Source organism: Arthrobacter sp. AFG7.2 (assembly GCF_002892835.1).
Taxonomy (GTDB): domain Bacteria; phylum Actinomycetota; class Actinomycetes; order Actinomycetales; family Micrococcaceae; genus Arthrobacter.
Map to the genome: position 1 here is coordinate 1 of NZ_PJMB01000005.1, position 113,979 is coordinate 113,979.

General features: G+C 64.6%; 108 protein-coding genes and 3 tRNA genes (1 of these 111 only partly in view). 69 read left to right on the forward strand and 42 right to left on the reverse strand.

Annotated features, from left to right (window positions below; translation table 11 throughout):
- Positions 1-673: fumarylacetoacetate hydrolase family protein (locus CXX84_RS10320; RefSeq protein ID WP_102976636.1), on the forward strand; the 673-nt coding region annotated here is incomplete at its 5' end.
- A gap of 7 nt (positions 674-680) precedes the next feature.
- Here CXX84_RS10320 and CXX84_RS10325 read toward each other — a convergent pair.
- The 11 genes from CXX84_RS10325 to CXX84_RS10370 form a co-directional block, all read right to left on the reverse strand.
- The gene (locus tag CXX84_RS10325) at positions 681-1,244 is read right to left on the reverse strand and encodes a DoxX family protein (RefSeq protein WP_102976637.1); all 564 of its coding nucleotides are present in this window, start codon (positions 1,242-1,244) and stop codon (positions 681-683) included.
- 171 nt (positions 1,245-1,415) lie between these two features.
- Positions 1,416-3,107, reverse strand: a complete 1,692-nt coding sequence (locus CXX84_RS10330; protein ID WP_146031866.1) for a DUF5597 domain-containing protein — start codon at positions 3,105-3,107, stop codon at positions 1,416-1,418.
- 138 nt (positions 3,108-3,245) lie between these two features.
- Positions 3,246-4,793: an MDR family MFS transporter gene (locus CXX84_RS10335; RefSeq protein WP_223253056.1), complete on the reverse strand. Its 1,548-nt coding sequence runs from the start codon at positions 4,791-4,793 to the stop codon at positions 3,246-3,248.
- Positions 4,790-5,683 (reverse strand): sugar phosphate isomerase/epimerase family protein, encoded by an 894-nt coding sequence (locus CXX84_RS10340; RefSeq protein ID WP_223253057.1) that lies wholly within the window; start codon positions 5,681-5,683, stop codon positions 4,790-4,792. The genes CXX84_RS10335 and CXX84_RS10340 overlap by 4 nt, the downstream gene beginning before the upstream one ends.
- Positions 5,680-6,084, reverse strand: a complete 405-nt coding sequence (locus tag CXX84_RS19315; RefSeq protein ID WP_223253058.1) for a DUF6379 domain-containing protein — start codon at positions 6,082-6,084, stop codon at positions 5,680-5,682. Before CXX84_RS19315 ends, CXX84_RS10340 begins: the two co-directional genes overlap by 4 nt.
- A gap of 7 nt (positions 6,085-6,091) precedes the next feature.
- Positions 6,092-7,645 (reverse strand): GMC oxidoreductase, encoded by a 1,554-nt coding sequence (locus CXX84_RS10345; RefSeq protein WP_102976638.1) that lies wholly within the window; start codon positions 7,643-7,645, stop codon positions 6,092-6,094.
- Between the two features lie 52 nt (positions 7,646-7,697).
- Positions 7,698-8,585: an ATP-binding cassette domain-containing protein gene (locus CXX84_RS10350; protein WP_102976639.1), complete on the reverse strand. Its 888-nt coding sequence runs from the start codon at positions 8,583-8,585 to the stop codon at positions 7,698-7,700.
- Positions 8,582-10,417 (reverse strand): dipeptide/oligopeptide/nickel ABC transporter permease/ATP-binding protein, encoded by a 1,836-nt coding sequence (locus CXX84_RS10355; protein ID WP_102976640.1) that lies wholly within the window; start codon positions 10,415-10,417, stop codon positions 8,582-8,584. The genes CXX84_RS10350 and CXX84_RS10355 overlap by 4 nt, the downstream gene beginning before the upstream one ends.
- Positions 10,414-11,349, reverse strand: a complete 936-nt coding sequence (locus tag CXX84_RS10360; RefSeq protein WP_223253074.1) for an ABC transporter permease — start codon at positions 11,347-11,349, stop codon at positions 10,414-10,416. The genes CXX84_RS10355 and CXX84_RS10360 overlap by 4 nt, the downstream gene beginning before the upstream one ends.
- 79 nt (positions 11,350-11,428) lie before the next feature.
- The gene (locus CXX84_RS10365; RefSeq protein ID WP_102976642.1) at positions 11,429-12,946 is read right to left on the reverse strand and encodes an ABC transporter substrate-binding protein; all 1,518 of its coding nucleotides are present in this window, start codon (positions 12,944-12,946) and stop codon (positions 11,429-11,431) included.
- A 315-nt stretch (positions 12,947-13,261) separates the two neighbouring features.
- Positions 13,262-14,521, reverse strand: a complete 1,260-nt coding sequence (locus tag CXX84_RS10370; RefSeq protein WP_102976643.1) for an ROK family transcriptional regulator — start codon at positions 14,519-14,521, stop codon at positions 13,262-13,264.
- On the opposite strand from CXX84_RS10370, the gene CXX84_RS10375 reads away from it, so the two are divergent.
- From CXX84_RS10375 to CXX84_RS10385, 3 genes are read left to right on the forward strand one after another with little or no spacing between them, the layout of a single operon-like run.
- Positions 14,514-16,577, forward strand: a complete 2,064-nt coding sequence (locus CXX84_RS10375; protein WP_223253059.1) for a glycoside hydrolase family 3 protein — start codon at positions 14,514-14,516, stop codon at positions 16,575-16,577. The genes CXX84_RS10370 and CXX84_RS10375 overlap by 8 nt on opposite strands.
- A complete protein-coding gene (locus CXX84_RS10380) occupies positions 16,574-19,774 on the forward strand; it encodes a glycosyl hydrolase (protein WP_223253060.1) in 3,201 nt (1,066 codons plus the stop codon). Before CXX84_RS10375 ends, CXX84_RS10380 begins: the two co-directional genes overlap by 4 nt.
- Positions 19,771-21,318 (forward strand): family 43 glycosylhydrolase, encoded by a 1,548-nt coding sequence (locus CXX84_RS10385; protein ID WP_223253061.1) that lies wholly within the window; start codon positions 19,771-19,773, stop codon positions 21,316-21,318. Before CXX84_RS10380 ends, CXX84_RS10385 begins: the two co-directional genes overlap by 4 nt.
- Before the next feature lie 13 nt (positions 21,319-21,331).
- Here CXX84_RS10385 and CXX84_RS10390 read toward each other — a convergent pair whose 3' ends face one another.
- The 5 genes from CXX84_RS10390 to CXX84_RS10410 all read right to left on the reverse strand — a co-directional run bounded on the left by CXX84_RS10390 (position 21,332) and on the right by CXX84_RS10410 (position 26,105).
- A complete protein-coding gene (locus tag CXX84_RS10390) occupies positions 21,332-22,291 on the reverse strand; it encodes a LysR family transcriptional regulator (RefSeq protein ID WP_102976646.1) in 960 nt (319 codons plus the stop codon).
- A 34-nt stretch (positions 22,292-22,325) separates the two neighbouring features.
- Positions 22,326-23,543 carry an MFS transporter gene (locus CXX84_RS10395; protein ID WP_102976647.1) on the reverse strand — a complete coding sequence of 406 codons (1,218 nt, stop codon included), beginning with the start codon at positions 23,541-23,543 and terminating at the stop codon, positions 22,326-22,328.
- 145 nt (positions 23,544-23,688) lie between these two features.
- The gene (locus CXX84_RS10400) at positions 23,689-24,618 is read right to left on the reverse strand and encodes a carbohydrate kinase family protein (protein WP_102976895.1); all 930 of its coding nucleotides are present in this window, start codon (positions 24,616-24,618) and stop codon (positions 23,689-23,691) included.
- A gap of 61 nt (positions 24,619-24,679) precedes the next feature.
- A complete protein-coding gene (locus CXX84_RS10405) occupies positions 24,680-25,255 on the reverse strand; it encodes a DUF1349 domain-containing protein (protein ID WP_102976648.1) in 576 nt (191 codons plus the stop codon).
- A 31-nt stretch (positions 25,256-25,286) separates the two neighbouring features.
- Entirely contained in the window at positions 25,287-26,105 is an 819-nt protein-coding gene (locus tag CXX84_RS10410; RefSeq protein ID WP_189337561.1) for an alpha/beta hydrolase, read from the reverse strand.
- 118 nt (positions 26,106-26,223) lie between these two features.
- On the opposite strand from CXX84_RS10410, the gene CXX84_RS10415 reads away from it, so the two are divergent.
- From CXX84_RS10415 to CXX84_RS10425, 3 genes are all read left to right on the forward strand, one after another.
- Positions 26,224-26,550, forward strand: coding sequence for a GYD domain-containing protein (locus CXX84_RS10415; protein ID WP_102976649.1), 327 nt, complete (start codon positions 26,224-26,226; stop codon positions 26,548-26,550).
- Between the two features lie 76 nt (positions 26,551-26,626).
- Entirely contained in the window at positions 26,627-28,198 is a 1,572-nt protein-coding gene (locus tag CXX84_RS10420) for a succinic semialdehyde dehydrogenase (RefSeq protein WP_102976650.1), read from the forward strand.
- Positions 28,198-29,049, forward strand: coding sequence for an SDR family oxidoreductase (locus tag CXX84_RS10425; RefSeq protein WP_102976651.1), 852 nt, complete (start codon positions 28,198-28,200; stop codon positions 29,047-29,049). Before CXX84_RS10420 ends, CXX84_RS10425 begins: the two co-directional genes overlap by 1 nt.
- Before the next feature lie 10 nt (positions 29,050-29,059).
- Here the strand turns inward: CXX84_RS10425 and CXX84_RS10430 are convergent, their stop codons facing one another.
- The 4 genes from CXX84_RS10430 to CXX84_RS10445 form a co-directional block, all read right to left on the reverse strand.
- On the reverse strand, positions 29,060-30,040 hold the full coding sequence (locus CXX84_RS10430) for a ribokinase (protein ID WP_102976652.1): 981 nt from the start codon (positions 30,038-30,040) through the stop codon (positions 29,060-29,062).
- On the reverse strand, positions 30,037-31,464 hold the full coding sequence (locus tag CXX84_RS10435; RefSeq protein ID WP_102976653.1) for an MFS transporter: 1,428 nt from the start codon (positions 31,462-31,464) through the stop codon (positions 30,037-30,039). The genes CXX84_RS10430 and CXX84_RS10435 overlap by 4 nt, the downstream gene beginning before the upstream one ends.
- Positions 31,465-32,544, reverse strand: a complete 1,080-nt coding sequence (locus CXX84_RS10440) for a nucleoside hydrolase (protein WP_223253062.1) — start codon at positions 32,542-32,544, stop codon at positions 31,465-31,467. It lies immediately after the preceding gene.
- Between the two features lie 141 nt (positions 32,545-32,685).
- Complete coding sequence (locus CXX84_RS10445) at positions 32,686-33,426, reverse strand: TetR/AcrR family transcriptional regulator (RefSeq protein WP_102976654.1); 741 nt, start codon at positions 33,424-33,426, stop codon at positions 32,686-32,688.
- A 160-nt stretch (positions 33,427-33,586) separates the two neighbouring features.
- On the opposite strand from CXX84_RS10445, the gene CXX84_RS10450 reads away from it, so the two are divergent.
- From CXX84_RS10450 to CXX84_RS10490, 8 genes are all read left to right on the forward strand, one after another.
- The gene (locus tag CXX84_RS10450; protein WP_102976655.1) at positions 33,587-34,282 is read left to right on the forward strand and encodes a DUF2306 domain-containing protein; all 696 of its coding nucleotides are present in this window, start codon (positions 33,587-33,589) and stop codon (positions 34,280-34,282) included.
- A gap of 333 nt (positions 34,283-34,615) precedes the next feature.
- Positions 34,616-35,221 carry a helix-turn-helix domain-containing protein gene (locus CXX84_RS10460; RefSeq protein WP_102976657.1) on the forward strand — a complete coding sequence of 202 codons (606 nt, stop codon included), beginning with the start codon at positions 34,616-34,618 and terminating at the stop codon, positions 35,219-35,221.
- Positions 35,214-35,951: a B3/4 domain-containing protein gene (locus tag CXX84_RS10465; RefSeq protein ID WP_102976658.1), complete on the forward strand. Its 738-nt coding sequence runs from the start codon at positions 35,214-35,216 to the stop codon at positions 35,949-35,951. Before CXX84_RS10460 ends, CXX84_RS10465 begins: the two co-directional genes overlap by 8 nt.
- Before the next feature lie 2 nt (positions 35,952-35,953).
- Positions 35,954-36,847, forward strand: coding sequence for an EamA family transporter (locus CXX84_RS10470; RefSeq protein ID WP_102976659.1), 894 nt, complete (start codon positions 35,954-35,956; stop codon positions 36,845-36,847).
- A 4-nt stretch (positions 36,848-36,851) separates the two neighbouring features.
- Positions 36,852-37,748, forward strand: coding sequence for a dihydrodipicolinate synthase family protein (locus CXX84_RS10475; protein ID WP_102976660.1), 897 nt, complete (start codon positions 36,852-36,854; stop codon positions 37,746-37,748).
- Between the two features lie 55 nt (positions 37,749-37,803).
- The gene (locus tag CXX84_RS10480) at positions 37,804-38,850 is read left to right on the forward strand and encodes a LacI family DNA-binding transcriptional regulator (RefSeq protein ID WP_102976661.1); all 1,047 of its coding nucleotides are present in this window, start codon (positions 37,804-37,806) and stop codon (positions 38,848-38,850) included.
- Between the two features lie 48 nt (positions 38,851-38,898).
- Positions 38,899-40,005 (forward strand): GTP pyrophosphokinase family protein, encoded by a 1,107-nt coding sequence (locus tag CXX84_RS10485; RefSeq protein WP_102976662.1) that lies wholly within the window; start codon positions 38,899-38,901, stop codon positions 40,003-40,005.
- Positions 40,006-40,252: 247 nt separating this feature from the next.
- On the forward strand, positions 40,253-40,498 hold the full coding sequence (locus tag CXX84_RS10490) for a hypothetical protein (protein WP_189337562.1): 246 nt from the start codon (positions 40,253-40,255) through the stop codon (positions 40,496-40,498).
- A 221-nt stretch (positions 40,499-40,719) separates the two neighbouring features.
- Here the strand turns inward: CXX84_RS10490 and CXX84_RS10495 are convergent, their stop codons facing one another.
- From CXX84_RS10495 to CXX84_RS10500, 3 genes are all read right to left on the reverse strand, one after another.
- A complete protein-coding gene (locus tag CXX84_RS10495; protein ID WP_189337563.1) occupies positions 40,720-41,145 on the reverse strand; it encodes a hypothetical protein in 426 nt (141 codons plus the stop codon).
- 96 nt (positions 41,146-41,241) lie between these two features.
- The gene (locus tag CXX84_RS19320; protein ID WP_146031867.1) at positions 41,242-41,520 is read right to left on the reverse strand and encodes a hypothetical protein; all 279 of its coding nucleotides are present in this window, start codon (positions 41,518-41,520) and stop codon (positions 41,242-41,244) included.
- Between the two features lie 251 nt (positions 41,521-41,771).
- Positions 41,772-42,308 carry an HXXEE domain-containing protein gene (locus tag CXX84_RS10500; RefSeq protein ID WP_146031868.1) on the reverse strand — a complete coding sequence of 179 codons (537 nt, stop codon included), beginning with the start codon at positions 42,306-42,308 and terminating at the stop codon, positions 41,772-41,774.
- 505 nt (positions 42,309-42,813) lie between these two features.
- On the opposite strand from CXX84_RS10500, the gene CXX84_RS18990 reads away from it, so the two are divergent.
- The 10 genes from CXX84_RS18990 to CXX84_RS10550 all read left to right on the forward strand — a co-directional run bounded on the left by CXX84_RS18990 (position 42,814) and on the right by CXX84_RS10550 (position 51,828).
- Complete coding sequence (locus CXX84_RS18990) at positions 42,814-43,017, forward strand: hypothetical protein (RefSeq protein WP_146031869.1); 204 nt, start codon at positions 42,814-42,816, stop codon at positions 43,015-43,017.
- A 44-nt stretch (positions 43,018-43,061) separates the two neighbouring features.
- On the forward strand, positions 43,062-43,580 hold the full coding sequence (locus tag CXX84_RS10510) for a hypothetical protein (protein WP_102976666.1): 519 nt from the start codon (positions 43,062-43,064) through the stop codon (positions 43,578-43,580).
- Between the two features lie 231 nt (positions 43,581-43,811).
- Positions 43,812-44,552, forward strand: a complete 741-nt coding sequence (locus tag CXX84_RS10515) for a hypothetical protein (protein WP_146031870.1) — start codon at positions 43,812-43,814, stop codon at positions 44,550-44,552.
- A gap of 20 nt (positions 44,553-44,572) precedes the next feature.
- Positions 44,573-45,184 carry a hypothetical protein gene (locus CXX84_RS10520; protein WP_102976668.1) on the forward strand — a complete coding sequence of 204 codons (612 nt, stop codon included), beginning with the start codon at positions 44,573-44,575 and terminating at the stop codon, positions 45,182-45,184.
- A gap of 171 nt (positions 45,185-45,355) precedes the next feature.
- Complete coding sequence (locus tag CXX84_RS10525; RefSeq protein ID WP_102976669.1) at positions 45,356-46,816, forward strand: fumarylacetoacetate hydrolase family protein; 1,461 nt, start codon at positions 45,356-45,358, stop codon at positions 46,814-46,816.
- Positions 46,809-47,495: a GntR family transcriptional regulator gene (locus tag CXX84_RS10530; RefSeq protein WP_102976670.1), complete on the forward strand. Its 687-nt coding sequence runs from the start codon at positions 46,809-46,811 to the stop codon at positions 47,493-47,495. Before CXX84_RS10525 ends, CXX84_RS10530 begins: the two co-directional genes overlap by 8 nt.
- A gap of 37 nt (positions 47,496-47,532) precedes the next feature.
- The gene (gene hpaE / locus CXX84_RS10535) at positions 47,533-49,074 is read left to right on the forward strand and encodes a 5-carboxymethyl-2-hydroxymuconate semialdehyde dehydrogenase (RefSeq protein WP_102976671.1); all 1,542 of its coding nucleotides are present in this window, start codon (positions 47,533-47,535) and stop codon (positions 49,072-49,074) included.
- A gap of 86 nt (positions 49,075-49,160) precedes the next feature.
- Positions 49,161-50,240: a 3,4-dihydroxyphenylacetate 2,3-dioxygenase gene (gene hpaD / locus CXX84_RS10540; protein WP_102976672.1), complete on the forward strand. Its 1,080-nt coding sequence runs from the start codon at positions 49,161-49,163 to the stop codon at positions 50,238-50,240.
- Between the two features lie 2 nt (positions 50,241-50,242).
- Complete coding sequence (gene hpaH / locus CXX84_RS10545) at positions 50,243-51,028, forward strand: 2-oxo-hept-4-ene-1,7-dioate hydratase (protein ID WP_102976673.1); 786 nt, start codon at positions 50,243-50,245, stop codon at positions 51,026-51,028.
- Positions 51,013-51,828, forward strand: a complete 816-nt coding sequence (locus CXX84_RS10550) for an HpcH/HpaI aldolase family protein (protein WP_189337564.1) — start codon at positions 51,013-51,015, stop codon at positions 51,826-51,828. The genes hpaH and CXX84_RS10550 overlap by 16 nt, the downstream gene beginning before the upstream one ends.
- 8 nt (positions 51,829-51,836) lie before the next feature.
- Here the strand turns inward: CXX84_RS10550 and CXX84_RS10555 are convergent, their stop codons facing one another.
- Both CXX84_RS10555 and CXX84_RS10560 read right to left on the reverse strand, forming a co-directional pair.
- A complete protein-coding gene (locus CXX84_RS10555) occupies positions 51,837-52,565 on the reverse strand; it encodes a DUF4386 domain-containing protein (protein WP_102976898.1) in 729 nt (242 codons plus the stop codon).
- Positions 52,566-52,695: 130 nt separating this feature from the next.
- On the reverse strand, positions 52,696-53,748 hold the full coding sequence (locus tag CXX84_RS10560; protein ID WP_102976674.1) for a LacI family DNA-binding transcriptional regulator: 1,053 nt from the start codon (positions 53,746-53,748) through the stop codon (positions 52,696-52,698).
- Between the two features lie 230 nt (positions 53,749-53,978).
- Between CXX84_RS10560 and CXX84_RS10565 the strand changes: the two genes are divergently transcribed.
- From CXX84_RS10565 to CXX84_RS10615, 11 genes are all read left to right on the forward strand, one after another.
- Entirely contained in the window at positions 53,979-55,307 is a 1,329-nt protein-coding gene (locus CXX84_RS10565; RefSeq protein WP_102976675.1) for an extracellular solute-binding protein, read from the forward strand.
- Positions 55,304-56,245, forward strand: a complete 942-nt coding sequence (locus CXX84_RS10570; protein ID WP_102976676.1) for a carbohydrate ABC transporter permease — start codon at positions 55,304-55,306, stop codon at positions 56,243-56,245. Before CXX84_RS10565 ends, CXX84_RS10570 begins: the two co-directional genes overlap by 4 nt.
- A 1-nt stretch (position 56,246) precedes the next feature.
- Positions 56,247-57,152 (forward strand): carbohydrate ABC transporter permease, encoded by a 906-nt coding sequence (locus CXX84_RS10575; protein WP_102976677.1) that lies wholly within the window; start codon positions 56,247-56,249, stop codon positions 57,150-57,152.
- Positions 57,153-57,183: 31 nt separating this feature from the next.
- Positions 57,184-58,374: a Gfo/Idh/MocA family protein gene (locus CXX84_RS10580; RefSeq protein WP_102976678.1), complete on the forward strand. Its 1,191-nt coding sequence runs from the start codon at positions 57,184-57,186 to the stop codon at positions 58,372-58,374.
- A 28-nt stretch (positions 58,375-58,402) separates the two neighbouring features.
- A complete protein-coding gene (locus tag CXX84_RS10585; protein ID WP_102976679.1) occupies positions 58,403-59,407 on the forward strand; it encodes a sugar phosphate isomerase/epimerase family protein in 1,005 nt (334 codons plus the stop codon).
- A 50-nt stretch (positions 59,408-59,457) separates the two neighbouring features.
- Complete coding sequence (locus CXX84_RS10590; RefSeq protein WP_102976680.1) at positions 59,458-60,156, forward strand: ThuA domain-containing protein; 699 nt, start codon at positions 59,458-59,460, stop codon at positions 60,154-60,156.
- Positions 60,141-61,265, forward strand: coding sequence for a Gfo/Idh/MocA family protein (locus CXX84_RS10595; RefSeq protein ID WP_102976681.1), 1,125 nt, complete (start codon positions 60,141-60,143; stop codon positions 61,263-61,265). Before CXX84_RS10590 ends, CXX84_RS10595 begins: the two co-directional genes overlap by 16 nt.
- Positions 61,266-61,267: 2 nt before the next feature.
- A complete protein-coding gene (locus tag CXX84_RS10600; protein ID WP_102976682.1) occupies positions 61,268-62,269 on the forward strand; it encodes a sugar phosphate isomerase/epimerase family protein in 1,002 nt (333 codons plus the stop codon).
- 67 nt (positions 62,270-62,336) lie between these two features.
- The gene (locus tag CXX84_RS10605) at positions 62,337-64,106 is read left to right on the forward strand and encodes a dihydroxyacetone kinase family protein (RefSeq protein ID WP_102976683.1); all 1,770 of its coding nucleotides are present in this window, start codon (positions 62,337-62,339) and stop codon (positions 64,104-64,106) included.
- Positions 64,103-64,597 carry a ribose-5-phosphate isomerase gene (locus CXX84_RS10610; RefSeq protein ID WP_102976684.1) on the forward strand — a complete coding sequence of 165 codons (495 nt, stop codon included), beginning with the start codon at positions 64,103-64,105 and terminating at the stop codon, positions 64,595-64,597. The genes CXX84_RS10605 and CXX84_RS10610 overlap by 4 nt, the downstream gene beginning before the upstream one ends.
- A 2-nt stretch (positions 64,598-64,599) precedes the next feature.
- Positions 64,600-65,613, forward strand: a complete 1,014-nt coding sequence (locus CXX84_RS10615; RefSeq protein ID WP_102976685.1) for a 3-hydroxyacyl-CoA dehydrogenase family protein — start codon at positions 64,600-64,602, stop codon at positions 65,611-65,613.
- Positions 65,614-65,623: 10 nt separating this feature from the next.
- Here the strand turns inward: CXX84_RS10615 and CXX84_RS10620 are convergent, their stop codons facing one another.
- Positions 65,624-66,004 carry a hypothetical protein gene (locus tag CXX84_RS10620; RefSeq protein WP_102976686.1) on the reverse strand — a complete coding sequence of 127 codons (381 nt, stop codon included), beginning with the start codon at positions 66,002-66,004 and terminating at the stop codon, positions 65,624-65,626.
- 72 nt (positions 66,005-66,076) lie between these two features.
- Positions 66,077-66,775 (reverse strand): IclR family transcriptional regulator, encoded by a 699-nt coding sequence (locus tag CXX84_RS10625; protein ID WP_102976687.1) that lies wholly within the window; start codon positions 66,773-66,775, stop codon positions 66,077-66,079.
- 174 nt (positions 66,776-66,949) lie between these two features.
- On the opposite strand from CXX84_RS10625, the gene CXX84_RS10630 reads away from it, so the two are divergent.
- From CXX84_RS10630 to CXX84_RS10665, 8 genes are all read left to right on the forward strand, one after another.
- A complete protein-coding gene (locus CXX84_RS10630; RefSeq protein WP_146031871.1) occupies positions 66,950-67,975 on the forward strand; it encodes an ABC transporter substrate-binding protein in 1,026 nt (341 codons plus the stop codon).
- Positions 67,976-68,023: 48 nt separating this feature from the next.
- A complete protein-coding gene (locus CXX84_RS10635; RefSeq protein WP_102976689.1) occupies positions 68,024-68,821 on the forward strand; it encodes an ABC transporter permease in 798 nt (265 codons plus the stop codon).
- On the forward strand, positions 68,818-69,591 hold the full coding sequence (locus CXX84_RS10640) for an ABC transporter permease (protein WP_102976690.1): 774 nt from the start codon (positions 68,818-68,820) through the stop codon (positions 69,589-69,591). Before CXX84_RS10635 ends, CXX84_RS10640 begins: the two co-directional genes overlap by 4 nt.
- 67 nt (positions 69,592-69,658) lie before the next feature.
- Positions 69,659-70,450 carry an ABC transporter ATP-binding protein gene (locus CXX84_RS10645; RefSeq protein ID WP_102976899.1) on the forward strand — a complete coding sequence of 264 codons (792 nt, stop codon included), beginning with the start codon at positions 69,659-69,661 and terminating at the stop codon, positions 70,448-70,450.
- Positions 70,451-70,488: 38 nt separating this feature from the next.
- The gene (hutU, locus tag CXX84_RS10650; RefSeq protein ID WP_102976900.1) at positions 70,489-72,186 is read left to right on the forward strand and encodes a urocanate hydratase; all 1,698 of its coding nucleotides are present in this window, start codon (positions 70,489-70,491) and stop codon (positions 72,184-72,186) included.
- Position 72,187: 1 nt separating this feature from the next.
- Positions 72,188-73,780, forward strand: a complete 1,593-nt coding sequence (hutH, locus tag CXX84_RS10655) for a histidine ammonia-lyase (RefSeq protein ID WP_102976691.1) — start codon at positions 72,188-72,190, stop codon at positions 73,778-73,780.
- A gap of 162 nt (positions 73,781-73,942) precedes the next feature.
- Complete coding sequence (locus CXX84_RS10660; protein WP_102976692.1) at positions 73,943-74,179, forward strand: hypothetical protein; 237 nt, start codon at positions 73,943-73,945, stop codon at positions 74,177-74,179.
- A gap of 241 nt (positions 74,180-74,420) precedes the next feature.
- Positions 74,421-75,296, forward strand: a complete 876-nt coding sequence (locus CXX84_RS10665) for a fumarylacetoacetate hydrolase family protein (protein WP_102976693.1) — start codon at positions 74,421-74,423, stop codon at positions 75,294-75,296.
- Here CXX84_RS10665 and CXX84_RS10670 read toward each other — a convergent pair.
- The 4 genes from CXX84_RS10670 to CXX84_RS10685 are packed head-to-tail and all read right to left on the reverse strand — an operon-like array spanning position 75,293 to position 78,784.
- Positions 75,293-75,685 carry a universal stress protein gene (locus CXX84_RS10670; RefSeq protein WP_102976694.1) on the reverse strand — a complete coding sequence of 131 codons (393 nt, stop codon included), beginning with the start codon at positions 75,683-75,685 and terminating at the stop codon, positions 75,293-75,295. The genes CXX84_RS10665 and CXX84_RS10670 overlap by 4 nt on opposite strands.
- A 50-nt stretch (positions 75,686-75,735) precedes the next feature.
- Complete coding sequence (locus CXX84_RS10675; RefSeq protein WP_102976695.1) at positions 75,736-77,274, reverse strand: tripartite tricarboxylate transporter permease; 1,539 nt, start codon at positions 77,272-77,274, stop codon at positions 75,736-75,738.
- The gene (locus CXX84_RS10680; protein ID WP_102976696.1) at positions 77,274-77,777 is read right to left on the reverse strand and encodes a tripartite tricarboxylate transporter TctB family protein; all 504 of its coding nucleotides are present in this window, start codon (positions 77,775-77,777) and stop codon (positions 77,274-77,276) included. Before CXX84_RS10680 ends, CXX84_RS10675 begins: the two co-directional genes overlap by 1 nt.
- Positions 77,774-78,784 (reverse strand): Bug family tripartite tricarboxylate transporter substrate binding protein, encoded by a 1,011-nt coding sequence (locus CXX84_RS10685; RefSeq protein WP_102976697.1) that lies wholly within the window; start codon positions 78,782-78,784, stop codon positions 77,774-77,776. Before CXX84_RS10685 ends, CXX84_RS10680 begins: the two co-directional genes overlap by 4 nt.
- A 342-nt stretch (positions 78,785-79,126) precedes the next feature.
- On the opposite strand from CXX84_RS10685, the gene CXX84_RS10690 reads away from it, so the two are divergent.
- Together CXX84_RS10690 and CXX84_RS10695 are read left to right on the forward strand one after the other, a co-directional pair.
- The gene (locus CXX84_RS10690; protein WP_102976698.1) at positions 79,127-80,704 is read left to right on the forward strand and encodes a sensor histidine kinase; all 1,578 of its coding nucleotides are present in this window, start codon (positions 79,127-79,129) and stop codon (positions 80,702-80,704) included.
- Positions 80,701-81,369, forward strand: coding sequence for a response regulator (locus tag CXX84_RS10695; RefSeq protein WP_102976699.1), 669 nt, complete (start codon positions 80,701-80,703; stop codon positions 81,367-81,369). The genes CXX84_RS10690 and CXX84_RS10695 overlap by 4 nt, the downstream gene beginning before the upstream one ends.
- A gap of 21 nt (positions 81,370-81,390) precedes the next feature.
- Here CXX84_RS10695 and CXX84_RS10700 read toward each other — a convergent pair whose 3' ends face one another.
- The 3 genes from CXX84_RS10700 to hutG form a co-directional block, all read right to left on the reverse strand.
- Positions 81,391-82,401 carry a cation diffusion facilitator family transporter gene (locus CXX84_RS10700; RefSeq protein ID WP_102976700.1) on the reverse strand — a complete coding sequence of 337 codons (1,011 nt, stop codon included), beginning with the start codon at positions 82,399-82,401 and terminating at the stop codon, positions 81,391-81,393.
- Positions 82,398-82,901 (reverse strand): transporter substrate-binding domain-containing protein, encoded by a 504-nt coding sequence (locus CXX84_RS10705; protein ID WP_102976701.1) that lies wholly within the window; start codon positions 82,899-82,901, stop codon positions 82,398-82,400. The genes CXX84_RS10700 and CXX84_RS10705 overlap by 4 nt, the downstream gene beginning before the upstream one ends.
- A gap of 88 nt (positions 82,902-82,989) precedes the next feature.
- On the reverse strand, positions 82,990-83,970 hold the full coding sequence (hutG, locus tag CXX84_RS10710; protein WP_102976702.1) for a formimidoylglutamase: 981 nt from the start codon (positions 83,968-83,970) through the stop codon (positions 82,990-82,992).
- Positions 83,971-84,160: 190 nt separating this feature from the next.
- Here hutG and CXX84_RS10715 point away from each other — a divergent pair, with 190 nt between their 5' ends.
- A complete protein-coding gene (locus CXX84_RS10715; RefSeq protein WP_102976703.1) occupies positions 84,161-85,465 on the forward strand; it encodes a cation:proton antiporter in 1,305 nt (434 codons plus the stop codon).
- A gap of 42 nt (positions 85,466-85,507) precedes the next feature.
- Here CXX84_RS10715 and CXX84_RS10720 read toward each other — a convergent pair whose 3' ends face one another.
- The gene (locus CXX84_RS10720; RefSeq protein ID WP_102976704.1) at positions 85,508-86,947 is read right to left on the reverse strand and encodes an NCS2 family permease; all 1,440 of its coding nucleotides are present in this window, start codon (positions 86,945-86,947) and stop codon (positions 85,508-85,510) included.
- Positions 86,948-87,060: 113 nt separating this feature from the next.
- Here CXX84_RS10720 and CXX84_RS10725 point away from each other — a divergent pair, with 113 nt between their 5' ends.
- Entirely contained in the window at positions 87,061-87,714 is a 654-nt protein-coding gene (locus tag CXX84_RS10725; RefSeq protein ID WP_102976705.1) for a copper resistance protein CopC, read from the forward strand.
- Between the two features lie 34 nt (positions 87,715-87,748).
- On the opposite strand, the gene CXX84_RS10730 is transcribed toward CXX84_RS10725, so the two are convergent.
- Positions 87,749-88,375 (reverse strand): FAD-dependent monooxygenase, encoded by a 627-nt coding sequence (locus CXX84_RS10730; RefSeq protein ID WP_102976706.1) that lies wholly within the window; start codon positions 88,373-88,375, stop codon positions 87,749-87,751.
- A gap of 423 nt (positions 88,376-88,798) precedes the next feature.
- Here CXX84_RS10730 and CXX84_RS10735 point away from each other — a divergent pair, with 423 nt between their 5' ends.
- From CXX84_RS10735 to CXX84_RS10755, 5 genes are all read left to right on the forward strand, one after another.
- Complete coding sequence (locus CXX84_RS10735; RefSeq protein WP_102976707.1) at positions 88,799-89,830, forward strand: universal stress protein; 1,032 nt, start codon at positions 88,799-88,801, stop codon at positions 89,828-89,830.
- A 25-nt stretch (positions 89,831-89,855) separates the two neighbouring features.
- On the forward strand, positions 89,856-92,633 hold the full coding sequence (locus CXX84_RS10740) for a PEP/pyruvate-binding domain-containing protein (RefSeq protein WP_102976708.1): 2,778 nt from the start codon (positions 89,856-89,858) through the stop codon (positions 92,631-92,633).
- A 93-nt stretch (positions 92,634-92,726) separates the two neighbouring features.
- Entirely contained in the window at positions 92,727-93,980 is a 1,254-nt protein-coding gene (locus CXX84_RS10745; protein WP_223253063.1) for a LolA family protein, read from the forward strand.
- The gene (locus tag CXX84_RS10750) at positions 93,977-94,975 is read left to right on the forward strand and encodes an ATP-binding cassette domain-containing protein (protein ID WP_102976709.1); all 999 of its coding nucleotides are present in this window, start codon (positions 93,977-93,979) and stop codon (positions 94,973-94,975) included. Before CXX84_RS10745 ends, CXX84_RS10750 begins: the two co-directional genes overlap by 4 nt.
- Positions 94,965-95,840: an ABC transporter permease gene (locus tag CXX84_RS10755; protein WP_102976901.1), complete on the forward strand. Its 876-nt coding sequence runs from the start codon at positions 94,965-94,967 to the stop codon at positions 95,838-95,840. The genes CXX84_RS10750 and CXX84_RS10755 overlap by 11 nt, the downstream gene beginning before the upstream one ends.
- A gap of 30 nt (positions 95,841-95,870) precedes the next feature.
- On the opposite strand, the gene CXX84_RS10760 is transcribed toward CXX84_RS10755, so the two are convergent.
- The 4 genes from CXX84_RS10760 to CXX84_RS10775 form a co-directional block, all read right to left on the reverse strand.
- Entirely contained in the window at positions 95,871-96,791 is a 921-nt protein-coding gene (locus CXX84_RS10760; protein WP_102976710.1) for a cation diffusion facilitator family transporter, read from the reverse strand.
- Positions 96,792-96,801: 10 nt separating this feature from the next.
- Entirely contained in the window at positions 96,802-97,230 is a 429-nt protein-coding gene (locus CXX84_RS10765) for a metallopeptidase family protein (protein WP_102976711.1), read from the reverse strand.
- 9 nt (positions 97,231-97,239) lie between these two features.
- The gene (locus tag CXX84_RS10770) at positions 97,240-98,217 is read right to left on the reverse strand and encodes a DMT family transporter (protein ID WP_102976712.1); all 978 of its coding nucleotides are present in this window, start codon (positions 98,215-98,217) and stop codon (positions 97,240-97,242) included.
- 113 nt (positions 98,218-98,330) lie between these two features.
- A complete protein-coding gene (locus CXX84_RS10775) occupies positions 98,331-99,377 on the reverse strand; it encodes a PHP domain-containing protein (protein ID WP_102976713.1) in 1,047 nt (348 codons plus the stop codon).
- Positions 99,378-99,541: 164 nt separating this feature from the next.
- On the opposite strand from CXX84_RS10775, the gene CXX84_RS10780 reads away from it, so the two are divergent.
- The 13 genes from CXX84_RS10780 (at position 99,542) to CXX84_RS10840 (ending at position 109,051) form a co-directional block, all read left to right on the forward strand.
- Positions 99,542-99,614 (forward strand) — tRNA-Glu (locus CXX84_RS10780).
- A 91-nt stretch (positions 99,615-99,705) separates the two neighbouring features.
- Positions 99,706-99,779 (forward strand) — tRNA-Asp (locus tag CXX84_RS10785).
- A gap of 48 nt (positions 99,780-99,827) precedes the next feature.
- Positions 99,828-99,903 (forward strand) — tRNA-Phe (locus CXX84_RS10790).
- Between the two features lie 250 nt (positions 99,904-100,153).
- Positions 100,154-102,028 (forward strand): BCCT family transporter, encoded by a 1,875-nt coding sequence (locus CXX84_RS10795; protein WP_102976714.1) that lies wholly within the window; start codon positions 100,154-100,156, stop codon positions 102,026-102,028.
- Positions 102,029-102,157: 129 nt separating this feature from the next.
- Entirely contained in the window at positions 102,158-102,607 is a 450-nt protein-coding gene (locus tag CXX84_RS10800) for an Asp23/Gls24 family envelope stress response protein (protein WP_102976715.1), read from the forward strand.
- A complete protein-coding gene (locus tag CXX84_RS10805) occupies positions 102,604-102,795 on the forward strand; it encodes a hypothetical protein (RefSeq protein ID WP_102976716.1) in 192 nt (63 codons plus the stop codon). Before CXX84_RS10800 ends, CXX84_RS10805 begins: the two co-directional genes overlap by 4 nt.
- Positions 102,792-103,172 (forward strand): hypothetical protein, encoded by a 381-nt coding sequence (locus CXX84_RS10810; protein ID WP_102976717.1) that lies wholly within the window; start codon positions 102,792-102,794, stop codon positions 103,170-103,172. Before CXX84_RS10805 ends, CXX84_RS10810 begins: the two co-directional genes overlap by 4 nt.
- Positions 103,169-103,774 carry a hypothetical protein gene (locus tag CXX84_RS10815; protein WP_102976718.1) on the forward strand — a complete coding sequence of 202 codons (606 nt, stop codon included), beginning with the start codon at positions 103,169-103,171 and terminating at the stop codon, positions 103,772-103,774. The genes CXX84_RS10810 and CXX84_RS10815 overlap by 4 nt, the downstream gene beginning before the upstream one ends.
- On the forward strand, positions 103,771-104,382 hold the full coding sequence (locus CXX84_RS10820; RefSeq protein WP_102976719.1) for a hypothetical protein: 612 nt from the start codon (positions 103,771-103,773) through the stop codon (positions 104,380-104,382). The genes CXX84_RS10815 and CXX84_RS10820 overlap by 4 nt, the downstream gene beginning before the upstream one ends.
- Before the next feature lie 135 nt (positions 104,383-104,517).
- Positions 104,518-105,858 (forward strand): ABC transporter substrate-binding protein, encoded by a 1,341-nt coding sequence (locus CXX84_RS10825; protein ID WP_102976720.1) that lies wholly within the window; start codon positions 104,518-104,520, stop codon positions 105,856-105,858.
- 89 nt (positions 105,859-105,947) lie between these two features.
- Positions 105,948-106,913: a carbohydrate ABC transporter permease gene (locus CXX84_RS10830; protein ID WP_102976721.1), complete on the forward strand. Its 966-nt coding sequence runs from the start codon at positions 105,948-105,950 to the stop codon at positions 106,911-106,913.
- Positions 106,910-107,884: a carbohydrate ABC transporter permease gene (locus tag CXX84_RS10835; protein ID WP_102976722.1), complete on the forward strand. Its 975-nt coding sequence runs from the start codon at positions 106,910-106,912 to the stop codon at positions 107,882-107,884. The genes CXX84_RS10830 and CXX84_RS10835 overlap by 4 nt, the downstream gene beginning before the upstream one ends.
- Positions 107,885-107,998: 114 nt before the next feature.
- Positions 107,999-109,051: a LacI family DNA-binding transcriptional regulator gene (locus CXX84_RS10840; RefSeq protein WP_102976723.1), complete on the forward strand. Its 1,053-nt coding sequence runs from the start codon at positions 107,999-108,001 to the stop codon at positions 109,049-109,051.
- 36 nt (positions 109,052-109,087) lie between these two features.
- On the opposite strand, the gene CXX84_RS10845 is transcribed toward CXX84_RS10840, so the two are convergent.
- Together CXX84_RS10845 and CXX84_RS10850 are read right to left on the reverse strand one after the other, a co-directional pair.
- On the reverse strand, positions 109,088-109,972 hold the full coding sequence (locus CXX84_RS10845; protein ID WP_102976724.1) for a hypothetical protein: 885 nt from the start codon (positions 109,970-109,972) through the stop codon (positions 109,088-109,090).
- A gap of 34 nt (positions 109,973-110,006) precedes the next feature.
- Positions 110,007-110,813 carry an exodeoxyribonuclease III gene (locus CXX84_RS10850; protein WP_102976725.1) on the reverse strand — a complete coding sequence of 269 codons (807 nt, stop codon included), beginning with the start codon at positions 110,811-110,813 and terminating at the stop codon, positions 110,007-110,009.
- Between the two features lie 172 nt (positions 110,814-110,985).
- On the opposite strand from CXX84_RS10850, the gene CXX84_RS10855 reads away from it, so the two are divergent.
- The 3 genes in view from CXX84_RS10855 to mmsB are tightly spaced (each overlapping or abutting the next) and all read left to right on the forward strand, a layout consistent with a single transcriptional unit that may run on beyond the window.
- Positions 110,986-112,485 carry a CoA-acylating methylmalonate-semialdehyde dehydrogenase gene (locus CXX84_RS10855; RefSeq protein WP_102976726.1) on the forward strand — a complete coding sequence of 500 codons (1,500 nt, stop codon included), beginning with the start codon at positions 110,986-110,988 and terminating at the stop codon, positions 112,483-112,485.
- Positions 112,485-113,612, forward strand: coding sequence for an enoyl-CoA hydratase/isomerase family protein (locus tag CXX84_RS10860; RefSeq protein ID WP_102976727.1), 1,128 nt, complete (start codon positions 112,485-112,487; stop codon positions 113,610-113,612). Before CXX84_RS10855 ends, CXX84_RS10860 begins: the two co-directional genes overlap by 1 nt.
- Positions 113,605-113,979, forward strand: the 5' portion of a protein-coding gene (gene mmsB / locus CXX84_RS10865) for a 3-hydroxyisobutyrate dehydrogenase (protein ID WP_102976728.1). 612 nt of this gene lie beyond the right edge of the window; 375 of the gene's 987 nt are visible here — the first part of the coding sequence; it begins with the start codon at positions 113,605-113,607; the stop codon falls past the right edge of the window. The genes CXX84_RS10860 and mmsB overlap by 8 nt, the downstream gene beginning before the upstream one ends.

The window sequence follows — 113,979 nt, forward strand, 5'->3', positions numbered from 1 at the left end:
CAACCCGCACACCGTGACAGGCACCGGCGAGGTGATCGGCATTCCGGCAGGCTGCACGGACCTGGACTTTGAAACGGAAGTGGCCGCCGTCGTCGGCCGCGTTCCCGGAAGCGACGGCCGGAACCTGACCGCGGAGGAGGCGCACCGCCACATCTTCGGCTACACCGTGCTCAACGACTGGTCCGCGCGGGACCTGCAGCGGCGGGAGATGAAGGTCAGCCTCGGCCCGTGCAAAGGCAAGGACTTCGCCAACACGCTGGGCCCGTGGATTGTCACGGCGGACGAATTCGAGGACCGGCACGATGCCGAGGGGTTCCTGCCCATCTCCATGGCCGTAGAGGTCAACGGGGATCCCCTTGGCCAGGACCTGCTCTCCAACATGGGCTGGCCCTTCGCCGAACTCGTGGCTTACGCGTCCCAGGACTCCGTGGTCCGGCCCGGCGATGTCCTGGGCTCCGGCACCTGCGGCAGCGGCTGCCTCGCCGAGCTCTGGGGACGGAACGGCTCGCAGACTCCCCCGCCCCTAAAAACCGGGGACGTGGTCCGCATGACGGTGGAAGGCATCGGGACCATCGAGAACACCGTGGGCGCCCGTCGCGAGGCTTTGACCCGCGTGCCAGCCCGGCCGAGGCCCCGTAACCGGGTTGCCGCTGCGGCTCCTTCCGGTATCTAGGACAGGTTCAGCCCTCTTCTGCGGCCTCGCCCGCGGCGGGGGCCGCAGCGTCAGCGGCCAGGGCCTGGCGTCGACGGTAGATCTGGATCGCGATGGCTGTCGGGATCACGGCTAAAGCGGTTACCCGCATCCAGGGGCGGTCCAGGACATGGCCGGTGAGCGCGTCCAAAGAGTAGGGCCCGGAGCCGCCGATCGTGAACGCTGCTGCTGCCAGGCCCAGCACGGCTGGATACTCCAGGCCTCCCTCGGTAGCGAAAAAGCCGTTCGGCGCGTGCACGCTGGCTGCGACGCCCATCGTGGTTGCAGCAGCGGCGCCGGCAGCAGGGGTGGCCATACCCAACGCCAAAGCGAACCCTGCTCCTGCTTCGCCGACGCCCGCGAGGACGGCGCTGGGTTTTGCCGGGCGGAACCCCATGGCGTGCATGCCCTTGCTGGTGCCTTCAACGCCTCCCCCACCGAACCAACCGAAGAGTTTTTGGGACCCGTGGGCGATGAGCACTCCTCCCAGAGCGACCCGGAACAGGGTCTGTGCGGCGGCCGCGGCCTCAGGGCTGGTGGTTACGTTGCTCATGGCAGTCCTCCATGGGTGGTTTGAGTCGCTGCACGGCTCGCTGTGAGCACGAGTCTACGTCCGCGGAACGTCCCGGTCACGGGAAATATCAGCCGCGCACAAGCCCGTTGGGATATCGAGGTGAAACGGGATGTGGGGCTATGAGCAGGGCGTCACCCCATTCCCGGTTGATTACTGGCTTGCGGAGATCAAGAGACGGACCCTTACGGCACCAATGTGCTTGTCTGAAAGGATCTCGAGGCGTTCGTCTCCATTGAGATATCTTCCGTCCTGCAAACCTGCATCGGTCAAGACCAGTTCCCGTACTGAATCAAGCTCAACGTCAGCCCCTGGCTTGTGGAAATCCACCTGCGCTCCTTGCCCCACGATGATGAACTCATTGGGGTTGACGGCGAGGACCAACCCGAAAGGACGGCTGTCTCCAGGAGTAGGGCCATGGATCGCGGCAACTGTTTCTCCGGGGAGCTCCGAGGCTGGCGGGACGCGCACACCAGCGTCCAGGAGCATACCTTCCAGGAGCTTCCTAGCACTACGGACGGTAACGGCAATTCCGGCTATTTCAGCGCTGACAGAAGCCTCGTCCTGGTCAAGGGCGAAACCAAAAATTCGGCCATCGCACTGGGCATCGACTATTTCTGGAGTGAGGGACCTGATGAACCCGCAGGCTGCGCTGAACTGGTTGCCTTCCCTGCCTTCTTCGACACCGAAGACGTTGTAGCCGAGGCCTCCAAAGGCGCCGAGAGCCAAAAATGCGTCTCCGGCGCGGAACCGGGCTTCCGGAATAAACAAGGGGTTGAAGTCAGAGGCGTACTGCCGCATGATTTCCGCCGAGTTGGGGACGTATATATCGGGCGCGAGGAAGTCGATAGCTGGTGCAGCAGCCCGCCACACCGGAATCATTTTGGCAGTTGGCCCCCCGCTGGGATACTGACCTGGCTTATCTTGCCCCTGTTGCGGGCCAAGCCAGGCGTTTGTGTAGGCAGGGAGCGGCAGAATTTGCTTCCCGGCGGCGGCCAGACCTCCTACATAGGATGCGAATCCCCAAGCCATGAAAGTTTCTTGAGCAACTGGGTTGTCGTCGCCGAACTGGTCTGCCCAGCTCATGCTGGGGTCCGAATTTGCGCTGAGGACCGCTACAAATTCCGGAGCGAAGGAATCCGGTGCTTCCCAAACGGCAGTAAGCAGTTCTTCGGGGAGCGGCGCATTCCAGCGAGTCTCTGCCAGCGCGCTGTAGTCCCTTCCTGCGCCAAGCATCCCCACTTCGTTTTCGACCTGCACCATGATGACAGTATGGTCCGGATCGATCCTGGCCACATGCCCCAGGAGGGCAGTGTAAGCAGTTCGGTCGGCCTCGAAGAGGTCGTGTGAGAAAACGGAGAGACTCGGCCTGGGCATGGATCCGGGGTAGGAGAAGGGCGTTTTCATGGGGCTGGTGCCCAGGTCCGCGCGTGGGAAGCGTTCCCGGTCGGCACGCACCCAGCTGGGGGCATAGGTGGACGAAGCGTTCTTAAAGGCTCCGAACCAAATTAATACCAATCGGATGCCAGAGGCCCGAGCGTCTTCCACCAATTCGTCGACGATCGAAAAATCGAGCCGTCCTTCTACAGGTTCGACTTGTTCCCATGACACGGGAGCGATAACGGAGTTGAGACCGGCCTTTGCCAGTTTTTCCCAGATTGGCGACATGTAGGCCCGATCGGACGCACTGGAATTGTGCAGCTCTCCACCGATGCAGAGAAATGGCTTCTCGTCAACGATAAGCCGTGTATGGCTCCCGACGCGTTCCAGTCGAGGAAGATTACGTGCACCTGCTTTTGGCCGGGATGTAAGTTCTTCCTGGACTGCAAGTTCAGAGTTTGGCATGTTTGTTCCTCATCATTCGGAAATTACGGATAAATCAGGCCTTTACAGGCGCCCCGGCACCGTTCCGTGCAAGGTTGGACGCTTCAGCGGAGTCCGGTCTCCAGACGATCTGGAGCTGTGCCAGTTTCCCTGCATAGGTCAGTCCTTCGCTTGCAGTGCCAGGTTGGCAGGGTTGTCCGGATTGGCAGGGTCGGCACAGTTGCCTGCCGAGACGGCGGCTTCATCGGAAAGGCGTCCATCGGGCAGCAGTAAAGCTGCAATGAAACCCACGATGTAGACGCCGGCCAGTGCAAGGAAAACGGGAGAAAATACGTCATGGTAAATCGATGCGATCTCAGCCTGCAAGGCGGGATCGGCGGCGTGGACCAAGGCAGGTGTCAGGGTGTGGGAATCGAGCCCCGTTGGCAAGAGCGACGCGACGCCGAACCCCACCACTCCGCCCACTACGGCTGAACCGATGGTGGATCCTATCTGGCCGCTTAGCCCTGCGGTTGCGGTGGCTGTGCCGAGTTCACTGCGTGGTGCAGCGCTTTGTACGATCGCAATGGCGAGGCTCATGAACGCCCCCGTGCCCAGGCCGACGAACGCCATGATCAACGCCGGGACCCACAGGTGCACACCCTGCGGCAGCAAGGACATGGCTCCAAGTCCGAGTGCTCCCATCACAGTGCCGACGATCGGAAAGACACGGTAGCGGCCTGTCCGTGACGCGAGCCAGCCCGTCACCAGGTTGCCCACCAACATTCCCAGCACAGTGGCGATGGGAACCAGTCCTGAGATGGTGGCACTGACTCCATAGGCCATCTGGAAATACGTTGGCAAGTATGCCGTGGCTGAGATGAGTCCGGCACCCATGACTGCTGAGAGTCCCACACCTGCACTGAAGGTGCGGTTGCGGAACAGGCTAACGGGGATGATGGGGTTGCGCTGGCCACGCTCGACGACGACAAGCCCACCTAGCGCTGCTAAGCCTGCTCCAAGGGCGATCCACGCTGAGGAGTTTGCGGAGCTGAACCACGCGACTGCCAGCACCACCGCCACAAGGACAGCGGTGAGCAGCAGTGCTCCAACGACGTCGAACCGTTTTTTGCCCGCCGGTTCGATATGCGGAACGGCAATGACTGCCAGGAGAAGCGCGGCCAGCCCCACCGGGACGTTGATCCAAAAGACCCAGGGCCACCCCCAGTGGTCTGTGATCAGGCCCCCGAGGAGGGGCCCGATCAGAATCGCCACCGGAAAGGCAGCACCGATGAGTGAGAGGTACTGAGGACGTCGCCTTGGTGTTGTTACCTCGGCAACGATCGTCTGCGACATCAGCTGAAGACCCGCGGCGCTCATGCCCTGGAGGACCCGGGCGACGACGAGCTGGGTCATGTCATGCGCGAGGCCGCACACGAAGGAAGCTGCAACAAAGCCGATCAGTGCAATGAGGAAGATCATCCGGGGACCCACCCGATCGCCGAGCCCTCCGAGGACCGGGAGCAGGACAGTGCTCGCCAGCGTGTACCCGACTACCACCCAGCTCATATGCTGGAGGGCTCCGAGTTCGCCGGCAACAGTGGCCAAGGATGTCGAAACGATGGTGTGATCGAGGGCTCCAAGGAATGACACCGCCAGGAGCGCTGCCATGAGGAGCCGGAGACGCGTGGGAGAGATCTGGACCGTGCTGCTGGGAACTTCGGTCACGGCGTCCCGGCGATCTCGGCCTCCAGGCTATGCAGAAGGGCATGCTGCCGGCGCACCTGCTCGATGGATCGGTAAGGCAGCCGATCGCCTTCGTATTCGCTGGACAGGTAACCCGACCACTCGTTCTCCTTCAGGGTTTGAAGGATCTCGCGCCAAGGTATCTGGCCGTCAACGAGGTTCTCGTCGATGTCGAAGAACTTGGCCTGGATGAACGACACGTACGGGAGAACATCAACTAGATCCGACATGGGAACGGCAAGGGGTTTACGCCAACCTTCTTCCTGGGCTTCTTCGCTGAGACCGTCATGCTTGGCGGTGGTGATTGCCCGTTGGAAGATGCCGGTGTCGATGAGCAGGCGGAAGTTCTTCGATCCGGTTCGTTCGATGAACGCGATGTACTCGTCCACCACCGGGTGCTTGATGGGAGTGGGTGCATGGATTTCCGGGCAAATGATGAGGTTCAGCTCGGCTGCGAGATCGAGGTTGCGCTCGATCACTTCCTCCCAGATCGGGTGGGGGCGCAGGTCCATGGACACTACGCCGATCTTGGGACGGATTGAGGTGAATCCGAGGCGATGGGCCAGCCGTAGATCACGAGCAAGCATCACAGCACCCTCATCTGCGGTGAGGTCGCGGTCACGCCACATGCTTGAGTCGATCCAGGACCCGTAGTTGGTAGGCTCCAGCTGGTATTTTTCGAGAAGCCCGTACCATTGGTCAATCCAAGCGGTGGACGGTTCCGGATAGTTGGGCACATGACCTTCGCCGAGGATCTCAATCCCGGTGGCGCCGATGTCAGCTATTTGTGCCATGGCGTCTTCCAGGGTGAGGACGGTGTTGATGTCACCGGTGTAGCTGTAGAGGGAGACGCCGTACTTGAGGTTGCTCATGCGAGGACCGTGACCTTTCGCTGGGACGTGAAAATTGACGGTTGGAATTCAGCCGGAATGTAGGGCGCGTACAGGGCAATATCAACGCGAACATCATGGACACCTACGGTCAGGCCGCCTGCGAGCGGCACCATGACGGTGGCCAGTTCATCGAGCTGCCAGCGGACATCGGTGGATTGGCGCAGTTCCCCAATACTGAAAGTGCGTCCCTGGAGTGTCCAGCGCGGTACTTCCCGGCTCCATTCCTGACCGTCCACCGTGACAGCCACCCCGTCTATGAGGCTTCCCCAGACACCTCGGTAGTTGGGCATGCGCAGGGCTATCTCGAAACCGACAGTCTCGGTTCCTTCCTGGACGTTCCGAAAGCCCCGGCTTTGGATCAGTTCTCGTTCGAGGACCATGTTTTCCTCACTTCTCTGTGGACGTGGAGTTGATTGATTCGGCGATGTGGCGTGCACCGGCGACTGCCAGGGCCACCCCGGTCAAAGTGGGGTTGCAGGCTGTAGGGGTGGGAATGACACCGTTGCCGGCAACGAACAACCCCTGAACATCCCACACCTGTCCGGTGGGATCGCACACGGCAGTTCCGTCGTTGGATGTCCCCATCCGCAGGGTCCCTTGGTAGTGCAGTGAGGCTCCGGCAGGGAAAGTGAGCGGTTCATCGCCCAATGGCTCGCCCAAGGACCGGGCAGCGGCAACCACCGATAGACGTGCTGCGGACAATGCCTGTTCGTCACGGGCCGTGAAGGTGTAGTGGATGTTCATCGCCGGCAGCCCGTAGGCGTCCGTCGTGTCTTCGGAGAAAACAACGCGGTCGGACGCTTGAAGGTCCTTTGCGCAGAACCACCCGAGGCCAACGATCGAACCAGGGATGACGTCACCCGAGATTGGCACCGGTGATGCGTCGAGTTGCATGACCTGCCCATGAAAGGGCTGCTCATCGGTGAAGGGCACCCAGCTGACCCCGCTCTGGGCGGTGATGGTGGTATCGCGTGACGAGGCAGCGGGAACATCATCCTCGACGCCGGTCAACCGGACAGCGTGGACAATCTGTGGCTGGTCGTTCAGGTACCGGCCGAGCGCTTCGGGGCGGATACCGGACGCGAAGAGCAGCTGTGGACCGCGGAGGGCATCCGCGGCAACGACGACGTACCGGGCCGCAATTTCATGCTCGTCTCCCGTCTTGTCGTCGCGCACCCGTACACCGCTGACCTCATCTCCGTTTGTCAGCACCCGCACAACCACGCTTTCGTCGAACAGGCGGGCCCGGGGGTTGTTCCGCGTTTCGTCACCGAACACCACGTCAGCTCCAGACCAGATGAAGCGGCCGTCGTCAGTGCGGCGGACCGCCAGCGGCATGGGCTGAACGCGACGCTCAGGTGCGCGGCCGCCGTCGAGCGCCGTTGCCAGACGTGAGCGGACGAGATCGGCCAGGGGAGCATCAGCCAGCGCCTCCGAGCTGACCGAGAGGAGACGTTCCGCCTCGGTCAGAAGTTCGTCCATGTTCTGAAGGAACGCAATACGCTCGCTTCCGCCAGGACGCGGGCACGCGCCGGTCCAATGCGCCGCCATCCCGCCAACATTGCTGGAGAATGCAAGACCCGGCAATCCAGCCTCGCCGGGCTGCTGCCAACCGTCGTCGAGGAGGAAGGTGCCGGGCCGCACCGGGCGTGCGACGTCGCGTGCGTACTCTGCGAGGTTCCCGCCGGTCGGCAGGGCGCTCACTTTTCCCTCCGAACGGCGCTGGGCAGCTTCGCGGTCCTGCACGCTTGCGATGTTCTTAACGTGGGATCCGGGCGGATCACTGATGGTCGGTCCGGCCTCGAAGATGGCAATGCTCGCCTGGGGGCTGAGCTCGGAAAGTATCCGTGCATAAGTGGCGCCGGCAGGGCCGCTGCCGATGATTGCGACGTCAACGACAGTTGGATAAGGGCGCGCTGAAGGTACTGCTGTGGTGGTCATGCTGTTCTCCAGGAGTCTGTAGAAGGGAGGGCTTCACGCCCTGATGGTTTGCTCAGCGGACCGCTGTGGACGGTGCAGGCTGGGCGTCAAGAAAAAGTCGTCGTTCCCGGCGCCGTTCGGCTTGCAGGGCCGGGTTGGCGATGGGTGAGGCCAGGAGGAGGGCCTTCGTGTAGGCGTGGTGCGGCTTGGCAATCACCTGCTCCGTGATGCCTGTCTCCACGATTTCTCCCCGTCGCATCACTGCGACGCGCTCGCTGATGTGCCTCACCACGTCCAGATCGTGAGTGACAAACAGGAGCGAGACCCCGGTCTGCTCTTGTATGTCGGAGAAAAGTTGAAGAACCCGTGCCTGGGTGGACAGGTCCAATGCACTGACGGGCTCATCACACACAATGAGCTTAGGATTCCGACACAAAGAACGGGCAATTGCAATGCGTTGCCTTTGGCCACCGGAAAACTCGCGAGGGTAGCGGGTGCTGGCGTTGGAGGGCAGATTTACAACATCAAGGAGCTCCCGGACCCGCCGTTGTGCATCAGGCCGGGATGTGCCGGCTACCTGCATCGGCTCGGACAAAATGTCGCTGATGGTCATTGACGGATTCAGTGAGGTGTAAGGATCCTGAAACACCACCTGGATATCGCTGCTCAGCGCCCGGCGCTCTTTCTTGCTGAGCTCGGTGATTGACCTGCCATCGAAACGGATGTCGCCATTGGTCACAGGGGCAAGTCCCAGCACGGCACGGCCAATGGTTGACTTGCCCGAGCCGGACTCGCCCACGAGCCCCAAGGTTTCCCCAGGCTTAATATCGAGGCTCACGCCCTGCAACGCCCGGAATGTCCGTTTTCGACCCAACCCGCCAATCCTGTAATCGACCGTCAGGTCAGTGATCCGCAGGAGGGGCTCTGCTTCCGGCGAGGGGTTCTGGTTGACGGAAGTCATCGTGCACCCTCTGTCTCGGTGGTCATGCCTGAATCGATGGGGCGGTGGTTTGCTGTTTTCGAGGTTGAATCGAGCGCAGAGTCCAGGAGGAGCCGCGTGTACTCTTCCCGGGGGTTCATGAACAGGTCAGTCACCGCAGCTACCTCCACAATTTCGCCGTCGCGCATCACGGCCACTTGGTCGCAAAGATCCGCTACCACTCCGAAGTTGTGGGTGACCAGGACGACGCCCATTCCCCGTTCGGCCTGAAGGCTGCGAATGAGGTCCAGCACGTCGGCCTGCACAGTGACGTCCAGCGCCGTGGTGGGTTCGTCAGCGATAAGAAGCTCCGGATTGCAGGAAACGGCTCCGGCAATGAGCACGCGCTGCGCCATTCCGCCTGAGACTTGATGCGGGTAGGACCTGAAGACCCTTTCAGGATCAGGAATGCCTACGCGGGCGAGGAGTTTGAGGGCTTCATCTTTAGCAGCCTTCGCCGAGATTCCCAGATGGTGTTGCATTGGCTCGGTAAGTTGGGACCCTATGCGGAAGGCAGGATCGAGGTTGCTCATGGGCTCCTGGGGGATGTAACCGATCCGGGCCCCGCGCAGGCGATTGCGCTCTTTCGGAGTCATTCCGAGCAGATCCACTCCGGCGAAACTCAGAGTTCCCGCGGTCATGTCGGCTTGCCCGGGCAAGAGGCCCAGGATCGAGAAGGCAGTCTGCGATTTGCCGGAACCGGATTCTCCCACCAGGCCAAGGATCTGGCCGCGCTCCACCCTGAGGGAAACACCTTTGACAACGTCGGACTTTTCCCCGTTGGGGCGGGGGTAGGAAACCCTGAGGTCGTTGATGACCAGGAGCGTGTCCCCCGGATCCACAGGTGCCTTTTCCATCGGCCGTGCGGGTTCAGGAGTTGAGCCGGGGTGTTTGGCAGCTTTTACCGTCTTGACGCGGCCGGCTGAGGACCCGTAATTCGCCAAGGCGTCGCGGAAGCCATTACCCACCAGGGTGCAGGCCATGACCGTCAGCACCAGTGCAACACTTGGCCAGAGAAGCAGCCACGGAGCGTTGAAGATGTTTTGCGATGCGTCGTTGAGCATAAGTCCCCAACTGGCCTTGTCAGATGAGCCAAGGCCAAGGAAGGCAATACCTGCTTCGATTCCAATGCCGGCGCCTGCCAACAGTGCCGCTTGGATGATGGTGGGCGTGATGACTACCGGAAGGATATGGCGAACCATGATGCGGATATCGCTCAAGCCGGAGACACGGGCTGCGTCCACGTACAGCTCTTCCCGCACGGCCCGGACCGAGCCGCGGATGAGAAGAAACACCGATGGAGCGATCAGTATGCCGAACACCACCAGCGCAAGTGAGGTACTGCGTCCTACGCGGGCCAGCACTACAAGGAGCACGACGATTGCGGGCAGCGACAGGAGAGCACCGCTGATCCACATGCTGACGCCGTCGATCCACCCCTGTCGGTAACCTGCCAAGAGCCCGGTTGGTACTCCAATCAGCAGGCTCACTGCGATGACAATCGCGGCACTTGAAAGGCTGGTTTGGGCGCCGTAGACGAGGTTCGCCAGCACATCGCGGCCCACACCATCAGCGCCCAAAGGATGCTCGGAGGTGAAAGGCGGCGCCAGGACATCGGCGAGGCGGGTGGCGGTGGGATCGTAAGAAGAGATCAACGGTGCGAGCATCGCGACTACCGCCAGCAAGGCGAGGAACACCAGCGAAATCACTGCTGCGGGTTCACGAAGGAACTTCCTGATCAGTTTGTCGCCTTGGGGTGCGGAGCTAACCACTTCCAGCGACTTGCGGGTGCCGGTGACAAGGTTGTCGGTCATGAGACACGCACTTTCGGATTGATCCAGCCTTGAGCCAGATCGACGAGGAGATTGACGACGACGACGAGCACCACTGTGACCAGGACGATCCCGAGTACAACAGGAAGGTCGCCGCGGCTGGCAGAGTTATTGGCCTGGGTGCCGATACCGGGGATATTGAAAACTTTCTCAATGATCACCGAACTGGAGATGGCCACGATGAACATCAGAGAAACCGTGGTGAGGCTCGGACCGGCAGCGCTGCGCAAGGCATGCTTCACCACGACGCTTCGCTCGGGGAGGCCTCGGCTGCGCAGTGTCCGGACAAAGTCCTGCTGCATGACATCGATCATTGACCCCCGGACCTGCAGGGCAATGGAAGCCAAGGAACCCAACGCCAGAGCAACCACCGGGAGGGTGATGGAGGCGAGCCACTTGCCGGGAGAATTCGTGAAGGCAGTGAACCCGGTAGCCGGAAACATGCGAAGTTGGACAGCGAAAACCAGGGCCAGGACGAGGGCCACCAGGAAGCCGGGAATGGCTTGAACCAAGGTCGACGCCACCTGGAGACCGCGATCAAGTCGTCCCCGGCGCAATGCAGCAGTGACCCCAATCAATGTTCCGAAACCAGCGGCGAGGATCAGTGATCCGATCACCATGGACAGGGTGGGAGGGAGCGTTTGGAAGAGCAATTCTCCTACTGGCTGGTTGGTGAACCAGGACCGGCCCAAATCTCCATGTACGGCTGATCCGAGCCATTGGAAGTATTGGGTGATCAACGGTTCATCGAGGCCCAGTTGTTGGCGCTTGGCCTCCACCTGTTCTGCCGAAGCCACAGGCCCCAGAACCTGACGGACAGGGTCTTGCCCCGTGAGGTTCAGGAGGAAGAACGTGGCTGTGGAAATAACGAACATGAGCACCAGTCCTGAGGCCAGGCGGCGAAGGATAAACATCAGCACGGCAGCTCCTTGGGCTTCGGGAAGATGACGAAATGGGCAGTGGGAGGCCGGCCGGCCTGGGCCGGCCTCACACCTACTTGTTCGAGGGAGTAAAGCCCCAGAGCGGCGGCATAGTGGAATACCGCTGCGGCGTCACCGTAATTTCGGCGTTGCTTGCGAAGACGTTGTCAGACTGGATGTAGGGCGCAAACCAGGCTTGGTCCACCAGATAGGTGTTCAGTTGACGGAACGTTTCGTTTTGGACCTCACCGGTTTCGCCTTGTGCCTTGTTGATCAGATCGACCACAGTTGGATCGGAGACGCGGAACGGGTTCCACAGTGATTCGGGAGTGAGAGCGATCTGCGCGAAATCCCAAGGGCGCGGGCTATTGAGTCCGAAAATAGCTGCGGGGTACTTTCCTGCCAGCAGATCCGAGATGAAGGACTGGCCATTTACAGGCTGGTACTGGGGGGTGACACCGATTGCTGTGAGCGCTTCCGTGACAGCCGCCTGCTGGTCGGGGTAAATAGGTGATACATCCGGCATTGGCAATGTGAAGCCGTTGGCATAGCCTGCGTCGGCGAGAAGCTTCTTCGCGGTCTCCACATCGAAGGGGTACTTCTTGTCCAGCTCAGGGATGTAGGCATCACTGGTGGAGCTGAAGACCTGGCTGGTGGCCTTTCCCTTACCGCCGTAGACCTGTGCGTGGATCGCATCCCGATCCATTGCCATGTTGATTGCCTGGCGCACCTTGGGCTCGGCAAGTGCAGGGACCAAAGAGCCCTTCCGGTCGAACAAGTAAAGGCCGGTGCTGGTGTAAGCGGGACTGGACTGGATGTTCAGGCCTGCGGACTTGAGGCTGTTTCCATCTTTGTCTGTAACTACTGCAAAGTCCGTCTCCCCTGCGCGCAGCGCGTTAAGGGTGGCGTTGTTGTCGTTGAAGACGGTGACTTCGACGGTATCGAAGGGGAAGGCTTTGGCGTTCCAGTAGTCCGGATTTCTGGTGTAGGCGTACTTGATGCCGGTCTGGGACTTTGCGGCATCAAGTATGTAGGGGCCGGAACCGACGGGAGCGCTGTCCAACTCCGGAGTGCCCAAGGCTTTCGGACTGGCAAGAATGCCGGCTGTCCCGCCCAGATTCGGCACTAACGACGGGTCGGGGGCGGAGAGCGTGACCGTGAGGTTGGTGGCATCCGTGACAGCGACCTCTTGGATGAAGCGAAGTTGCCCGCCGGCTTCGCCGGTGCCCTTACGGGCGGAATCCAGGTTGGCCTTTACGGCGTCCGCATCCAGGGGCGTTCCATCGGTGAATTTAACTCCTTCCCTGATGGTGAGGGACAGCATTGTCCGGGTGTCGTCGTAGGACCATTTGGTCACAATGTTTTCGGCCGGTTCTCCCTCATTGGTGTTCCGGAAAAGGGAGTCGTACACGGGCTGCAGGAACATCGTGGTGGGGCCGGTACCGAAGTTGCCCGGCGAGAAGGACTCCGGCGGGGCAATGGCTGCCAAGTCCAATTCAGTGGGGGCAGTGGAACCGCCAGGGGAGGAGCCGGTGCAGGCGGTAAGCGCCATGACGGCTGTGACGGCGGCAATGCCGACTAGTTTGCGCATGTTTCTCCTAGACAAGGCGTCGAAAGCTCAGCTTCGAGTGATCCGACTGTTCTCCGGCGACAACGCTACGGAGATCGATAGGTATTGCTGTGAATGGTGGCTGAAAGGCCGTGGAAGGGCGCCTTGCTTCACGGGGAATCCCGCGGATTCCCTGTCTGCGTTACCGGCGCAGGGCGAACGGATGCAGAGGGTGTGCTCCATGTAGTCCCCCTCGCCGTCGAGGTTAATGTTGCTGGCAGAGCGCTTTGTGGCGCTTATTACAAAGATAATCCGGTGACCGGAATAAGTCAACAACTTCTTCCGTCGTTCGGAATATCAGGCAGAAAGCCCCTCACTGCCTTGGTTGAGGGGTTGGTTCAGCCGCTCGAGGAGCCCGGGGAGGTTGTCTTTGGAGAAGAGCTCGCCAAGAACAAGCTGAGCGGCGCCGACGACGCCGCCTACCTGCTCGTCAATGGCCGACAACTCCACGAGCAGGTCCGGTGCACCTGTTGAGGGCAGCCGTTCCAGGACTGCTTGCTGTATGGGCTTCAGCACGATGTCTTTGGCCCGGGCAATGCCACCGCCGACAACCAGCATGTGAGGAGCGAAGAAACTTACCAGGGTTGCCAGGCTGCTTCCAAGGAGCGCAGCTGTTCGGTTGAGTAGTTCCTTCGCGGCGGCATCTTCGTGCTCAGCGGCCAGCGTCACGTCATAGGCGCGGACCCGTCCGGTCTCCTTAAGGACTTGCGCGAGGTACGGGCTGCGTCCCGTTTGGGCCAGCATCAAGCCGTCCCGCTCGATCGCCCATCCACTGGTGACGGCCTCAAGGCAGCCCGTGCGTCCGCACCTGCAGGTGATCACTCCGGCCTCGGGTACGGCCACGTGGCCAATGGAGCCAGCCAGGCCGTGGGAGCCGCGGTAGAGGCGGCCGTGGGTGATGAGGGCGGCCCCAACCCCGGCGCCGGCTCCGAAATAGAGCAGGTGCTTTGCTTTGGCGGCCCGCGGATTGCTTTCAATTTCAGCCAAAGCCAGGAGATTGACGCGGTTGTCTACCCAGACCGGAACCGGCCACCGCGCCGCAAACTCTTCCCGCACCGGGTAATCATCCCAGCCGGGCAGGACCGGTACGCCGACGGGAGTGCCGGTGTCGAAATTGACTGGACCGGAGAGGCCTACGCCGATCCCGAGCAAGTTGTTGCTGCTTTGCTCCCGGACAACTTCCTCGATGATGGCGTTGACCTGGTCGAGGATCCGCGCGGGCCCTTCGCCGACGTCGCATAGTTCCCGATGGCGGGTGCCGAGCAAGGCGCCGGCAAGATCGGAAGCGCTGACTACCATCTCATTAGAGGCGATGTCCACGCCAACGACGTAGCCGGCCTGGGCGTTGAGTGACAACAGCTTGGCAGTCCGTCCTCCAGTAGAGGGCGCGCGGCCGGGGGAATGAATGAGCCCGATCTGTTCGAGTTCCGCAACTCTCTCGGCAACAACGCTGCGCCCCAGGCCCACCTGATCGGTCAGGGTTGCCTGCGTGATGCCGCCCTGCCAACGGATTGTCTTCAGCACCGACGCCAATCCGGTGTAACGCTCTATGGCCATGATTTTCCCTCCAAGCGCCTTCAGCGCCTTGCCGCAACCAGCGTCGACAATCCGATGGCACTTCCGTCATTGCCCCACGGTGCGGGCGTTTTCCGGGCCACCATCCGCAACTTTAGCTTGCGTTGAACAGGTCCAGTCTATAACTTTTTCCGGTAAGCGGATAAACTATATGAAACCCATCACACAAGGAGGCCGCGTGCGGCGATCTGTTTCAACGACTGAAGACGGTGTCCAGTACCGCGACTTGAACGGAAACGGAGTCCTCGATCCCTACGAAGATCCACGGCTGGACCCTTCAACCCGCGCCAAGGATCTTCTGATGCGTTTGTCGGTGGAAGAGAAAGCCGGGCTGCTGTTCAACACGGTGATGGTTGTGGGTGAAGTGGCGGATCACGATACGGCCAGTCCCTTCGGACCGGAGTCTCCGCGTGACTTTGTGGTTGGCAGGGCCATCAACCATTTCAACATTGGCCGCTTCCCGTCGGCCCGGCACATGGCCCGCTGGCAGAACGCCATGCAGGAACTTGCAGAGCTCACGCCACACGGGATCCCCATCACCTTCGCCACCGATCCCCGCCACGGCTTCGCACAAAACGACGGAATGGCTTTCGCCACCGGCTCGTTTTCACAGTGGCCCGAACCCATGGGCTTGGCCGCCCTCGGCGATCCTGCCGTCATGAGCGACTTCGCGGAGACCGCCAGAAGCGAGTATGTCGCCGTAGGGCTTCGTGCAGCTCTTCACCCACAGATTGACCTGGCATCCGAGCCGCGCTGGGCTCGCCAACTGCAGAGCTTTAGTTCAAACTCGGCGGTGACCTCAGAGTACGGTGCGTTGCTCATCGCAGGTCTCCAGGGCGGGAAGCTGTCATCCACGAGCGTGGCTTGCACGGCCAAGCACTTCCCGGGCGGAGGCGCCCAAGAAGACGGGGAGGATCCCCACTTCCCGCAGGGTAAAGCCCAGATTTACCCCGGCGGCAACTTTAATGAACACCTGGCGCCGTTCAGCGCAGCGATTGACGCCGGCATAAGCGCGATCATGCCCTATTACTCACTGGCGAAAGAGCTTGTTATCAATGGCATCGAAGTGGAGGAGGTGGGCTTTTCGTACAACAAGTACTTGATCACGTCACTTCTTCGCGAACAGCTCGGCTTCGATGGTGTTGTCCTTACGGACTGGCAGCTTGTCACTGATCTCGAGGTCTTTGGCCTGCCCTTCCCCGCAAAGGCGTGGGGCGTTGAGCATCTCAGTCCACTTGACCGGGTGGAGAAGCTGTTCGATGCCGGCGTGGACCAGCTGGGTGGCGAATCCTGCACGGAGTTGGTGCTTGAACTGCTGGCCAGCGGCAAGTTGTCACCGGAGCGGGTGGATGCATCGGTGCTGAGAATCCTTCGGGTTAAATTCGAGCTCGGGCTCTTCGACAATCCGTACGTTGACGCGGATAAGGTCAACGAGGTGGTCGGATCTGAGCCGTTCCGCGCAGCCGGACACCGCGCCCAGGCAGAATCCATCACCATCCTCAAGAACGAAGGGTTGCTGCCCCTTGCCCCCGGTACCCGCATATATGTCGAAGGTGTGGATCCAGCCGTGGTCATTCATCAGGCGATCCTCGTCCCGGAGATAGCAGATGCTGATGTAGCCCTTGTACGCCTGGCAGCACCATTCGAACCACGCAACGAGTATTTCCTCGATGCCATGACGCATCAGGGGAGCCTCGACTTCCCGGACGAGGAGATCGCACGGGTGCGAGCACTTGCAGCAGAACTTCCCGTGATCTTGGACGTCTACCTTGAGCGGGCAGCGATCCTGACCCCATTCGAAGACATCGCAACTGCCATTACGGCGAACTTCGGCGCATCTGATGCTGCCCTGCTGGATGCTTTGACTGCTGCGATCCCACCGAAGGGCCGGTTGCCGATCGAGCTGCCTCGCTCCATGGCCGCCGTCGAAGTTTCACATCCCGACGTCGCAAACGACACCGAAGATCCGCTCTATCCCTACGGCGCCGGCCTCAACCTGCCGTCAACTTCCCGGAGCGAATCCGGGATGCTCACGTGAACGGGACCACCGGAACGCATCAATCGAGCGAAGTTCTGTGGAGTGAGTTCGTTGATCCGCCGGCTTCGGCACGGCCGCGTGCCTGGTGGCACTGGATGGACGGCAACGTCGAACTCGAGGGCATTCGGGCGGACCTTCACTGGCTCCACTCGGTGGGGGTCCGAGGTGTCCAAGCCTTTGACGGGGCGCTGGGTAATCCGCTTGTTGTGGAAGAAGCTGTGCTTCCCGGCAGCGAGCAGTGGCGGGAAGCTATCGCCGTTGCGGCAGCAACGGCCCACGACTTCGGCCTGGACTTCACCGTAGCCACCTCAGCGGGGTGGAGCGCAGCTGGAGCCCCATGGGTTGATAAGGCCGATGCCATGCGCAAGCTGGTATGGTCCCAGACCGTCGTCGAAGGCGGCGAACTGATCCAACTCAACAAACTCCCGGACGTCGCAGGACCATATCAGGACATTCCCAGGTGGGGAGTCGAGCCGCATGAAGGCTCGGGAGACGCCAAAGATCTCTTCGCCTTGGCCATCCCGTTCCACAGCAACCACGATGCTTTGAACCCCGCCTTTGTCCGCACCTCCGACCCGCCTGTTGAAGCGGTCACCGTTACCCATGCAACCGCCGTCGAAGAATTCCGGCTGGCCCGAGACCCGGACAACCACTCCGTGGCCTGGATCGAACAGTCCTTTGCCGCACCCGTGACCGTGCGTTCCTGTGTTATCGAGCTCCCCGCCCCTCACGGCTTTGGCGCGGCTCCGCCCGCCATTGCGACCCTGCAGGTCCAAAATGACGACGGCGGTTACGTTTCCATCTGCACGTTGCCGGCGACGCAATGCCCCTCGCGGACCATGTCTTTCCCCGCGGTTACCGGGACGCGTTTCCGGTTGCGGCTGCATGCGGCCGGGATGTCGACGGTGCTGGCAGCGTTCGAGAAAGGGGTGGTGGCCCCGCCGGTGTTTCAGCCGCTCAGGGAGCACACCGTCCGTAAATTTGCCCTCTACGAAACAGGCATGCCGGCCCATAGGGAGGCCAAGTGCGGTTTCGCGACTGCACTGGACTACGACGCCCTTGATACAGACCCGGGTGCAGTATTCGGGGTAGTGCCGCTGGCCGACGTCCTGAACGTCAGCGGGCACCTCTCACAGGGAAGGCTGACCGCTCCGCTGCCCGAGGGAACCTGGAGAATCATCCGATTTGGTTCTTCCCTCACGGGTCAGACCAACGGCCCGGCGCTCCCGGAAGCTACAGGTCTCGAGGTGGACAAACTCGACAGTGAAAGAGTCCGCCGCTACATCACAACCCATCTGGCACAGTTCGGTGACGCCCCCATTGATGGCCTTCTTAGCGACAGCATCGAGGCCGGACTGCAGAACATTACGGATCAGCTCCACCGCCGATTTTTCGACCTTCGCGGCTACGACATGATCCCCTGGTTGATCACCATGGCAGGGTTCCTGGTGGAGGACATCCATTCCAGCGACCTCTTCCTCGCTGATTTTCGTCGCACACTTGCTGAAGTCTTCGCCGAGTCCTATTACGGCACGTTGTCCGAAGAAGCACATAAGCGTGGTTCGATCTACTACGCGGAGGCGCTGGAAGACCGCAGGCCGCAGCTCGGCGACGATCTTGCCATGCGCTCGCACGCAGACGTCCCCATGGGGGCGATGTGGACTTTCGACTCTAAGGCCGGACCCGCACCGACCTACGTCGCGGACCTCAAAGGGGCATCATCGGTGGCGCATGTCTACGGACGCAGCCACACCGGCGCTGAAGCCTTTACCTCGGGACGAAACCCCTGGAGTGATTCGCCGAAGTCCCTGAAGCACGTCGCTGACCTCCAGCTGTCACTCGGAGTGACACGATTCTGCATCCACACTTCCCCGCACCAACCCACCCAGGTACCACCGCCCGGGATCGCCCTGGCGCCCTCGCTCGGCCAATCCTTCACCCGCAACGAAACCTGGGCTTCCGTTGCCAAGCCTTGGGTGGACTATCTGGCCCGATGCTCGCACCTTCTTTCTCTTGGCCGGCCAGCTGTCGATATCGCCTATTTCATCGGCGAGGAAGCACCCGTCACCGCCCTTTTCGGTGATGCTTGCAACGGCGACGTTCCAGCTGACTACGACTACGATTACATCGGCCCGGATGCGCTCAGGACGGTTTTGAACGTTCAGGGAGGCGAACTGCAGGCGGGCACCTCCCGCTACAGACTTCTTTACCTCGGCGGTGCCAGCAACAGGATGAGCACAGGCGCCCTCCAATCCATCCTGCGATTGGTGGAACAGGGCGCAACGGTGGTCGGCGAACGTCCAACGGCTAAACGCTCGCTGGCTGACGACGACACCGAGTACGAGCGTTTGTGTCACCTCATCTGGGGCAGCCCGAACAGTGGCAAGATTTTCCCCACTGCAGATCTGGCTTCCGTGCTTCAGGAGCATTTCCCTCCTTCCGTGATCGTCGAAGACACCCGGGTGCGGCGGATCGCGAGATGGGTGGACGGGGACCAGCCCCTGCTCTTCATCGCCAACCCTGTCAACGAAGACCTGCATACCACCGTGACGCTGCCGAACAGTGACGGCAGATTCCTTGCCTGGGACCCGGTGACGCTACAACAACATGCCCTCCCACCTGCGGAAGACGGCTTCGATGTACAGCTGCCCCCTTACGGTTCCCTCTTCATTCTCAGAGGCGAAGCTGATCTGGGCCCCGGGAAGGAGCGGGTTACCGAGGCCGCTGGTCAATGGACGCTCACGATCCCGGGTTCCGAGTCGGTGCAGCTGGCCCACGCCACCTTCTGGACCGATCCCGAAATCGGGGCGTTGCACTTCTCGGGAACGGCCACTTACGTGGTTGAGTTCCAGCTCCACGGCCCCGAGCTCCCGCACGCTGTCCAGTTCGCCGATGTTGCTGATGTAGCGCACCTCAAAATCAACGGAGAAGAATCAGGAATTCTCTGGACTGCTCCCTACCGGGTGTCCACCAACGCGCTGCGGCCCGGGAGGAACCGGGTAGAGATCAGGGTCACCAATCCGTGGCGCAACCGGCTGATTGCTGAAGCCCGCGGCAACACCGGAACGCTCTACCCACCCATGACGAGCGTCTTCAACGAAGAAGCCGAAATCCTGCCCGCAGGTTTACTTGGGCCACTGAGCCTGGTCTACAACCACCGGCAGGAATCTCCACTAATGAAAAGACTGGATGTATGACACATCAAATGGCCTCTCCCGCTGTGAGCCAGGAGGGGCAACGCCGGTCCGACCTCGGCAACGGAACTTACCTGAACCCGGTGTTCGCTGGGGACCACCCGGACCCGGCCATCCTGCGGGACGGGGATGATTACTACTTGACCTTCTCGTCGTTTGAGTCCACGCCCGGACTCATCATTTGGCACTCACGGGACCTGTTGAACTGGCAACCGCTCGGGCCGGCCCTTGCCACGCCCATCGGTTGCGTGTTTGCGGTAGACATGTGCAAAGTGGACGGCCGCTACTTTATCTATATCCCGATCATTCCCACCGCCGTCTCCCCGGATCCAGCTGCGCCTGTGCTGATCTATGTCATCCATGCCGAGAACATGGCGGGACCTTGGAGCGAGCCGATCAACCTGGGCATTGAAGGGCATATTGATCCGGGGCACGTCGTGGGAGAGGACGGCAACCGCTATCTGTTCCTCAGTGGAGTCAGCCGGGTCCGTCTCGCCGACGACGGACTATCTACACACGGACCCGTGGAGCACGTCTACGACGGCTGGCGCTACCCCGACGACTGGGTGGTTGAAGCCTATGCACTGGAGGGGCCCAAGCTGACCCGCCGCGGTGAATGGTTCTACCTCACGACGGCGGTTGGCGGCACTTCAGGTCCGCCCACCGGGCATATGGTCACTGTCGCCCGCTCCCGCTCCGTTGAAGGCCCGTGGGAGGACTGTCCCAGCAATCCCATCATCAGGACATGGGATGCGGACGAGCCCTGGTGGAGCAAGGGGCATGCCACCCTGTTCGAAGGCCCCAACGGCCAATGGTGGAGCATCTATCACGGCTACGAAAACGCATTCGCCACCCTCGGCAGGCAAACGCTCCTGGAACCCATCGAATGGGACCAGGATGGATGGCCCAGAGCAGGCGGGGGCGATCTTTCGGCGGTACTGCCGGCACCCCTGCCCGCCGTGTCTCGGGCAGCCGATCAGGTCCATGGCACGCCGTTGTCCGATGATTTTTCCACCGCGCGCTTTGGAACCCACTGGTCATTTCATGCTCCGACCAAGGACGAGTATCTCCGGGCATCCTTTGACGCCGGGTTGGTTCTGCAAGCCCGCGGGTCAGGCCCGTCGGACAGCTCGGCGTTAACGTGTATCGTCGGCGACCGGCGATACGAAATCACGGTTGAGATGGAACTTCGCGACAGCGCCCAGGGCGGGCTGCTGCTTTATTACAGCGACCGCCTGTTCTGCGGCATGGGTCACGACGGCGGCCACATGACCAGCTATCGCGCCGGCAGGGCCATTCCGTACTGGCGTGAACCTGCTCCTGCGGCTCGGAGGATGCACCTGCGAATAGTCAATGAAAACCACATTGTTACCCAGTACTACAGCTTAAACGGGACGGACTGGACCAGGCATGGGCTCCGTTTCAACGTCGCGGGCTATAACACCAATACGGCCGACGAACTCCTCAGTCTGCGCCCGGCTTTGTTCGCAGCCGGAACGGGTGAAGTGCGGTTCAAGAACTTCACGTACCGTGCCTTCAACGACTGAGCGGTGCCGGAGCCTAGCCCTGCACAGCCGGCGCGTGGATCGTCACCGGGTGGGCTGTGACGGGGAAGAGTTCCTGAAGCCGCGCACAAGCCCGCTGGACCACTGAGCGCAGCCACAGGCTGGCCGGGTCCTCCGTCTGGGACGGATGCCAGTACATGGCCTCCACCAGTGATGCTTCGGTACCTTCGGAGAACTCGAGGACAACGATGTCCGCGCCGCGCTGGGCCCGTGCCGCCAGCATCCGCGGGACCATCGCCACAAGGTCGGTCCCTTCGACCAGGAGCGGCAAGGACAGGAAACCCGCCACTACGGCCGCCACCCGGCGCTGGATTCCCCGGGACACGAACAGCTTGTCCGCCGGCGTGCTGATTCCCTCACCGAAATAGCCGACGGCGTGCGGCACGGTGGTGAGGTCTTCAACCGTGAGCACCGGCTTCTCGAGAAGGGGATTCCCGTCGCTGGCGACGATCACGAAGCCGTCCCGGAAGATCTGTTTGCTGGCCCCTTGCAGCTGGTAGCCTGTGGGCCCCACGAGCAGGTCTATCTTGGAATAATCGGCCATCTGGCCCTGGAAACCTGAGGTAGGCATGAAATCCACCGAGACGCCCGGGGCCTCCTCGCGAAGGATCTGCCGCAGCGGCCCCACCATCAGTGCCGCCGCATAGTCCGAGGCGGCGATGACGAACTCCCGCTCACTGGTGGCGGGATCAAAACCGGACCTCACGCGTGTGGCCCGCTGGATGTGAAGCACGGCTTCATCAACCAGCGGAACCAGGGACTGCGCAAAGGGTGTGAGGTCGTAGGTGCGGCCGTTCCGGACCAGGAGCTCGTCGTCGAAATGACGCCGCAGCCTGGCCATCGCTGCACTGGTGGCCGGCTGACTGAGCTGAAGCCGCTCAGCCGCCCGGGAGATGTTCCGGAGTTCCAGCAGGACCTGAAGTTGAGGCAGCAGGTTCAGGTCCAGGTTCTTCATACCCACAGGTTATCCGGGCCCAACTCATGCCGGGCTAATCGAACACCGGCATCATCCGGGGTCCCCGCACCAGGACGGCGAAGAGGGCCACCGCGCACGCGATGCCCAGTCCGCCGAGGGCAAGGCTGAGGCTGCCGGCGGCTGCCGCGGCCGCGCCGAGGACGATGGGGGTGAGGAACTGGCCGATGAACAGTGTCCCGGTCCAGATGCCCGTGCCGCGGCCGCGCTGCTGGAATTCGAGGCCGTTCACGGCCCAGGTCAGCAGGGTGGGCAGCAGCACGCCGGTTCCGGCGCTTGCAACCACCGCTCCCGCTATCGCCAACGGGACGGTGCCTGCGACGGAGACCAGGGACAGTCCGACCGCGGCCAGCCCGAAGGCGAGCGCCAGCAGGCTCCGCGTGCCCAGCTTTGCGAGGAAGCGGAAGGAGATGGCACCTGCCGCGGTGGCGAGGGATGCAATGGCGGCGGCCAGTCCGATGAGGGCCGCGTCGGCAACGCCGAGTCCCGTGATGACGTACGGCAGGTGGACGATGAGGGCGTAGAACACGATTCCGCCGAACAGCGTCACTGCGGCCGGGGCGCCGATCTGCCGCCATGGCACCGGCGTCCTTGCCGCCGTCGTGCGCTGGCTCTTTGCCGGCTCCCACAGCTTGAAGATCATGGGGATAACGATCACCGCACTGACTGCGTAGAGCCAGAACGGTGTACGCCAGCTGATGCTGCCCAGGGCGCCGCCGAGGGCGAAGAACGCTGTGGCGGCGAGCGCGCTGACCATTGTTTGCAGTCCGAGGTACTTGTTCCGCTGCTCGCCCGCGTAGTAGTCGGTGATGAGCGTGGTGCAGCAGGTCATGATGGCTGCTTCCGCAATACCCACACCCACCCGGGATACGGCAATGGACTCGAGGGTGTCCAGCCAGAGCGGTGCCGTCCCGAACGCGGCGTAGGCCAGCATGGCGAAGACCAGCAGCTGCTTGCGGCCCACCCTGTCTGCAACATAGCCGGCCAGCGGTGAGAAGAGTGCCACGAACAGCGCGGGCAGCGTGAGGGTCAGCGGCACCAGGATGGCAACACCGGGGGTGTCCGCGAACGCCTGGTTCAGGGTGGGGAGGATGGGCGCCAAAAGTACGGCGCCCAGCACGGGCATGCAGCTGCCGGCAACCAGGAGGGATGCCTGCAACCGGCCCGGCGTTCGGGCGTCTGCCCCGGGCGTCTGAATCCCGGGACCGGTACCCGTGAGCTGGATATTCTCCATTGAATTTTCCTTAGCCTCGTGATGGTCACGGAGGTATCGGTGCGGCCTGCGCGCCGAAAAGTGACTTCCCTCACTGTGGCAAGGCTGGGACTATTCAGGAATCATGGATTTGGGATAGCAGGTATCCACAGAACGGATGCCGGGATTACAGCGCGTCCAGCTCTGCGCGCGTCGGCGGGTTCGCTCCGGGACGGGACACCGTCACCGCAGCGGCCCGGGCCGCATGCGCCAGCAGCTCCCCTAGGCCCTCGGCCGGAAGCTCGCGCAGGTCCTTCCGGTTTTGGGCACCGTCCAGGCCGCGGTCCACCAGCCCGGACAGCAGCGCGGCCATAAAGGAATCCCCGGCACCCACCGTGTCAGCCACCTCAACCTTCGGAGCAGGCACCTTGGCTTCACCGGCATGGCAGACTCCCCACGGCCCATCTGCTCCGCGCGTCACCACAACCATCGCAGGCCCTTCAGATCCGCCCAGCGACAGCCAGCGGCGCGCCGCATCCAGCACGTCCATGTCCGGGTACAGCCAGGCTAGATCCTCGTCAGACGCCTTCACCACATCCGCAAGCGTCACGAACTTTTCGGCGTGCCTGCGCGCGTAGTCCACATCCGTGATGATGCTGGGCCGGCAGTTGGGGTCGAAGCTGATGGTGGCGCGCGGATGGGCATATTCGACGGCGGCCAGCACGTCCGTGGCGCCGGGTGCCAGCATCGTCGCGATCGAGCCGGTGTGCAGCAGGGTGGTGCCCTGCAGCATGAAGGCGAGCCGGTCGGCGACGCCGGGAAGCTCCCAGGTGAGGTCGAACGTGTAGGTGGCGGCGCCGTCGTCGTCGATCAGGGCGGTGGCCACGCTGGTGGGCAGCTCGTCCGGTCCCAGCGGAAGCATCACGGAGCTGGCCCGCAGGTGCGCTGCGACGGAGTCGCCGTAGGCGTCCCGGCCGTACCGGCCGATGAACTGTACGGGGTGGTCCAGGCGGGCCAGGCCCACCGCCACGTTCAGCGGGCTGCCGCCCACGTGGGCTTCGATTCCCGAGGCGCGCTGGACAACGTCAACAAGGCCTTCGCCAATAACAGTGAGCATGCTCATACTCTGCCAGAAGAGGCCGTCCGGCGACGGTCCGTGACGTGCACGGGACGGCCGCTCAGTGCAGGGCGCCGTCCGGCTCCACGGCCCGCCAGGCATGGAAGGGGACGGTAAGGCCTGCTCTCGTGGGCGCACAGGTGAAGGGCCCGGCGCTGGCTTCCACGTCCGGATCCAGCGGTACTACCCGGACCAGCTGGAGCGGTCCGCCGGCTGCCCCCGCCCGGATGGTGAGTGCGTCACCGCTCCGGCTGACCCGGATGAGGACGCGGGATCCGCTCCACGCGGGCACCGGGGCCAGGGACCAGTCGGACTTCCCGTCGGTGACCACTGCCCCCAGCTGGCAAGTGCCGTCCGCAAACTCCACGCCCGCTTTGAGCCAGTGCTCAGCTGACACCCGCACAAAGACTCCGGCCTGGTCGAACTGGTCCGAAAATCCTGCAGTAAATTCCACCTCCACCGCCGACCCCTCCGGGAACGGCGCCAGCAGCGCGTGCTCGCTGTCATGGATGAAGCCGTACGAGGTAGTCCGCCAGGCATCACTGCCCTCCTTGGCTGTGACCAGCAGGTCCGTGCCGCGCTCGACGGCGGAAACGGGCGGGTGCGTCCAGGCGCCTTGCTGCCAGGGAATGTCCATGGCCGCCACTGTACGGCAGGACAACCCGCCGCTACTGACCGCCGCCCCGCTTGCCCAGCAGCTCCTGCACGAGCTCCCGGCACTTTGCATACGCCTCAGCCTGAGGATCGATCAGCGCGTAATGGCCCCCCGGCACCGTGACCAGTTGCGCAGGCATGGGCGTGGACGCACTCGCCTTTACGTACGCAGCAGACATTGCCAGCGGCACGTCCTCATCCCCGGCTGCGTGCACGGCGTAGACAGGAATGTCGAGGGGCAGTGCGGACATCGGGTCTGCGCAGCGGTGCCGGTCCGGAAAGTCCGACGACGGCCCGCCAAGGAAGTTGGCCACGGCACCATCGCTGAGGTTCAGCCTTTCAGCTTCGGCCAGGTCCAGGACGCCCGACTGGCTCACGACTCCGGTGAGGCGGACGCCGCCGCGCTGCGTCCCCACCTCGTGGTGCTCCCCCTCCAATCCCAACTCCCCGAGCCGGTCCCGCCCGGCCGCCCACACCGCAAGGTGCCCGCCGGCCGAGTGGCCCAGCGCCACCACCCTGGACAGGTCAAGGCCATGGACCGGCGCGAGGTCGGCCAGCTTGTCGATGCCTGCCAGAACGTCCTGGAAGGTGTACGGCCACCCGCCGCCGTTCCCTGCCCGGCGGTACTCCAGGTTCCACGCCGCCAGCCCGTGCGCGGCGAGGTCCTCAGCCAGCGGCTCCCCCAACTCCGCCCCGTACTTTGACCGCCAGTAGCCGCCGTGGATCACCACCACCACGCCGCGGTGCGTGCCGCCGTCGGGCACCTCCGGGAGGAACAGCCCGCCCCACTGGCTGGCGTCCCTTCCGTAGTAATACCTATGCCGCTGCACCATGTGCCGAGCGTACCCCGCAGTACCTGGCGAGGGTCCAAGCACGGACCGTTGCTGTCCGGTCCACGCGCTGCCATTCTGGGTGCATCCACCGCAAGCAGGACCACGAAAGGCCAAGAAGATGCCGCTCTATCTGTCGAAGTTCAGCTACACGCCGGAGACCTGGGGCCGCCTGATCAACAACCCCGAAGACCGGCGGAAAGCCGCCCAGGCGTACATAGAATCAGTGGGCGGAAAGCTGCACGGCTTCTGGTACGCCTTCGGCAGCCATGACGGCTACAACCTGTGGGAAGCCCCGGATAACGTCTCCATGGCAGCGGTGGCACTTGCCATCAGCGGAGGCGGCGCACTCAGCTCGCTCGAAACCACGGTGCTGATGAGTGTCGAGGAAACGATGGAAGCCCTCCGGAAAGCGGGTGAAATCAACTACCGGCCTCCGGGGACGTGAAGTCCCGCTGCGGGTCATGAAGGACGGCTCCCTGGCGCTAGGCTCTGGAGTTACATTGACGTCGAAGGGGAGCACGATGATCAGCACCACGCAACCGGGGCCGGAGACGGGAACTCACTCTGCCTCACCACTGGCCCCCTCGCACCTCTCAGGCCTTGTATCAAGCGTGCCCGGGCGGCCAACGCAGGCCTCCTATTCGCCTGTGGACGGCAGCCTCATCGGCGAAGTCCCCGTCTGCACCCCGGGCGACGTTGACGCCGCCATCACCAGGGCAAGGGAAGCACAGCAGACCTGGGCGGCCGTCCCTGTCAGGCAGCGCCGCGCCGTCGTCGGGCGGTTCCACACGCTGCTCGTGCAGCGGGAGGCAGAAGTCCTGGACCTGGTCCAGGCGGAAAGCGGAAAGTCGCGGCTCAACGCCTTCGAGGAACTCGCCGACGCCGCCCTGACCGCCGCCTACTACCGGCGCATCGCCGAACGCTTCCTGCGGCCTGCCCGCCGCATTGGTGCCGCACCCGGCCTGACGCGGACGGTGGAATACCGGCTCCCCAAGGGGGTGGTAGGAATCATCAGCCCCTGGAACTATCCGCTGACCCTGGCCGTCTCGGACGCGATCCCCGCCCTGCTGGCCGGCAACGCCGTGGTCCTCAAACCAGACTCGCAAACGCCGTTCACGGCGCTGCTGGCCCTGGAACTGCTGCAGGAGGCGGGGCTTCCGGCGGCCCTGTTCCAGATCGTCACCGGTGACGGGCCAGTGCTGGGCCCGGCCCTGATCGGCGGCTCGGACTTCCTCATGTTCACCGGTTCTTCTGAAACCGGGAAGATCGTTGCACAGCAGTGCGCGGAGCGGCTGATCGGGTTCTCCGGCGAGCTTGGCGGGAAGAATGCCACGCTGGTGCTCGCCGACGCGGATCTCGACAAGGCGGCCAGGGGCGCCGCGCAGGGCTGCTTTTCCAACTCTGGACAGCTGTGCATCAGCATGGAACGGATCTACGTGCACCGCGCCGTCTTCGAGGACTTCCTGGCCGCCTTCACTGAACAGGTGGAGAAGATACGGTTGAGCCCAGGCCCGGGCTGGGACATCGAGATGGGATCGCTCACGGGCCAACGGCAGCTGGACCGGGTCATCCTCCACGTCGAGGACGCCCTTGCCAAGGGGGCCCGGCTCATCACCGGCGGCCGCGCCCGGCCCGACCTGGGCCCGTACTTCTACGAGCCCACCATCCTCACCGGCGTCACGGAGGAGATGCTGGTGGCGCGGGAGGAAACGTTCGGGCCCGTCGTTTCGGTCTACGAGGCGGAGGACGACGCCGACGCCGTTGCCCTGGCCAACGACTCCCGCTACGGCCTCAACGCCAGCGTCTGGTCCGCCCGGCACGGCGGTTCCGTGGGCCGCCGCCTGCTGGCCGGGACGGTCAACGTCAATGACGGCTACTCCGCTGCCTGGGCCTCCCACGATGCCCCGATGGGCGGGATGAAGGACTCCGGCATGGGGCGGCGGCACGGGAAAGAAGGCATCCTGAAGTACACGGAGGCCCAGACGGTTGCGGTGCAGCGGCTGGTTCCCGTTGGCCCTCCGCCCGGGATGACGAACGAGCGGTACACCCGGCTCGTCAAGGGTGCACTCACACTGATGGGGCGGCTGCGCTGATGACCGGTGGAACCAGGCTGGCGGGCAGCACGGTATTGATCACCGGTGGCGGCAGCGGGCTCGGCCGGCGGATGGCACTGGAGGCCGCGCGGCGGGGTGCGCGGGTGCTTATTTGGGACCTCCCGGCCGCCAGCGGCGTGCAGGTCCGCGATGAGATCCGCAGCGCGGGCGGTGCCGCGGAAGCAGAGACCGTCAACGTGGCGGACAGGGACGCCGTCAAAGCCGCAGCCGCTGCGGCCGGTGCGGTGGACGTCCTGATCAACAACGCCGGCGTGGTGACCGGCAAACTGCTCCTGGATGCCGGCGACGAGGACATCCAGCGGACCTTCGACGTCAATGTGCTGGCCCTCTACTGGGTGACGCGCGCGGTCCTGCCCGGAATGATCGGCCGGGGCCGCGGGACGGTGGTGACGGTTGCCAGCGCGGCCGGACTGGTGGGGGTCGCCAGGCAGACCGACTACTCCGCGAGCAAGTTCGCCGCTTTCGGCTTTAACGAGTCGCTGCGCGCCGAACTGCGAGCGGGCACAACCGGCGTGAATACGCTGGTGGTCTGCCCCTACTACATCGATACCGGCATGTTCGACGGCGTCCGGACCCGCTTCCCCCGGCTGCTTCCCATCCTGAACGAGGAGGCCGTGGCAGCGAAAGTCCTGGACGGCATTGAAAGCGGGCGCCGGAAACTGGTCCTCCCGCCGCTGGTGAACCTGGTTCCGGCAGCCCGGCTGCTTCCGGTGGGAGCGTTCGACCGCCTCATGGACGTCCTGGGCATCAACCGGACCATGGACCGGTTCACCGGGCGCCCCGCCGAAGCTGCGGAAACGCCCGGCGGAAAGCACGACGGCGGGAGCTGAGGCTCCTTCTTCAGGCCTGAAGCAGACGGGCCACGTCGGCCGGCTCCGGGTATGCTGCCTGGGCCCCCTTCCGGGTGGTGGCCAGGGCCGCGACAACAGATGCGAAAGCTGCGGCGTCGGCGAGCGCGTCGCCTGCGGCGAGCCGGACGGCAACAGCACCGGTAAAGGCGTCGCCGGCCCCCGTGGTGTCCACGGCCTTCACCTTCGTGGGCGCAATCCGGGTCACCTGCGCGCCCTCGGCAGCCAGCGAGTCCAGCACCACAGAACCCTGCGAACCGAGCGTCACGAGGACCTGCCGGATCCCCCGCTCCGCGAAACGCAACCGGACCTTGTCCCATTCGTGAGCGGCGGCATCCGGGCCGGGGACTGCGGCACCTTCTCCAAGGAACAGCGCGGCCTCGTGCGCGTTGACCAGCAGGACATCGGTGCGGGCGGTCAACTCCTCCGGAACGTCCCCGTATGGCGAGAGGTTCAGCAGGACTGTTGCGCCGGCGTCGTCCCCCGCCCGTGCGGCTGCCAGCACTGTCTCCATGCCGACTTCGAGGCACAAGCAGACGACGGCGGCCTGCTCCAGGACGTCCGAGGCCGCCGCCACGTCCGCGGGCGAAAGGGTGCCGTTGGCACCGGCGGAGATGATGATGTTGTTCTCGCCGCCGGCATCCACCGCAATGACCGCGACGCCCGTCGGCTCCTGCGACTCCCGGACGTGCCCGACGTCCACCCCCGCGCCGGCGGCAGAGGAGAGCAGCATGGCACCGTTGGCGTCCTCCCCCACGGCACCGACGAGGCTGACGTTCCCGCCCAGCCGGCTGGCGGCGACGGCCTGGTTGGCGCTCTTGCCGCCAGGATTAACGGCGAAACCGTTGCCGTGCACCGTTTCACCGGGGAGCGGGAGGCGTTCGCAGTAGATGGTGAGGTCGGCATTCAGGGAGCCGACGACGACGATGCGGCCGGCCTTTTCGGCAGCGGAGTGTCCGGCAGCGGCGTTCATTCGGCCACCTCGGCCTCAACCGGCTTGGGGATCAGCAGTGAGGCAGCGAAGGCCGCCACGGTGAGGGCCAGGCCCACGACGATCACGGTGAGGTAGGACGCCCTGGCGTCACCCAGCGCGGAGGTGGCCACCAGGACGGCGGGGAGCACCAGGAAGCTGAGCCCGGCGCCAAGGTTGAAGGCGCCGGCGTTCATGCCGGGCAGGAAGCCCGGATTGCCTGCCGGTGAGAGGACAACGCCGAGTCCGTTGAGCATGATGTTGACCGTACCGGCGTACATGATGCCCAGCAAGACCGTGCCCGCGATCATCAGGGGCAGGCTGCTGAGGCCGAAGAACGCGATGATGGCCAGCGCCGCGATGCTGCCCAGCAGGCCGATGCGCAACACCCTGGTGTAGCCCAGCACGGGGGCGAGCTTGCCGCTGAGCGGGCCCACGATCCACCCGAGCAGGGCGTACGGCGTGAGGATGATCAGCGACATTTCGGTGGGCCCGATGCCGAAACCGGGATCGGCAGCCTGGACGTAGGCGGGGACGATGCCGTTGATGACGGCGAAGATGCCGGTCATGGTCAGCGTGGTGGTGAGCAGCGGCGCCCAGGTGGACCGCTGGCGCAGGTGGACGGTTTCCACCATCGGCTGGCCGGCCCGCTTTTCCGTCCGCCAGAAGGCATAGAACGCGACGGCGGACACCAGGACCAGCGCCAGGCTCAACATCAGCGTGCCGGACGAGAAGGAGCCCACCAGCTTGGCCCCTTCATTCAGGGCAGTCAGCAGTGCACCTACGGCAACGACGATGAAGAACACGCCCAGCCAGTCCATCCGGGTGCCGGCCGCCGGCTTGCTTTCGCCGGCCAGGAAGGCGATCAGGGCGGTGGCAACCAGTGCCAGCACCACCATGAGCCAGAAGATGCTGCGGAAGCCGAAGTGCTCGGCGAAGTAGCCGCCCACGAAAGAGTCGACGCCGGCCACGCCGCCGTTAACAGCGGTGATGAGGCCCATGAGCGTGCCGTATTTACGCGGGTTGGTGACGGCGGAACGCAGCATGATCAGGCAAAGCGGCACCGTGGGCCCGCTGACGCCCTGGATGATGCGGCCCACGAAGAGCCAGGTAACGTCCGGGGCGAGGGCTGCGATGACGGATCCGACGGCCATGAGCAGCATCATGCCCACCAGGATCTTCTTGCGGCCCACAATGTCGCTGAGGCGCGGCAGGAACAGGGAGAACAGGGCGGCCGCGGTGAAGAACCAGGTTTGGGAGAGGCCGATCACGGCCTGGTCGGTGTTGAGTTCCTCGCCCATGGTGACCAGCGCGGGGCTGAGCATGGAGGCGTTGAGCTGGAAGGCCACGCAGGCTGCCAGCAGGGCCACCATCAGGGCGGTGACGTTTCCCTTGGTTGTCTTGGTTTCGCTCATGGTGGCAGTCATTTACTTGACCCCTCCCATGGCGAGGTCCGGACGTTCCTGGCGTTCGACGCCGGCCGCGTTCCCGACGGCGCGCGCCGCGCCTCGCCTGCCTCCGCCGTCGTCCGGCTCGCCGATGGCGACCAGCGCGTCGGTGACGAGGTTCCAGAACCTTTCGTGGTCCAGGTCGACGGCGACGCTGGTGTGGCAGTCCGCCGGAGCCGGAGCCCGGAAGTCGGCTACCGTCATGCCGAGCGTCAAGGTGCCCTGCAGTTCGATGTTCACCGGCACCTTGCGGGTGCTGACGATGGTGGGATCGATGACATAGGCAACGGCGCACGGATCGTGGACCGGCGGAGCGTCGAAGCCCTGGGCGTCCTTGTAGGTGTGGGCGAAGAAGTCCATCAGTTCCGTGACGAACTGCGCGGGTTTGGTGCCGATTGCTGCGATCTTTTCCACCACGTCGGGGGTGGCGAGCGCCTGGTGCGTGAGGTCAAGGCCCACCATGACCACGGGCCACTTTTCGTTGAAGACGATGTGGGCGGCCTCGGGGTCAATGATGATGTTGAATTCGGCCACGGCGCTCCAGTTGCCCACGTGGTAGCCGCCGCCCATGAGGACGACTTCCTTCACGCGGTCCACGATCCGGGGTTCCTTGCGGGCGGCCAGGGCGATGTTGGTCAGGCCCGCGGTGGGCACCAGGGTGACGCTGCCCGGCTCGTGGGCCATCACGGTGTCGATGATGAGGTCCACCGCGTGCCGCGGGTCCAGTTCGAGGTTCGACGGCGGCAGTTCAGGGCCGTCCATGCCGGACTCGCCATGGATGTCGGGTGCAGTTTCAATGCTTCGGACCAGGGGGCGTGCGCAGCCGGCGGCAAAAGGAACGCCGGTGATGCCTGCGATGGTGCCGACGGCCAAGGCGTTGCGCGTGACCTTTTCGAGGGTCTGGTTTCCCACCACAGTAGTGACGGCCAGCAGTTCGATGTCCGGGTTGCCGTGTGCGAGCAGCAACGCAACGGCGTCGTCATGCCCGGGGTCGCAGTCAAGAATGATCTTCTTGCGGTCACGGGGTGTCCCTGTCTGGGACTGGGCAGTGGGTTCCACGGTGATCTCCACGTCATTGGGGCCCGCGCCAGGTGTACTGAAAGCCGGCGCGGGGAGCGAAAGCGTTCAGGAGAGATCATGGCACCGTGAGCAGCATTACGTCAAACGCTTAACGTTGCTGCAGGTCAAGCGCTTGATGCGTTACGGGGCCTCACCCGACAGCACTACCCGAGGAATCGAGGTCCAGCTCGCCGCATGGAGCTTCTCGATTCCATCCAGCAGCAGGTCAAGCGCAAACTCGAACTCGAACTGGTCATCACAGCCCCGCCCCACCACGGAACCCTGGTCGTGTGCCGATGCCGTGGCGATTCTCAGGATGTTCGGATAACGCGTGGACATTTCCGCCAACAATGCCAGTTGGGCATCGCCATCCAGCCCGTCCCCGCTTCCGCCATCCTGGCCTTCAGGCTCTTCGAACAACTCCTGGGTGAATCCCCACATGCGGCTGCCAATGGCGTGCATGACGTGGTGCGTGAGGTCTTCAGAGAAGCCGTGACTCAGGAAAATGCCGATGAAGGAATCCATATAGGCCAGGACGCCCGGGGTCTTATTGGTGCGTGTTTCAAGAACGCGCCGGGCCCAGGGATGGCGCTGGAGCGTGGCCCTCGCCGCCAGGATCCGCTGCCGGACGGCAGCCTTCCACCCCCCTCCGCTGTCCGCCGGCCCGGTTTCGGCGATGATGAGGTCCACCATGCCGTCAAGCAGTTCATCCTTGTTGGCCACGTGCTTGTAGAGCGCCATGGGGACCACGCCGAGGTGCTGGGCAAGCCGGCGCATGCTCAGCAGCTCAATGCCTGCTTCGTCAGCGAGCCCCACGGCCGCCCGCAGCACCTTGTCCCGATTAAGGCGTCCGCGCGGCGGCGCGCCAGCCTGGTTGCTCATTTAGCCCCTCCCATAGTCCAAATACGCCAGCCCCCTTGACTAGTGTACGCCGTACACCTAGTGTGGGCAGCAGCAAGGTGTACGTCGTACACGTTTTGCTGGGCGAACTGTGCACCACGGCGCAAGAAGCCCAGAGGCCGGGCCGTTGAAAGGACTTCCGATGGAGGCAACGCGAGAACGTCCACTCATCACGGCAGCCGGCGCAGGCGGCCGTAAGCCCGCGTGGCTGGCACCGGCAGGACTGATCCTGCTTGCCCTCATACCTGTACTTGCCGGCGCCGCCCGCCTGACGGAGCTGGCGGGAGGAGCTGGGATCACCGAGCGCAACGCCCGGTTCTTTGAATCGCCTGTCCCCGTGGTGATCCATATTGTCAGCGTCACGGTGTACACCCTGCTGGGGGCCTTCCAGTTCACACCCTCCCTCCGCCGCGCTAAGCGGAGCTGGCACAGCAGAGCCGGACGGATCCTTGTACCCGCAGGCCTGCTCGCCGCACTTTCCGGGCTGTGGATGGCGGTTTTTTATGCCCTGCCGCCGAGCGACGGGCAGGCCCTCCTGCTCCTCCGCCTGGTGTTCGGATCTGCCATGGCCGCAAGTCTCGTGCTGGGGGTCAGGTCAGTCATGCGCCGCGACTTTGCCAGCCATGGCGCCTGGATGACCCGCGCCTACGCCATTGGCCTGGGCGCCGGAACCCAAGCCCTGATCCTCATCGTCCCGGAGCTCCTGGCGAGCCCGCCGGACGTGACAACAAGAGCCGTGCTGATGGGCGCCGCCTGGGTGATTAACCTCGGTGTCGCCGAGTACCTGCTGCGGAAGCGGTCAGGCCGCAGGACCAGCGCCTCCCCCGGACTCCGATAGCTCCCCCGGCTCCGATGTGCCGCCGTCCGGACCGGCTTTCCCCGCGTGGCCGGGGTCCGCAGTATGTCCGCGCAAGTTCTTGTGGCGCGCTTCCTCCAGATGATGCTCCAGCTTTTCCTCCGCCTCCCGTCGGCGCTGCCCTACGGTCCGCATCTGGCCTGTAGTCGGGGCAACGTGCGCATGCTGGTGCGGGCCGACATCCCGCGGGTTCCCCTGATTGCTCTCGCCCATAAAGGCATGGTCCCACCAGGGGTGCCGGCGGGGAAGAGCCGCACTGCCGCTGAGCTATTGGACCACTAGAAGAATGCACTCCCAGTGCACTATGATGCACTTATGGATACAAGCACTTCTGCCCTTGCGACGGCGATTGGCGCCCGGGTACGGCATGAACGTCAGGCCCGGGGCTGGACTCTCGACCAGCTTGCCGAAGCAGCCGGGGTGAGCCGCCGCATGGTGGTCAACGTGGAGCAGGGAGCCGCCAACCCAAGTGTCGGCACGTTGCTCCGGATCAGTGACGCACTGGGAATCGGCCTGCCGGCACTGGTGGACACGCCGCGGCCCAAGCCGGTAACGGTCACGCGCCGCGGCGACGGCGCGGCGCTGTGGAGTTCTGCCTCCGGTGGCCGCGGCGTGCTGGTGGCCGGGACCCAATCCCCGGATGTGGTGGAGCTCTGGGACTGGACCCTCGCCTCCGGAGACCAGCACGGGAGCGAAGCCCACGCCGCGGGCACCAAGGAGCTGCTCCAGGTCCGGCAAGGATCCGTCACGCTTGTGGTTGCCGGCGAGACCTTCATTCTCCACGCGGGTGACGCTGTCTCGTTCCCCGGCGACGTTGAGCACTCGTACTCCAACCACGGCAGCGAACAGGCCGCGTTCTCACTGGCGGTCTTCGAGCCGGGCGTGGGCTCGGAGCATCACAAGGAGGCGGGGAATGCGTGACGCGGTGATGCTTCAGGAGTTCCTGGCGGAGGCCTGGGTCGACGTCGCGGTGTTCTCGCTGCGTCCCGACTACCGTGCCGTCCTGCTGGCGGTGGACGGGCTGGTCCCCGGCGCGAGCGACGAGGCCAGTGAGAAGCTGCTGCAGGAAGCGGAGGCGTCTGCCCGTGCGGCCCTTGATGGCCGGCCGGTGGAGGAGCTTCCGCACGTGGCCGCTTGGCGTGAAGCCTACAAAGCGTTTGGAGCAAAGCCGCAACGCACCCGCAACAGCCTTGAGGCCTTACTGCGGCGTGCAGCCTCCGGCCTCCCCCGCGTGAACCGGCTGACCGATCTCTACAATGCCGTGTCGGTGCTGCACCAGGTGCCGCTGGGTGGTGAGGACCTGACCGGCTACGCCGGCGCGCCCCGCCTGATCCGCGCCACCGGCGGTGAGCCGTTCGACACCGTTGCCGGCGGCGCCGGGGTGATCGAACATCCGGAGCCTGGCGAGGTGGTGTGGGGCGATGACAGTGGAGTGACGTGCCGGCGCTGGAACTGGCGCCAGGGCCGGCGCACGCAGCTGCGTGAAGAAACCACCGCCGCACTGTTCATCCTCGACGCGCTCCACCCCATGACTGATGAGGCGCTCGACGCCGCCGCTGACCATCTGGCTGCCCGGCTGCACATGCTCGGCCCGGACGTCCGCGTCGCCCGCCGTCGTCTCGCCGCCCCAACTTCCGCTGAAGGACACTGAAAATGCTCAAGCCACATGTTCCGGTCCCGCCGTGGGGGCTGGCCGTCACCGCGATTCTCTCGGTCCAGCTGGGCTCTGCCTTGTCGGTCGGCCTGATCGATGAGGTGGGTCCGGCCGGTACGGCGTGGCTGCGCCTCAGCATGGGGGCCATCATCCTGCTCGCGATCGGCCGCCCGCCGCTGCGTTCCATCCGGCGTCCGGATGTGCTGCCGCTCCTGGGGCTTGGGATCACTACAGGCGTGATGACCATCGGGTTCCTGGCCGCGGTGGAGCACATTCCGCTCGGTACCGCCGTTGCGATTGAATTCCTGGGTCCGCTGACAGTGGCCGCCGTTCGCAGTCACAACCGGAAGGCCCTCGCCTGGCCGGCCTTGGCGCTGGCCGGCGTGGTCCTGCTGACCCAGCCCTGGCAGGGTGACTTCAACCCTGCCGGGGTGGCGTTCGCCGCGCTGGCCGCCGTCGCCTGGGGCTTTTACATCCTCCTCACCCAGCGGCTGGGCGACCGGTTCACCGGCATCGGCGCGCTCACCCTCACGGTGCCCATTGCCGCGGTAACAGCCGCCGTCGTCGGAATTCCGCAGGCCGCCGGCCACCTCAACCTTGACATCCTGGCTGCCGCGGCAGGGCTGGCCATCCTGCTTCCGGTGTTGCCGTTCGCGCTGGAAATGCTTGCCCTGCGCAGGATGACCCCCACGGCGTTCGGAACGCTGATGGCTCTCGAGCCTGCCGTCGGTGTGCTCCTTGGACTGCTCATCCTGCACCAGCAGCCCTCTCCCATCCAGGTGGTCGGGATCGCGCTGGTGGTCCTGGCCGGCGCGGCGGCGCAGCGCGGTGGCCGTCGCCGCCCAGCCAAACCGCAGCAGGCAAGCCCCGCTGATCTCGATTTCGTGGGCTGAGCCGGTGTTTACGGGCCTGAGCGCTTTTCCCCTGACCCCGCTGGCCGGCGACGCGGTGGACGAAGGCTCTTTCGTCCGCATGGTGGAGCGGCTGAATGCGGCTGGTGTTGATTCCATCACGGCGCTTGGCTCCACCGGTTCCTACGCCTACCTGAGCGCTGAGGAGCGGAGCCGCGTTGCCCGGCTGGCCGTGGAACACGCCGGCTCCACACCCGTCATTGTCGGGATCGGGGCGCTGCGGACGTCGCAGATCCTGGCCAACGCGGAGAACGCGGAAAGGGCCGGCGCTTCCGGCCTGCTGCTTGCGCCGATGACGTACCAGCCGCTGACGGAGGACGACGTGTTCGAGCTCTTCCGGACGGTCACAGCGCACACATCGCTGCCCGTCGTCGTCTATGACAACCCGGGGACCACCCGCTTCACGTTCAGCACCGAACTCTATGGGCGAATTGCCGAACTGCCGCGTATCGCCTCCATCAAGATACCGGGGGTACCGGGCGGCCTGGAGCAGGCCCGGGGGCGGATCCAGGAGATCCGGGCCGTTGTCCCGGCCTCCGTCACCATCGGCGTCTCCGGTGATGCACATGCCGCCGCCGGGCTGGTGGCGGGGTGCGATGCCTGGTACTCCGTCATCGGCGGCACACTGCCGGCCCTGGCCCTGGGAATCACCCGGGCCGTGCAGGAGGGCAGGCCCGCCGAGGCCGTGGCAGAATCCGGGCGGCTTGCACCGTTGTGGGACCTGTTCGCCGAGTTCGGCGGAAGCCTCCGGGTGGTGGCTGCCATTGCGGAGCAGCTTGGCCTGGCGGGCAGGTCCTGCCTTCCGTTGCCCATCCAGGGGCTGACGGAGGACCAGCGCGGGCGGGTGGCCGGGGTCATCGGGGAACTGGGCCTCGACGGGTAGGGGTTTATGCCCCCTGCGGCATGAAAGCCGGACCATTGCCTATTACCATCGAGGTATGGAATCCGCGGAACAGCTGCAGCAGCCCGGGCGTTCGCGGCGGATCACGGCGGCGATGGTCGCTGCCCGTGCCGGTGTCTCCACCGCCACCGTCTCGCTGGTCGCCAACGGCAAGACCGCCGGCCGCGTGTCGGCGGACAACATCTCCCGGGTCCGCGAGGCCATTGCCGAGCTTGGCTACGTGGTGGACGGCATCGGCAGTTCGCTGGCCAAGGGCGTGAGCTCAATTGTGGTCCTGGTGGCGCCGGACATCTCCAACCCCTTCTTCGCCAAGGTGATCGCCGGCGTGCGGGAGTCGCTGGGCCCGGAGTACCAGCTGCTGCTGTCCGTCACCGAGGCGGGCGAGTTCCCCCAGGCCGACGACGTCCGGCGGCTGATGTCCCTGCGTCCGGCAGGGCTCCTGGTGGACGCACCCAACGCCGGCTTCCTCGAGGACCTGGCGTCGCCGTCGCCCCTTGTGCTGCTCGATGCCCCCGGGCTCGAGGGATATGCACCCGCGGTGAACCTGGACGTGGCCAGCGGCGCGAGGGAACTTGCCGCGCACCTCGCCGGATTGGGACACCGCGAGGTGGCCTATGTGGACAGCGTCACCGGCACGGAAACCTTTGCCCTTCGGCGGAACGCCTTCCTGGCTGAGGCAGAAGCCCGCGGCATGGCTGTGGCTCCGGAGCACATCATCAGCACCACGATTGACGTCGGCACGGCGGCTTCGGCCTTCGCCGCCACCTGGCCGGCCTGGCAGCGCGAGGGGGTGACCGCCGTCGTCTGCGGGACGGATACCCACGCGTACGGCGTTCTCCAGGAGGCACGGGTGGCCGGGGTTCGGATTCCGGAGGAGCTGGCGGTGGCCGGGTTCGATGACCTGCCCTACTCAGCCACGAGCAATCCCGGCCTCACCAGCGTCCACCTGCCCGCCACTTCCCTGGGCCTGAAGGCCGGTGAACAGCTGCGCCGGCTCATGGAGGGTAAGGCACTGGAGCGGACCGGGCTCACCCTGGAAAGTTCCCTGGTGGTGCGCGGATCCACAACCGCAGCGGAACGCTAGGGTTCCGGCCGCCGTCGTTCTGTCAGTGGCCGGCCGTAAGCTGGGACCATGCCAAGTCATTGGGACAGCCTGGACGTGAGCCTCCGCGAATCCGTGGAGCAGAACGTGGAGATCTATGAGCGCGTCCGTCCTGCCCTGAAACTGGTTACCCGGGACGTCCTGCTGACCCTGCGGGACATGCTGAAGGTCTCCGAAGTCACGCCGTTGTTTGTTACCGGGCGCACCAAGACTGTGGAATCGTTCAAGGAGAAAATTTCCCGGATCGAGGAGCCGCTGGAACCGGGCGGGCCTCCTGTCCTGAAATTCCCGGACCCGTTCCGGACCCTGAACGACATGGTGGGGATCCGGGTGATCACCAAGCTCCCGGCCGAGAACGCGGTGGTGGCCAACATCATCAAGCACCAGCGCCAGCTTTTCGACTGCCGTGGTGACCGGGAAAAGGACATCGGCTCCATCGAGTCCGGCACCTACGGATACTCCAGTCGGCACCTGATCCTGCGCACCATCCAGAATGAGGCGGTCAAGGAGTACCAGTCGGTCTTCAACCCGGACGCCGTGCCCAACGGCAGCTACTTCTTTGAGTGCCAGATCCGCACCATCTTTGCCCATGCCTGGAGCGAGATCGAGCACGACATCCGTTTCAAGGCCGAGGACCCGCGTGCCTGGACCCCGCACTTCGACCGGCAGTTCACCGCCACGGCCGCCATGCTGGAAACGGTGGAGACTGCATTCGCGGACCTGCACGAACGCTATGAGGAAGTCCGCAGCTTCTGGGATGCCGAGGGTGAGGGCGCCGCCCCGCTGACCCCCAACCGGATCCGGGACGTCTGGCGCACGCTGCTTCCCCACGTGGACCGCAAGGTGGACGACGACTGGGGCTGGGCCGCCGAACTCCTGGCCGCCCATGGCCTGAACCAGACCATGCAGCTCGCCGGACTGCTCAGCGCCAACCGCATCACCGAGGTCCGGAAGGCCCTGGACCACCGCTACTCCCCCGGCCCGGACCGGCTGCTCGATGACCTGCTGCTGTGGCAGTACGGCACCAAGCACATCGATCTCACGGCAGAAGCGGCCGACGCCGTCCCGCACCCGCGGCGCGACAGCCTCCTGCGGCGGTTGCGGCAGATCGAGCGGTACCGGCTCACGAAGAAGTAGCGCTCCGCCGTGAGTTCTGCCACCTTATTTTGAAGCACTCAAAATAAGACGTACCGTTAATACGAGGCCACCGAAGCCCTGTCCGGGTTGTAGGCGGGTGAACATTACCCCGAGCGCCATTGCGTCCGCCCCGCGCTGCATCAGACCTGAATCCCTGCCGCCCCCTGCGGCCCCGCAGGCAGTGGTGCTGGGAAAGGGCCCGGACCCCGGACGGCCCCCATCAAATCGCAAGCATCAGGAGAACACCATGACTCAGCTACTCGAACGCCCCGTAACCCCCGCAGCGACCACCACCCTCCCCGCCGGGTCCCACCGCGGGGGCGGCTTTGTCACCCTGCCGGGCCACCTGCGCAACGCGCCCCGCACCGAGACCGGCTATGTGTCGCTGCCCGGCCGCGACTCACGCCTGGGGAGCAAAGCCCAGGGAACCTACGTCACACTCCACTCGGCGCCCCTGGGCGAAACGGAAATCAGCTACACGCGCCGCGGTTAAGGCGGGGAGCAAGCGGCACTACGCCCCCCCTAGGACCCGCCTGGCGAAGGCCACTTTAGGTGTCAGGGTGCGACCGATGCCGTGTGTGGTCACTGGTACGCGCTTTCCTCGAAACTCGATTTGGGGCTTTGGGCCGAAGCTACCGTTTCGAGAACTATTTGCGAGAACCTGGGCATCCAAAGCGAAGGGACCGCTTCAGAAAGCCATTAAGGGTACATACGTCACTCAGGAAGGTATCCGCCGGCAACTAGGATCTCTTCCGACATAGTCCATTGAGCGATCATGCAGACAATTACGAATACTGCAAGGAGTATGTAAATCCGTATGCGCCCTGCTTTGGTCCTGGGGCTCTTTTCGAGGCGCCGGGACGCCCTCCACATGCCAAGAATGGGCACAAGGACAGGCAGCAGGGCGATCTGCATCGGAATCCCGCTCCCACTCCGGTTGTATTTGCCGTCGTACGGCATCCGGGTTTCCCAGGGAACGCTCGTGAACACAAAAACAGCCATGCCGATGCACACCACCAAAGCACCCACACAAAGAAGACTCAGATTCCTTGCATCCTTCTGGCTGAACCGGAGTTGCTCCGCAGTGAAGCCTTCACCGTCGGAACCACTGGCAACACCAAAGCCCGCTCCGTCACTCACCACAGCTCGACTCCAGTTCCTTGATTGAATACTTCTTCACTGACCAATTTCACAAGCTTTCGAGCAATCACCAGTACGGACTCGTCTTTAGCGGCTCTAGTTTGAAGCTCTACGCTCGACCGCCTGTACAAGTTCAAGAACTTCCATACCCAGCCTCGAGCTAAAGGACCAGGAGTCCGATACCTGTCGCGCGGCAGCATGAAAAAGTTCGTTGGCGTTGGCCCACTGGCCCGAAGCTGTCAACGTGTCAGCTCGCTGGAGCAGGCTTGCCACTGCCTGAAGTGACAGATCCGACGCGCCTGTGGAGCGATGCTCCCTGGCAAGCCCCAGTTCCTCATTCAACGAAGCCAGTAGAAATTCGATTTGCACAGTCACCGCTTCACTTTAGTTACTGGTGGGCTCCGGAGTCGCACAGGATGCACGGAGAGCATCGATTCCGAAATTAAGAGACTTGGTGTGGCTGTCGGCGTTTGGGCTGCTACTGCACCTTCGGACGGCCATACGAGGGCGACATGGAGCGGCGCAAAAACACCGCCACTTATCGCCGCAAATCGCAGGCGGGGTGAAGGATTCATCGAGTCAACGCAAAGCCGAGACCCTGAGCGATGAAAGCCCTAGGTGGTGCATCATTGAAAGTCTCTGCCGATCAAACGACGAGCCAGGATGTGGCAGGCAAAGGTACTCGGCAGCAAAAGGACGCCGCCGAGCACGTATGGGTACGGGCCCTCGATTAGCGATCCATTTGCCCGCAACACGCGCCGGGCATAAAGGCTGTAGGGGAGCATGACGGCCATAGCTGTCACCAGGCCGGTGGAATATCCTCTTAGCCGAAGACTGGTGGCGATGTGAGTGTAAACATGGCCGTGCAGCCCGGCCAGGACGTATTGAAAAAAGGGACTGCGCCCGCCGGTAGCTGCACCGTGGGCGGCAGCTCCGGCTACAAGTGTTCCCATCAAAAGGATGGCAAGCGCTGATTCCTTCGCTGTTGTGCGGACGTGACCGGCCAAGGCAACGGCCGGTGCCCACTGAGTTTTTTCCAGTTGGGTTGCGAGGAGTTTCGAGGTGGCGGGCATCGTCACCGCTTCCTCAAGGTCGTGTATCGTCCACGCAACGAAAAGCCCTGCTGCCACACAGGCAGGTTTAACAGGAGCGGAATCACGCACGTCCTAACCATAGTGGAGCGACAACGGTCAGGAAATTGAGTTGACCGAAGAAGAAGCTGCTGAACTCTTTTAGGTTTCCTCGAAGGGGTGCTGACACCAATGGCGAAGCAGGACAACGTGCATGTCTTGCCACGCGCTGCGCCTCAGCGCATAACACCTGAAGGCATAGAAATTACGACAGACGCAATTTCGCTGGCCCTCGATATGGAAGCAGCTCGAAAACTTCTCGGCGCACAACTCGCAAGCTATCCATCGCCGGAACCTTACACCGCAAGAACTCTCCGCCAAATGAGGAGCATGAGAAAAATTGCCTAGTCCGTCGCACTTTATCCGTACCGTGCGAGGCACCTGGACCCTGTGGGCCATGGTGCCGGCTTTTATGGGAGGCGTATTTTTCTCGACCTACTTACTGACCAAGGGATCCTATGGCCTGGGGATTGCCGTTCTGCTTGCTGCCGGAGTCGCAGGAGGCGCACTTGTCCGGGCACTTGCTCAAGAGAATCTGGTGTCAGTCCTCTTCGTGCTCGTCGTTGTCGCGGAGTGCATGACGTTCTCCCAGCTTGGCATGCCGTGGCCCACCCTGTGGCCCGTACTGATTCCCGGTAACGCCATCGGGGTGATGGTTGGATCTATCGTCCGCGAAACACTGCGCGAGAACCGGCCACGGAATGTCCGGGAGATGCGCTCGAACGAAGCCACTAATGGCTGAGGATCTCAACCCTTAAGAAGTCGCCGGCTCGGCCTTGGTTGAGCATGGGCGCGACCTCCCTCATGCTGCTGGTAGTGAATACTGCCACTGTTTTCTGGGCCGCCTGGGCTGTCGGGGACGGCGTGGACTCCGGGATCGGATTTTTCTACTTCCTCTCCGCCGTCAGCTTTCCGCTTTTCATCGTTACCATGGTTCTGGCAGTGATCTCCGTTGTTCGAAAGAAGGGTTATGTTCTCGGTGCCATGACCGCCGTAATTTCGCTCGTATCTTCAGAGACCTTGGGGGCCTGCTTGATCAGGAAATCAGTAGCGATCTCGATGCTCGTGCTGGCGGTTAGCGTCACCCTCCTGATAAGCGGAGGATTCGCGCTATGGAACGCCGGGATAGTTGCGGATGAGAACAACTTGGCGACAAGCTTCACGCCTCTTCTATGGCTTCCATTCGGGGCGGGACTCATCGGCTTCATGGTGAGCCTCCCTTGGTTCCTAGGGACGGTTACCACCACACCACGGCCAAGGACTGAGCGTGAGAGGATTTCCTCCAGGCCGCCGGGTGACAAATAGCACTGGGAAAAACCGCCATTTATCGCTGCGAATCACATTTTCCGGCGGCAGAACGTCGCACCTCTTCAATGAGCGCTCGTTCTCGGAATTCTCGATGCGATCTTCTCTCGCTATCCTTTGCTTTCAAAAACATGGGCTCGCCGCACACCCTGGCTTGGGTGCGCGAGTTGGAGTGCCAGTAGATTGGGCGATGAGCGGGAAACGCCATCAGGGCTAGGAAAAGGGTTGAGCGTGGCGGGGAAGAATACCCGGAATGAGATCTGGCCCTACTCCACTTTCGGGGTGGTGGTGCTGGTCGGGACTGTTGCACTCATGCTGTTCGGCGTGAACTCTTCGGTGTCGGCGGACATCGGGCCGCTTCTTGCGGGGCTGGCTCTCAGCACCTATGTATTCCGCTTCGGCCTGCCTTGGAGGTGGCTGAACTTCCTGTTCCTTGCATCATTCTTGATCGTCGGCATGCTGCTGGGGCAACCCGGCCTCATGTGGATGGGCGGCTATCTTGCAGGGGCCCAGTTCGGCGTTGCCTGGAGGCTCACGGCCAAAAAGTCGAAGGTGAAAGCCACGTGGACTGTAAACGGGCGGGGAATCGATACCCTGACTGAGGCTCGCAAGGTTGCCAGGCAGGAGCTGGATATATTGGACGGTGAACGCCATCACCGCTTGGTAGTGGAACATGGTCCGGCTCGTTTCGAGGTCGCCGGAAGCATGCCATCGAGCCTGGTTTGCCACCGTAACCATGATGCAAACAATGATTTTTCGTGGGCAGTGCTGAAAAACCCCGGGCAAACAGAGGACAGATCGGTAGAGGTCCCGATCGGACGCATCGAAGGCTTCATTCCCTCCCGCTACGTCAATGACGTCGGGGCTGTTGATAAGGCGCTGAAAGAGTTCTTAAAGAACCCGACCGCAGCGCCACCTGGTCCGGAGTGGGACACGGCAGAGATTGCATTCGACCTGCGCCTGAGCGCCTGACACCGGAAATGGCATCCGAAATGACGACAAGCGTAAACGCCCTGGCCCTCGATATGCTCACGTTTTCCGGGCTGCTTCGAATCATCCGTCAGCCGCAGTTGGCCGAGAACTATGAGGCACGGGCGAAGTACCTTCTAGCCAATCCCGCAGCCAAAGACGTGGAGGAAACCCGTGCATGGGTTCGCCTGACACTCCAGGGAGGCGCCGGTGGCCTCGGCGACATGTACGTGCAGAAGGCGGACGGGTCGGTGGACGAGGTGCTCACCCGGCAATACATGGAACTGCTGCAGAAAATGACCGACTTCGCGAACGGCGGGGACGAGCCGTCGTCACTGCTCCAGCAGATGGGGAGCGCCATGTTCGCCCACGGATACACCTACGTTCGCCTGGTGGAGGTGGTCCCAACGGGCAAGTGGCCCTTCCGGCGCGGCCGTACCATGTACGAGGTGATGACCGCACCTGGCGTGACCCGCCTGGTGGATTCGACTCTTCTTGGTGGCGCCGTCGGCTACGATCCTCGCGGCTCCCGGCGGGACATGCAGGAGTGCCAGATGACGGCACGCCGCATGTTCGATGAGGGCCGGACCGATGACTGGGTTCACTTCTCAAGCTCCCAGGTGATTCCCGGCTAGACGCTGCGGCGGGCCACTGCGTGAAGCTGCCCTTCCCCTCAAGCCACCGCCATTGACCGCCAACGTCTGCATATGAGGGGTTCTGCAACCGCGGGTCTTCGGGGTTGACCTACAAGGCGATCGAGTTCATAGTAAGTCGTATACGATTTCGTACCTCATGAGGGGGATGCTTTGGAGCAGGTCAACGGGGACACTCTGGCAGCAGCACGCAAGGTCATCGCGGTGCACATCAACTACCCCAGCCGGGCGGCGCAGCGCGGCCGGACGCCAGCCCAGCCCTCCTACTTCCTCAAGCCGTCGTCGTCCCTGGCACTGACGGACAGCGCCGTTGAGCGGCCCGCCGGCTGCGAGCTGCTTGGCTACGAGGGTGAGGTTGCCCTGGTTATTGGCAAGGCCGCCCGCCGCGTCGGGCTGGACGACGCGTGGAGCCATGTGGCCGCCGTGACCGCGAGCAATGACCTCGGCGTCTACGACCTGCGCTGGGCGGACAAGGGCTCGAACCTGCGGTCCAAGGGCGGTGACGGATTCACGCCGGTGGGCCCGGCGCTGATCCCGGCAGACGCCGTCGACCCCGCCCAACTGCGCATCCGCACCTGGCACAACGGCGAACTGGTCCAGGACGACACCACGAAGGACCTGCTTTTCCCCTTCGCCCGGCTCGTGGCGGACCTGTCCCAGCTGCTCACCCTCGAGGAGGGCGACATCATCCTCACCGGCACCCCCGCCGGAGCATCAGTGGCCAGGCCCGGGGATGTCCTGGAAGTGGAGGTCTCCGCCGGGGACCTCACCAGCGGCCGCCTGGTTACCAGGGTGGAGGAAGGCACGACGCCGTTCGCGGACTTTGGTGCCGGCCCCAAGGTTGATGACGTGCAGCGGGAGGAAGCATACGGATCCCGGGAGGCCGCCGGGCTGCCCGCCGTCGGCCCCGCCCTGTCGCCCGGGCTGAAAGCCAAGCTGGAGAGCGTCGCCACGGCCACCCTGTCCTCCCAGCTGCGCAAGCGCGGCCTGAACAACGTGAGCATCGACGGCCTGCAGGCCACCCGTCCGGACCGCCGCGTGGTGGGCCTGGCCCGGACCTTGCGCTACGTCCCCAACCGCGAGGATCTCTTCAAGACCCACGGCGGCGGTTTCAACGCCCAAAAGCGGGCCATCGACTCGGTCAACGAGGGCGAGATCCTGGTGATGGAAGCCCGCGGCGAAAAAGGCACCGGAACCGTTGGCGACATCCTCGCCCTGCGCGCCCAGGTGCGCGGCGCCGCAGCCATCATCACCGACGGCGGCGTCCGCGACTACACCGCCGTGGCCGGGCTGGAGATGCCCACCTGGTTCGCCAACCCGCATCCCGCTGTTCTGGGCCGCCGGCACGTCCCCTGGGACACGGACATCACCATCGCCTGCGGTGGCGCCACCGTCCAGCCCGGCGACATTATCGTGGCCGACTCCGACGGCATCCTGGTCATCCCCCCGGCCATCGCCGAAGAGCTCGTGGACGACTGCATCCGGCAGGAACACGAAGAAACCTTCATCTTCGAGATGGTCAAGCAGGGCAACAGCGTGGACGGGCTCTACCCGATGAACGCCGCATGGCAGGCCCGGTTCAAGGAGTGGGAAGCCGGCCGGGCCAATGACTGAAACAACCATTACCGACCTGCCGGCGCCGGCCACTCCCGGGAGCAAGTCGGAGCAGGCGTACCAGGCCGTGAAGGCGCGGATCGTCGAAGGCGCGTACACCCCGGGCTACCGCCTGGTCCTGGCTGCCATCGCCAAGGACCTGGGGTTCAGCGTGGTTCCGGTCCGGGAAGCGATCCGCCGGCTTGAGGCCGAAGGCCTGGTGACGTTTGAACGGAACGTGGGAGCGACTGTTTCCGGCATTGATCCCACTGAGTACCTCTACACGATGCAGACCTTGAGCATTGTGGAAGGTGCTGCCACGGCATTGTCCGCTCCCCTGATCGATTCGGTGGCAATTGCCCGGGCCCGTGCCGTGAACAGGGAGATGCGTCAGTGCCTGGACCACTTCGATCCTGTCCGGTTTACGCAGCTCAACCAGGACTTCCACAGCATCCTGTTCGAGCACTGCCCCAACCCTCACATCCTGGACCTGGTGCACCGCGGCTGGAACCGGCTGGCATCCCTGCGGTCCTCCACCTTCCGCTTCGTCCCCGGCCGCGCGCGCGCGTCGGTGGACGAACACGAAGCGCTCCTGAAGCTCATTGAAACCGGCGCGGACGCCGACGACATCGAGAAGGCCGCACGGATACACCGCTCCGCCACGCTTGACGCCTACCTCGCCCAGGCCAAAACCATCTGATACTCCCCGCCCGATCAGAAGCAGTAAGGAAACAACAATGACGTTCACTTCCCAGGAAACCAGCACCCACTATGTGCCGCAGGACCTTCCGACCCACATCCAGCACTACATTAACGGCCGGTTCGTCGACTCCGTGGGCGGCAAGACCTTCGATGTCCTGGACCCGGTATCCAACCGGAACTACGCCACCGCCGCGGCCGGCCAGAAAGAGGACATCGACCTCGCCGTCGCCGCTGCCCGCGAAGCCTTCGTCAACGGCCCGTGGCCGAAGATGAAGCCCCGCGAGCGTGCCCGGGTCCTGAACAGGATCGCCGACGCCGTCGAAGCCCAGGAAGCCCGGCTCGCAGAACTGGAAACCTTCGACACCGGCCTGCCCATCACGCAGGCCAAGGGCCAGGCGCTGCGGGCAGCCGAGAACTTCCGTTTCTTCGCAGACCTGATCGTGGCCCAGTTCGACGACGCCATGAAGGTCCCCGGCTCGCAGATCAACTACGTGAACCGCAAGCCGATCGGCGTCGCCGGGCTCATCACACCGTGGAACACCCCGTTCATGCTGGAGTCCTGGAAGCTCGCCCCCGCGCTGGCCACCGGCAACACCGTGGTCCTCAAGCCCGCCGAGTTCACCCCGCTCTCGGCCTCCCTATGGGCCACCATCTTCAAAGATGCAGGCCTGCCCGACGGCGTGTTCAACCTGGTCAACGGCCTGGGCGAGGAAGCCGGCGACGCGCTCGTCAAGCACCCGGACGTGCCGCTGATTTCCTTCACGGGCGAGACCACCACCGGCCAGACGATCTTCCGGAACGCCGCTGAGAACCTCAAGGGCCTCTCCATGGAGCTCGGCGGCAAGTCCCCCTGCGTGGTGTTCGCCGACGCCGACCTGGACGCCGCCATCGACTCAGCCCTGTTCGGGGTCTTCTCCCTCAACGGCGAACGCTGCACCGCCGGCTCCCGCATCCTGGTGGAGCGGGCAATCTACGACGAGTTCTGCGACAAGTACGCCGCCCGGGCCAAGAACATCGTGGTGGGGGACCCGCACGATCCCAAGACCCAGGTGGGCGCCCTGGTCCACCCGGAGCACTACGACAAGGTGGCCTCCTACGTGGAGATCGGCAAATCCGAAGGCCGGCTCCTCGCCGGCGGCGGGCGGCCTGATCACCTGCCCGAAGGCAACTACATCGCACCCACCGTGTTCGCCGACGTCGCCCCCGACGCCCGGATCTTCCAGGAGGAGATCTTCGGCCCCGTCGTCGCGATCACCCCGTTCGAAAACGACGACGAAGCCCTCGCCCTGGCCAACAACACCAGGTACGGCCTCGCCGCCTACATCTGGACCCAGAACCTGACCCGCGCCCACAACTTCTCCCAGAACGTCGAGGCCGGCATGGTCTGGCTGAACAGCCACAACGTCCGTGACCTCCGCACACCGTTTGGCGGCGTCAAGGCCTCCGGCCTGGGCCACGAGGGCGGCTACCGCTCCATCGACTTCTACACCGACCAGCAGGCCGTGCACATCACGCTCGGCACCGTCCACACGCCCAAGTTCGGCAGCATCGAAGACTCCGCCGCCAACAAAGGCTAAGCTCCGGCACCCAGCCCTGCCGGCCGCCGTCGCACTCCCCCGGCCGCCTTTCACAGCAGAAACCTTTCAAAGAAGAGAGACCAATCATGACGAACTTCGTTCCCACCCCCTCCGTCCCTGCCCCGGACATCGTCCGCTGCGCCTACATGGAAATCGTGGTCACCGATCTTGCCAAATCCCGCGAGTTCTACGTGGACATGCTCGGCCTGCACATCACCGAGGAAGACGAGAACACGATCTACCTCCGCACCCTTGAGGAGTTCATCCACCACAACCTGGTGCTGCGCAAAGGACCCATCGCCGCCGTCGCAGCCTTCGCCTACCGGGTGAAGTCCCCCGCGGAGGTGGACGCCGCCGAGGCCTACTACAAGGAACTCGGCTGCCGCACCGAGCGCCGGATCGGCGGCTTCACCAAAGGTGTGGGCGATTCCGTCCGTGTGGAGGATCCCCTGGGCTTCCCCTACGAGTTCTTCTACGACGTGGAGCACGTGGAGCGCCTCACCCAGCGCTACGACCTCTACTCCGCCGGCGAACTGGTCCGGCTGGACCACTTCAACCAGGTCACCCCGGACGTCCCGCGCGGACGCAAGTACCTCGAGGATCTCGGCTTCCGCGTCTCCGAGGACATCAAGGATTCCGACGGCGTCACGTACGCCGCGTGGATGCACCGGAAGCAGACCGTGCATGACACCGCCCTGACCGGCGGCAATGGACCCCGGATGCACCACGTCGCGTTCGCCACCCACGAGAAGCACAACATCATCCAGATCTGCGACAAGATGGGCGCCCTGCGGATCAGTGACCGGATCGAGCGCGGCCCTGGCCGGCACGGCGTGTCCAACGCGTTCTACCTCTACATCCTGGACCCGGACGGCCACCGCGTGGAGATCTACACGCAGGACTACTACACCGGCGATCCGGACAACCCCACCATCACCTGGGACGTGCACGACAACCAGCGCCGCGACTGGTGGGGCAACCCGGTGGTCCCGTCCTGGTACACCGAGGCTTCCCTGGTCCTGGACCTGGACGGCAACCCGCAGCCCGTCGTCGAACGTGAGGAAAAGAGCGAAATGGCCGTCACTGTCGGAGCCGACGGCTTCTCCTACACCCGGCCCAGCGAGGCAGCCGGGGCTGAGGGCTTCAAGCTGGGAGCGCAGCTGTAGCCATGCTGGATGACAGGACGATTGAGGCCATCGCCGATGAACTGGTGGAGGCCGGCCGCACCCGCACCCCGGTCCCCCGCTTGACTGCCCGCTACCCGGACATGACGGTGGAGGACTCCTACGCCGTCCAGCAGCTGTGGCGGCGCCGCAACGAGGAAGCCGGCCGGACCTTGGTGGGCCGCAAGATCGGCCTCACGTCCAAAGCCATGCAGGACGCCACCGGCATCACCGAGCCGGACTACGGCGCCATCTTCGATGACATGGTGCTGGAAACAGGCTGCTCGGTGGAGTGGGACCAATACACGCACCCGCGGGTGGAGGTGGAACTGGCCTTCGTGCTGAAGGACGGGCTGAAAGGCCCGGGCTGCACCATCTTCGATGTCCTCAATGCCACCGACTACGTGGTTCCGGCGCTGGAGATCCTGGATTCCCGGATCGAGATGGAGGGCCGGACCATCGTGGATACCATTTCCGACAACGCCGCCATGGGTGCCATGGTGGTGGGCGGCCGCCCGGTGAAGCCGGACGCGGTGGACCTGCGCTGGGTCTCAGCGATCCTCTACAAAAACCAGACCGTGGAGGAAACCGGGGTGGCTGCAGGGGTCCTGGACCATCCTGCCAACGGGGTGCACTGGCTCGCCAACAAGATCGCGGCGCATGGTGACAGCATGAAGGCCGGCGACATCATCCTGGCAGGCTCGTTCACCCGCCCGCTGTGGGTCTACAAGGGCGATACTGTCCACGCCGACTACGGGCCCCTGGGGAGTGTCACATGCCGTTTCGAATAGAAGACACCTTCCGCGATGCCCTCAGCAAGCAAAACGGTACAGCAGGCCGGCCGCTGGCAGGGATGTGGGTGTGCTCCGGCAGCCCGCTGATCGCCGAGCTCTGCGCCGGGTCCGGCCTGGACTGGCTGCTGGTGGACGCCGAGCACAGCCCCAACGGTCTCGAATCCATCCTCGCCCAGCTCCAGGCCATCCACGGCTACCCGGTCCACACCCTGGTCCGGCCGCCCGTGAACGACACCGTGGTCATCAAGCAGTACCTGGACCTCGGCGTCCAGAACCTCCTCATCCCCATGGTGAACTCGGTGGCAGAGGCCGAGGCGGCTGTGGCGGCAACCCGCTACCCGCCCCAGGGCGTTCGCGGGGTTGGGTCGGCCCTGGCCCGCGCCGCCCGCTGGAACCGGGTCCCGGACTACCTTGTCCGAGCCTCCGAGACCATCAGCGTCACGGTCCAGATCGAATCGACGGCCGCGGTGGACGCGGTGGAGGACATCCTGAAGGTCGACGGCGTGGACGCCGTTTTCGTCGGACCCTCCGACCTTGCTGCGTCGATGGGCCTGCTGGGACAGCAGGAACACCCCGAGGTGCGCACCGCCGTCGAACACTGCCTGGCAGCTGCGAAGGCCGCCGGTAAACCGGCCGGTGTGAACGCCTTCAACCCCGACACCGCCCGCCACTACCTCGACACCGGCGCCAACTTCATCCTGGTGGGTGCCGACGTCGCCCTCCTCGCAAGGGGCTCCGAGGCCCTCGCCGCACAGTACGTCACCACGAAGGACGGCAGCGCCCGCACCAGCTACTGACCCTTCCTTTACTGCTGCAATGACACACGGGCCGCTGTGGGACGCGTCCCGCCGCTGCTGAGGATAGGCACCGGACGGAAGCCCTTGGCGATGAGCCACACGGCGAGGGACACCTCCCATGCAAACACCGGCAGCGCCACCACCAGTCCTATAGTGGACATCTGCCCGTAGAGGCCGAACATCACTGCCACCGCCGATAGCAGGATCAGCCCTCCGCCTGCCAGCCCGAGCACCGCGATGGCGCGGGGCACCAGGCGGGAGGAGTACATCAGGGACGCCAGGAGCAGCGAGCCGGCGCCGAGGGCGAAGCCCGGCCCGAAGAGGAACGTCCAGTCATGGAGAGCCACAAGGGACGATCCGACGGTGGTCAGTGAGGCCATATCGGCCTCGGCTGTTCCGGCGAACTGCCGGCGCAGCGTCACGATCGAGAGCAGGCTGAGGATTCCGACAAGGATGGCCGCCGCCTCCAGCACACGGGCAGCCACGTAGGCGAGGGCGAGCCCCTCGTTTTGCCGTTTCAGGACCGGATACAGGGTGACGGCAGTGCCGACGGCGGCGCCCACCAGGATTAGTTCAAAGAGCGCGCCGAGCAGGATGGCTTGGTCCGCGCCGGCACTGGTGATGTAGTTGGCGCCTGAAAGCACCGGTCCGTAGAGGGCGGCTCCGGCGATGGCGCCCACCTCGGTCAGCAGGAAGAGTATCCCGGTGATGACGGCGGTTGGTCTGGACAGGTTCACAATGACTCCCAAAGGGCGAGGTGTACGGAGTACACCTTCTGCGGATGACATTAGGTGTACGCTGTACACCTGTCAAGGTGCAGTGCTGAGGGTATCTTCAGGCGGAAGGATCCGCCCGGGAATGTGAGGTTCAGGCCGCCGGCGGTGCCGTGGAGTCGCGAGCAATCAGGTGGGTGGCAAGCTCGACACGGTGGGAGTCCAGGACTTCACCCCGGGCCTGGCGCAGGACCGAACGCAGTGCCGCGCGCCCCATCTCCTCCAACGGCTGGGCCACGGAACTCAGCGAAGGCACGGACTCCGCACCCTGTTTTGTCCCGTCAAAGCCGATGAGACTGATGTCCTCGGGAACCCTGATGCCGTGGCGCCCCGCTTCGCTGAGGACACCCAGTGCAATGGTGTCACTCCCCGCAAAGATCGCCGTCGGCAGCGGGTCCAGCTTCAGCAGTTCCTGGAACCCGGCAACCCCGCTCTCCCGCCGGAACCTGCCTCCGGACACGATGTATTGGGGATCCACCGTCACGCCCCTGGCCATCAGCGCGGCCATATAACCGTGCAGCCTTGCCTGGTTGCACTCGGCCTTCTCAATCCCGCCGATATAGGCGATGCGCCGGTGCCCAAGGTCGAGCAGATGCTCCGTGGCCGCCTTGCCGCCGGCCCAGTTGGTGGCTCCCACACTGACCACGTCAGCGGACGGCGGATTGAGTGGATCGATCACGACGACGGGAATCTTGCGGCGCCGGAAGGCCTGCAGTTGCGCCTCGCTGAAGGCGGACGTGACCACAATCATCCCCGCCCTCCCTTCGTCCAGCATCCGCTGGGCGCGCCGCTCGGGGCTGGGCACGTCGGAGGCGCCGCGCCCCGTAACACTGACCAGGGTCTCAACATCGGCCGCGGCAGCAAACTGCAGGATCCCATTGAGGACCTCAATCATGTATGCCGAATCCAACACATCGATGACCACCTCAACAACAGTGCCCGCCCCTCCGGCAGAACCGGCAGAACGGCGCTGCAGCGGAGACTGGTAACCCGCCTGCTCCAGAACGGCCAGCACCCGGGCCCGGGTCTGCGGTGAGACATCCTCCCGGCCGTTCACCACTTTTGACACCGTGGGCGCGGAGACACCTGCCTGCTGCGCCACAGAGGCGAGTGTCGGCTTGGGCCGCTCCGGAATCTTAGTCGCCATTGCTCGAGACCTTTCGAAATGTTTCGGTAATCCAATCTTCTGCCTGAGCGCTGGTCTGGTCAAGGGGCTTGCGAATCAGCTCCAAATTAGGATGGAAAATCCCTTGACCTTCAGTAGGAGCACCCTTTAGTTTAGATCGTGACCTAAAACACATATTCGAAATATTTCGAAACTGTCGGTTGAGCTCACGCCCCAACATTTGCAAAGAAGCAATTTCAGATGGAGAAGCAATGAAGCAGCCCCAGACCTCCCGCCGCTCTTTCCTGGCCCTTGCCGCCCTTACTCCGTTCGCCGTCGCAGCAACCACCGCCTGCGGGACCTCAGGGCCGGGCAGCTCCCCTGCCGGCGGGGGCGCCAGCATGTGGTACCTGTCCGGCGAACCGAACCAGACCACCATGCAGAAGGCCGTGGATGCCTTCGGTTCGGCGAATCCTGACGACAAGATCGCCGTCACCTACTTCCAGAACGACGCCTACAAGACCAAGATCAAGACCGCCATTGGCGCCGGCCAGGCCCCCACCATCATCTACGGCTGGGGCGGCGGCACGTTGAAGACCTACGCCGAGGCCAACCAGGTGGAGGACCTCACCGCCTGGTTCGATGAGAACCCGGACCTCAAGAACAAGTTCTTTCCCGCCTCTTTCGGCGCAGCCACCGTCAACGACAAGATCTATGCGCTGCCCAACCAGTACGTCGCCCCGATCGTCCTGTTCTACAACAAGGAACTGTTTGAAAAGGCCGGCGCGCAGCCGCCAAAGACCTGGGACGACGTCATGTCACTGGTCAAGACGTTCAACGGCATGGGCGTTGCGCCCTTCTCCCTCGGTGGACAGTCCCGCTGGACCTCCATGATGTGGCTTGAATACCTGCTCGACCGAATTGGCGGCGCCGAGGTGTTCACGGCCATCTTCGAAGGCAAGCCGGATTCCTGGCTGGATCCCGCGGTCATTGAAACCGGCACCAAGATCCAGGAACTCGTGTCGGCAGACGGCTTCATCAAGGGCTTCTCCTCCATCGCCGCGGATTCCAATGCGGACCAGGCCCTGCTGTTCACGGGCAAGGCAGCCATGATGCTCCACGGTTCCTGGACCTACGGCGCCATGAAGAAGGATGGGCAGAACTTCGTCCAGGACGGCAAGCTGGGCTTCGTCCAGTTCCCCACGGTTGCCGGCGGCAAGGGCGACCCGAAGAACGGCGTGGGAAACCCTGCCGCCTACATGTCAATCTCCTCCAAAGCCACGGACACGGAGAAGGAGGCGGCCAAGAAGTTCTTCAAGGAAGGCATCATGACCGAAACGGTCATTGATACCTACATCAATTCCGGCTCCGTCCCGATTGTCAACGGCATCGAAGACAAGCTCGATACCTCTCCGGACAAGGAATTCCTGAACTTCGTCTACGACCTGGCGAAAAACGCTCCGAACTTCCAGCAGTCGTGGGACCAGGCCCTCAGCCCCACCGCCGCCGAAGCCCTGCTGAACAACATCGACCAGCTGTTCCTGAAGTCCATCACGCCGCAGCAGTTCGCCGAGAACATGAATGCCACCCTCGGAAAATGAGCAACGCCGTCTCCACCGCCCGTAAGACTGCGCCCACCAGCGCCAGGACTGACGCCGGACAGAACGGACAGCGCAATGCTGCACTCGCGTGGCTGACAGTGCCGGCGTTGTTCTTCTTCCTGGCCTTCGCCGTTGTTCCCCTGGCCGGTGTCCTCATCCTGAGCTTCACCAGCTGGGACGGCATCGGCGCCATCGGATCAGCGGGCATGAGCAACTGGTTCTCCGTGCTCGCAGACCCGGGACTGTACAACGCCCTGGGACTGACCTTCCTGATCATGATCGCCTCCTGGCTGGTCCAGACGCCCATCAGCCTGCTCCTGGGAGTCTTCACAGCGGGAAGCCAGCGCTACCGCGCCGCCCTTGCGGTGCTGTATTTCCTGCCTTTGCTGCTGTCCTCGGCAGCGGTCGCCATCGCCTTCAAGGCCCTGCTGGACCCGAACTTCGGCCTGGCCACCGGCTTGGGGCTGCCCTTCCTGGCGCAGGACTGGCTGGGCGTCCCGCACCTGGCGCTGGGCCTGGTCATCTTTGTAATCGCCTGGCAGTTCGTGCCGTTCCATACGCTCATCTACCAGGGCGGCGTGCGGCAGATCCCCAAATCACTTTATGAGGCAGCCGAAATTGACGGCGCCGGAACCATCAAGCAGTTCTTCCACATCACCCTCCCCCAGTTGAAATACACCATCATCACCTCGTCCACGCTGATGGTGGTGGGATCGTTGACGTACTTCGACCTGATCTTCGTCCTCACCGGCGGCGGTCCGGGAAACTCCACGCGGATCCTGGCCCTGGACATGTACCTCCGGGGCTTCCGGGCCAACCTCATGGGCCCGGCAAGCGTCATCGCCGTCATTCTCGTACTCATTGGCCTTGCACTCGCCTTGTTCCTCCAGCGCCTTGGGGGCAAGGACAAGCAGGGCAGCCAACTGGAAGGGATGTAGGGTGAGCACCGTCCTGAAAAGCAGCATCGGCGAAGTTCCCGCCGGCACCCCTGCCAACTCGCCCGCGCCCAAACGAGGGCTCGGACCACAAATGAGGCGCCTGAACGTCCCTGCGGGCCTCGGCGGCTGGATCTGGCTGGCCATCATCATCATTCCGGTCTACTACGTGGTCATCACCAGCCTGAAAACGCAGTCAGGCTACTTCGGCCAGAATCCGCTGGCCCTTCCCGCGCAACCCACGCTCGAAAACTACCAGATGGTCCTGGAAGCCGACTTTGCGAAGTACTTCCTGAACAGCACCATCGTCACGCTCGGCGCCGTCATTCCCACGGTGCTGATCTCCTTCATGGCAGCGTTCGCGATAGTCCGGGGCAAGGGCAGGTTCCTTAAGCTGGTCAACGGCATGTTCCTGATGGGGCTGGCCATCCCGCTGCAGGCAACCATCATCCCGATCTACCTGATGATCATCCGCCTGAACCTGTACGACAGCCTCCTGGCGCTCATGCTTCCCTCCATTGCCTTTGCCATCCCGCTGACGGTGCTGATCCTGTCCAACTTCATCCGGGATGTTCCGAACGAACTGTTCGAATCGATGCGGCTGGACGGCTGCAGCGAATGGCAGACCATGTGGCGGCTCGCCCTGCCGCTGACCCGGCCTGCGATTGTCACCGTCGCCATCTACAACGGCCTGCACGTGTGGAACGGATTCCTGCTGCCACTGGTCCTGACCCAGAGCCCCGAACTGCGCGTCCTCCCCCTGGCGTTGTGGACCTTCCAGGGCGAATACAGCGTCAACATTCCGGCCGTTCTCGCCTCCGTGGTGCTCAGCACCCTGCCCATCCTGGTCCTCTACGTGGTGGGCCGCCGCCAGCTGCTGAGCGGCCTCACCGCCGGCTTCAGCAAGTAGAGCACCGGCTCTTTACGAAAGGATTTACACCATGACCACCGCAAAGCCGCTGCGCGTCGGGATGGTGGGCTACGCCTTTATGGGTGCCGCCCACTCCCAAGCCTGGCGTACCGCACCACGGTTCTTCGACCTTCCGCTGCAGCCCCGGCTCACCGCCGTTGCCGGCCGGAACGCCGAGGGCGTGCGAGCCGCAGCGGACAAGCTCGGCTGGGAGTCGGTTGAGACGGACTGGCGCCGCCTGATCGAGCGGGACGACATCGACCTGATCGACATCTGCACGCCCGGTGACACCCATGCCGAGATCGCCATCGCCGCCCTTGAAGCAGGCAAGCACGTGCTGTGCGAGAAGCCGCTGGCGAACTCCGTGGAGGAAGCGGAGCGAATGACCCTGGCGGCGGAGACTGCTGCCAAGCAGGGAGTCATGTCGATGTGTGGCTTCAGTTACCGACGTACCCCCGCTTTGGCGCTGGCCAGGCGGTTCGTGGAGCAGGGCAGGCTCGGCGAGATCCGACACGTCCGTGCCCAGTACCTGCAAGACTGGCTCTCCGATGCCAACGCCCCGATGACCTGGCGGCTGGACAAAAGCAAGTCAGGTTCCGGTTCACTCGGAGACATCGGCGCGCACAGCATCGACGCCGCCCAGTGGGTGACCGGCCAGAACATCACCGGCGTCTCTGCTCTGCTCGAAACGTTCGTTCCCGAGCGCCCACTGGCCGGCGACCTCGTCGGCCTGGGCGGCCACGGCGACCTCAGCGGTGACGCGCCCCGCGGGAAAGTCACCGTTGACGACGCCGCCGTCTTCAGCGCAAAGTTCGACGGCGCCGGTTCCGCAGGTGCCATCGGCGTCTTTGAAGCCACGCGGTACGCGCTGGGCCGGAAGAATGCAATGCGCCTGGAACTGAACGGCACCAAGGGCTCCCTCGCCTTCGATTTCGAGGACATGAACGTCCTGTCCTTCTACGACGCGGCGGAGTCCCCGGACGCCGGCTTCCGGAAGATTTTCGTGACCGAGCCCGAGCACCCCTATGTGGGCAACTGGTGGCCCACCGGCCACGGACTTGGCTACGAGCACGGCTTCACCCACCAGGTGGTGGACCTGGTCACGGCAATCGGGGAAGGCCGCCAGCCGGAGCCGTCCTTCGCGGACGCCCTGCAGGTGCAGCGGGTGCTGGCTGCCGTGGAGTCCAGCGCCGGCAATTCCAGCCAGTGGCAAAAGGTTTAGGACCGTGGATACAGGAGAAGGAACACCCATGACACGACCCATCACGCTTTTTACCGGACAGTGGGCCGACCTGCCCTTCGAGGAGGTGGCCCGGCTCGCCGGCGAGTGGGGATTTGACGGGCTGGAGATCGCCTGCTGGGGCGACCACCTGGACCCCCGCCGCGCTGCAGAGGACGACAACTACCTCCAGGGCCGGCTGGACATCCTGGAAAAGAACCACCTGAAGGTCTTCGCGATCGCCAACCACCTCACCGGGCAGGCCGTGTGCGACGACCCTATCGATGAACGCCATCAGGGCATACTGTCCGCGGAGATCTGGGGCGACGGCGACGCCGAAGGAGTCCGCCGCCGGGCTGCCGAGTCTATGAAGGACACCGCACGGGCGGCAGCCCGCCTCGGTGTCACGACCGTCACAGGGTTCACCGGCTCCTCCATCTGGAAAGCCGTCGCCATGTTCCCGCCCGCCTCCCAGGCAATGATCGATGCCGGTTACCAAGACTTCGCGGACCGCTGGAACCCCATCCTGGACGTCTTTGAGGAAGAGGATGTCCGCTTCGCCCTGGAGGTCCACCCCTCCGAAATCGCCTACGACTACTGGACAACGAAGCGCACCCTGGAGGCCATCGGGCACCGTAAGAGCTTCGGGCTGAACTTCGACCCGTCACACTTCATCTGGCAGGACCTGGACCCCGTGATGTTCCTGCAGGACTTTGCGGAGCATATCCTCCACGTCCACGTGAAGGAATCGGTCCGCCAGCTCGATGGCCGCAACGGGCGTTTGGGCTCGCACCTTGCCTGGGCCGATCCGCGGCGCGGCTGGGACTTCGTCACCGCCGGGCACGGGGACGTGCAGTGGAACCGGATCTTCCGCACCCTGAATGCCATCGGCTACAAGGGGCCCACCAGCATCGAATGGGAGGACGCGGGCATGGACAGGCTTGTCGGAGCACCGCAGGCGCTGGCCCTGGTAAAGGACCTTGCCCGGATCGCCCCGCCCGCAGCCGCTTTCGACGCCGCCTTCGCCACCCGCTGACCCCATCTTTCCGGCCCTGAAACGCCGGTAAAACAACCAAAGGAACCCCAATGACAGAACGCAAGAACGCCCTGGTGGTCCGTGGCGGCTGGGACGGCCACCAGCCCTACGAGGCAACGGAACTCTTTATCCCCTACCTCAAGGACAACGGGTACGACGTCCGCGTGGAGGAATCCCCCAAGGTCTACGCCGACGCCGAATACATGGCCGGGGTGGACCTCATCGTGCAGTGCATGACCATGAGCACCATCGAAAAGGACGAGTTCGCCGGGCTGCGCGCCGCCGTCGAAAACGGCACCGGCCTGGCTGGCTGGCACGGCGGAATCGCCGATTCCTACCGCAACAACTCGGACTACCTGCACCTGGTCGGCGGGCAGTTTGCCTGCCACCCCGGCAAGCATCCGGACGAATGCGTCGGCGAACAGTCGGACAACTACGTCCCCTACACGGTGAACATGCTGCCCGCCGCGGCTGACCATCCGATTACGCAAGGCATTGGGGACTTTGACCTGGTCACCGAGCAGTACTGGGTGCTTTCTGACGACTACATCGACGTCCTGGCCACCACCACCCAGAAGGTCCGGGAGTGGGATCCCTGGAACCGCGAAGTCACCTCGCCGGCCATCTGGACGCGGCAGTGGGGCAAAGGCCGCATCTTCGTGGCCACGCCCGGGCACCGGGTCGAAATCCTCCAGGACACGAACGTCCGCACCATCATCGAAAGGGGCATGCTGTGGGCAAGCCGTTGAAAGTAGGAATTATTGGCTGTGGAGCCATCATCGCGCAGTACCTCGCCAATTTCCGGAAACTCGAGGACATTGACCTTGTAGCGGTAGCGGACCTGGACCCGGCACGCGCCCAGGCCGTGGCCGATGACTACGAAGGCGTCCGCGCCATCTCCGTCGAGGAACTCCTCGCCGCGGACGACGTCGAACTTGTCCTCAACCTGACTATTCCCGCCGCCCACGCCGACGTGGCGCTGAAAGCCATCGCCGCGGGCAAGAGCGTGTACGGCGAGAAGCCGCTCGCTGCCACCACTGACGAAGCACGCCAGGTGCTGGACGCCGCACGGGAGGCCGGCGTCGTCGTCGGCTGCGCTCCTGACACGGTGCTGGGCACCGGCATCCAGACCGCCCGCAAGGCGATCGACGACGGCCTGATCGGGGCGCCCATCTCGGCGAGCGCCACCATGGCGACCCCCGGCCACGAACGCTGGCACCCGAACCCGGACTTCTACTACCAGCCGGGCGGCGGCCCGCTCCTGGACATGGGCCCCTACTACGTCACCGCCCTGGTCACCCTGCTGGGACCTGTCGTCTCCGTGGTCGGCGCCGCAAGCCACACCCGCAAGGAACGCACCATCGGTTCCGGCCCGCGGCAGGGCGAGAAGGTGCCCGTCACCATCGATTCCCATGTGACCGGTGTCCTGACCCACGCCTCCGGCGCGCTGTCCACCCTGTTCATGAGCTTCGACGCCGTAAAGTCCAAGTCCCCGAACATCGAGATCCACGGCGAGCGCGGATCGCTGGTGGTGCCGGACCCGAACCACTTTGACGGGGATGTCCAGCTGTTTGCCCTGGGAGCCGAGGACTGGGAAACCCTGCCGGTGTCCGCCGGCTACGTGGACTCGGGGCGCGGCTTCGGCATCGCGGACCTCGCCGCGACCCCTACCGGCGCCGAACCCCGGGCAGGCGGAGCGATGGCCTACCACGCCCTGGAGGTCATGGAATCGGTCCTGGAGTCAGCACACAACGGGTCAGCTGTCGCGATCCGCAGCACGGTGGAGCGGCCGGAGAGCGTCGGGCTGACCGACTTGGCCGGACGTGTGGACGCCCTCCAAGCCCGGGAAGCCTCCTAGGCATGGCTTACACAGCGGGCAACTGGCCCATCGCCGCTGCCATGCTGCCCTTCCCGGGCACCAGCGCCCGGGGAACGCATGTCAACGACGCTGATTCTTCCGTCTGGGCCGCGGCACTGGCCGAGGTAAAGGACTCAGGGTTCGCGAACGCGGACCTGACAGACAGCTGGCTTCGTCCCGGTGACCTCAGCCCGGACCGCCTCGCCGAATTCAGGCAGACCGCCGAGGACGTCGGCATCGGCATCCCGGCCATCTCAGCCATCAGGCGGAGCGTCATTGAGGAAGCCAACTGGGAAGCCAACCTGGCATACAGCCACCGGACCATTGACGCGGCGGCGGAGCTGGGCTGCGAGGTTGTCTCCGTGGGCCTGCACCAGGCCATCACGCCGGAGCAACAGAAACAGCTGTGGTTCTGGACGGTGGAAGGCCACAAGGACCCGGTGGGTGACAAGGAAACCTGGGGGAACGCCGTCGCCCGCCTCCGCGAGCTGGGCCGGCACGCCGCCGAAGTGGGAGTCCTGCTCTCGCTGGAAATGTATGAGGACACGTACCTGGGCACCGCGGACTCGTCCGTGCGCCTTGTCCAGGACATTGGACTCCCAAACGTGGGGCTGAACCCGGATCTCGGCAACCTGATCCGGCTCCACCGGCCGGTGGAGGACTGGCGGGAGCTGGTGGCCAAGACCCTGCCGTTCGCCAATTACTGGCATGTGAAGAATTACTTCCGGGACGAGGACGTGGCCCGGGACCTCTACGTGACCATGCCGGCGCCGATGGAAAGCGGCCTCATTAATTACCGCGAGGCCTTCAAGCTGGCCCTGTCGGTCGGGTTCCAGGGCATCCTCTGCACCGAGCACTACGGCGGGGACGGCCTGAGCGTGGCGGCCAGCAACCAGGACTACCTCCGCCGGCACGTGCTCCCCAAACAGGACGGCTACGCGCTCGGCACAAGCCAGGTGGCGCAGGGGCGGCAGCAGCCGGCGTCGGAACCCGCCCGCGTGTAACTCATCCGTGTAACTGCTCCAAGGCCGCAAACACGGCCTTCCCTACCAAGGATTCAATGAGGAAACCATGACCCGGATCTTCGACGACCCCGCAGACTTTGCGGAGGAAGCACTGGACGGCCTGGTGGCGGCCAACCGCGGCTACATTGCCCGGGTGGATGGCGGTGTGGTCCGCTCTACCGAAGTGCCCGCAGGGCAGGTGGCTGTAGTGGTGGGCGGCGGTTCCGGCCACTACCCGGCGTTCGCCGGCGTGGTGGGGCCCGGCCTGGCAGCAGGCGCGGTGTGCGGCAACATCTTCACCTCACCCTCCGCCGGGCAGGCGTACCGGGTGGCCAAGGCCGCGGACACCGGCGGTGGCGTGCTGTTCAGCTACGGCAACTACGCCGGGGACGTCATCCACTTCGGCGAAGCCCAGCAGCGGCTCAACGCCGAAGGCATCGAGACCCGCACCATCCTGGTCACGGATGACATCGCGAGCGCCCCGCTGGACGAAATCGGGAAACGGCGCGGCATCGCCGGGGACCTGGTGGTGTTCAAAATCGCCGGCGCCGCAGCCGAAGCGGGCCTGGACCTGGACGCCGTCGAAGAGCTGGCCATCCGTGCCAACTACCGCACGCGCTCCCTGGGCGTGGCCTTCGATGGTTGCACCCTCCCGGGCGCTGCAGAACCGCTGTTCCATGTGCCGGCAGGCCAGATGTCACTGGGCCTGGGCATCCACGGCGAACCGGGAATCTCCGACCATCCCCTGCCCACGGCTTCCGAACTCGCCCAACTCCTCGTCTCACGGCTGCTTGCGGACCGGCCTGACGGCGCCGGTACCCGTGTGGTGGCCCTCCTGAATGGCCTGGGCCGGGTGAAGTACGAGGAACTGTTCCTGCTTTTCGGAAAGATCGAGAAGCTCCTCACCGCCGCAGGCCTCACCATTGTGGAGCCGGAGTGCGGCGAACTCGTCACCAGCCTGGACATGTCCGGGCTCTCCCTCACGCTGCTGTGGCTGGATGAGGAACTGGAAAGTTACTGGGCAGCCCCGGCCGACACCCCGGGGTTCCGCAAGGGCAGCATGGCACCACGGGCACGGCGGGAGCTGGCCGTGCCGGAAGACGCCCTGGCCGCCGAAGTGGAAGACACGACGGCGGCAGCAACTGAGCTGGGCAGGCTGGCAGCCGCCCTGCTCGCCCAGGCGCAGGACGTCGTCGTCGACAATGTTGAGGAACTTGGCAGGCTGGACGCTTTTGCGGGCGACGGCGACCATGGCACCGGTATGCGACGGGGAGTTGAGGCTGCCACTGCGGCCGCCAGGAATGCCTCCGCCGCCGGAGCCTCGGTGGAGCTTGTCCTCACGACGGCGGGGCAAGCCTGGAGCGAACGTGCAGGAGGAACGTCCGGGGCGCTGTGGGGATCAGCCCTGGTGGCCGCCGGACGGAGTCTTGGCACCAAGGACTCGTACCGCGGCGGGGACGCGGCCGCCGTCGTGACCTCCTTCGTGGACGCCATCACCACCCTGGGCAAGGCCGTACCGGGGGACAAAACCATGGTGGACGCGCTGCTTCCGTTCCGGGACGCCTTCCTTGCTGCGTTCGACGGCGGGGCACCAGTTGCCGGGGCCGTTGCCTCCGGCGCCGCCGCGGCGCAGGCGGCGGCTGACGCCACCGCATCCCTGCGGCCGTTGAAGGGCCGGGCACGGCCGCTGGCCGAAAAGAGCCTGGGCCATCCGGACCCCGGCGCGGTGTCCTTTGCCCTGATCGCAGGCCGGATCGCCGAATATCTCGATGTTGGTTTCCCGCCGGCCGATTCCCGTTTGGCCGCTTCGGCGGCCGGAGATGGAGCACACGCATGAGCGACAACCAGAGCACGGCAGCAGGATGGCGGATTGTCATTGGCAATGATGAAGCCGGCGTCGAATACAAGGACGCGCTGAAGATGCTGCTCGAGGCGGACAGCCGCGTCGCATCCGTCCTGGATGTGGGCGTCGCGGCCGGTGACACGACGGCGTACCCGCATGTCGCCGTCGTCGCCGCCCGCAAAGTGGCCGACGGCGAGGCGGACCGTGCCCTGCTGATCTGCGGAACCGGACTGGGCGTAGCTATCGCGGCCAACAAAGTCCCGGGGATCCGGGCCGTCACCGCCCACGACGGCTACTCCGTTGAACGGTCCGTGCTGAGCAACAACGCGCAGGTACTCACCATGGGCCAGCGCGTCATCGGCCTGGAACTGGCTAAAAAGCTGGTGGGCGAATGGCTCGACTACCGCTTCGACTCAACCTCAGCCTCCGCCGCCAAGGTGGACGCCATCTGCTCCTATGAGCCCGAATCAACGAAGGCAGTCTGATTATGACCAATGCAGCAAGCAACCCAGCCGCCGCTTCCGGTGGCCCTGTCACCCCTGGCACCCACGGCGCCCTGAAGGTCGCCATCGTCGGTTCGGGCTACATGGGCGGCGGAATCGCGCAGGTCCTGGCGCTGGGCGGAGCCCGTGTGGCACTCTCGGACGTTTCGGCTGAGCTGGCGCAGAGTAACTATGACCGCCTCCTGGTGGAGTCTGACCAGTTTGTGGCCGACGGCCTGTTTCCGGCCGGGTCCACGGAAATCCTGAAGCAGAATCTTTGGGCGGCGAAGGACATCGAGGAAGCCGTGGCGGACGCGGATTTCATCGAGGAAGCGGTCCCCGAAGTTCTCGCGATCAAGCACCAGACGCTGGCCCGGATCAGCGCCGCCGCCCCGCCGGACTCCATCATCGGTTCCAACACCTCCACTATTTCGATTGCTGAACTGTCCGGTCCGGTGAGCAACCCGGACCGGTTCCTGGGCGTGCACTTTTCGAATCCGTCACCCTTTATCCCGGGCGTGGAAATCATCCCCCACACCGGCACGTCCGCTTCCACTGTTGGCGCTGTCCGTGAGCTGGTCCACGCCGCGGGCAAGCAAACCGCCGTGGTCAAGGACGTCACCGGCTTTGTGCTGAACCGCCTGCAGTACGCGCTGTTCCACGAGGCAGCGCAGCTTGTGGAGCAGGGAATCGCGACGGCGGACGACGTGGACACCCTGGTGCGCACCACGTTCGGCTTCCGGCTGCCGTTCTTCGGCCCGTTCGCCATTGCGGACATGGCCGGGCTGGACGTATACAACTTCTGCTACGGGTCCCTGCAGAAGGAATTCCCGGAACGGTTCGCCACGCCAGCGATCCTGTCCGACCTGGTGTCCGCCGGGAAGCTGGGCACCAAGAGCGGCGCCGGCTTCCTGGACGTCCCGGCCGAGCGTATTCCGGAACTGATCGCCTACCGCAACAAGGCTTATGTGGCGATGCAGAAACTGCTGGCGGAGCTGGGTCCGGCGCCGCTGGGATGAGTCTGTTCGCCTAGTCCTGCACAGCCCCGGCCTGCTTCCGGGATCCGTTAACTGACCGGCGGATACCAACTATCCTGACGGCAACTCCCGTCAGGACCAGGCCGATTCCCAGCGCCATCAAAATCCAGACCGGCAACGACGCGGAATCGATGGTCCGGTAGCACTCTGCGGCCAACCCGATGGTCTGCATTTGCGCGTCGGACTCTTCAGCAGCGCGGCTTTGTGGGAGCAAGGGGCTGCCGCACAGCGGCCCCACCGCCTTAAGCCCGATAACGAAACTAAGGATATGCAGTGCGAACCCGACCGCGACTGTCAAAATCCAGCCCCGTCGCTGGCTTAGTTCCTGGTTGATGTCCCGGGTCGCATCTCCGGGAGAATCTCGAACCTCCATGTTTACAGCCTAGTGGGAGGGCCGTCCGTCATTTGGGCCGCCGACGTTTGCGGGAGTGTATTGAGAGCAGGGCTAGGAAGCTTGCGGTGAGGCCAGGGCCCCTGCCCCTGGGCCGGGTGTCGCAAATAGCCTCGTGGCCTCGCCGGCAATCAGGGCGCCCAGCCTCTGGGCAGCCTCGGCCGTGGTCCGGTAACTGGGGGCCACAATGCTGAGTGCAGCAGCGACTTTTGAGCCCACCATGACCGGCGCTGCAACAGCAGTCACGTCCGGCTCCACGCCGTCGGCAACAACGGTAAACCCTCCGGGCTCCACATGCCCCAGTAAGACCGCACCAGCGGCGCTCCCCTGCAGTGGGAAAGTCCGGCCAACCCAGTTGATATGGCGCACAGTGTGCGTGCCCTCCTCAATCGCCAGATACAACCCGTGCACGTTGTCACCTATCGGGACACTCAAGTACGCGGATTCACCTGTCTGATCGACGAGAACCTGCAAAGCAGACCGGCTTGTGGCTACGAGGGACTCATGACTTAGTGCCTGAACACCAAGCTGGACCATCCGAAATCCCGGCCGGTAAAGGCCGTCGTCCGTTTTCGCTGCGAAGCCGTTGGCCTCGAGGGTGCGAAGGAGGCGCAATGCCGTGCTGGCAGATAGATCCACAGCTTTCGCGGCATCGACGAGCTTGACGCCGTCACCCTCGCACACTGCGCGCAACAGACCCAGAGCGCGGTCCGCGGCCCGTGTCGTAGGGTCCTGGTCCGTGCGAACTGTCATCGTTCCTCTTCATGCTGTAGGGCCGGCGCAACTGCGAAACTCCTATTTCACTGTACGGCAACCCGTCAAGGAAAAACCATTGACTCCAGCATTGGGCACGGAGTAGTTTTCATGTGATGGCAGTTACATTTTACTGCTTGAAATCAATTGGTCCGGAACCTCCTGGAGAATCCCATGACGACAAAATCCCCTCACGCATCCGCTCCCAGCCGCCGGACTGTCGTTGCCGCAGCCTCGGCAGTCTTCGCCGGCCTGATTGCCTTGACGGGGTGCGGCGCAGGCAGCCCGTCCTCCTCAGGAACAACCGCGGCTGAAGATGACAAGGCCGGCGCGAACCTGGAAAAGGTAAGTATCGGCTTGATTCCGATTACCGACGTCGCTCCCGTCTACCTTGGCGTGCAGGAGGGATACTTCGAAGAGGAGGGTCTGGAGCTTGACGTGCAGCTGGCGCAGGGCGGCGCGGCAATTGTCCCTGCAGTGATGACCGGGGACTACCAGTTCGGATACTCCAACGTCGTCTCGTTGCTGGTGGCCCAGGATAAAGGTCTCCCCATAACGGTGGTGTCCAACGGGTCCACGTCAACAAATGAGCCAGGGAGCGACACGACAGAAGTGGCAGCCATGCCGGACAGCGGCATCGGTAACGCGGCCGACCTGGTGGGTAAGACCGTTGCCGTCAATGCCCTGAACAACTTCGCCGACATCACCATCCGCAACTCCATCGAAGAGGCAGGCGGGGACCCCTCAGGTGTGAAATTCGTGGAGATGCCGTACCCGAACATGCCCGCCGCTATCGAACGCGGCGATGTGGATGCAGCGTGGACAACCGAACCCTTCCGCACCCAGATCCTTCAGGCCGGCGGAAAGATTGTTGCCAGCCCCATGACGGACATGGCCGAAAACTTCGACTCGGCCTTCTATTTCACGTCCAAGCAGACCCTGGAGCAGAACCCGGAACTCGTGGAGCGCTTCCGCCGGGCACTGGAAAAGTCTTTTGATTTCGCCATGGAGAACGAGGACAAAGTCCGCACCATCATCCAGGACTACGCAAAAGTCACACCGGAACTGGCCGAAAGCATTGTGATGTCCAAGTGGTACAAGGAAGTCAACATGGACGCCCTCACGAAGCTGGGCACGGCCGCCAAGAAGTATGACGTCCTGAAGAAAGACCCGGACTACAACGCACTGATCGCCAAGTAACCGGCAAAACCTCAGACAGATCCTGCACTCGATCCTCCAGGAAGAAGAATGGACAACACAGTGACGTCCCGACGACGGCCGACCAAGGAGCTGCTGGGCATCGCCGGGATCATCGGATTCCTGCTGACCTGGGAAGTGCTTCCCCGGGTCGGCATCGTGGACGCCCGGTTCCTGCCGCCGGCGTCGGACGTGCTTCTCGCATTGGCCCGTGACTTCGGCCTGGCCGCGTTCTGGCTGGCCGTCGGCGAAACCATGCTCGCGTGGCTCATCGGCCTGGTCATTGCCGTTCTTGCAGCGGCGTTACTGGGCTTCATCATCGGTTCCTCGGCATTTCTGCGTAAATTCACCAACTCCACAGTGGAGTTCCTCCGGCCCATCCCCTCGGTGGCGCTGATCCCCCTGGCCGTTCTGCTGTTCGGCGTCAAGATGGAGTCATCCCTGATGCTCATCATCTACGCCTCGTTCTGGCAGATCTTCATCCAGGTTCTATACGGAGTCGCCGACGTGGACAACGTCGCCATGAACACGGCCAAGAGCTACGGGCTGGGCCAGCTGGCAAGGACCCGCTACGTGGTCTTTCCGACGGCGTTGCCCTACCTGATGACCGGCATCCGTTTGGCCGCGTCGGTCGCGCTGATTCTGGCGATCACTGCCGAACTGGTCATCGGCTCCCCCGGGCTTGGCCGCGAAATTGCACTGGCCCAGTCCGGCGGTGCCATCTCGGGCATGTATGCCCTGGTGCTGGCCACCGGCCTCATCGGGGTTTTGATCAACCTCGTCATGCGCTTCGTGGAGCGCAAGACCCTGTCCTGGCACTCCTCGGTTCGCGCGGAAGTAATCGTATGAAAATCCTGAAAGGACTTGGCTACGCCATAGGCCTGCCCGCACTTCTGGTCCTGGTTTGGGCGTTGGCCACGGCCGGGGAGACGAACTTCTTCGTCCCCACGCCAGGTACGCTCCTGGCAACCTTTGCAGAGACCTGGTTCGGGGACAGAATCCTCTCCGATGTGCTGCCGAGCCTTGGCAGGCTGATCGTAGGCGTGAGCGCCGCCATCATCATCGGGATCGTGGCGGGGTTGCTGATCGGCTCCATAAAGTGGCTCCGGGACCTGACCGAACCAGTCCTGGAGTTCTTCCGTGCCATCCCGCCCCCGGTCCTGGTGCCCGTCCTCATGCTGCTGATGGGCATCACGGACTCCATGAAGGTGACGGTCATTATTTCCGGCTGTATCTGGCCGGTGCTGCTGAACACGATCGAAGGCGTACGGGCCATCGACGGGGTGTTGTCCGATTCCGCACGCACCTACGGGATCACCGGGGGCGCCCGAATCCGCCACCTCGTGCTGCCCAGCGCAGCCCCGCAGATCATGGCGGGTGTGCGCCAGTGCCTGTCCATCGGGCTGATCCTGATGGTCATCTCCGAAATGTTTGCCTCCTCCTCCGGGCTGGGCTTCACCATCGTTCAGTTCCAGCGCTCCTTCGCCATCCCTGAAATGTGGTCCGGCATCGTGATCCTGGGGTTGATCGGAGTCCTCATGTCATTCATCTTCCAAATCACCGAGCGCCGCATTCTGCGCTGGTACCACGGCCTGCGAGAGGTAGAAAATGCCGTCTGAAATCACCGACAAGAACACCGTGACCAACCCGGCGCCAGCAGGCGGGACCCCGCCGAACCCTGACGCCATGCTCTCGGTCCTTGGCGTCAAGAAGGTCTACCAAACCGACGGCGGAGCCATTGAAGCGGTCCGGAACCTGACCTTCGATCTCCGGGCAGGAGAGCTTGCATGCCTGGTAGGCCCGTCCGGGTCCGGCAAGACAACGCTCCTCAAGTGCATCTCAGGGTTGATGGCTCCCACGGAGGGGCAGGTGCTGCTGAATGGAGTGGAGGTTTCAGGACCGCCCAAGAAAATGGCTGTGGTCTTCCAGGAGTACGGCCGCTCGCTGTTCCCGTGGATGCGGGTGCGTGAGAACGTCGAACTACCGTTGAAGAATCAACGTTTGGCGAAGGCCGAGCGCGACAGGCTTGTGGATGAAGCGCTTGAGGCTGTGGGCCTTTCCCACGTTCCGATGTCCTACCCCTGGCAGCTGTCCGGCGGAATGCAGCAGCGCGTTGCGATAGCCCGCGCCGTCGCCTACCAACCGGAAGTCCTGCTGATGGACGAGCCCTTCGCCGCCGTTGACGCGCAAACCCGTGCTGACCTGGAGGATCTGATCCGCAGCGTATGGAAGAAGCTCGGGATCACCATCCTGTTCGTCACTCACGATATTGACGAGTCCGTCTACCTCGGGGAACGGGTCATCATCCTCTCGTCCTCGCCTACGGTCATTCAGGAAGATTTGGTCATCGATCTCCCCGCCGAGCGTGACCAGCTCAACACCAGGTCCCTGCCCCGCTTCACCGAACTTCGCCACCACGTTTACGAGCAGATCCAGCTTGCAAAGGCAGGCCACCGCCCCGCTGCCGCCTCAAGGTAAACACCAGTCCGCCAAAGCATCACCACGAAGGAGCCATGATGGCACCCGCCGATTTCACTACCGGTGCCCGCCCGGTCAAAGCAGCCCGGGGCACCGCGCTTACCGCGAAGTCCTGGCAGACGGAAGCCCCGCTGCGGATGCTGATGAACAACCTGGACCCCGAGGTCGCCGAGCGCCCGGATGACCTGGTGGTCTATGGCGGCACCGGCCGCGCGGTCCGGTCCTGGGCCGCGTTTGATGCGATCACCCGCACCCTGGAGACCCTGGAGAAGGACGAGACCCTGCTGGTCCAGTCGGGCAAGCCGGTGGGTGTGTTCCGCACCAATGAGTGGGCGCCCCGGGTCCTGCTGGCGAACTCCAACCTGGTGGGCGACTGGGCCACCTGGCCCGAGTTCCGCCGGCTCGAGGCCGAGGGCCTGATGATGTACGGCCAGATGACCGCCGGGTCCTGGATCTACATCGGCACCCAGGGCATCCTGCAGGGCACCTTCGAGACGTTCGCCGCGATCGCCCGCAAACTCACCGGCGACGAGAACGGCACCCTCGCCGGCACCCTGACCCTTACCGGCGGGTGCGGCGGGATGGGCGGCGCCCAGCCGCTGGCCGTTACCCTGAACGAGGGCGCGTGCCTGATCGTCGACGTCGACGAGACCCGCCTGCGCCGCCGCGCCGGCAAGCGCTACCTCGATGAGGTGGAAACAGATCTCGACGCCGCCATCGCCAAGGTCCTGGCGGCCAAGGAAGAACGCCGCGGCTGGTCCGTCGGGTATGTGGGCAACGCCGCCGAGGTCTTCCCCGAGATCCTGCGCCGCCACAAGGCAGGGCAACTCACGGTGGATATCGTCACCGACCAGACGTCCGCGCACGATCCGCTGTCCTACCTGCCCGAAGGCATTGCGGTGGAGGACTGGCATGCCGAGGCCGCCGCGGACCCGGAAGGGTTCACCAAAAAAGCCCAGGCGTCCATGGCACGCCATGTCCAGGCGATGGTCGAGTTCCAGGACGCCGGCGCCGAGGTCTTCGACTACGGCAACTCCATCCGCGATGAGGCACGCAAGGGCGGCTACACCCGGGCGTTCGAGTTCCCCGGCTTCGTCCCGGCCTATATCCGCCCGCTGTTCTGCGAGGGCCTGGGCCCGTTCCGCTGGGTCGCGCTCTCCGGAGATCCCGAGGACATCCGGGTCACCGATGAAGCGATCAAGGAACTCTTCCCCGAAAACAGGCACCTGCACCGCTGGATCGACGCCGCCCAGGAACGGGTCGAGTTCGAAGGGCTGCCCGCCCGGATCTGCTGGCTCGGCTACGGCGACCGCGCCAAAGCCGGGCTGCTGTTCAACCAACTGGTCAGGGACGGCAAGGTCAAGGCCCCCATCGTGATCGGCCGCGACCACCTGGACTCCGGCTCCGTCGCCTCCCCCTACCGGGAAACCGAGGCCATGGCCGACGGCTCCGACGCCATCGCCGACTGGCCCCTGCTCAACGCCCTGCTCAACACCGCCTCCGGCGCCACCTGGGTCTCCCTGCACCACGGCGGCGGTGTCGGCATCGGCCGGTCCATCCACGCCGGCCAGGTCTCCGTCGCCGACGGCACCGACCTCGCCGCGGAAAAACTCGAACGACTCCTCAGCAATGACCCCGGCATGGGCGTCATCCGCCACGCCGACGCCGGCTACGAGCGTGCCCTTGACGTGGCCAGCGAACGCGGCGTCCGCATCCCCATGAACGAGAGTAAATAGCATGAGCACCATCACCCACGAACCGCTGACCGTTACCCTTGGGTCCAGCGGGGTCACGCCCGAGGACGTCGTCGCCGTCGCGCGCCACAATGCCAAGGTGACCATCTCTCCGGAAGCACTGGAAACCGTTGCCAAGGTCCGGGCACACATCGATGACCTTGCCGCAAGCGACGTCCCCGCCTACGGGATTTCCACCGGCTTCGGTGCCCTGGCCAACCGTCATATTCCCAACGAACTGCGAACCCAGTTGCAGAAGAGCCTGATCCGCAGCCACGCCGCCGGCATGGGTCCCGCCGTGGAACGCGAAGTGGTGCGCTGCATCATGTTCCTGCGCGCCAAGACTCTCGCTTCCGGCCGCACCGGTGTCCGCCCCGTGGTCCTGCAGACCATGGTGGACGTGCTCAACGCCGGCATCACCCCGCTGGTCCGGGAATTCGGTTCCCTGGGCTGCTCCGGTGACCTCGCCCCGCTGTCCCACTGCGCACTGGTCCTGATGGGGGAGGGCGAAGCAGCCGGGCCCGACGGCGAGCTCTACGGCGTTGCCGGCCGCCCCGCCGTCGCCGAACTCCTCGCTGGGCATGGCATTGCTCCGGTCACCCTTGCCGAAAAGGAAGGACTGGCGCTGGTCAATGGAACCGAGGGCATGCTGGGCATGCTCCTCATGGCCATCGCGGACCTTCGCCAACTGCTGACGACGGCGGACATCACCGCCGCGCTGAGCGTCGAGGCGTTGCTGGGCACCGACCAGGTGTTCCTGCCGGAACTGCACGCCGCGCTGCGCCCGCATCCGGGCCAGGCAGCAAGCGCGGACAACATGCTGCGCGTGCTGTCCGATTCTCCGATTGTCGCGTCCCACAAGGTGGGCGATTCGCGGGTGCAGGATGCGTACTCCCTCCGCTGCGCCCCGCAGGTTGCAGGCGCCGTCCGGGACACGGTAAATCATGCGGCACTGGTGGCCTCCCGTGAATTGGCGGCCGCCATCGACAACCCGGTGGTCCTGCCTGATGGCCGGGTCAGCTCGAACGGCAACTTCCATGGCGCCCCTGTGGCCTACGTCCTGGACTTCCTTGCCATCGCCGTGGCCGACCTGAGCTCCATCGCCGAGCGGCGCACGGACAGGATGCTGGACCCGGCCCGTTCCCACGGCCTCCCTGCCTTCCTCGCATCTGACCCCGGCGTCGATTCCGGACTCATGATTGCCCAGTACACCCAGGCAGGCCTGGTATCGGACAACAAGCGGCTCGCTGTTCCGGCATCAGTGGACTCCATCCCGAGTTCCGCCATGCAGGAAGACCACGTCTCCATGGGCTGGCACGCGGCGCGCAAGCTGCGGAAAGCAGTGGAGAACCTTCGCCGCGTCCTGGCGATCGAGTTGGTGGCGTCAACCCGTGCCCTGGATATCCGTACCCAGCTCTCCGGTGGGGTGCTGACGCCGGGACCGGCAGGCGCCGCCGTCGTCTCTGCTGTCCGGAGCGTGGTGGCGGGGCCGGGAACGGACCGCTTCCTGTCACCCGAACTGGAAGCCGCCGACCGTTTAGTGGCAGCCGGGGAGGTGCGCCGCGCAGCCGAATCAGCAATAGGCGCACTCGCCTAGTGGCGAAGAATCTTCAGCTTTCCGGCGCAAGGTGTCCGCCTGCTGAAATTTCCGGCGTCACGGTCATCAGGCGGATGGAGAGTGTAGTAGAACTGAAGGTGTAGTGAAAGTCACATCAAAGAGGCTGTGGCGCGGAACATATACAAAGGGGTAGAAGTTCAAATGAAAGCACGTGGGGCAGTCCTGTCGAGGCGCAACGCCCATTCCGCCGCCGTTACCGACTGGAGGACCCTCCAGGCCGGCGAACGCGTCGAGATCATCAAGCAGGCGCATGTGGTAGCCACCGGGGAGGTGGAAGAGGTTTCCCAGAGCGGAAACGTCCTGTGGCTTGTGCCGGCTGGTCCGACTGAAAAGCAGCTCTTCCTGAAGTCCGACGGCGTTCAGGTTCGCCGCGGCTGACAGCCTTCATCACACCAGCGAAAAGTCCCCGCCCTGCCTCGAGCAGGGCGGGGACTTTTGTTGTGGCGCGGATGGCGCCAACCCACACTGGCTGCCTTTCGTGGACTGCGGGACAGCGTCGTTGCCGCCCTGATCGTTTTGCCGCTTGCAGTCACAATCGGGCGCGTTGGCAGCCTGCCCGCCCATCGGCAACGATAAGTACAAACCTCTCCCAGACCCGTCAGATTGAAGGAGATTCCGGATGAAAATCATGCGCTTGGGTGAAAGCGGCAGGGAACAGCCGGCTGTAATGATGGCGTCCGCAGACGGCTCCTGCCAGTACTACAGCCTGGTGCCGCTGACACAGGACGTGGACGGCGCGTTCCTGGCCTCCGGCGGTGTGGAAAAGGTGCGGGACGCACTGGAAGCCGGATCCCTGCCGGAGCTGGAAGGAGCAGAAACACTTCGCATCGGCGCCCCGCTTGCCAGGCCCGGCTCGGTGGTGGGCATCGGCATGAATTACGCCGCCCATGCGGCTGAGTCCGGCTCGGCACCACCCGAGATTCCCGTGGTGTTCCTCAAGCCCACCAACACGGTAACGGGGCCCTACGACTCCGCCCCCGTTCCGCCGCACTCCAGCAGATACGACTGGGAGGTGGAGCTGGGCATCGTGATCGGCAGGGAAGCCAGCTACCTGCAGTCCGTCAGCGATGCGGAAGGCTGCATCGCAGGGTATGTCACCGCCAATGACCTTTCGGAGCGTGAGTACCAGCTGCCCGGAGCCGCCGGGCAGTGGACCAAGGGCAAGTCCCTTCCCGGTTCCACACCCCTTGGCCCGTGGCTGGTTCCGGCGGAGGATATCGACGGCGGGAACCTTCCGCTGCGGAGCTGGGTCAACGGGGAGCCGCGCCAGGATTCGCATACGTCCCAACTGATTTTCGACGCCGCCACGCTGGTGCACCACTGCAGCCAGTACATGCGGCTGGAGCCCGGTGATGTCATCATCACCGGGACTCCAGAAGGTGTGGCACTGAGCGGCCGCTTTCCCTACCTCCAGCCAGGGGACGTCGTCGAAGTGGAGGTTGAAGGGCTGGGGCGCCAGCGCCAGGAGCTGTTCCGCGCTGGCGGACAGGGCTAACCTGCCTTGACCGCCAGGACGGGGCAGTCCGCCTCCAGCAGGATCCGCTGGGACACGCTGCCCATGATCAGCTTGCCCACCGGCGTCCGGCGGCGCAGGCCGATCACGATCAGCTCGGCGTTGTTTTCCTCCGCGGCGTCCAGAACCTCGGCGGCTGCATCGTGTCCACGGACCGGCTGCTTGATCACATGGTCGATGCCCTGGGTGGCCAGCCGATCCTCGATGCTCTGGATGTCCGGCTCCTGGGCGTAGCGGTTATCAACCAGCGCATCCCCCTTGGATGAGTTGATCACCAACAGTTTGGTGTTGTTTTTCCGGGCTTCGGTGATGGCCTGGGTCAGGGCTGCTTCACCCTCGGGGGTCGGGACGTATCCCACCACGATGGTCATGGTGTCTCCTTGATTCTGCTGATTGAGGGGTATACGGGGTGGCAAGCTGGTTAGTCGCTGTAGTCGGCGGCGCCGGAATTGGCGGGCAGCAGTGACTTGCGTCCCGGACGGTTCCGGCGGATCAGCTTGAAGAGGAACGGCCAGGCCAGGATCAGTCCGACGATGATGTAGATAACGACGGCGATCGGCTCGCTGAAGAGCCCTGCCGGGTCGCCCGCGCTAAGCTGCAGGGTCTTGCGGAGCTGGCCTTCAATGCGCGGACCCAGGATCACACCGAGGATCAGGGGCAGCACGGGCAGCCCGAACCGGCGCATCATGAAGCCGAGTGCGCCGAGGACCAGCAGGATCACCAGGTCGAACGCCTGCAGGTTTACCGAGTAGGCGCCCAGCGTGGCGAAGAACAGGATGCCTGCGTACAGGTACGGCCGGGGCAACTGCAGGAGTTTGGCCCACAGGGGAGCCAGCGGCAGGTTGATCAGCAGGAGCAGCAGGTTGCCGATGAACAGGCTTGCGATCAGCGCCCACACCAGGGGGCCCTGGCTGGAGAACAGCTGTGGTCCTGGCTGGATGCCGTAGGACGTGAACGCTGCCAGCATCACCGCGGCGGTGGCGTTGGTGGGCAGGCCCAGGGCCAGCATGGGGGTCAGGGTACCGGCGGCGGCGGCGTTGTTGGCAGCTTCCGGACCGGCGACGCCTTCGATCGCACCCTTGCCGAATTCCTCGGGGTGCTTGCTGAGGCGCTTTTCCGTCACATAGGAGAGGAACGTGGGAATCTCGGCACCGCCGGCGGGAAGGGCGCCGAACGGGAAGCCGAAGGCGGTGCCGCGAAGCCAGGGCTTCCAGGAGCGGCTCCAGTCCTTCTTGCCCATCCAGGGGCGGCCCACGGGGATGACGTGCAGCGGGGTGCGGCGCAGGTGGGCGGCAACCCAGAGGGCTTCGCCCACTGCGAAGATGGCCACCGCCACCACCACGATGTCCAGGCCGTCCGCGAGCAGAGGCTGGCCGAAGGTCAGGCGGCGCTGGCCGGTGACGGAGTCCATGCCGATCAGGCCGATGGCCAGGCCGAGGCCCAGCGAGGCGAACCCGCGGAGCCGGGAGGAGCCCAGGACTGCGGTGACGGCCAGCAGGGCCAGGATCATGATGGCGAAGTAGCTCGGGGCGCCCAGGCTGACGGCGAACTGGACAACAATGGGGGCGCAGACGGCCAGGAGGGCGGTGCCGATGGTGCCCGCAATGAAGGAGCCGATGGCCGCCGTCGCAAGGGCCTGCGCGGCGCGCCCCGCTTTGGCCATCTTGTTGCCTTCGATGGCTGTCACCACCGACGACGACTCACCGGGTGTGTTCAGCAGGATCGAGGTGGTGGAACCGCCGTACATGCCGCCGTAGTAGATGCCGGCGAACATGATGAAGGCGCTGGTGGGCTCCAGGGCGTAGGTGACCGGAAGCAGCAGGGCCACGGTCATGGCCGGGCCCAGGCCCGGAAGGACACCGACGGCGGTGCCCAGGAGTACGCCAATGACGGCGTAGAGAAAGTTCATGGGGGTGAGGGCGGTGGCGAAACCGTCCATCAGTGAGGACCAGACGTCCATCAGAGGATTCCTTCCAGGAGTCCGGCGGGCAGTGCGATGCCGAGGCCGAGGTAGAAGCCGTAGAAGGTCAGCAGGGACAGGGCTACGGAGATGAGCCCGTCACGGATGTAACGGCGGCTGCCCAGTGCCAGGACGCTGCCCCAGAACAGGACCGTGCCGGAGATGACCCAGCCGGCCCAGTCGATGAGCAGGATGTTCAGGATGAAGGCGCCCGCCAGCGGCAGGATGGTTTTCCAGTCGGCAGGGTGGGTAAGGTCAACGTCCTCGCCGCCCTCTGCCTCGCCCTGGCCGCCCCGGATCACGTTAATGGCCAGCAGGACCGCGCAGACCACCAGCAAACCGGCCACGATGTACGGAACCGTTTTGGGACCCACCGGGTCCGACTGCGAGTACGGGGTCACCAGGCCGTTCGCGTCCAGGAAGACCAGGACGCCGGCCGCGCCGAGCAGGAGTGCAACTCCCAGCTCGGCGCGGCCCTTAAGGCCTGTGGTCAGGGAGCTCACGCCAACCCAAGCTTGGTGAGGACGTCCGCCACCCGCTTGTCCTGCTCGGTGAGGAAGGTTTCGAACTCGTCGCCGGTGATGAAGGCGTCGGACCAGCTGTGGGTCTTGAGCGCTTCCTTCCAGCCTTCGCTTTCGTGCATCTTCTCAAGGGCGGCGATCATGGATGCCTTGTCCTCGTCGCTGATGCCCGGAGGAGCCACGATGCCGCGCCAGTTGGTGAAGACCAGGTCGATGTTGGATTCCTTCAGGGTGGGGGCGTCAACGCCTTCCAGCCGCTCTTCGCCACTGGTGGCAAGCACGCGGACTTCGCCGGATTCGATCTGCTGCAGGTACTCACCGGCACCGGAAGCGGCGAAGCCAAGCTTGTTGCCGAGGATTGCGGGCAGGAGGTCTCCGCCGCCGTCGTAGGACACGAAGTTCACCTTGGTGGCATCGATGCCAACTGCTCCGGCAAGCTGCATGGGCAGGAGGTGGTCGGGGCCGCCAGGGGAGGAGCCGCCGCCAACGGAGATGGAGGCGGGATCAGCCTTCCAGGCAGTTACCAGGTCGTCGATGGTCTTGTAGGGGGAATCCTTGCTCACCATGATGGCGCCGGGCTCTTCGATGAGGCGTGCCAGCGGGGTGGTCTCGGTCAGCTTGGACTCGGACTTGTTGGTGTAGCTGGCGCCCACGACGCCCAGCCCCATCAGCATGGCGAGGTCGCCGTTGCCCTTCTCATTGACCACGCGGGCCAGGCCGACGGTGCCGCCGGCGCCGGCGAGGTTGAACACCTCGGTGTTGCTGGTGATCTTCTCGTCCTCAAGGACCTTTGCAGCTGCACGGGCAGTGGTGTCGTAGCCGCCGCCCGGGGTGTTGGGGACCATGATCTGCAGTCCGGTGATGGGGCCGGCTGCAGCGCCGGAGCTTTCCGAACCGGTGGAGCTCTTGCCGGTGGCACCGCAGCCGGTGGCCATCAGGGCGATGCCGGCGGCAACGGCGGCAACTCGCAATGCGCGGATCTGGCGCATGGTGTTCCTCTTCTCAGTAATGCAATTCTCTACAGGATGACCAGCGGACCTGATCTGTGCTTTCGATGCTAGGGCCGCCAGTGACGGCGATCACTCTTGTGTACGCAGAGAAAGTTAAGTTCATTGCGTTCACGTTTCCGGCGGCGCACACCGGCTCCGGCAGGAAGGCTCCGGCTGCCCGGCCGGCAGGGAACAGCGCGACGGCGGCCCCCTGCCCGCGGCGTCCCCTGCGGTATAGTTCCGGTACGCCGGGAGGGGGCGGGCGGTGCGCTCATGCGCGCCTTCGCCTGCGGCAGCTGAACCACCACTAAAGGAATACACGCAGTGACTCGACGAAGAGGAATGTCCCTCGCCGGGCAGTACCTTGTGCTGCAGTTACTGATTGTCCTGGCAGTACTCGTGGCCGTGGTGGCCATTTCCCTGGCCCAGTCTGCTGCGGCCTTCGAGCGCACGGAGGGCCGAAGGGCGCTCTCCGCAGCAGAAGCGCTGGGCAACAACCCCGCCGTCCGGGCACTGCTGCCGGATGCTGAGCCGCGGGTTGGGTCCGCCCTTCCGGCAGTAGCCGAGTCCGTCCGGACAGTCTCGGGATCGTCACGCGTCACGCTCGCGAAGCTGGACCGGACAGTGGTTGCCGCCTCCGATCCGGGGCTGCTGGGCAAACCCCTGGAGCTGGGCGCGAGCAGGGTGATGGAAGGCCGGGCGTGGACCGGTGTGGTGGACCAGGCCGGAACCGCCGTCCTGTCCGCCCACGTTCCGGTGCTCGACGATTCGGGAAAGATGATCGGCATTGCCGCCATCAGCCGCACCTACCCGTCAACCCTGGAACGACTCGGCGATGCCGTCCCCAACCTCCTCACCTACCTTGGCGTGGCCAGCGTCCTGGGGGTGGCAGGGTCGCTGCTGCTGTCCCGCCGCGTCAAGCGCCAGACGCTGGGGATGGAACCCAGCGAGATTACGGGACTGGTGGAAAACCGCGAGGCAATGCTGCATGGCCTGAAGGAAGGCGTCGTCGCGCTTGACCCCCACGAGCGGATCACGGTGGCCAATGACAGCGCCAGGGAACTGCTGGGCCTGCCGCCGGACTGCGTAGGCAGGAAGCTCGCCTCCCTGCCGGTGGACCCGGCGCTTAAGGTGGTCCTCACCCGCGAACAGCCGGACCCGGACCGGCTGGTGCTGGTGGGCGAACGGCTGGTGGTGCTGAACCGGGTTCCCATCCGTTCCCGCGGCCGGGATATCGGCTCGGTGACAACCCTCAGGGACCGGACAGAGCTGTCCTCGCTGGAGCGCGAGCTGGGGGCCACCCGGACCGCAACCGACACGCTGCGCGCCCAGGCCCACGAGTTCGCCAACCAGCTGCACGTCATTTCGGGCCTGATCCAGATTGGTGAGTACGACTCCGTGGTGCAGTTCGTCAACGGCGCCACGGTGGACCGGACCAGGCTGAACGACGACGTGACCAGCAGGATCCAGGACCCCGCGCTCGCCGCACTGTTGATTGCAAAGTCAAGCCTCGCCACGGAGCGGGGCGTGGCGCTCCAGCTGGACCCCGAATCCGCCCTTGGCGCAGTCAGCGACGAATTGTCCCGGGACCTCACCACCGTCGTCGGGAACCTGGTGGACAACGCGTTCGACGCCGTCACCGGACGTCCGGGGGCCACTGTCCGGGTGCTGGTGGAGGGCAGCAGGGACCATGTGACCGTCACTGTCCGGGACAACGGCCCGGGTGTCCCGGATGAGGCGGTGGAGGAAATCTTCCGCCAGGGATTCTCCACCAAGGAAACCGGCCCGGCAGACGAACGCGGCTTCGGTCTTGCCCTGTCGCGGGTGGTCTGCCGGCGGTCCGGCGGAGACCTCACCGTGGCCAACGACGATGGGGCAGTCTTCACCGCACGATTCACAAGAGGGGCAATGAAGCCATGATCAAGGTGCTGATCATCGATGACGACTTTATGGTGGCAAAGGTCCATGCCGGTTTCATCCAGCGGACGCCCGGCTTCGCCGTTGTGGGGGTAGCCCACACGGGCGCCCAGGCGGTGCTCGAAACCGGGCGGCTGCAGCCTGACCTGGTACTGCTGGACATCCACCTTCCGGATATCAACGGGCTGGACCTCATGCAGCAGCTGCGGGACGTGGCTCCGGAACTCGACGTCCTGGTCATCAGCGCGGCCCGTGAGGTGGAAACCGTGCGCAAGGCCCTTCGCGGCGGGATTGTCCACTACCTGATCAAGCCGTTTTCGCAGTCGGACCTGCAGGAGCGGCTGGAGCATTACAGGAGTGCGTACCAGGGCCTCGATTCGTCCAAGGACGTGGCGGAGCAATCGGACGTCAACCGGGTGTTCGGCCTGGACCGCACGGAGCGGCCGCTTCCCAAAGGCTGCAGCATCGAGACCCTCAACCTGGTGGAAGCGGCACTCAAAGCAGCTGAAGGAGATGTTTCGGCGGCGGAGGTGGCGGAGCAATTGGGTACGTCCCGGGTGAGCGCCCGGCGCTACCTGGAATACCTGCACGATGAAGGCTCGCTGGACGTGAGGCTGAAGTACGGGGTCGGCCGCCCGGAGCGCCGCTACGTCCTTAAGGGCAGGTAAGGCCGGAACCGGCAGCTGCGGTCAGTGTTCGCCGCCGGATGTGGCGCCGGGAAGGAACTCGGAGGGGAGCTCCGCCACCGGAATGATCACCATGTCCTGGACCTTCCAGTCCATGGCGACGCAGGCCTCCCGGGCCTCCTCCAGTTGCGCGAGGGTGGGCATGGAGTTTTCCGCGGGAACGACGAACGATTCCACATGGAAGACGTGCCCCTCATCCCGGATGCGGGACCTGGCGTCGCGTGTCCAGTCCAGGCCACGGAGGTACTCGTCGATTTTCCGGCCCAGGGGGTGCGGTTCGGTGTCGTCATAGGTCATGGCCCGCTTGTCCATGAGCGCGGACACTGCGCCGCGGGTATTGCGGATGCCGTCGCGCAGGATGCTGGTGGAAATGATGAGGGCCGCGGCGTAGTCGGCCCACCACAGGCCCATGCCGATGCCCGCCACACCGGCGATGGCTGCAACCGCCGTCATCCAGTCCGCCTTGTTCATGTCCGCATCCGCGTACAGCACTTTGTCGTGCAGTTGTTCGGCGAGCTTCATCTTCATCCTGCCCAGGACCACGGGCGGCACCGCCGTGAGCAGCATGACCGCCATCATCAGCCACCCCAGCCAGATCGTGTTCCCGAAGAGCTCGATGCCCCCGATGGTGGGATGTTCCGCCTTCAGCAGTCCCAGCCCGGATTCCACCAGGAGGTAAGCGCCCATCACGGTCAGGGCCACCGCAGCCACCAGGTGTGCCACCCCCGTTGAGCGGTGGTAGCCGTAGGGATGGTTTTCCGAGGGCAGTTTCCGGATCATGCGGGCAGCAACGAGGAACGAGATGGGCGGCAGGAAGGAGAGCAGGTCCTCGATCCACGCCGCTTTCATGGCCTGGGAATTGCCGAGCACAAGGAACACCAGGGTGGTGGTAACCACCAGGAACCCCATCGTGGCCCATTCAATTTTGGTGGCCTTGCGCAGGGCGTCCTGCTGGGCGGCCGGCAGTTCGGTGTGGCCGAACCGGACGCCGCCGTTGCTCTTGACGTCGGTCATCGTGACTCCTTGGCTGCCATCAGGTATCGGTCCAGCTCAAGCAGGAAGGCATTCTCACCGAGCGGCACGAGCATCACGTGTTTGTGGAGCTTTCCCCGCTGGTCCTCGGATTCAGCGTAGGGGCGGGTCAGGCCTGCATGCGTCACCCAGGGGGTCTTGTCGTCCAGCCCGCCGACCACCAGGTCAAGGTCGCCGTGCTTGATCTCTTCCGCGAGGACCTGCTCTGTTCCTGCCACCCATTCAATGTCCGCTCCAAGCTGCTCGGCGAAGCCCCGGACCAGGTCGGCGTCCCTGCCCTGCACGTCGCCGTCGCGGAGGTCACCGCCAGAGGGAGAGGAGAACTCCACCCACTCACCGTTGATGCTCGCGCCCACGCGGAGGGTCCCGCCCTGCACTCTCTCCAGTGTTCCCTCCGGATCGGCAGGAAAGGCGGTTCCGCAGCCGGCGAGGAACAGAAGGACGGCCGGCAACAGCCCGGCCACCAGTCGTTGACACCGCATGTCCGATGTCTCCTTTCACCAGTAGCTCACCTGATAATAGACAGCCTACTTACTTTTTGGCGGAATGTTTCTTCACGGCAATGCTGCGTCACCGCAGCAGGGTGTCCAGGAGCCGGGCCGCCACCCGTGCAGTCCGGCCATCCACGTCAAAGGACGGATTGAGCTCTGCTACGTCAAGATGCAGCAGCTTCCCGCTCCGCACCACCTCACGGCAAACGGCACTGATGACCGGCAGCGGCACGCCGTATGCGGCCGGGGCGCTGACGCCGGGAGCCACATCCGCGGGCAGGACGTCCAGGTCGATGGTCAGGTACAGCACGTCGATGTCCGCAAGGAATCCGGCCACGAAGCCACGGACGCGCTCAATCCCGCAGTCCTCATCAAGCAGGTATCGCACACCCAGCTGCCGGGCGGTGCCAAAAAGCGCGCGCGTGTTGTTGGGCTCTGAAATTCCGACGACGGCGTACCGGAAGTCGCGCCCGGCGGCGGCTTCCGCACGGGCCATCTGGAGGAACGGCGTCCCGGAGCTGGCAATAGGTTCGTTGCGCAGGTCGAAGTGGGCGTCGAGGTTCAGGATGCCCAGGCGCTGACCGCCCTGGACAGCCGCGGACGAGGCCGCCCCCATGTAGCTGGCAAAGGCGGTTTCGTGGCCCCCGCCGAGCACCACCGTGAGGTTCCCCGCATCGATCAGCGCCGCGACAGCCTTGCCTGCCCTCTCCTGGCCGGCCTCGAGTCCACCGCCAGAGACCACAATGTCGCCGGCGTCGGACACGGCCCGCTCCAGATGGAACGCCAAGGGTGCCAGGGCCTTGCGGATCGCGGCCGGTGCAGCTGCGGCACCGGTCCTTCCCTTGTTACGGCGGACGCCCTCATCGCTTGCGAAACCGAGCAGCACGGCGGACCTCGGGGTCTGCTCCGGACCTGCCCCGGCTCCGCGGCCCGTTGTGCCCGCTCCGCCGTCGTACGCCGACACTGCCTGCCACCAGCGCCGGTGGCTGGCGTCATCGCCGTCGAACCTGCCCTGCCAGGGCTGGGGAGGAACGTCAACGGCGGGAATGGAAGGAGTCATGCTCCAAGCTCACCGCAAGGGAAGCGCGAAAACCAGCAGCGCCGCCGTCGCCATGTCCGGAATCCAAGATGATCAGCGGCTGCCCGCTCCAGGGGCTATTGTGGAGCAGTCCCTCCCCCCGGGGACCCCAAGAGAAATCGCACCTGCGCCATCGTGTTCAGGTTAGCGATACCAGGCCGGAGAGCACCGCATGTTTGAAGCCCCCAACATCCTGTTTGCCGCCGCCGGAGTTGCGGTGTTCGTAGCCGCAGTCCTCCCCAAACTCCTGCGCAACGTGCCGTTCTCCATGCCCATGGTTTTCCTGGGTGCCGGCATGGCCGCGTTCGCCCTGATCCCCACCCTTCCCGATCCGGACCCGCTGGCGCACAGCGACTTTGTGGTGCACCTCTCCGAAGTCTGCGTGATCATCTCGCTGATGGGCGCCGGGCTGGCGCTGGACCGACCGGTGGGCCGCAGGCGCTGGGCCACCACGTGGCGGCTATTGGGAATCGCCATGCCCCTGTGCATCATTGGCCTCACGCTGTTGGGATTGTGGTTCCTGGGGCTTGGCCTCGGCGCGGCGCTGCTGGTGGCCTCAAGCCTCGCACCCACGGATCCCGTCCTGGCATCGGAGGTGCAGGTGGGTGAGCCCGCGGACCACGACGACGGCGCCGACAAAGAGGACGAGGTGCGTTTTGGCCTCACCTCCGAAGCCGGCCTCAACGATGGGCTGGCCTTTCCCTTCGTCTACCTGGCCATCGCCATCAGCATTGCCGGTTCGTCACCGGCTGCGTGGTTCCCGGAGTGGTTCGGGGTGGACGTCCTGTGGCGCCTGGCCGTCGGGCTCCTCATGGGCTTCCTCACCGGCAAGGTTCTGGCGCGGCTCTTCTTCTCCGCCCGGGTCGACAGCCTCCGTCTGTCCAACCACTCAGAGGGCTTCGTTGCCCTGGCGGCGACATTCCTGGCCTACGGACTCACCGAGATGGTGGAAGGGTACGGCTTCATCGCGGTGTTTGTTTGCGCCGTGACCATCCGGGCAGCCGAGCACACCCACGGCTACCACCGGGTGCTGCACTCCTATGTGGAGCAGTTGGAGCGGCTCCTGACCGTGGTGATCCTGGTCCTGCTGGGCGGTGCCATTGCCCGGGGGCTGCTGGAGGGGATCGGCTGGACCGAGGTGCTCGTGGCGCTGGCATTCCTGCTGGTCATCAGGCCGCTCGCGGGCTGGGTAGGGCTGCTCGGCGGCAAGACGGGCCCGCGCGAGCGGATCGCGCTTTCATTCTTCGGCATCCGGGGGATCGGCTCGCTCTACTACCTCTCGTACGCGCTCGGCAAGGGCCATTTTGCCGGCCAGGCCGAGTGGCTGTGGGCGTTCGTGGGGCTGGTGGTGGCGCTGTCCATCGTGATCCACGGAGCCACCACGTCCCCGCTGATGAACCGGCTGGACAAGCTGCGTGAAAAGAAAGCCCGTGCTGTGTCAGGTGATGAGGGCCTGGCCCCCAATACTCCGGTGTAGGTCCGGGGACCCGGGCTGCGCGCCCGGGCCCCCGCCCAATGGCTACATCCCCAGGGCTGCCTCGATGGGACCCACGGCGAAGAACAGCAGGAAGGCTGCCGCAACAGCCCACATCAGGGGGTGGATTTCCTTGATGCGCCCCTGGACGGTGCGGATCAGGACGAAAGCGATGAATCCTGCACCGAGGCCGTTGGCGATCGAGTAGGTGAACGGCATCAGGGTGAACGTCAGGAACGCCGGGATAGCGATTCCCCAGTCCTGCCAGTCGATCTTGCCCACCTGGGACACCATCATGAAGCCCACCACCACCAGCGCAGGGGCTACGGCCTCGAAGGGCACCAGGTTGATGAGCGGGGTGAAGAACATGGCCACCAGGAACAACAGCCCGGTGACGATCGAGGCGATCCCGGTTCGCGCGCCTTCGCCGATGCCGGCGCCTGCTTCGACGTAGATCTGGTTGGAGGATACGGAGGCGCCGCCGCCCGCAATCGCGCCCAGTGCATCCACCTGCAGGACACGGTCCACGTCGGGGATGTTGCCGTGTTCATCAACGGTGCCTGCTTCGTTGGCCAGGCCGACCATGGTGCCCATGGCATCAAAGAAAATGCTGAGCAGGATCACGAAGGCCAGCAGGGTGGCTGCCACGAAACCGAGGTGCTCGAAGGCCCCGAAGGGGTTCGCCTTGCCGATCAGGGACAGGTCCGGGGCTGCCCACTCGGTAAAGGTGGGCGCCACCAGGGACCAGCCCTGCGGGTTGGAGGTCTCGCCGTCGAAGCTTGGCCCGATGTGGAGGGTCATTTCGAGGAGCACCGAGATGATGGTGGAGGTGATGATGCCGATCAGGATGGCCCCCTTGACCTTGCGCACCACCAGCGCGATGGTCAGGATCAGGCCAAACACGAACACGGCAGTGGGCCAGCCCAGGAGCTTCCCGTCGAAGCCCAGGCCAACCGGAACGGTGGTGCCCGCAACATCCGGGATGCGCCGCACGAAGCCTGCATTGACCAGGCCGATCAGGGCAATGAACAGCCCGATGCCCACCACGATCGCCGTTTTGAGGCCGTCCGGAACCGCCTTGAAAACGGCCGTCCGGAAGCCTGTGAGGACCAGGATCAGCATGGTGACGCCGGAGAGGACCACCAGGCCCATCATGTCCGGCCAGGTCAGGCCCGGGTTGGTGGCCACTGTGACGGCCACGAAGGCGTTGACGCCAAGGCCCGTTGCCAGGGCAAACGGATGCTTGGCCCAGGCTCCCATCAGGATGGTCAGGATGCCGGCCACGAACGCAGTAACTGCCGCCACCGCCGTGAACCCCAGCGTGTTGCCGCTCGAGTCCGCACCGGAGAGGATCAGGGGGTTCAGCACCACGATGTAGCTCATGGCGAAGAATGTGGCGAAGCCGCCGCGGATCTCACGGGAAAGGTCGGAACCTCGCTCCGTAACCTTGAAATACCGGTCCAGGGCAGAGCCTTGCTTAAGCATTAGTCCTCCGGGGGAGTCTGTGGGGATACCTGCATCCTAAGGGGGTGGCGGCGGGGTGGCCGCCAATTTCGCCTAGTCTGTTAGGAAGCCAACACCAAGGGAGCAGTCCAAGCATGCGTTCCATCTGCCGCCAGACCCTGAGCCTTGGGCTTGGGATCCTCGTTTTCCTCGCCGCTGTCTTGGGGTTCGGAGGCCCCGCCGCCGCCCACGACGCTGCCGAATCCAGCAGCCCGGCCTCCGGCGCTTCCGTTCCCACGCCTCCGGAACAGGTTTCGGTGACGTTCAACAAAAACCCGCTGGGCATTGGTGCCGCTTTCTCGGTCAAGGACGCTTCCGGTACCGAGTGGGCTGAGGGGCCGGTGGAAATCGTTGACAACGTGGCGTCCCAGAAGCTGCGGACCGGAGGTCCAGCAGGGGAGTACACCGTGGCCTGGCGGGTTGTCAGTTCAGATTCGCATCCCATCGAGGGAACGTTTGCTTTCACCGCGGCTGCCGCGCAGGGCCCTGCACCATCGGAAAGCCCGGCACCGGCCGGTACAGTCCCCGCCTCTGACACCGCCGTCGCAACCGCCCCTGCCGCCAGCTCCGCCCCGGCCATGGGCACTGCGCAGCCCGGCACGACAGCGGAGGCGTCGGAACCGGCGAATGCAGCTGAACCTTTCCAGTGGAGCATCGTGATATTCGCAGCCGTCGCCCTGGGCCTGCTGGCCACCCTGGCAATCCTGGCCCGGCGCAGGCTCACTGCCGGCGCGGACGACGAGCGCTGAAAGGCCCGTCCAGGAGCGCCGGCGGGCGTTGGCTTCAGCAGGGGAGGGCCGCGAAGCTTCCGGTACCCGGGATGCCCGCCGCCTCGGGGTGCACCCGGGCGGAGATTGCCTGGCCCACGGTCTTGGCCTGGCGCAGGACCTCCTTGGGTGACGGCGTGATCAGTTCGCCAACGCCCACCAGGTAAATTCCGATGGACCTCATGGCGGCTGTCAGGTTCCGGCCGACGGTGATGCCGAAGTCATTGATCATGCGACGGAGCTGGCTGTGGGCGCAGCGGGTCAGCACGATGTGGTCTGCCACCAGGATTCCGGTGGGCGTGTGTACTTCCCACTGCTGGGCGGACGCCGGGGTGGACGCGCCGCCCACCATGGTCAGCTGGACAGCGCGGATGGTGTGCCGGACGTCTACGTCGTGGCTGGCGGTGTAGTTCCGCAGGTGCCGCAGAATCTCGTTACGTTCCCGAAGGGTCACGGAGTCCGCGGCGTCGCAGCGCTGCAGGGAAGCTGTGTTGGCCGGCTGCGCGGCGCCCAGGAGGTCCAGTCCGTCCACGACTATCGAATCCACACCGCGGCGGCACAGTTCGGCGGCCACGGCAAGGCCGGAGAGACCGGTGCCAATGATCACAGTGGTGGTCTGCTCGGTCCCGGCATTCCCAGGCATGTTTGACACTCCAGTTTCCTCCTTCGAAGTTTCGGCAGGTGCAGGCGTCCTCGCCTGCGCGCGTCCTGTTACCCCCAAAGTCCGGCCGCAGTGCGTTGCCGGGCAGCTCTGAGGGAGAGAGGCAGTTGACGTCCCGGACCAACAATGTCCTGAAGACTACAGAAGATTCGGGACGGTGGATAGCCCAATCCCAAAACTCTTTCCTGCGGCTGAAGGCGCTTTCCGAAAGACCGCCGGCCGCCTGTGGATAACTTCCGCCCGCCGGCCCTTACCCGCTTGCTATGGAGGGGACTACAGAGAATAGTGAGAACTGGGAATCAAGCCTTTCTTCCCAGTTCAGGCCCCGTTTGCGGGTACACGGGAACGGTTTGCTTTCTGGCAGAATAGCCGGAACATCACGCAGTATCGCGAGGAGGCGACCCCATGGGCGCACAAGAGTGGCATCCGGACCCGCAGGACGGCGGCAGTCCTGCCGCTCCCGAGGGAATCGTGGTGGGTGTGGACGGTTCGGAGCACGGCCAGTGCGCCCTGGTGTGGGCAGCGCGCGAGGCCCGGCGGCGGCGCCGTCCCCTGCATATCGTCACTGCCTACTCCGTCCCGATCTTCGCCGCCTCGGGATTGGACGGCGGGTATGCCACGGTGGACGACTCCGTAATCCGTGAAGGCGCGGAGGCGATTGTCAAGCAGGCGCTGGAGAAGGTAGCAAGCTACGACATTGACGTCACGGCTTCCGTGGAGAACGGGGATGCCTCCGGCGTCCTGTTGGACATGTCCGAAACTGCGGAGCTCCTGGTGTTCGGCACGCGCGGCCGCGGCGGTTTCGTCGGCAGGCTCCTGGGCTCGGTCAGCAGTGCCCTGCCGGCCCACGCAAAATGCCCCACGGTGACTGTGCCGTTGATCTGCTCCGACCGGCTGGGGGAGACAACCGAAGACAGGCGCATCAGGGCCGAGCAGGCAAAATCCGGCCACCAGCGCGTGGAAAACGTGGTGGTGGTGGGCGTTGACGGTTCGGAGCAGGCGCGGGTGGCCGTCCTGGAAGCGGCAGACCAGGCCGAACGGCTGGGCGCAACGCTCCGGGTGGTCTGCGCAGTCCCGCAGTACAGCGGCTCACTGGCATGGGTTCCTGCTCCCATGGACCGCAAGGCCCTGTTCGCCGATATCCAGGTGACCCTGGACGCCGGAATGGCCTGGCTCCGGAGCCACTTTCCCACCCTGGCTACCGAATCCGAGCTTAAGGACGGCTCGCCGGTGGACGTTCTGGTTGACGCGAGCCGGCACGTGGAACTGGTTGTGGTGGGCACCCGCGGGCGGGGCGGTTTCACCGGCATGCTCCTGGGTTCAACCTCCGATGGCGTGCTCCACCACGCAAAAGGCCCTGTCATGGTGGTCCCGGACCGGGAGGACCCGCGCCTGGCGGACCGCGGCCGGTTCGGACCGGTACTCGGCGCAGCCTGACTGATCCTGCCGCAAGGAGCCAGCAATGGGTGCCCACCAGCCCGGACAAGCCGGCAATGTTCCCCGCCCGACGGAGGGGAACCCCGGCCCGGCCCTGATTCTTCGGCTGGCCCACATTGATGGCAGCATGCTTCCGCTGGTGGGCGGCAAGGCCGCGAACCTGGGAGAGCTGACAGCAGCGGGACTGCCCGTGCCTGATGGTTTCTGCCTCACCACTGAGGCTTACAAAACGGTCGCCACAACTCTGCAGGATGGGGTCCTTTCCGAGCTCGCCGAGCTCCAGTCAGCCCTGGAACCGGGGAGCCAAAGCGGCGCTGCGGTCCTGGCGGAGGTTGCCGGGAAAGCACGGGAGGCTATCCGGGCACTGCCTGTTCCGCCACCGGTCGCAGCGGCCGTGCAGCAGGCATATGCAGCACTGGGCAAAGACACCCCGGTGGCGGTAAGGTCCTCCGCCACCGCCGAAGACCTTCCCTTCGCAAGTTTCGCCGGCCAGCAGGACACGTACCTGAACGTCATTGGCAGTACCGCCGTCCTCGAAGCCGTGCGCGCATGCTGGGCCTCCCTGTGGACTGACCGGGCAGTGGCATACCGGGCGGCTCTGGGGATCGCGCCGCATGAAGTAGCCCTCGCCGTCGTGGTCCAGCGCATGGTTGATGCGGAGACGGCCGGGGTGATGTTCACAGCCAACCCCCTGACCGGCAGGCGGTGCGAAGCCGTTATCGATGCCGCCCCGGGCCTCGGCGAAGCGGTCGTGTCCGGGGCCGTCAACCCGGACCACTTTGTGGTGGATACCGAACAGGCACGGGTCCTCGAGCGGAAACTGGGAGACAAGCGCATCAGGATCCGCCCTCTTTCCGGCGGCGGAACCGGGACCCAGGATTTATCCGGCCGGCTGGACGCCTCCAGCCTGACGGACGGGCAGGCCGTTGAGCTTGCAGTCCTGGGCAGGCAGGCCGAGCGGTACTTCGGGGCACCGCAGGACACCGAGTGGGCCATTGACGCCGCCGGCACCCCCTGGCTCACCCAGTCCCGGCCCATCACCACGCTGTACCCAATACCGGAACGGCGGTCCGCAGGTACCGGAACCAGGGTCTACGTCTGCTTCAGCCTCGCCCAAGGGCTCACCCGGCCGCTCACACCCATGGGACTGGCTTCATTGCGGCTTATTGCTTCCTCCGTGGCAACGGCCGCAGGGATCCCCGTTGTCGATCCGCGGCAGGGCCCTCCGGCTTATGCCGAGGCGGCGCAGCGCATGTACATGGATGTCACCACCCCCGTCCGGAGCGCCATCGGCCGCAGGATGCTTCCGCGGGTCTTCGATGTGATGGAGGCCAGGTCCGCGAGGGTACTCCGCCAGGTTTTGGACGATCCCCGGTTTTCCGTGACCCGCCGGAATCCGGCCGGCATCATCCGGCATGTCCTGCCGGCAGCGGTGCGGGCGCGCGTTCCCGGGACCTTGCTCCGCGCACTGTTCAGGCCCAAGGCCGCACTCCACCGGCTGGACTCCACCACCCGGCAATTCGCCGGCGACCTGGAGCTCGAAGCCGGCGCAGGGCCACTTGCCCGGCTTGACCACGCCGAGCAGCTCCTGGGAAGCCGGATGTTTGCCGTGGCGCCCGCCATACTACCCCTGCCCGCGCTGGGGTTCGCACTGCTGTGGCTGGCAGGAAAGCTGCTTGGAGGCCGGGACCGCGGGAAGGACCTGGAGAAAGTACTCCGCGGCCTGCCGCGGAACATCACCACCGAGATGGACCTCGATCTCTGGCGCCTTGCTTCAGCAGTAAAGGATGACCGGGATTCACGTGCGGCGCTCGAGGAGCGGGACCCCTCCGTCCTTTCGGCGGAGTTCAGGGCCGGCAACCTCCCGCCTGTCCTGCACTCCGGCCTGGTGCGGTTCCTTGAGCGCTACGGGCAGCGGGCTGTGGCAGAAATCGATGTGGGCATCCCGCGGTGGTCCGATGACCCCACCCACATCCTGGGTGTCCTGGCCAACTACCTGCGCCTCACTGATCCCGCGATGGCGCCGGATGTCCTGTTCAGCCGGGCGGAAGCGGAGGCGGAGGCGGAAGTGGAGCGGCTGGCAGGCGAGGCCCGCCGCCGCGGCCGGGTCCGCGGCCTGCTGGTAAGAGCAGCCCTGCGCCGGACCAGGCTGTTCGCCGGGCTGCGGGAGCTGCCCAAGTACCAGGTGGTCCTGGGGCTGGCTGAGGTGCGGAAGCAGTTGGTGCAGGTGGGAACCGGTCTTGCAGCTGATGGCAGGCTGGAGAGCCCTGACGATATTTTCTTCCTTGACTTCGAGGAGGCGAGGCGGGCGCTCCGGGGCCTTGACACAGATGGGGAATCCGAGCCCCGGAAGCTGCGCGGGATCATCCTGGAACGGCGTGCCGCCTATGCCAGGGAACTCGGCAGGCGCCATATCCCCAGGGTCCTGCTCTCCGACGGCACCGAACCGGAAGTGCTCATTGCCGGTGATGCGGCGGCTGCCAGCGGTGCGTTGTCCGGCAGCCCAGCCTCAGCGGGTTCCGTCACCGCCCGGGCGCGGGTCATCCTGGACCCCGTCGGGGCGCACCTCGAACCCGGGGAGATCCTGGTGGCACCGTCCACCGATCCCGGCTGGACCCCACTGTTCCTGACCGCCGGCGGACTGGTGATGGAGATGGGCGGGCCCAACTCGCACGGCGCCGTGGTTGCCCGCGAGTACGGCATTCCAGCGGTGGTGGGGGTCCCTGAAGCCACTGCCCGAATTGTCACAGGACAAAAAATAACGGTCGACGGCGGCGCTGGAACGGTAGTGCCTGAGCCGTAGTACCTGAACCGGCGTACCGGAGCCGTTGGTGCCCGTCATCCCGGCAGCCGGGTGGCAGGTGTGGGGAGCGGTCCCGAGGCGTACCCTTGGGGTATGGACTCCCCAGATGGAGACGGCCGGATAACGAACGGCCGGAGTACGCGCCACCGGAAGATCGCCAGCGCCCTGAGGCGCCGCACGGACCGCGCATGGCTGCGGTGGGTTCCCGCAGTGGCCGCCCCCGCCGTGATCGCAGCCGGGGTCCTGGTGGGATCCATTCCGGCCCGCGCCGGGGACGTGCTGCCTGACAAGACGCCGGCTGAAGTGATCACCCTGATGGCCGGACACACAACCCACACATTTTCGGGCACCGTGGAACAGGTTTCCGAGCTGGGCCTGCCGGAACTGCCGGCGACGGGACCGACGTCCGGTCCTGCATCGGGAGACGGTGCAGCGGCCGCGGTGGAGTTCCTCACCGGCGAGCACACCGTCCGCGTTTTTATGGACGGCAAGTCCAAGTCACGCGTCCAGGTGGTGGACCGGTTCGCGGAACGGGACATCATCCGTCGCGACAACGACGTGTGGTTCTACTCCTCCAAGGACAACTCAGCAGCTCACCTGACGCTTCCGGACCGCGCCGGCGACCTTCCGCTGGAACAGCCGGCGCTGCCTGATGCCTCCCACGAAGGTATGCCCGTCCCGCCGACGCCTCAGGACCTCGCCGCCAGGTTCCTTGCCGCGGCAGACAGTTCGACTGCAGTCTCCGTCGGTCCCGACGTCCAGGTAGCCGGACGGCCCGCCTACAACCTCGTCCTTGAACCGCGCACCGCGGGCACCCTGGTGGGCAAGGTATCCATCGCCGTCGACGGAGAAAACGGCATGCCGCTCTCCGTTGAGGTCATGGCACGAGGTACAGAAGAGCCTGCCTTCAGGGCCGGATTCACCAGCCTCACCCTTGCGGCCCCGAACGACGCTCTCTTCACCTTCGCGCCGCCACCGGGCAGCACCGTCGAAGAACTGCAGCCGCGGAACCACACCCAATGGCACACCGGACCCGGCCTCCCCGCCGAGCCGGGAACGCACCCCTCCCCGGACCAGGTTGAAGCCGGCATCAAGGACAAGATCCGCCCCTACATGGCCGGAACCGGGTGGGAGACGATCGTCAGGCTTACGGCAGAAACGGGAGCCGGCTCAAAGCTCAGCGCCGTGCTGGGGGAGACTCCGCTGCTTGCCCAGGCCGCCGTCGTCGTCCCTGGTGGCCGTTTGCTCTCCACCCCGCTCGTCAACGTCCTGCTGATGGACGACGGCCGCGTCTTCGCGGGCATGGTCCCGGCCGACAAACTGCAAGCCGCAGCCTCTGCCCCGTGACGGGGGCCGCAGGGGTACCGGGAGGGCGGACGGACGGGCTAAGCATCCAGACGCGGGGCCTGACAAAGCGCTTCGGGCAGCAGGTGGCCGTGGACAGCCTTGATCTTGCTGTTCCGTCCGGTGCCGTCTTTGGCTTCCTGGGCCCCAACGGCTCGGGGAAAACCACCACCATCCGCATGCTGCTGGGTCTTGCTGCCGCGTCGGAGGGGACCGTCAAACTGCTGGGAAGGGAGATGCCGGGCAGCTTCCAGGATGTCCTGCCACGGGTGGGGGCGCTCGTGGAGGGCCCGGCCTTTTATCCGTTCCTCTCCGGGACAGCAAACCTCCACCGGCTGGACGCTGCAGGACGGCACGCCGATCCCGGGACCCGCACAGCACGGGTGGCCCGGGCCCTGGAACGGGTAGGCCTCGGCCATGCCGCCGGCAAGCGGGTCCACGCGTATTCGCTCGGCATGAAACAGCGGCTGGGGATTGCCAACGCCCTGCTGTCCCGCCGCGAACTGCTGGTGCTGGACGAGCCCACCAATGGCCTGGACCCCCAGGGCACCCGCGAAGTGCGGAACCTTGTCCGGTCCCTGGCAGCAGATGGAACAACGGTCTTTGTCTCCAGCCACCTGCTGGCCGAGGTGGAACAGATATGCACCCACGCGGCAGTGATGAGCGCCGGCCGCCTGGTGGCCCAGGGCCCGCTTGCCGAACTGCGCAGGTCCGGGAGTTCGCGTATTCGTTTGGTGACGCCGGACCCGGGTCCGGCCTCGTCCGCCCTGGCAAGGCTGGGCCTGGAACCGGTGCCGGGACCGGTCCAGCCGGACGGGGACGTGGTGACGGCCGCCCTTGCCAGCTCCAATACGGGAGCAGGACGTGCCGCACCGGAAGACATTGTTGCGGAGCTCGTAAAGGCAGGCGTACGGGTCCGGGGTTTCGCGGTGGAACGGGAGAGCCTGGAGGACCGTTTTGTTGAGCTGACGGGGGAGGGGTTCGATGTTGCCCAATAGCCTGCCTGCAGAGGCTCCATCCCCCCGCGCGCCGGAGGCCGGGACGCGGGGAGCTGGTCTCTCGCTCCTCCGCTCGGAAATCGCTGTCCTGTTCCGCCGCCGCCGCACATGGGCATTGCTGCTGGCGCTCGCCGCCATCCCGATACTGATTGCGGTGGCCGTCAGGGTGTCCTCGGCTGTTCCGCCAGGTCGCGGCCCGGCTTTTCTGGACCGCATCACGCAGAACGGCCTGTTCGTTGCCTTTACCGCCATGCTGGTGTCAGTTCCGCTGTTCCTGCCGCTGACGGTGGGCGTGGTGGCGGGGGACACCATCGCGGGGGAGGCGAACCTGGGGACGCTGAGGTACCTGCTGGTCGCCCCGGCCGGCCGCGTCCGGCTGCTCCTGGTGAAGTACGCGGGTGCACTGGCTTTCTGCCTCGCAGCGCCTCTCACGGTTGCCCTCGCCGGTGCCGCCATCGGCGCAGCCCTTTTCCCTGTGGGTCCCGTGACTCTGTTGTCCGGCGACGTTATCCAGCCGCCGGAGGCTGCGCTCCGGCTCCTCCTCATCGCCGCCTACCTGGCCGTTTCCCTGGCAGGGCTGTCCGCCATTGGGCTCTTCCTGTCCACCCTGACGGTGGTTCCAGTGGGGGCCATGGCCGCCACCGTGGTGCTCTCGGTGGTGTCCCAGGTCCTGGACCAGCTGCCCCAGCTTGAGTGGCTGCACCCCTGGCTTTTCAGCCACTACTGGCTGGGTTTCGGGGACCTGCTCCGGCAGCCCGTGATGTGGGACTCGTTCGTCAGCAATGGCCTGCTGCAGGCGGGATACGTGGCCGTGTTCGGGGCGCTGGCCTATGGGCGTTTCGTGACCAAGGACGTCCTGAGCTGACGGACGCAGAGGGAGCACGCCAAGGCGCTCCTAGGCGTGCTGGTGTGCCTCGTGCTCTGAATGGCTGGCGGGTTCCAGCTGGAACGTGCAGTGGTCGGTATCAAAGTGCGAGCCCAGGCAGGTGATCAGTTTGTCCAGCAGCTGGTCGGCCCCGCGGGCATTGAGAACGCCGTCCTCCACCACCACGTGCGCCGAGAAGACCGGAACGCCCGATGTGATGGTCCAGATATGGATGTCATGCACGTCCGTTACGCCCTCCACGGACAGGATGTGCTCACGGATCATCTGCACCTCCACGCCCTTGGGGGTAGCCTCCAGCAGCACGTCCACCACGTCACGGAGCAGGGACCACGCCCGGGGCAGGATCATCAGGGCAATCAGGACTGACGCGATAGTGTCCGCCGCCTGGAAGCCGGTCACCATGATCACCACTGCAGCAGCGATGACGGCAAAGGAGCCCAGGAGGTCGCCCAGGACCTCCAGGTAGGCGCCCCGCACGTTGAGGCTCTCCTGGTGTGCTCCGCGCAGGATCACCAGGGACGCCACGTTTGCGGCGGCGCCAAGGACGGCGGCGAACAGCATGATGTCCGTCTGCACTTCCGGTGCCGCACCGATCCGGCGGATCGCCTCGCTGAAGATAACCACGGAGATCACGATCAGGATCAGCGCATTGGCCAGTGCGGCCAGCACCTCGGCACGCTGGTACCCGTAGGTCCTCTGGTCACTGGCAGGACGCCCTGCTATCCACGCGGCCAGCAGGGCGATGGTAACCCCCGCAGCGTCCGAGAGCATATGGCCGGCGTCGGCCAGCAGGGACAGCGACCCCGACAGGACCGCACCGGCAACCTGGACCAGGACCACGGCGAGGGTGATGGCAAGGACCGCTACCAGCCGCTTTCGGTGCCGGCCGGTCGCGGTGATGCCGTGGGTGTGGCTGTGGTCGTGTCCCATGCCTACAAGGCTAGCCCCAGCCGAGCTCGTGCAACCGGTCGTCGTCGATGCCGAAGTGATGGGCAATCTCGTGTACCACCGTGACGGCCACTTCGTGGATGACGTCCTCCCGGGACGAGCAAATGTCCAGGATGGGCTCGCGGAAGATCGTGATCCTGTCCGGCAGGGACCCTGCGTCCCACCAGGAATCCCGCTCGGTCAGCGGAACACCTTCATAGAGTCCCAGCAGGACAGTGTCCGGATCCTCCCCGGGTTGTGGCACATAGTCGTCCTCAATGAACACGGCCACGTTGTCCATAGCGCGCGCCAGCTTGTCCGGGATGCTGTCCAGGGCGTCCCCCACGGCAGCCTCGAACTCGTCCTCGGGCATGGTGAAGCGGAGGGGTTCGCTGGGACCCTCTGGAACGGTGGGGAGGCCCGGCGGGAGGCTTGCTGGCATACTCCGACTCTAGCGGGAACCTGCGTCCCGGGCCCGTCCCGCATTCCTGCTCCTGCGCCGGGTCAGTCCCACGCCCACCAGGCAGACCAGGCCGCCCACCAGGCCCAGGACGGCAGGAACCTCGCCCAGCAGGAGCCAGGAAATCAGGATGGTGGTACCCGGTACCAGGTACGTTGTGGCGGCCAGCTTGCCGGCGTCCACCAGCGAGAGCGCGTATGCCCACGTGGTGAAGGCAATCGCCGTGGGAAAGATTCCAAGATAGACAAGCCCCCATGTTGCCTGAAGCGGTGCCGCCTGGACCTCGCCGATGAGCTGGCCGGTGAAGGGCAGGCAGCAGAGCGCCCCCACCAGGATGCCGAACCAGGTGGCCTGGGCGGCAGGAAACTTCCGCAGCACAGGCTTCTGGATGATGACGCTGACGGCGGCGAGCACGGCGGCAAGGAGGCAGAGCAGCACGCCCGCCACATCCGCCGTCGTGCCCTCTCCTTGCGTGGACGCCTGGCTGGAACCGAACGCGATCAAGGCCACGCCTGCAAAAGCAACCAGGCTGCCGATGATGAGCCACCGCGGGAAGCCTTCCTTCAGGAACAGGCCTGCCATGATCGCCACCAGGATTGGGTTCACGTTGATCAGCAGCGCGCTGGTGCCTGCGTCCAGCACGTGTTCGGCTGCGTTCAGCGCCACGTTGTAGCCGCCGAACCACATCACGCCATAGGCGAGGATCGGCCACCATTCCCGGCCTTTCGGCAGGAGGCGGCTTTTCAGCAGTTGCGGCAGGACCAGCAAGGAGAGTACGACGGCGGCAATCACCAGCCTGCCCAGCGTCAGGGATCCCGGGGAGAAGTGGGGGCCGATCGCCCGGATCCCCACGAAGGCCGACGCCCAGAGGACCACGGTGACCGCCATGGCAACAACTCCGAGTGCCTTCACCTGGGGTGCTGCGGTTTGAGCAGGTGCAGGGGTGCTGACAGGGCTGGTTGAAGGCATGAAGCAAATCTATCCGGGGATCCGGGCGGCCGGCTGGCGGAAATCAGCCACGTCTGCGCAACTTCCTGCCACGGCACCTGTCCCGCGTCTGCCGGAAGCCGCGGGAGGGAAGGCTAACTGGACGGCGAGGCCCATTCCAGCAGGCGTTCCACGGGCCAGGTGGTGATGATCCGTTCGGCGGGGACACCGTTCCGTTCTGCCCGTTCGGCTCCGTACTGGAGGAAGTCCAGTTGGCCCGGCGCGTGCGCGTCGCTGTCGATCGAGAACAGGCAGCCGGCCTCGAGCGCCAGTTGGATCAGGGCATCGGGCGGGTCCTGGCGCTCCGGCCGGGAATTGATCTCCACTGCCACGTTGTTCTCGGCGCAGGCGGCGAACACCTCCTTGGCATCGAACTCCGACGGCGGCCGCGTCCCCCGCGACCCCTCGACGAGGCGCCCGGTGCAGTGGCCCAGGATGTTGGTGTGCGGGGACTGGATGCCCGCGAGCATCCGCTTTGTCATGGTCTTCCGGTCCGCCCGGAGCTTTGAGTGCACGCTGGCCACCACTATGTCCAGGCGGTCCAGCAGCTCCGGTTCCTGGTCCAGTTCCCCCGATTCCAGGATGTCCACCTCGATGCCGGCCAGGAGCCGCACGGGTTGCTCGGGCAGGCCGCTGGAACCGGCGTGGGTGCCGTCGTTGATGGCATCCACCACGTCCAGTTGACTGCGCAGCCGTTCCGGTGAGAGTCCGTTGGCGATGGTGAGGTTGGGGGAGTGGTCGGTCAGTGCAAGGTATTCCCTGCCCAGGACCCCGGCGGCCGCCAGCATCACCTCAATGGGAGACCCGCCGTCGGACCACTCACTGTGGCTGTGCAAGTCGCCACGGATCGCCTCCCGGATAGCCGTCCCGCCGGATGCCAACGGCTTCGCGCCCTTTTCACGGAGATCCGCCAGGTAATCCGGAACCTGGCCCTCTACGGCCTGGCGGATCACCTGGTAGGTCCGGTCGCCGATGCCCTTCATCGATTTCAGCCGCCCGTTCCGCGCGCGCTCCGCCACTTCCTCCGGCGGGAGCGGACTAATGGCCGCCGCCGCCTTGCGGAACGCCTGGACTTTGAAGGTGGCAGCGCGTCCGCGCTCCAGCCAGAACGCAATCTCATTGAGTGCTGCTACTGCATCCATCCGTCCATCTTCACCTGCCGGCCCGGTCCGTGGCGCTGTTTTTGGCCGATTTTGGATAATTCCTGCCTAGGCCCTATAGTTTTAGAGTCCAGTTCGGAGAAACGCAAAGGACAAAGACGGAAAGCTTCGCTTGACGCCTTTTATTTTGTTCCGAACGGGTTCTGGCCCCCATCGTCTAGCGGCCTAGGACACCGCCCTTTCACGGCGGCGGCACGGGTTCGAATCCCGTTGGGGGTACGCAAGGAACTGGTCAAGCAGGCAAAAAATGTCTGGTAGGCTGGAAGCCTTGAAAAAAGCGGTAGAGATACTGCTGAAGCAAGAAACGCAAGGCCCTGTAGCGCAGTTGGTTAGCGCGCCGCCCTGTCACGGCGGAGGTCGCGGGTTCAAGTCCCGTCAGGGTCGCTCTGATTGTTGGAAGAGATTCCGGCTGTCATGGTGACTAGTCACCTAGGCTCTGTAGCTCAGTTGGTAGAGCGTTCGACTGAAAATCGAAAGGTCACCGGATCGACGCCGGTCGGAGCCACCACTGGGAAGCATCAGTTCTTCGGAGCTGGTGCTTTTCTCTTTTTGCGAGCTTAAGCTTGCCTTCACACCGCTGCAGATATCAATCCAGCATCGTTGCTGCCGAGCCGGGCATTTCCCGCTCCTGCAGCCGGGCCTGTTCCGTAAAGTTGCAGGCTGCAAAACCACCGCACGGAACCCATAGAACAGACGAACGTACACACGAACTTTCAAGAGCAGTCTGAGCGTCACAAGCGCATAAGGAGAAACCGGGAATGTCCGCCACACCTGGCACCAGGACCATCAGCCAACCACCAACGGATGAACCGCCCCGGCCGGCAGGACGGGCTGGCGGGCCGCCCGGAACCGCAGGCCAGCCACTTGCCAGATGGGTTTTTTGGCCGGCAGCCGCGATCATCATCGTTTTTGTCCTCTTCGCCGCAATTTTCCCGGCCGCCGCCACCGATTTCTTCACCACCATCCAGGGCAACGTCATCAACTGGTTCGGCTGGTACTACGTTGCCGCCGTTGCACTCTTTGTCGCGTTTTCGCTCTGGATCGGCCTCAGCCACTATGGCGACATCAAGCTGGGCAAGGATGAGGACGAACCCGAATTTTCGGTGATGTCCTGGTTCGCCCTGCTGTTCGCAGCCGGCATGGGAATCGGCCTTGTCTTCTTCGGTGTGGCCGAACCCCTCAACCACTTTGCCGCTCCGCGGCCCGGTGTTGAAGGATCCCCCATCGAGCTCGCCCAGCAGGCACTGACGCAGACCTACCTGCATTGGGGCCTCCACGCCTGGGCCATTTACGTTGTGGTGGGCGTATCCATTGCCTACGCCGTCCACCGCCGGAACCGTCCCATCTCCATCCGCTGGACCCTGGAGCCGCTCCTGGGCCACAAGCGTGTTTCCGGCGGCTGGGGCAACCTTATTGATGTCGTAGCCCTGGTGGGCACGCTGTTCGGCGTGGCCACCTCACTGGGCCTGGGCGTTCTGCAAATTTCTGCAGGACTCGAGCAGGCGAACATCCTCCAGGCCACCACCATGACGCAGATCGGGCTGATCCTGTGCATCATCACGCTGACCATCGCTTCGGTGGTGTCCGGCGTGGGCAAGGGCATGAAGTGGCTGTCCAACACCAACCTGATCCTGGCTGGGCTGCTGATGCTGGTGGTGCTGTTCACCGGCCCTACGCTGTTCCTGCTGCGCGAATTCGTCCAGTCCGTCGGCAACTATCTGCAGAATGTCGTGGGCCTGACCTTCAACACGCTGGCTTTCTCCGGCGCAGAGGGTGAGGCATGGCAGGCCGCCTGGACCACCTTCTACTGGGGCTGGTGGATTTCCTGGGCGCCCTTTGTGGGCATCTTCATTGCCCGCATCTCCAAGGGGCGCACGGTCCGGCAGTTCGTTGCCGGTGTCCTCCTGGTGCCCACCGCCATGGGTTTCCTGTGGTTCTCTGTCCTGGGCGGCGCCGCCATCCACCGGGAACTGTTCGGTGCCGGCGGCCTGATCAGTGACGACGGAACCGTGGACACCGAGGGTGCGCTGTTCAATCTGTTGGGCAGCCTGCCCGGCAGTGCCATCCTTACGGTGGGCGCCATCCTCCTGATCGCCATCTTCTTCATCACCTCGGCGGATTCCGGTGCCCTGGTCATGGGCATGATTTCTACCGGCGGAGATGTGGAGCCGAAAAACTGGCTGCGAATCTTCTGGGCCCTCGCCGCCGCAGCCGTGGCCATCGCCCTGCTGCTGGCCAACGGGCTGCAGGCGATCCAGACGGCAGCGATTCTGACGGCGGTTCCGTTCAGCGTGGTGATCATCCTGATGTGTATCGCCACGGCCAAGGCCTTCCACAAGGAACACGAAACGCTGATGCGTGCACAGCGCAAGCTGGCCCGCGACCAGATGACCGCGCACGTTACCGAGCAGGTGCAGGACTCCATGCAGGACTCGGTCCAGGAGCACTACCAGGAACATGTTGCCGAGCAGATCCAGGAATCCGTGCAGGAGCATTACCAGGAGCACCTGGCGGACCAGGTCCAGGACCAGGTCACGGAGGCGGTGGAAGCGCAGCTGAGCGAGCGGCTGGCAGCCGGAGAAGTTCCGGAAGCAGCCCCGGCAGATACCGCCAGGAGTAGCCGGGACACTTAAGATTCGCATCTGACCCCCGGGATCAGAAGCACCACAGGCAGGGGCGCTCCGCAGTGCGGACGCCCCTGCCTGCTGCCGTTAAGCCCCGGCCGGGGATAGGGTTGGGAGCAACAGAAGGGGGAGTGCCTGATGGAATACCAGAACCCGCAAACCGGCCAGGGGATCCACGAGCATGCAGTTCCTGTGCCCGGCCTGGGCCGCACAGTGATCTCCGAGACGGCAGTGGCAAAGGTGGCGGGCATTGCCGCCCGTTCCGTCCCCGGCGTCTACTCTTTGGGCTCTGGCCCGTCACGTGCGCTCGGCGCGATCCGCGACGCCGTCGGCAGTTCGGACCACGCCGCCGGAGTGCGTGCCGAAGTCGGCGAAACGCAGGTTGCGGTGGATATCAGCCTGGTGGCGAGCTACGGAACACCGCTCCATGCGCTGGCCAACGAGGTGCGTGCCGCCGTATATCGCGCCGTCGGGGAACTGGTGGGGCTGCAGGTGATCGAGGTCAACGTGGAAGTCACGGACGTCTACGTCCCGCCGCCGGTCAAGCCCACTGTTGCTGGCTCTACTGACAGGGAGGCGCTGCTGTGAACCTCACCCTGGCAGGCATGGCAATGGGTGCCTTCGTCGCTTTTATGTCCCTGCAGTTTGGTTTGTGGGGCTTCCTTGTTTCCCTGCTCTTCATGGCTATCGGGGCACTCCTGGGCCGGGCCGCGGAAGGGAAACTGGACCTTCGCGGCGTCCTGGACGCCATCATCGGCCGGCGCTCTTCCTCATGAGCTCCACCGCTCCGGCCGTCCGGGGCCGGGAGCTGAGCGGCCACAACCGCATCAGCACGCAGGCCCTGACAAGTCTCGCCAAAGCTGCGGCCGCGCAATACCTGGGGGTGGATGCGCAGGATGTGCGGGCTGACTGGGCGGACGACGACGGCCTGCTGGCCCTGTCCCTCATCACACCTGTCAGCATTCCGCCTTTGAATACGGTTGTTGTGGATCCCTCACGTGTGGAGGGCATCGGAGGTTCCATCTGGGACAGAACCGTCAGGGCAAAGGCCGCCATCCTGGCAACGGTGACGGAACTGAGCGGTTCGCAGCTGAGCCGGGTGGACATCAGGATCACCGGTGCAAGCATCAGCGAGGGGGGACGGGTGAAATGAGCCGGCACATCGAAAGCCAGTCACCGGACATGGACAGGATCCTGCACCGGGAAACCCGTTCCTCGCGTGCAGTTGTGGCCACGGCAGCGGCAGCGCTGGTCATTGGGCTCGCCTCGTACGGGCTGCTCGAAGCAGCAGTCCACGCGATCGGCCAACCGGCCTGGCTGATCGAGCCGCAGGTGGCAGCGGAACGTTTGGTGGCACTGCCGGCGGGGATCTCACCGCTGCTGCTCGGGGCCATCGGGGCGGTGCTGGCAATGATCGGCCTCGTCTTTTTCCTCAATGGGATCTTGCCCGGCCACCGCGCCCGGCACCTTCTGGGCCGGCGGAGCGCAGCCGGTCCGGCCGTGGTGGTGGACGATGAAGTTATTGCTTCCGCTCTTGCCCGGCGTGCCCGGCTTGCCGCGAACGTCACGCCGGAACAGGTGATGGTGGTGGTATCCCAGCGGCAGGTGGTTGTAAATGTCCGTCCCACCTCCGGCGTACCCGTGGACGAGGATGCAGTACTCACGGCAGTCCACAGCGAGCTTGACGCCATGTCACTGGAACCCGACCCCGCCGTGCACGTCAATGTGGCACCATCGGGAGTGATCGGCGCATGAACAGTACTCCCACCCTCCTCAACCGGACCCTGATCGCGGTCCTGGGCCTGGTTCTGCTTGTGGTTGGCGGGCTGTTGATGCTGCTGGCCGCTGTCCCGGCCGTGGCTTCATGGTGGCATTCGTGGTCCGCAGGCGTGTGGGCTGGAGCCAACGATGCGTTCAACGCCACGAGGTTCCCGGGACGCCCCGAGAGCTGGCTGTGGATCCTGGTTGCCCTGGCCCTGCTGGTGCTGATCGGACTCATGGTGGCCTGGGTTGCCCAACAGGGAAAGGGCCGGTCCGATGTACTCGCTGTGGGGTACGATCCCGGGGAAGTGCCCGGCGACGTACGGATCGGCGGGGGAGTGGCGGAGCAGGCGCTGAAACATGCCCTTGCGCACCGTCCGGACCTGGCCGGCGCCACCGTCACCACCTACGACGTCAAAGGCACGCCTGCCGTGAAGGTGCGCCTCCTGCCGCGCCAGGGCGTAGCCCCGCACCTGCTCGCGGAAGAGGTGTTCGCCTTGGTGGCAGCACTGGAACTCGTAGTAGGAAAGAACATTCCCGTGCTGGTCCACATCGGCGCCGGGGCGCGGACGCGCTTCAGCAGGGCCGAACGCGTCCGCTGACACGATCTTTAGGTTACTGTTCAGAAACAAATGGGTGTAAACGCTTGCATCATTGCAGCCGGCCCAATTACCGTGATGGTCACCACAAAGTTCCTGGCGGATGTCAGTTCTGCAACTCATAGAGGAGTTCCCTGCATGAAAAATCGCAAGTACCTGCTGCCCGTAGCGGTGACCGGAATTGTGGCGCTGTCCCTCAGCGCATGCAGTCCGGAAGAGGCCGCGACTGATCCGGCCGCCACCGCCGATTGCTCCAAGTACGAAAGCTACGGCAAGCACGACGGGAAGACGGTCTCCGTCTACTCCACCATCGTGGACACGGAGGCCACCAACCTCGAGAAGACCTGGGCTGCGTTCGAGAAGTGCACCGGAGCCACGGTCAAATATGAGGGCAGCAAGGAGTTCGAGACCCAGATCGGTGTCCGGGCGAAGGCCGGCAACGCCCCCGATATCGCAATCTTCCCGCAGCCCGGCCTGATGGCTGACCAGGCCCGTGCCGGAAACCTGAAGCCCGCACCGCAGGCCGTATCTGACGCTGTCGATGAGAACTGGTCTGCGGACTGGAAGAAGTACGGCACTGTTGACGGCGTGTTCTACACCGCCCCCATGCTGGCCAACGTCAAGGGATACGTCTGGTACGCCCCCAAGACCTTCGAAGACAAGGGCTGGGAAGTTCCCAAGACCTGGGACGAAATGCTGGAGCTTTCCAAGAAGATCGCGGACGAGGGCAGCATGAAGCCCTGGTGTGCCGGTTTTGAGTCCGGGGAAGCAACGGGCTGGCCCGGAACGGACTGGGTTGAGGATGTAGTTCTTCGCTCCCAGGGTCCTGAGGTTTATGACCAGTGGGTCAGCCATGAGATCCCCTTCAACGACCCGCGCATCGTGGAAGCAATGGATAAGACCGGCGAGATCCTGCTCGACGACAAGATGGTGAACGGCGGATTCGGTGACGTCCGCTCCATTCTCACCACGGGCTTCGCGCAGGCGGGCCAGCCGGTGCTTGACGGGCAGTGCGCCATGCACCACCAGGCGAACTTCCAGGCTTCAAACTGGCCGGAAGGCACCATCGTTGCCGAGGATGGCGACGTGTGGGCCTTCATGACCCCGCCCGTGGACGAGTCCAAGGGACTCACCATTACCGGCGGCGGCGAAATGGTTGGCGCCTACAAGGACACCCCTGAAGTACAGGCCTTCCAGGCCTACCTGGCCAGTGCTGAATTCGCCAACGACCGCGTCAAGCTCGGCGGCGTCGTCAGCGCCAACAAGGGCCTCGACCCGGCAAATGCACAGACTGAACTGGACAAGCTGAGCATTGAGCTGCTCCAGGACGAAGAAACAGTGTTCCGCTTCGACGGTTCCGACCTGATGCCCGGCGCAGTTGGTTCCAACTCCTTCTGGAAGGGCATCGTGGCATGGATCAACGGCACGCCGTCCAAGGAAGTCGCGGACAGCATCGAAAGCAGCTGGCCTAAGAGCTAACCCTCCCTGGTTCTGCGCCTCCGGCTTCAACGCCGGAGGCGCAGTGTCATCCTGCATACACGATCTACGGACAACCACGGAGACAGGCAATGGAATTCATCGGAGGAAAGTTCCTTCAAGTCGTGATCGCGCTGGCGGTCTTCGCTGCGCTTATTGGACTGATCATGCTGTTGGTGGACAGGGCACCAAAGTCCGCCAAAGACAAACTCACGGTTGCGGGCTTCCTGGCCCCTGCAGCAATCCTCCTGCTCGTTGGGTTGGTGTACCCCGCCGCGCAGACCTCATTCCTTGCGTTCACCGATGCCAGCGGCAAGTTGAACGGGGTCGATAACTTCGTTTGGATGTTTACGCAGCCGGAAGCGCTGGTGACGCTCCGAAACACCATTATCTGGACCGTTCTTGTGCCGTTGCTTTCAACAGTTTTCGGTTTGGCTTACGCAGTCTTCATAGATAAAGCCCACGGCGAGCGGATCCTGAAAGCCCTCGTGTTTATGCCGATGGCCATTTCGTTCGTAGGCGCAGGCATTATCTGGAAACTTGTCTACGACTACCGCGGCCCCGAGATTGAGCAGACCGGCGTGCTGAACGCGCTGCGGGTCACTTTTGGAATGGAGCCCAAGCAGTTCCTGCTTGACGCCCCTGAGAACACCATCTTCCTGATCATCGTGATGGTCTGGATCCAGACAGGCTTCGCCATGGTGATACTCTCGGCAGCCATCAAAGGCGTGCCGGCAGAACTGGTGGAGGCTGCCCGGCTGGACGGTGCGAACCCGTGGCAGCAGTTCCGCAACGTCACCATCCCGGGCATCCGCGGATCCCTCGTCGTTGTGCTCACCACAATTACCATCGCCACGTTGAAGGTGTTCGACATCGTCCGCACCATGACCGCCGGCAACTACGAAACTTCGGTGGTTGCCAATGAGATGTATACCCAGGCGTTCCGTGCCGGCGAGCCGGGCAGGGGTGCCGCGCTGGCACTGATCCTCTTCCTGCTGGTCCTGCCAATCGTCGTTTACAACGCCCGCGTTCTCCGTCAGCAAAAGGAAATCCGATGACCGTCATGCCAGCGCCGGACGAGGCGGCAAAAACACGAACTGCAGTCAAGGGTGGCAGCGGCGGCACTCCAGCGGCTGAAAATTCTGCTCCGATCATGCGCCGGGTCAAAAGTAAACTGACGTCCCGCTGGGCAACAGCCGCTGCCCTGGTGATTGCGGTGGTCTGGACCATTCCCACCTTTGGGCTGCTGGTGTCTTCATTCCGGCCGGCCGCTAAACAGGTGGGTCCACGTTCGGACGGCTGGTGGAACTTCTTTGGCGACTGGCAGTTCACATTCAAGAACTACGTGGACGTTACCGCGCCGGGCGGGTCGCAGGCGGCCAACCTGACGCAGTACTTTGCCAACTCCCTGGCGATTGTCATTCCGGTCACGGTCTTCGTCCTGGTCCTGGCGTCCATGGCGGCGTACATCTTTGCCTGGGGAAGCTTCAAGGGGCGTGAAGCAGCCTTTATCTTCGTCTTCGCGCTGCAGATCATCCCCCTGCAAATGGCCCTTATTCCACTCCTCCAGCTCTTCACCCAAGTCCTGCAGATTCCGCCGGGGTCCTACACGCAGCTGTGGATAGCCCACACGATTTTCGGCTTGCCACTGGGCATCTTCCTGCTGCACAACTTCATCTCCGAAATCCCTGGTGAAGTTATTGAAGCTGCAAAAATGGATGGGGCCGGCCATACGACCATCTTCTGGCGGGTCATCCTGCCTCTGTCGGTCCCCGCCCTCGCGTCGCTGGCGATCTTCCAGTTCCTGTGGGTGTGGAATGACCTGCTCGTGGCGCTGGTGTTCTCCGGCGGAACCGCGGACGTTGCCCCCATCACCCAACGCCTGGCTGAAATCTCCGGTACCCGCGGCGCACGGGACTACCTGAATCCCGCCGCAGCCTTCGTTTCCATCATCGTTCCGCTTGCAGTGTTCTTCGGCCTGCAGCGGTACTTCGTCCGCGGCCTCCTTGCGGGAGGCCTCAAAGGCTGACAGGGCGCTGCGGCCAGCCGGTATCTCGGCTGGCCGTGGCCCTGCCAAACCTGGAAAGGACCCTCATCAATTGATGGGGGCGGGAAATACTCGAGGAGTACCAGAGGGGACATCGTGGCGCGCATAAGTGCAAGGTCTCAACGTGGCGGCCACAGCGGAGTCAGCATTGAGGATGTGGCGGCCGCCGCGGGTGTATCCACAGCCACCGTCTCGCGGGCGGTCCGGGGACTGCCCCGGGTCTCACCGGCAACGAGGGAAAAAATCCTCGAGGTGGCGGCCGATCTGGGCTATGTGGCCTCGTCCTCCGCTTCCGGCCTTGCCACAGGCCGGACCAAAACCATCGGGGTCCTGGCTCCTTTCGTGAGCCGCTGGTTCTTTTCCAAGGCCATCGAAGGCGCGGACCGCGAGCTTCACGCCCGCAACTACAACCTTTCCCTGTTCAACCTGGGCGGGCATGGCAGCAACCGGGAACGGCTCTTCAGCAAGACGATGGTGTACAAGCAGATCGATGCGCTGCTGGTGCTGTGTATGGCTCTGAGCCATGAAGAGCTGGAACACCTGCAGAAAATCGACATCCCGCTCGTGGTGGTGGGCGGCCACGTCGACGAGTGCGCCTACATCGGCATTGACGACTACGCTGCTGCCTCTACGGCGGTCCGCCACCTGATCGACCTCGGCCACCGGGACATCGCGCTGCTCCACGGGGACGATGAGACAGACCTCAACTTCGACGTTCCCCGGGTCCGTATCCTGGCCTTCAAGGACGTCATGACAGCGGCCGGCCTTCCCACCCGCCCTGAGTGGGACGAATGGGGGGACTTTACGGTCCGCAGTGGCCAGGAGGCTTTCCGCCGCCTCTGGTCCAAGCCGGGCAACAAACCCACCGCCATTTTCTGCGCATCAGACGAGATGGCCATGGGCGTCATCTTCGAAGCCTCCCGGCATGGTGTGCGGGTGCCGGAGGAACTGTCCGTGGTGGGCATCGACGATCATGATTTCGCTGACCCGGTAGGCCTGACGACCGTGGGCCAGCGGCCTGATGAGCAGGCCGAACTGGCCACGAAGATGCTCCTTGACGAACTGGACGGGCAGGCCGGCTCGGTCCAGTCCGCCGTCGCGCCCCATGCACTGATCATCAGAAGGACCACGGCGCCACCCCAGTCCTAGCCTGGCCACGCCTGGTTCCCTGGACCGGGGGCAGCTTCAGGAGGCGCGTGCCAGTTGCCGGATCGGAATCCAGCGGGACGCCAGCCGGCGGTAGGCTGCAGCGGCGCCGGTCATGTCGCCCTCAGCGAGGCATTCGATGCCGAGCCTGATGTCCATGGGTGAATCGTCGGGATACACCTTGTCTGCAACGGCACCGTAATCCAGCTCCACCATCGAGTCCACATGGAACAACTCAAGCCACTCCGTGAGCTGCGAAAGGTCGTCCAGCATATCGAGGTCCGGGGCCGCCAGTGCGAGGTTGGCCACCGCGTAGCGGGCCCGCTCCAAAGCCTCGGTGATGGGGGCCCACACCCGGACCGTGACGATCCGCCCGCCGGCCTCGACGACGTCTTTGCGGTCTGACTCCATGAACAGGGAGAACCAGCTGAAGGGGATTCCCCAGGTGGACGCGCGGGTGTGGACACGGATGGAGCCGTCCCTGGCCTTTACCTGGTCTATCCGTTCCTGGTGCTTGTCCCGCTGTTCCTCGGGGATCAGCAGTTCCGCCAGCGGGCCGTGGATTCCCTCCATCAGGGCGTTGGCGGCCAGGCCTGCGCGCAACACCAGCTGACTGGGGCAATACAGCAGCACGGGGCCGGCGTCGGGGCCGTCGTCGGCTGTTTCCCCTGAAGGCGCCGGCGCAGTGGTGACGCGGACAAGGTCGGTGCGGCCGGTAGGGAAGGGATCGCCGCCGGACCGCGTGATGCGTCCCAGCGAGGCGAGCAGTTCGGCGTTTTCGACGGCGGCACGGGAGGCGGTGCGTGCCACCGCCGCCCCGATCACCTGGCGCTGCTCCTCGGGGAACGCGGCCAGCGGTTCGTAAACCCGCAGGGTTGATGAGAACGGCAGGCCGGCCTGGCCCCGGTAGAGGTTTCCGGTCATCACGGTCTCCTTGTCTGGGTCCAGGACAATGTCATCAGTCGGCCAGTTCCACCAGTACGGGGGCGTGGTCCGAGGCGCCCTTGCCTTTGCGCTCCTCGCGGTCAATGGAAGCGCCGGTGACACGGGCGGCCAGGGCCGGGGATGCCAGGACAAAGTCGATCCGCATGCCCTCCTTCTTGGGGAAGCGCAACTGGGTGTAGTCCCAGTATGTGTAAACGCCGGGGCCGGGAGTGTAGGGCCGGGCAACATCAGTGAAGCCGGCCGACTCAAAAGCGTGGAAGGCTGCGCGCTCCGGCGGACTGACGTGGGTGGACCGGTTGTTGATGAACAGGTCGATATCCCAGACGTCCTCGTCGAACGGCGCGATGTTCCAGTCACCCATCAGGGCAACCTGGGCCGCCGGATTCTCCGTAATGAGCTCCTGGGCGTGGGTCTTCAGGCTTTCCAGCCACTTGAGCTTGTACGGCATGTGCTCGTCGTCCAGGGAACGGCCGTTGGGGACGTAAAGGCTCCAGATGCGGACGCCTGCGCAGGTTGCAGCGATGGCGCGGGCCTCCTGGACGGGGTCCTTGCCGGCCTTGCCGAAGGCGGGCTGGTCGAGGAAGGTCCGCTGGACGTCCTCCAGTCCCACGCGGGAGGCGATGGCAACCCCGTTCCACTGGTTCACGCCGAAGTGGGCAACCTCGTAACCCATCCGCTCGAAGAGCTCCCACGGAAAATTGTCGTCCTTGCACTTGGTCTCCTGGATGGCCAGCACGTCGCAGTCGCTGCGCTGAAGCCAGGCCTCAACACGGTCTGCGCGGGCACGGAGCGAGTTCACATTCCAGGTAGCTATCTTCACAGTTCCTAACTTACCGTGGCGGCCCCGCCGCCGGTAAAGCAGCAGGTGAAGCGCGCCCGGGGCACTTGCGGGTGCGCGCATAGACGGTTGGTCTCGTGTGGAACTTAGTAGGAAGTCCGAGTATATTCGCAACCAGAAATGACCTGGATCACATGCGAAGGAGCGTGCAGTCATGGTCAGCGAACTGTCGCACTACATTGCCGGCCGCCATACGGCAGGTTTGTCAGGCCGCTTTGCGGAGGTATTCGATCCGTGCAGCGGGCAGGTCCAGGCCCGGGTTCCGCTTGCCGGCCGGGAGGAGGTCCACAACGCCGTTGCTGTTGCCGCAAAGGCGCAGGCGGAGTGGGCGGCCATGAACCCGCAGCGCCGCGGCAGGATCCTGCTCAGGTTCGTGGACCTGGTCAACCGGGACCTTGAGGGGATCGCCCGGCTGCTCTCTTCCGAGCATGGAAAGACCCTCGCCGATTCGAAAGGCGATATCCAGCGCGGCCTGGAGGTGGTGGAGTTCGCCGCAGGCGCCCCGCACCTGCTCAAGGGCGAGTTTTCCAGTGACGCCGGGCCGGGCATCGATATCCATTCCCTGCGCCAGCCCCTGGGCGTGGTCGCAGGCATCACGCCGTTCAACTTTCCGGCCATGATCCCGCTCTGGAAATCCGGTCCCGCCCTGGCTGCCGGCAACGCGTTCATCCTGAAACCCTCCGAGCGGGATCCCTCCGTGCCGCTCCGCCTGGCCGAGCTGTACACGGAGGCGGGCGTCCCGGACGGGGTGTTCAACGTGCTCAACGGGGACAAGGAAGCCGTGGACGCCCTGCTGGAGGACCCGCAGGTCAGGGCTGTGGGTTTTGTGGGTTCAACCCCCATCGCACAGTACATCTACGCCACCGCCGCGGCCCACGGAAAGCGGGCGCAATGCTTCGGCGGGGCCAAGAACCACATGGTGATCATGCCCGACGCGGACCTGGACCAGGCCGCCGATGCCTTGATCGGCGCCGGCTACGGCTCAGCGGGGGAGCGCTGCATGGCGATCTCGGTGGCGGTGCCCGTGGGGGAGGGGACAGCGGACCGGCTGGCGGCCAACCTCCAGGACCGGGTGGAGGCCCTCACCGTGGGCCACAGCCTGGAGCCGGACTCCGACTTCGGCCCGGTGGTCTCGGCCGAGGCAAAGGAACGCATCGAGGGCTACATCCAGGCGGGCGTGGACGCGGGCGCTTCCCTCCTGGCGGACGGCCGTGGACTCACCGTGCAGGGACATGAGGGTGGCTTCTGGGTGGGGCCCACCCTTTTCGACCACGTCACCAGGGACATGGCCATCTACCGGAACGAGATTTTTGGGCCCGTCCTGAGCATCGTCCGGGCTGCCGACTACGACGAAGCCCTCGAGCTGTGCAACAGGAATGAATTCGGCAACGGCGTGGCCATCTTCACCCGTGACGGCGACGCCGCGCGCGATTTCGCCACCCGGGTGGACGTCGGCATGGTGGGCATCAACGTCCCTATCCCCGTGCCCATCGCCTACTACACCTTCGGCGGCTGGAAGGCCTCAGGATTCGGTGACCTCAACCAGCACGGCGCGGACGCCTTCCGGTTCTACACCAAGACCAAAACTGTGACCACGCGGTGGCCATCGGGAATACGCCACGGAGCCAGTTTCGTGATGCCGGAAGGAAGCTGATGACGGACAACCTGGCTGCGCGTGAGGGAAGGAGCGCGGCTGCTGCGGCGAACAGCGCTGACGTGCTGTTCGAGCGCCGCGGCCGGCTGGGCGTCATCACCCTCAACCGGCCCAAAGCGGTCAACGCGCTGACAGCGGGAATGGTGGGCCGGCTTCTGCAACAACTCACGGCATGGGCGGACGACGACGGCGTTGCCACGGTTTTGATGCAGGGCGCCGGAGACCGGGGCCTGTGCGCCGGTGGCGACATCGTGGCAATCTACGAGGACATTCCTGAGGGCGGGGAACGAACAGCCCGCTTCTGGGAAACCGAGTATCGGCTCAATTCCCTGATCGCGCGCTATCCCAAGCCCTATATGGCACTGATGGACGGGCTGGTGCTTGGTGGCGGGGTGGGAATTTCCGCGCACGGGTCCGTACGCGTGGTCACTGAACGCACCCGTACGGGGATGCCGGAAACCACCATCGGTTTTGCCCCGGACGTTGGTGGAACGTTCCTGCTGTCGCGCGCGCCCGGCGAAGCGGGAACCCACGCGGCCCTGACCGGGGCGCACCTGAACGGATCGGACGCGCTGTTCCTTGGCCTGGCCAGCCATTACGTCCCGTCCGAAAAGCTGCCAGGCCTGGTAGCGGCGCTGGAAAACGAAACAGCGGAAGCCGCCGTCGGCCGTTTCAGCGAGGAAGCTCCGCCGTCCGTCCTTGAGGGGCAGCGGGACTGGATCGACAGCTGCTACGCCTCAGATGATGCCGAGGACATTGTCCGGCGCCTTCGCGGCTATGAGGGTGGCAACAGATCTGAAGCCTTGCACGCTGCCCACACCATCGAAGCGAAGTCGCCCACGTCGGTGAAAGTCACGCTGGCATCCCTGCGCAGGGTAAGGGGCCGGACGCTGGACGAAGCCCTGGCGCAGGAATACCGTGTTGGCCTTCGGTTCCTGGCAGCCCCGGACTTCCGGGAGGGCATCCGTGCCCAGGTGGTGGACAAGGACCGGAACCCGCGCTGGACGCCCCCTGCCCTCGCTGACGTTACGCAGGAACAGGTGGAGCGCTTCTTTGAGCCGCTTGGCAGCCGGGAACTGAACCTTGCCCGCGTTGACCTGGAGCCAAAGGAGCCTGACCATGCGTGACAACCTCCGGATTGCCTTCCTGGGCCTTGGCCATATGGGTGGACCCATGGCCATAAATCTGGTCAACGCCGGATATGCCGTGGCCGGGTTCGACGTGGTCCCGGAAGCCCGTGAAGCCGCCCGGGCCGGCGGGGTACCCGTTGCTGGCAGCGCTGCTGAAGCCGTTTCCGGAGCGGGGGTGGTCCTCACGATGTTCCCCAGCGGCAGGCATGTTTTGGACGCCTACCGCGGCCAGGGCGGCCAACCGGGACTGCTGGCGGCGGCTGAGCCCGGATCCATGTTCCTGGACTGCTCCACCATCAACGTTGAAGAAGCGCGGGAAGCAGCAGCCCTCGCTGTTGCGGCCGGCCACCGCTCGGTGGATGCC

Bases quoted from the DNA above. Each gene is read 5' to 3' on its own strand.
- CXX84_RS10325 (WP_102976637.1), bottom strand. From the start codon at position 1,244: ATGAGCAACGTAACCACCAGCCCTGAGGCCGCGGCCGCCGCACAGACC.
- CXX84_RS10330 (WP_146031866.1), bottom strand. From the start codon at position 3,107: ATGCCAAACTCTGAACTTGCAGTCCAGGAAGAACTTACATCCCGGCCA.
- CXX84_RS10340 (WP_223253057.1), bottom strand. From the start codon at position 5,683: ATGAGCAACCTCAAGTACGGCGTCTCCCTCTACAGCTACACCGGTGAC.
- CXX84_RS19315 (WP_223253058.1), bottom strand. From the start codon at position 6,084: ATGGTCCTCGAACGAGAACTGATCCAAAGCCGGGGCTTTCGGAACGTC.
- CXX84_RS10345 (WP_102976638.1), bottom strand. From the start codon at position 7,645: ATGACCACCACAGCAGTACCTTCAGCGCGCCCTTATCCAACTGTCGTT.
- CXX84_RS10350 (WP_102976639.1), bottom strand. From the start codon at position 8,585: ATGACTTCCGTCAACCAGAACCCCTCGCCGGAAGCAGAGCCCCTCCTG.
- CXX84_RS10355 (WP_102976640.1), bottom strand. From the start codon at position 10,417: ATGACCGACAACCTTGTCACCGGCACCCGCAAGTCGCTGGAAGTGGTT.
- CXX84_RS10360 (WP_223253074.1), bottom strand. From the start codon at position 11,349: ATGTTTATCCTTCGCCGCCTGGCCTCAGGACTGGTGCTCATGTTCGTT.
- CXX84_RS10365 (WP_102976642.1), bottom strand. From the start codon at position 12,946: ATGCGCAAACTAGTCGGCATTGCCGCCGTCACAGCCGTCATGGCGCTT.
- CXX84_RS10375 (WP_223253059.1), top strand. From the start codon at position 14,514: ATGGCCATGATTTTCCCTCCAAGCGCCTTCAGCGCCTTGCCGCAACCA.
- CXX84_RS10370 (WP_102976643.1), bottom strand. From the start codon at position 14,521: ATGGCCATAGAGCGTTACACCGGATTGGCGTCGGTGCTGAAGACAATC.
- CXX84_RS10385 (WP_223253061.1), top strand. From the start codon at position 19,771: ATGACACATCAAATGGCCTCTCCCGCTGTGAGCCAGGAGGGGCAACGC.
- CXX84_RS10390 (WP_102976646.1), bottom strand. From the start codon at position 22,291: ATGAAGAACCTGGACCTGAACCTGCTGCCTCAACTTCAGGTCCTGCTG.
- CXX84_RS10395 (WP_102976647.1), bottom strand. From the start codon at position 23,543: ATGGAGAATATCCAGCTCACGGGTACCGGTCCCGGGATTCAGACGCCC.
- CXX84_RS10400 (WP_102976895.1), bottom strand. From the start codon at position 24,618: ATGCTCACTGTTATTGGCGAAGGCCTTGTTGACGTTGTCCAGCGCGCC.
- CXX84_RS10405 (WP_102976648.1), bottom strand. From the start codon at position 25,255: ATGGACATTCCCTGGCAGCAAGGCGCCTGGACGCACCCGCCCGTTTCC.
- CXX84_RS10410 (WP_189337561.1), bottom strand. From the start codon at position 26,105: ATGGTGCAGCGGCATAGGTATTACTACGGAAGGGACGCCAGCCAGTGG.
- CXX84_RS10415 (WP_102976649.1), top strand. From the start codon at position 26,224: ATGCCGCTCTATCTGTCGAAGTTCAGCTACACGCCGGAGACCTGGGGC.
- CXX84_RS10420 (WP_102976650.1), top strand. From the start codon at position 26,627: ATGATCAGCACCACGCAACCGGGGCCGGAGACGGGAACTCACTCTGCC.
- CXX84_RS10425 (WP_102976651.1), top strand. From the start codon at position 28,198: ATGACCGGTGGAACCAGGCTGGCGGGCAGCACGGTATTGATCACCGGT.
- CXX84_RS10430 (WP_102976652.1), bottom strand. From the start codon at position 30,040: ATGAACGCCGCTGCCGGACACTCCGCTGCCGAAAAGGCCGGCCGCATC.
- CXX84_RS10435 (WP_102976653.1), bottom strand. From the start codon at position 31,464: ATGACTGCCACCATGAGCGAAACCAAGACAACCAAGGGAAACGTCACC.
- CXX84_RS10445 (WP_102976654.1), bottom strand. From the start codon at position 33,426: ATGAGCAACCAGGCTGGCGCGCCGCCGCGCGGACGCCTTAATCGGGAC.
- CXX84_RS10450 (WP_102976655.1), top strand. From the start codon at position 33,587: ATGGAGGCAACGCGAGAACGTCCACTCATCACGGCAGCCGGCGCAGGC.
- CXX84_RS10460 (WP_102976657.1), top strand. From the start codon at position 34,616: ATGGATACAAGCACTTCTGCCCTTGCGACGGCGATTGGCGCCCGGGTA.
- CXX84_RS10465 (WP_102976658.1), top strand. From the start codon at position 35,214: ATGCGTGACGCGGTGATGCTTCAGGAGTTCCTGGCGGAGGCCTGGGTC.
- CXX84_RS10470 (WP_102976659.1), top strand. From the start codon at position 35,954: ATGCTCAAGCCACATGTTCCGGTCCCGCCGTGGGGGCTGGCCGTCACC.
- CXX84_RS10480 (WP_102976661.1), top strand. From the start codon at position 37,804: ATGGAATCCGCGGAACAGCTGCAGCAGCCCGGGCGTTCGCGGCGGATC.
- CXX84_RS10485 (WP_102976662.1), top strand. From the start codon at position 38,899: ATGCCAAGTCATTGGGACAGCCTGGACGTGAGCCTCCGCGAATCCGTG.
- CXX84_RS10490 (WP_189337562.1), top strand. From the start codon at position 40,253: ATGACTCAGCTACTCGAACGCCCCGTAACCCCCGCAGCGACCACCACC.
- CXX84_RS10510 (WP_102976666.1), top strand. From the start codon at position 43,062: ATGGGCGCGACCTCCCTCATGCTGCTGGTAGTGAATACTGCCACTGTT.
- CXX84_RS10520 (WP_102976668.1), top strand. From the start codon at position 44,573: ATGACGACAAGCGTAAACGCCCTGGCCCTCGATATGCTCACGTTTTCC.
- CXX84_RS10530 (WP_102976670.1), top strand. From the start codon at position 46,809: ATGACTGAAACAACCATTACCGACCTGCCGGCGCCGGCCACTCCCGGG.
- hpaE (WP_102976671.1), top strand. From the start codon at position 47,533: ATGACGTTCACTTCCCAGGAAACCAGCACCCACTATGTGCCGCAGGAC.
- hpaD (WP_102976672.1), top strand. From the start codon at position 49,161: ATGACGAACTTCGTTCCCACCCCCTCCGTCCCTGCCCCGGACATCGTC.
- hpaH (WP_102976673.1), top strand. From the start codon at position 50,243: ATGCTGGATGACAGGACGATTGAGGCCATCGCCGATGAACTGGTGGAG.
- CXX84_RS10550 (WP_189337564.1), top strand. From the start codon at position 51,013: ATGCCGTTTCGAATAGAAGACACCTTCCGCGATGCCCTCAGCAAGCAA.
- CXX84_RS10560 (WP_102976674.1), bottom strand. From the start codon at position 53,748: ATGGCGACTAAGATTCCGGAGCGGCCCAAGCCGACACTCGCCTCTGTG.
- CXX84_RS10565 (WP_102976675.1), top strand. From the start codon at position 53,979: ATGAAGCAGCCCCAGACCTCCCGCCGCTCTTTCCTGGCCCTTGCCGCC.
- CXX84_RS10570 (WP_102976676.1), top strand. From the start codon at position 55,304: ATGAGCAACGCCGTCTCCACCGCCCGTAAGACTGCGCCCACCAGCGCC.
- CXX84_RS10580 (WP_102976678.1), top strand. From the start codon at position 57,184: ATGACCACCGCAAAGCCGCTGCGCGTCGGGATGGTGGGCTACGCCTTT.
- CXX84_RS10585 (WP_102976679.1), top strand. From the start codon at position 58,403: ATGACACGACCCATCACGCTTTTTACCGGACAGTGGGCCGACCTGCCC.
- CXX84_RS10590 (WP_102976680.1), top strand. From the start codon at position 59,458: ATGACAGAACGCAAGAACGCCCTGGTGGTCCGTGGCGGCTGGGACGGC.
- CXX84_RS10600 (WP_102976682.1), top strand. From the start codon at position 61,268: ATGGCTTACACAGCGGGCAACTGGCCCATCGCCGCTGCCATGCTGCCC.
- CXX84_RS10605 (WP_102976683.1), top strand. From the start codon at position 62,337: ATGACCCGGATCTTCGACGACCCCGCAGACTTTGCGGAGGAAGCACTG.
- CXX84_RS10610 (WP_102976684.1), top strand. From the start codon at position 64,103: ATGAGCGACAACCAGAGCACGGCAGCAGGATGGCGGATTGTCATTGGC.
- CXX84_RS10615 (WP_102976685.1), top strand. From the start codon at position 64,600: ATGACCAATGCAGCAAGCAACCCAGCCGCCGCTTCCGGTGGCCCTGTC.
- CXX84_RS10620 (WP_102976686.1), bottom strand. From the start codon at position 66,004: ATGGAGGTTCGAGATTCTCCCGGAGATGCGACCCGGGACATCAACCAG.
- CXX84_RS10625 (WP_102976687.1), bottom strand. From the start codon at position 66,775: ATGACAGTTCGCACGGACCAGGACCCTACGACACGGGCCGCGGACCGC.
- CXX84_RS10630 (WP_146031871.1), top strand. From the start codon at position 66,950: ATGACGACAAAATCCCCTCACGCATCCGCTCCCAGCCGCCGGACTGTC.
- CXX84_RS10635 (WP_102976689.1), top strand. From the start codon at position 68,024: ATGGACAACACAGTGACGTCCCGACGACGGCCGACCAAGGAGCTGCTG.
- CXX84_RS10640 (WP_102976690.1), top strand. From the start codon at position 68,818: ATGAAAATCCTGAAAGGACTTGGCTACGCCATAGGCCTGCCCGCACTT.
- CXX84_RS10645 (WP_102976899.1), top strand. From the start codon at position 69,659: ATGCTCTCGGTCCTTGGCGTCAAGAAGGTCTACCAAACCGACGGCGGA.
- hutU (WP_102976900.1), top strand. From the start codon at position 70,489: ATGGCACCCGCCGATTTCACTACCGGTGCCCGCCCGGTCAAAGCAGCC.
- hutH (WP_102976691.1), top strand. From the start codon at position 72,188: ATGAGCACCATCACCCACGAACCGCTGACCGTTACCCTTGGGTCCAGC.
- CXX84_RS10660 (WP_102976692.1), top strand. From the start codon at position 73,943: ATGAAAGCACGTGGGGCAGTCCTGTCGAGGCGCAACGCCCATTCCGCC.
- CXX84_RS10665 (WP_102976693.1), top strand. From the start codon at position 74,421: ATGAAAATCATGCGCTTGGGTGAAAGCGGCAGGGAACAGCCGGCTGTA.
- CXX84_RS10670 (WP_102976694.1), bottom strand. From the start codon at position 75,685: ATGACCATCGTGGTGGGATACGTCCCGACCCCCGAGGGTGAAGCAGCC.
- CXX84_RS10675 (WP_102976695.1), bottom strand. From the start codon at position 77,274: ATGGACGTCTGGTCCTCACTGATGGACGGTTTCGCCACCGCCCTCACC.
- CXX84_RS10685 (WP_102976697.1), bottom strand. From the start codon at position 78,784: ATGCGCCAGATCCGCGCATTGCGAGTTGCCGCCGTTGCCGCCGGCATC.
- CXX84_RS10690 (WP_102976698.1), top strand. From the start codon at position 79,127: ATGTCCCTCGCCGGGCAGTACCTTGTGCTGCAGTTACTGATTGTCCTG.
- CXX84_RS10695 (WP_102976699.1), top strand. From the start codon at position 80,701: ATGATCAAGGTGCTGATCATCGATGACGACTTTATGGTGGCAAAGGTC.
- CXX84_RS10700 (WP_102976700.1), bottom strand. From the start codon at position 82,401: ATGACCGACGTCAAGAGCAACGGCGGCGTCCGGTTCGGCCACACCGAA.
- CXX84_RS10705 (WP_102976701.1), bottom strand. From the start codon at position 82,901: ATGCGGTGTCAACGACTGGTGGCCGGGCTGTTGCCGGCCGTCCTTCTG.
- hutG (WP_102976702.1), bottom strand. From the start codon at position 83,970: ATGACTCCTTCCATTCCCGCCGTTGACGTTCCTCCCCAGCCCTGGCAG.
- CXX84_RS10715 (WP_102976703.1), top strand. From the start codon at position 84,161: ATGTTTGAAGCCCCCAACATCCTGTTTGCCGCCGCCGGAGTTGCGGTG.
- CXX84_RS10720 (WP_102976704.1), bottom strand. From the start codon at position 86,947: ATGCTTAAGCAAGGCTCTGCCCTGGACCGGTATTTCAAGGTTACGGAG.
- CXX84_RS10725 (WP_102976705.1), top strand. From the start codon at position 87,061: ATGCGTTCCATCTGCCGCCAGACCCTGAGCCTTGGGCTTGGGATCCTC.
- CXX84_RS10730 (WP_102976706.1), bottom strand. From the start codon at position 88,375: ATGCCTGGGAATGCCGGGACCGAGCAGACCACCACTGTGATCATTGGC.
- CXX84_RS10735 (WP_102976707.1), top strand. From the start codon at position 88,799: ATGGGCGCACAAGAGTGGCATCCGGACCCGCAGGACGGCGGCAGTCCT.
- CXX84_RS10740 (WP_102976708.1), top strand. From the start codon at position 89,856: ATGGGTGCCCACCAGCCCGGACAAGCCGGCAATGTTCCCCGCCCGACG.
- CXX84_RS10745 (WP_223253063.1), top strand. From the start codon at position 92,727: ATGGACTCCCCAGATGGAGACGGCCGGATAACGAACGGCCGGAGTACG.
- CXX84_RS10760 (WP_102976710.1), bottom strand. From the start codon at position 96,791: ATGGGACACGACCACAGCCACACCCACGGCATCACCGCGACCGGCCGG.
- CXX84_RS10765 (WP_102976711.1), bottom strand. From the start codon at position 97,230: ATGCCAGCAAGCCTCCCGCCGGGCCTCCCCACCGTTCCAGAGGGTCCC.
- CXX84_RS10770 (WP_102976712.1), bottom strand. From the start codon at position 98,217: ATGCCTTCAACCAGCCCTGTCAGCACCCCTGCACCTGCTCAAACCGCA.
- CXX84_RS10775 (WP_102976713.1), bottom strand. From the start codon at position 99,377: ATGGATGCAGTAGCAGCACTCAATGAGATTGCGTTCTGGCTGGAGCGC.
- CXX84_RS10795 (WP_102976714.1), top strand. From the start codon at position 100,154: ATGTCCGCCACACCTGGCACCAGGACCATCAGCCAACCACCAACGGAT.
- CXX84_RS10800 (WP_102976715.1), top strand. From the start codon at position 102,158: ATGGAATACCAGAACCCGCAAACCGGCCAGGGGATCCACGAGCATGCA.
- CXX84_RS10810 (WP_102976717.1), top strand. From the start codon at position 102,792: ATGAGCTCCACCGCTCCGGCCGTCCGGGGCCGGGAGCTGAGCGGCCAC.
- CXX84_RS10815 (WP_102976718.1), top strand. From the start codon at position 103,169: ATGAGCCGGCACATCGAAAGCCAGTCACCGGACATGGACAGGATCCTG.
- CXX84_RS10820 (WP_102976719.1), top strand. From the start codon at position 103,771: ATGAACAGTACTCCCACCCTCCTCAACCGGACCCTGATCGCGGTCCTG.
- CXX84_RS10825 (WP_102976720.1), top strand. From the start codon at position 104,518: ATGAAAAATCGCAAGTACCTGCTGCCCGTAGCGGTGACCGGAATTGTG.
- CXX84_RS10830 (WP_102976721.1), top strand. From the start codon at position 105,948: ATGGAATTCATCGGAGGAAAGTTCCTTCAAGTCGTGATCGCGCTGGCG.
- CXX84_RS10835 (WP_102976722.1), top strand. From the start codon at position 106,910: ATGACCGTCATGCCAGCGCCGGACGAGGCGGCAAAAACACGAACTGCA.
- CXX84_RS10845 (WP_102976724.1), bottom strand. From the start codon at position 109,972: ATGACCGGAAACCTCTACCGGGGCCAGGCCGGCCTGCCGTTCTCATCA.
- CXX84_RS10855 (WP_102976726.1), top strand. From the start codon at position 110,986: ATGGTCAGCGAACTGTCGCACTACATTGCCGGCCGCCATACGGCAGGT.
- CXX84_RS10860 (WP_102976727.1), top strand. From the start codon at position 112,485: ATGACGGACAACCTGGCTGCGCGTGAGGGAAGGAGCGCGGCTGCTGCG.